Below are 113,589 nucleotides of genomic sequence, written 5' to 3'. Positions count from 1 at the left end.
CGATGGCCGTGGCGGCATCCCGGTCATCCACGACGAAAAGCAGCCGAGCGCCATGCGCGCGCTGAATACGGTCGGCGCGGGCGAGCTTCGCGGGAACGATGGCGGTCGTGTAGAGGATATTGCGCCAGCCCGCCGCCGCGAAATATTCGGCTTCGGCCAGTGTCGAGACGGTGATCGGCCCCTGCCCGCCATCCGCGGCGATACGGGCGACGTCGATCGACTTGGCGGTCTTGAGATGCGGGCGCAGCGTGACACCCAATTCGGCACAGCGGTTGCGCATGTGGACGGCGTTACGTTCCAGCCGCTCCGCATCGAGTATCAGGCGCGGCGTCTCCAAGCCTTCGAACATGGCTGCCGGCTCCATCACACCAGTTCCCTCAGCGGGTGCAGCGTATCGGCGATGAGAAGGGGCCGCGCCGTATCGGCGACGAATGGCAGTCCCGCCCGGTTGTGCCAGAAAACAGGCATCCCGACCCCGGCCGCACCGGGAATGTCGGCGGGCGAACCCGCGACGAAAAGTGTTCGGGCGGGGTCCGTGCCGAGCTGATCGAGGGCCGCGCGGTACGACTGGGGTTGCGGCTTGTAGTAGCCCGTCTCTTCAGAGGTCACGACGGCGGAGAAGGGAACGCCGACACGTTCCGCGGCTTGCCGGCCGAGGATGATCGAGCAATTTGTGACGACTCCGAGCGGAATGCCGCGGGCGCTCAGGTCACCGAGCACAGCGGGCCCCTCGGGCCACGGGCGGAGCGTATTCCAATGCGCGGCAAGCGCCTCGGCAGCGGATACGGGTACGCCTGCCACCTCAGCCGCCTCACGAACGAGGTCTTCGTAGGGCCGGTAGGCACCGCATCCATATGTCAGCTCAAGATAGGCGCGGCGCCACCGCAGTCCATCGGCCTCGGACCCCGCGGCACGGTTCCATACCGACCATGAGTCAAGAAGTGCGGTGAGGAGGTCGAAGACAACCGCTTCGATGGTGAGCCGTTTCATTCCCTAAACTCCAAACTTCGTCGTACCGGCCGAATTCGGTGTTCCGATCCCGGCTTGCGGCGGCGCGCGCGAGGCAAGGGTCGCCGCTTCGTTGGTAGCGATTAACAAGGGCATGGTTGCATGGGCCAATGCCCGTTGCTGATGGTTATATGCCGTCCCGTAAGCGTCTCGCTTACGCCGAGGCCAGTTTCCAGAACGCTTCGGCCGATGGGGATTGCCGGCCGCGCGGGCGATACAGGCGGACGTCGACGGGAATGTCCCAAAAAGCATCGCCCGCCCGGACGAGCGCTCCCTTCGCCAGGTCGTCCGCAACGATACTGAGCGGAAGCCAGGCCAAACCCTTTCCATCCTTCGCCATGCGCGCGAGGACGAGCGTGTGTGATGTGAACACCGGCGTCAGGCTGACCGGCGTCGCATTCGCCGTGAGCGTGGCCGAAACGATGCGGCCCATGCCCGACTCCGATCCATAAGCGAGCAGATTGACCGCATCCCCCGCGCCCTCCGAAAGGGCGTGCAGCGGGGTCTGATCAACGCCGCTCGGCGCGCTGACGGGTATGAGTGTATCACCACCAAGGGATATCGAATGAAAACCCGCGTCATCAAGAACGGATGCGGCACCGGGATGGAAATAGCACAGGCAGAAATGCGCCTTTCCGTTGAGCATGATCTTTTCAGACGCGCCCATGTTGTCGGCGGTCAGCTGGATCAGGATCTCCGAATCCGACATCGCCTGCAGCGCGGCGAGCCACTGCGGGAAGAAGTTGAGCGCCAGAGCGTGCGTGACGAGAATCTTGATCGTTGACGCGGAGGTGCCGGCAATCTCCTGAACCTCTCGCCGCCCGTGTTCGATATCGCGCAGAACCGTCTCGGCGATCACGGCGAAGCGTTTGCCGGCGGGGGTCAACGCCATTTGGTGGGTGCTGCGATCGACGAGTTCGACGCCCAGCCACTCTTCAAGCGCGCGAATGCGGCGGCTGAAGGCGGGCTGCGTGACATGGCGCACCGATGCAGCGCGAGAAAAGTTTCCTGCGCGGATGAGGGCGCCGAAATCTTCCAGCCACGCCATTTCCATCGTTATCTGCCCGTCATCGCGCCCGTTGCAGCCATTTTCGGACTCCTCTTCTATACGATCGCGCGCCGCAGCGATGCTTCCTGGTACGCATAGATTGATCCATAATCTGTATTGGCCCCGGAAGGGTCCGGTTGGCAATCTGTGCCGATTGGGGGCCATCCCGCTTTTTCCGGCGCTTACCTGTCGGGATCGGGGTTGATTCAGGGAGCTTCGGGTATGGGTTTCGAGGTTTTGCGGCGACTACGCCTTCGCCGCACTGCATTGGCTGCCACGCTCATCTGCGCCGGCGTTGTTCCCGGCGCTTTGCCGGAAGCCAGGGCACGCGCCGAGGCTGTCCAGCAGACGACTCTGGTTCCGCGCGATGAGCTTTTCGCATCGCCGACCTATTCCGAACTGCAGATCAGCCCTGATGGAAAGGCGCTCGCGTTTCTCCACCCGCTGAACGGCGTGCTCAATATCTGGGTCGCGCCGATCGACGATCTGGCATCGGCTGTCCCCGTTACCCGCTTCGATAACCGCCCCCCGGACGGCTTCCAGTGGAGCGCGGACGGGCGTTTCCTCCTCATCCTGAAGGATATCGGCGGCGAGGAGCATAGCCAGCTCTGGATCGCGAACCTCGAGAAACGAACGGTCATCAACGCGACCATCGACCCCGCGGTGCAGACGAAGATCGTCAAGGTCTCGGCACGACGCCCCGGCGAAATCCTCGTAGGCATGAACATCCGCGATCCGCGGTATCGCGACATCTATCGTATCGATCTTGCGACCGGCCAACGCACCGAAGTGTTCCGCAATGAGACGAATTACATCGATGTCATTGCCGATCCCGATTTCAACATCCGTATGGGCGTTCGCGGGAATGCCGACGGTTCGTGGACCTATTTCCGTCTCGATCCCGGGCCGAGCGAGTTCATGTCCATCCCGCTCGTTTCGCTGCGCAATTCCAAGGTCTTCGGACTGGATGCGGCGGGCCGGCTCACGATGCTCGACAGCCGCGACGGCGACAAAGCGAATCTTGTTTCCGTCGACCTCGCGAGCGGCAAGAAGGCGCTGCTGGCCGAGGCCCGTCGCGCCGATATCATGGAGCCACTCTTTGACGAGGAAAGCGGCGCGCTGCTGGCAACACGCGAAGATCCGCTCGTGAACGAATGGACCGTGCGGTCGGACGATGTGCGTGCCGAGTTCGCGGCGCTCGAGGCGGCGGTCGCGGGGCCGTTCAGGATCGCGGGGCAAACCCCCGACAATGCGCGCTGGCTACTCCTTGAAACGGTGCCGAACCGCGCCGACCGCTATAGCTGGTGGGACAGGAAGGGCCGGACGCTGACGCCGCTCGTGTCGATGCGTCCGACGCTTGATCAGCGGGCGCTCGCGCGCCGCACGCCTGTGACCATCACGTCGCGCGACGGGCTCAGTCTGCCGAGCTATCTGACGCTTCCCACGGGTGCGAAGCTTGGTGCGAACGGTATGCCCGTAAAGCCCGCGCCGCTCGTTCTCCTCGTCCACGGCGGGCCTTGGCTGCGCGACGATCTGGCGTTCGATCCGCAGCACGCCTGGCTCGCGGACAGGGGCTATGCGGTTCTATCGGTGAATTTTCGTGGATCGAGCGGCTTCGGAAGCGCCTTCATGGCGAAGGCCGACAGGAAATGGTCCGAAACGATGCATGACGACCTGCTCGATGCCGTCCAGTGGGCTATCGGCAAAGGCGTGACGGCCAAGGATCGCGTTGCGGTGATGGGGCTGTCCTATGGCGGCTATTCGACGCTCGTGTCGCTGAGCTTCACGCCCGATACGTTCCAGTGCGGCGTGGACCTGGCCGGGCCCAGCAATCTCGTGCGGCTGGCCTCCGCGATGCCCGAATGGTGGACGTGGCAGAAGCCGCAATTCCTCAATCGGATGGGCGATCCGTCGACCCCCGAAGGTGCGGCGGACTTGTTGCGGCGGTCTCCGATCTCCCGCGTCGATGCGATCTCGAAGCCGCTGCTCGTCACAAACGGCGCCAACGATCCGCGCATCTTTCCCGATCAGTCGCAGGAAATCGTCGATGCGCTGAAGGCGCGCGGGAAGCCGGTGACCTATGCCTTTTACCCCGACGAGGGCCACGTCTATGCGAAGGATGAAAGCAACATTTCCTTCGCTGCGATCGCCGAACATTTCCTCTCGAAGTGTCTCGGAGGGAAAGCGGAGCCCTATGGCGACGACCTTGTCGGATCGCAGGTCGAGTTGAAGACCGGTGCGGGTTTTGTTCCGGGGCTTGAAAAGGTGCTGCAGGCAGGGACGAAATAAGGCGGCTGCCGTTTACGGCTCGCCCAGATATTTCGCGAGACCAGAATCCAGCGGAGGCTGCTGCCCGGCGGCCTCCGCAAGATCCATCCGCAGGAAGGCGTTCTGCACATAGCGGATGCCCGCCCATCGCAGCGGTTCGACCTCCCAGTTCGGCGCTTGCTGGCGGAGATAGGGGGCGTGCGCGCCTGGAGCATGACCGGCAACGAGCCCGGCAAGCGCCCGCGCACAAATCGCGCTCGTGATGACGCCGTGGCCCGTGTAACCGTAGCTGTGCCCAACGCGGCGCTCGGGATCGAAATGAACGGTCGGCAGCCAGTCGCGCGGAATACCGAGATAACCGGCCCATCGATGCGTGAAGGGGACGTTTTCGAGCGATGGCCACCATTCGAGCAGCCGATCACGAATCCAGCCGAAATTGGCATTCTCCCTGAGAGCTGTCTCGCACATGTCCGAACCATAGCGATAGGGTGCGCCGCGGCTGCCGAACAGGATACGCCCGTCAGCGGTGCGCGAGAGATAATTGGTCGTGTGAACATAGGAGCTGAGGCATTCGCCGCCGCTCCATCCGACCTGCTTCCACTGTTCCGCAGTGAGCGGCGCCGTCAGCATGATCGTCGAGGCCATGGGGATCAGTCGGCGGCGATATTCGGCTTGGCTGGTCATGAAGGCCTCACCCGCGAGCAGGACGGCGCGCCGTGCGCGGATCGTCCCCCCGGAAGTGACAAGCGCGGGCTCGGCACCATCGATGGCGCGCAGCACTTCGGTTCCCTCGTAGATGCGGATGCCGCGCCGCTCGAGCGCACGCGCCAGTCCGCGCACGAGGCGGCCGGGGTGGATGGTGGCACCCGCGCGCAGACGGAACGCGCCGTGCACCTCGGTCGCGTTCACGGCCTCCTGCGCTTGGCTGGCATCCAGAAGTTCGCAGCCATCTGTCATGCCGAGCTTGGCATAAGCATCGAACGAATTTCGCAGCGACGGCAATTGATCGGTGCTGCGGGCAAGCGTCAACACACCCGCCGGATTGAAATGCGCGTCGATGCCTTCTTCCGTGCAGATTTGGCCGACCTCATCGACCATCGCCTGTTGGGCGAGCAGCATCGATCGGGCCGTCTCGATCCCGAAGCGGCGTGTGAGCGCGGAGGGATTGATCGGAAAGCGCGGCGAGCACCAGCCGCCGTTGCGGCCCGATGCACCGAAGCCGCAATATTGCCGCTCGACGATCGCGATGGAGAGGTCCGGGTTGTGTCGCTGCAGGAAATAGGCGGTCCAGAGCCCCGAGAAGCCGCCGCCCATGATCGCGACATCGACGATCTCATCTCCGGCAAGCGCGGGACGCGGGGTCAGATCATCGTCACAGCTCGCGAGCCAGTAGCTGCCGATCGTCTCCGGTGAAACCGTGGGTGTCTGACGCATGGGCTAACGCGCCCGGGGCCGATATTCGAGCGTGAAGCTCGATGCCGCGGTCCTGCGTATCTCATCTGGCGCGAGCGAAATCTTCTTCAGCTCGTTGGTCTCATGCATCATCGTTTGGTCGGTAAGATGGGGATTGCCTTTGCCGTCGGGATCGATGAACAGGTTCTGGCCGCCCGCGTCGACGACCGAATAAAGCGCGCGTCGATCGCGCCCAATCTCCATCAGGCCGACCCAGCTCTCGCCGCCGTTGTGCGGCGCCATCGTCGGCCCGAGCCGCAGGACGGCGGAGAGGCGGCGTTCGGGTGCATCTTCCGCCATTTGCGGACGGTCGGGCGTTTCGAGCGATGCATCGAAATATTTCCAGAAGATCGGCTGCTTCCACTCGGCCATGTCCTTGCCCGGAAAGCGCCCTTTGATCTCCGCGATCGTCGTCTTGATCGTATCGATCATCACGGCGGTGCGGTCGCGGCCGTTGAAGTAATCGACGGCCAGCGGGGCTCCGGCAGTATCGCCCTGAAACGCGCGCAGGAGTAGGCTCGATTGATAGGTTAGGTAGCGATCGGCATCGATCTTCTTCCACCAATCGCCCATATCCTCGCCGAACAGCGCCCGCGGTGCGATCTCCAGCCACGCGCGGTACAGCGTCAGGCCCGGATTGTCGTATCTGTGGTCGCCGTCGCGATCCTGATACAGCCCGTTGAAACTCAGCATATATTCGCCGGCGCGCTTCACCTCTGGATCGTCGCTCGCTGCTATCGCTGCCCGGAAATAGGGTGCGAAAAAGTCGGGCGCGGCCTGATTGCGGTCGACCGCGCCGAGTGCGTTGAAAATCTGGCCGTTGAATTCGCGCATGTCGAGCAGTGTCAGCGACTGGCCCGCCTTGGCGAGCCGGTCGCCGAGCCAGGTGCGGAAGGTCGCGCCGATGCGGGCGTTGTCGCCCTCCTGCGACCAGCCCGTCGCCTTGCTGTTCCACGAAAAGAGATAGCCCTGACGCGGGTTGACCATGTGCGGCTTTTCGTCCGGTGTCAGGAAACCGGTCCATTCATATTCGCCCGTGCCGGGCGTCGGCAGGCGCGGGTCGACACCGGCGGCCTTTTTCGGGAGCGCGCCCGCTTCGAAATAGGCGATCGTGCCATCTTCGCCGCCGTAGCACGCGCCGAGATTCCAGCCGAGACGGTCGACACCCTTTTCCTTGAACTCGGCCAGACTCTTCGCGCGGCCCATTTCGGCGAAGGCGACCCATGTGTCGAGCTCCCTGCCGTGAACGCCCATCTGCTGCGAATAGGCAGTGTCACTTTCGGTATTCCAGGCGATCACGGGGCCATGGATCGTCCAGGCGACCTCATGGGTGACGGGCGCCGCGTCCTTGACCTTGAAGGTCTCGGTGCGGCGTTCCATTTTCCGCCATGCGCCTTTGTGCCAGTATTCGTAGCGGTTCCTGGGATTGAGCTTTTCGGCGAACACCGTGCCGGCTTCGCTACTACCCGATACGAGGAGCCAGCCGTGCTGGGCCCCGCGTCCCATCGTAGGGACACCCCAGCCGGTCGAGCCGAAACCCGCATTGTCGAAACCGCCGCCGTGCAGGTGGATTTCGGGGCCGTCGGCGGTGGCTTCAAGCATCAGGACTTTGCCGCTGGCCGATTTTTCCGGGCCGATGACCATGCAGCGGCTCGCGCCCTTCACAGGTTCGATCGGTGCCGTTTGCATCGCCGCCGACGTGACGCTGCTGGACGGGAGTTGAGCCGGGGCGAGGACCGGCACGGGCGTGGGCCGCGCGGGCGCGAGGTCGTCGCCCGCCGGAATGGTCGTTGGTGAATCCGGGTCGGAGATCGGCACGACATCGTTGAAGATCTGCCAGGCCTTTTCGCGGCCGTAGCGATCCGTCATCTCCTTCAGGAATTCGAGATTCCGGATTTCATAGGTGTCGCGGCCGAGCGGCGCCGCGGTGATCAGGGCGAGATATTCGACGAGGCTCCAGCGCGTTGGCTTGATGCCCCAGCGGAGGAATTCGAGCGGCGTCAGGCGCCCGGGATCGGCATTCACTTCGTCGACGCGTTTATTGATCCCATCGACCATGGCCTGGATCATCTTGCGGTGCTCGGGTGCGAGCGCGCGATAACGCTGCATCAGCACGGCATCGGAGAGCTTGCGGCCGCGCATGACTTTGTCCATTTCGATCGCCGACGCCCCCAGAAGCTCGGCGCGGCGACCCTGCGTGTTGTGCCGCGCCAGTTCCATCGTGGCGAGACGATCCTGCGCGATCGCGTAGCCGGCGCCGAACATCACGGCATCCGAGGTTTCGGCCTGCACGTGCGGCACGCCGAAGCCATCGCGATAGATGGTCACCGTCTCCGCCGCGTCGACCTGCGCATGGGCCGTGGATGCCGCGATGAAGGATACAAAAACGAGTGCAGTCGAACGGCGCATGAAAAACGTCTCCCTGAAGCCGTTATTTGGGCAGGAATGCCTCCGCCAAGGCGACCCATAGCGCGGCGCCCGTGGGCGAAATGCTGTCGTCATAGGCATAGTGAGAATTGTGCAGCATGACCGAGCCGGGGCCTTCGTCGCCATTGCCGAGCAAAAGGAAGCAGCCGGGAACGACATCGAGATAGCGGGCGAAATCCTCGCCCCCCATGCCCGGCACATCGAGATCGACGAAGCGGTCGGCTCCGACGACGCCGATCGCGATCTCGCGCACCTTTGCATAGAGATCGGCCGGATTGTGCAGGGCAGGGTAGCCGCGCTCGTAATGGAGTTCGGCGCTCGCGCCGAACGATGCCGCGACACCGGTCACGATATCGCGCAGCCGCTGCTCGACCGCGTCCTGGCTCTGGCGCGACAGCGTGCGTACCGTGCCGCCCATCCTGGCCTCATCGGCGATGATGTTGAAAGCCGTACCCGCCTCGACCTTGCAGATCGACACGACGACGGAATCCATCGGATCGGCATTGCGGGCGGCGATGCTCTGCACCGCGACGATGATCTGCGCCGCGACGAGTACGGGATCGACCGTCAGGTGCGGCCGCGCGGCATGTCCGCCTTTGCCGGACACGACAATCTCGAAGCGGTCGGCGGCGGCGTAAAGCGCGCCTGCGCGTCCGGCGAGCTTGCCGGCGGCGATACCGGGGCGATTGTGGATGCCGAAGATCGCTTCCATCGGGAAGCGTTCGAACAGCCCGTCGCGGATCATCGCACTAGCGCCGCCATCGGGGTCGCCGCCCGGGCCCTGATAGCCGAGCGATTCTTCGGCGGGTTGAAAGATCAGGTGAACCGCACCGTCGAAATTGCGAGTCGCCGCGAGATGTTTTGCTGCGCCGAGCAGCATCGTTGTGTGCCCGTCGTGCCCGCAGGCGTGCATCACGCCCGGCGTGCAGGATCGGTGATCCGACTGGGTGAGCTCGGTCATCGGCAGCGCGTCGATATCCGCCCGGATGCCGATTGCGCGGCGCGATTGCCCGGCGCGAACGGTCGCGACGATGCCGGTGCCACCGATCCCGGTGTGGACCTCGTCGATCCCGAATTCGGCGAGGAGGTCGAGGATGTAGCGCGCGGTTCCCTGCTCGTGAAATCCGAGTTCAGGATGCTGGTGGATATGCCGGCGCCAGACGGTCATATCCGCTTCGAGCGATGTCAGATCAACGGGCATACGGACGCTTCTCCTGGCGCGGCAACGGTGTGGGGACGATTTTCATCTTTGTCTCCGGTCAGGGCACGGCGTGCGCGGCGACTTGATAGAAGACCTGCGCGCCGGGTCCGAGCGGAAGATCGAACACCACCCAGCCGACGGTCATCGCGATCCCCGTCGCCATGAAGCAGAGCGCATAGGGCAACATCAGTGCAAGCAGTGAACCCACGCCCATCGACTTGTCCCACCGCTGGCAGAAGACGAGGACGAGCGGGAAATAGCTCATGAGCGGCGTCATGATGTTCGTGTAGCTGTCACCCATGCGGTAGGCGGCGGTCGTCATTTCCGGGCTGATGCCGAGCAGCATGAACATCGGCACGACGACCGAGGACAGGACGCTCCATTTCGCCGTCGCCGATCCGATGAACAGATCGAGCACCGAGGACAGCAGGAGCACGCAGACAAGCAGGAAAGGGGCGGGAAGGCCCATGCCCTGCAACTTCTCTGCCCCTGTGATCGCGATGATCGGCCCGATGCCCGACCAGTTGAACATCGCCACGAAATGCGCGGCGAAGAAAACGAAGACGAGATAGGGTGCGATCGTCTTCACGCCCTCGCGCATCATCTCGACGATGTCCGCGGAGCCTTTCACCGTTCCCACCGCACGCCCGAACACCGCGCCGGTCGCGAGGAACAGGATGAACAATGCCGCGATGATGGAGGCGTAGAGCGGCTGGAGGCGGATCGGGCCTTCGGCATCTTGATCGATGAAGGGCGTGTAGCCGGGCCACAAACACAAGGCCGTGAACGCAGCCACGACCAGCAGTGCAACGACACCGGCACGGCGGAGGCCACGGCGCTCATCATCACTGAGTTCGCCTTTTTCGAGATCCGCACGCAGCTGATCGTCGACCTCTTCATCCCATATGCCGAGGCGCGGTTCGACGACTTTGTCGGTGATGAACCAGATGATCGGTGTGAAGAAGATGACGATGCCAAGAATGAAGTACCAGTTGCCGAGCGGGTTCATTGTCCAGCCGGGCTCGACGATGCGGGCCGCTTCCTGCGTGAAGCTGAACAGCAGGACATCGAGCTGGCCGGGCATGATGTTCCCGGCATAGCCGCCCGATACGGCAGCGAGCGCCGCCGCGATCCCCGCAAGCGGATGCCGCCCGACCGATGCGAAGAGCACCGCCGCCATAGGGATCAGCACGACATAGGCGGCGTCTGCGGCATGATGCGAGACCATGCCCACGATCGCAATGATCGGCGTCATATACCGGCGGGGCGTATTGCGAAGCGAGCCGCGGATCAGCGCGAAGAACAGCCCCGATCGCTCTGCCACCGCCGCGCCCATCATGATGGTGAGGACGATGCCGAGCGGCGCGAAACTCGCATAGGTTCGCGGCATCTCGGTGAACAGGCGGGCGATGTTGTCCGCCGAGAAGAGGTTGGACGCCCGGTAGATGAGGACGCCGTTTGCGAGTTCCGCGTTGGCGGGGGCTTCCTTCCCAGCGAAGGGAAGCGAAGCGCTCCACCCCAAAGCGGCCCCGAGCGCGGAAAGCAGCATCAGCGCGGCGATCAGATAGATGAAGATGATCGTCGGGTCGGGCAGGTAGTTGCCGACGCGCTCGATGAAGCCCAGAATCCCTCTCTGACGGACAGGGCGAATGGTTTCGGCAGTCACGATTGCGCCTCCTGCCAGGATGGATTCGTGCCTTCGTGCACAGACACTATGAGGCTCACGCGCGCAGCGCGAGCCTCATAGTGCTGACCCGAGGTTAGAAGTTCACTTCAAGTCCCGCCCGGATCACCGGGCCGAACTGATCGAAGCCGCCACCCGACGGATCGATAACCTGGACCGATTCCATCTTAGGCAGCTTCTCGTTGAAGAGGTTCGAGACGCCGAAGGAGAATTTGGCCTCCTGCCGCCCGTTCATCGGCAGCACGTAGGATGCCGAGATGTCGTTGTAGAAGCGCGACCCCGTCTTGCGATCCGACACCAGCTCGCGGCTGATTCCCGGCGAGATGTCCGTCAGCGACTGGCTCGACTGGTAGCGCCCCTGCCAGCCGAGGGTGAGCGGGCCGTTGCTATATGTGAGGCCCATCACACCCTTGTACTTGGGATAGCCATAGAAGCCTTCGAGAACGGTGTAGAGGTCCGGCCGGGCCTGGAACGTATAGGTCCGCAACCGGTGCAGATAGGTGAAGGCGAGGTTGGCCGAGATGCGGCCGTTGCCGACCGGCTGAGCATAGAAAAGCTGGGCGTCGAGACCCGAGGTTTTCAGCTTCGACGTGTTCACATAGGTGCTGTTGCCCGTCGTGATGCCGAAGAAGTTCGGGCTGGCCGTATTCGACTCGCGGGTAATCAGCGCGCAGAGATCGGGATCCGGTCCGCCGGCGCGATCGACGCAGTTTTCGGCGATCTGCTGCGGACTGAGGAAGCTGATCGCATCATCGATCTGGATGTTGAACCAGTCGACCGAGAGCTGAAGGCCCGGCAGGAAGGTCGGCGTGAAGACGAACCCCGCCGTCCAGCTGTCCGAAACCTCCGGTTTCAGGTTTTCGTTGCCCGACACGATAAACGGCACGCCGATGCCGCCGTTCAGCGGAACGTAGCCATCAGGCCGCCCGAGCGCGGCGCAGTTGGCAGCGCGATTGGGATTTTCGCCGATGTTGGTTTCCGAGCAGGGATCGTCGACGTTGGTCGTCTGCCCTTCGCTCGGACGGAAGGCTTCGAAGATGTTCGGCGCGCGGATCGCGCGGCTGATCGTCGCGCGAAGACGCAGACCATCCGTCGGCTCCCAGATGCCGCCCGCTTTCCACGATGTCGCCTGCCCCGCATGGCTGTAGTCGGCATGGCGCACCGCGCCTTCGACTGACACCAGCTTCGCGAACGGCATGTCGGTGAGGATCGGGACGCTGAGTTCACCGAACAGCTCCGTGACATGGTAGCCGCCTTCGTAGTCCTGCGTCGCGGCCTGATTGGTGAAGCCGGCCTTGACCAGCGGATCCGTGGTGCGGCCGTTGCGTTCCTTGCGATATTCGGCGCCAAGCGCGAAGCCTATCGCACCGCCGCCGGGCATGGTCAGGAATTTTTCGCTGTCGCCGGCAAGCGAGAAGCCTGCGGTGGTCTGCCGGATGAAGGCGTTGGAGACGGTCGTCGTCGTCACGAAGTCGCGCGCGGCCTGCGAGCTGGCGACCGAGCCGAAGGGATTGAACGGGGCGCAGGGCGCACTGCCGACGATGTTCGGCGGCACGTAGCCGGGCGGCTGGAGCGCCGGAACGTTCATACGGCAGGCGGCCTCGCCAGTGGCGGGGTCGATGACGGAATCGAGCGCGGCGTTCAGGTTCTGAACGAGCAGGCGATTGTAGCCGATGAACTTCGCCTTGGTGCGGCCATACGTGCCGTAAACGTCGTAGCGCAGGTCGGAAAAGCCGGTCTCGACTTTGCCTTTGAAACCACCGACGAACGACAGGCTATTGCGGTCTACCTGGCTGTAGCGCAGGCCAAGGTCGGTGTAGAGCCGGTCCATGCGCACAGTGGTTGCGCCGGCCGCGAGCAGATCCGCACGGAAATCCTCGTTGAGGAAAGCATTCTGCGCAACGTTGATCGGCGTACCCGACCGGATCACGGCCTGGCCGCGTCCGAAACTGGACGTGTTGTTGTAATCGACCCCGAAATAGCCACGGACACTGTCGCTGAAATCGTAGTGCGTGCTGAGATTGAGATTGTAGCGCTCGATATCGGGCACGATCGAGATGGAATCGTCAAAGCGGAAGCACGCGGCGCCGCAATTTTCGAAGATACCGAACAGGCCGCCATCGGTCAGGCTCGGCGTTGGGAAGGGACGCACCGTCCCGTCGTCGTTGAAAGCGAAACGTCCAAGACCGCCGGTGTCATTGCTGAAGCCGACAACGCCGTAACCGGAGAAGCGAAGCGCTTCGGCGCCGGGGGCGAGGATCATGTCGGGGATGCCGTCGTCCGGCCCGGTGTCGGCAGGATTGATCATTGCGACATAGTTCTTCATGTCGGCCTGGCGCGGCGTGATTTCCTGCACTTTCGTGTAGTCGGCCGCGATCGTAATGTTGCCGCGACCTTCACCGAAATTCTTGCCGGCAACGAGGCTGCCGCCATAGGTGAAGCCTTCAGAGCCGCGCGCCGGCTGCGAACCGTTGAACGAGACACGAACGCCGTCGAAGTCTTCCTTGAGGATGATGTTGACGACGCCGGAGACGGCGTCCGAACCGTAGATCGCCGAAGCGCCGCCGGTTATCACCTCGATGCGTTCGATGAGATTGGGGTTGATCGAGTTGAGGTCGATGGCCGCGCTGTCGGTGGCTCCGGCGACGCGGCGCTTGCCGTTCACGAGCACCAGCGTGCGGTTCGCGCCGAGGCTGCGCAGGTCGACGACGGCAAGGCCGCCGCTGTTCTCACCGCGCGAACCCGATGCGCCGGTCTGTTGGCTCTGCTGCATACTGCCCGAAAAGCCGATCGACGGCTGCTGCGCGAGCGCGCGGCCGATATCGAACTGGGCGTTGTTGTTGGTAAGCGCGTCCGACGTGACGACGCCGACCGGCGTCGGTAAATCGAGAACGGGGCGACCGATGCGCGAGCCGGTGACGACGATAGTGCCGCCGTCATCCTCCATCGCCGGGGTGTCGTTTGCATCGGCGGCGTCCTGCGCGCTCGCGGTGCCCGCCAGTCCCGCGCAAAGCGAAATCGCGAGAAGGGATGTGGAAATCTTGAACTTGCGACTGTCCGCCTTTTTCGTTCCCTGAATCATTTTTTTCTCCACCCTGAACCCTGCCAGAGCCGCCCATCCGTCGGCTAGTGCAAGGGCCCAGCATGTCTATGGGGATGCGTGCAGCGATCCCAATGCCGGTTCGACATAGAATCATTCGTGCGGCGTGAAAGGCCCGCGCGCAGCATTATTACGCGGCCATCGGCCTAGGCGGTCTCGCTCTTCAGGCGCGTCTTTACCATACTCCAGAAGCCTTCGACACTGGGGCTTCGCCGTGCGATCGGCTTGTAAATGCGGATCTCGATGGGGACGTTCCAGCGCGCATCGCCTGCGGCGACAAGGCGGCCGCTTTCCAGATCGGCACTGGCAAGGCTGAGCGGCGCCCAGCAAAGTCCGCGCCCGTCGCGCGCCATCGAGAGAAGCGCGGTCGCCATGTGCGAACGGAACACGGTGCGAAGCGAGGCGGAGCCTGCGGATATCACCTGCGCCGCCTGAAGGATGCGGCCCATGCCCGATTTGTCCTCGAACTCCAGATAGGAAAGCGGGTGGTCGTCGGTGCCCGGCAGCAGGTAGGTGGGCGATCCGTCGCCGGAGGGGGCCGCGACCGGCAGCAGCACATCCTGCCCGAGAACGAGTGAGGTGAAACCGGCCGGATCGAGGCGGTGCGCGGCGGCGGTATGATGATGGCACAGAAGGAAGTCGGCCTTGCCTTCGAGCATGAACCGTTCGCAGGCGACCATATGATCGGCGATCAGCGTGATCGTCCCGGCTTCGTGCCCGTCGCTCACGCTGCGGAGCCAGGAGGGGAAGAAGGTTGTCGACAGCGCGTGGGTCGAGGCGAAGCGGATTTCGTTGCTGAGCGTGCCCCCGATCTCGCGGACATGGTCGCGGCCGAGCGTCAGCCGCCGCAATATCTCTTCGGCGAGAACACGAAAGGCCTGGCCCGCCTCGGTGAGGGCGATTCGATGCGTGTCGCGGTCGACGAGCGTCGCACCGACCCATTCCTCGAGCGCGCGAATACGGCGGCTGAACGCCGGCTGGGTGAGGTTGCGCGCTTCGGCGGCGCGGGAAAAATTGCCTTCATCCGCGAGTTTGATGAAGTCCTCGAGCCACATGATATCCATTTGAACCCACCCGTCGCATCAATTGATACTGTCCCGGCATTGGCTTCGCCCGAACCCTCCACGGTAAGCCCGGCCCTGCGAATCCGCAGGGAAAGGTCTATGGATGTCGGCGCCAAAAACGCTCTACGACAAGATCGTCGACGAACACCGCATATTATCTTTCGACGAAGCTGGCGGCGCTGGCGAACGATTGTTGCTCTATATCGATAGAACGGTGCTCAACGAATATACAAGCCCCCAGGCATTCAGCGGCCTTCGCGACGCGGGGCGGAAGCCGTGGCGGCCGGAGGCTTCGCTCGGGGTCGTCGATCATGTCAATTCGACCAATCCCGACCGGGAGGCGGGTCATCTCGACGACGGCGCGCGCCGGCAGATCGCATACCTCTCCGAAAACGGCCGCGATTTCGGTATCGAGATCTTCGACCTTTTCGATTCCCGGCAGGGCATCGAGCATGTCGTCATGCCCGAACTCGGCCTGGTGCTTCCGGGCATGGTGATTGCGGCGGGCGACAGCCATTCCACAACCTACGGCGCGTTCGGGGTGGTCGGCTTCGGTATCGGCACCTCTGATATCGAGCATCTGCTCGCGACCCAGACGCTCGTCTATCGCCGGCTGAAGACGATGCGGGTCACGGTCGATGGCCGGCTGGCGCCGGGCGTGACGGCCAAGGATCTGATCATGGAGGTGATCCGCCGGATCGGCGCCGACGGGGCGTCCGGTCATGCGGTCGAGTTCGCGGGCGAAGCGATCGACGCGCTCGGCGTGGAGGCGCGCATGACGATTTGCAACATGGCGGTCGAATGCGGTGCGCGCGTCGCGCTGATGGCGCCCGATGACAAGGTCGTCGACTATATCGACGGCTGCCCGCGCGCGCCGTCGGCCGATCTGCTCGAACGCGCACGGATCGAATGGCGGACGTTGCGCAGCGATCCGGACGCCCGGTTCGACAAGGAGGTGTCGCTGTACGCGGACGACATCCCGCCGATGGTGAGCTGGGGTACGAGCCCCGATCAGTCGCTCGCCATCACTGATCGCGTTCCTGACCCCGATACGCTTCCGCCCGCCCGCCGCGCCGATGCCGTGCGTGCACTGGCCTACATGGGGCTCGCACCGAACACGCCGCTTCAGGAGATCGCGATCGACCGCGCCTTCATCGGGTCGTGCACCAACGCGCGCCTGTCGGACATCCGCGACGCGGCGAGCATATTGAAAGGACGCAAGGTCGCGCCGGGCGTGCGCGCGATGATCTCGCCGGGCAGCAGCGGCGTGCGCAGCGCCGCCGAAGCTGAAGGGCTCGACCGCATCTTCATCGAAGCGGGTTTCGAATGGCGCCGGTCAGGCTGTTCGCTCTGTCTCGCGATGAACGACGACAGCCTCGCACCGGGCGAGCGATGCGCATCGAGCACCAACCGCAATTTCGAAGGCCGGCAGGGGGTCGGCGGCAGGACGCACCTGATGAGCCCCGCGATGGTCGCGGCGGCAGCCGTCAGCGGCCGATTGGCAGACGTGCGCACGCTCGCGGTCGCTTCCTGATGGAACATTTCGTTCGTCTCTCGGGCCCAGTCGCGGCCATGCCAGCCGCCAACATCGATACCGACGTCATCATGCCGAAGACGTTCCTGAAGGGCATCGACCGGTCGGGGCTTGCCGTGGGCCTGTTCCACGATCTGCGTTTCGACGAAAACGGCGCACTGCGGCCCGAGTTCATCCTGAACCGACCCGACATGGCTGAAACCCGCTTCCTGCTCGTCGGGCCCAATTTCGGTTGTGGGTCGTCGCGCGAACATGCTGTTTGGGGTATGCTCCAATATGGCATCCGGGGGATCATCGGTTCCTCCTTCGGCGCGATCTTCGCTGACAATGCGGCGAACAACGGCCTTCTGCTCCTGTCCCTGCCGCCTGCGCAGCTCGCCGAACTCGCAGCGTGTCTTGATGACGGAGCGGGGCAGATAACGGTCGATCTTGAAGCGCAGCGCATCGAGACGGGTGCCTACGCCGGAAGCTTCGATATCGATCAGGCGTTGCGGCGGGCGCTGATGCTCGGGCTCGATCGGATCGGCGAGACGCTGACCTATACCGATCGCATCCGGGCGTTCGAGAAGGCCTATCTCGCCGGCAAGCCGTGGCTTATGGGTGGGCACGGTGATGAGCGCGTATCCTGAATACAGCGAGTTGATGCCGGGGTTCCGCTGGCACGATATCGATGCGGGCGGCGTCCGCATCCGGGCGGCCGTCGGCGGCTCTGGACCTCCGTTGCTACTGCTTCACGGCCACCCGCAAACGCACCTCACATGGCACAAGGTCGCGCCCGCGCTGGCGAAGCGCTTCACCGTCGTCGCGACCGATCTGCGGGGATACGGCGACAGCGAGAAGCTGCCCGGTGACCCGGAACATCGGAACTATTCCAAGCGCGCGATGGCGGCGGATCAGGTGGCGGCGATGGCTGCGCTTGGCTTCGATCGGTTCGATGTCGTCGCGCATGATCGGGGTGCCCGCGTCGCGCACCGAATGGCGCTCGACCATCCGGCGCGCATTGGCCGGATGGTGCTGCTCGACATCGCGCCCACCGCCACGATGTACGCGCAGACGAACCGCGAATTCGCGACGCGCTATTTCTGGTGGTTCTTCCTCATCCAGCCGTTCGACCTGCCCGAGCGGATGATCGCGGCCGATCCCGACTATTTCCTCGATCGCCATCTCGCCGGACAGATCAAGATCGAAGGCTCGCTCGATCCGCGCGTGGTGGCCGAATATCGCCGCTGCTACCGCGACCCGGCAACGCGCCATGCGATCTGCGAGGACTATCGCGCGGCGGCGAGCATCGATCTCGATCATGATGCGGCGGACGAAGGACGCCTGATCGAAGCGCCCCTGCTTCTGCTCTGGGGGGCTTACGGCACGGTGGGGACGCTGTTCGACGTCATGGAAAGCTGGCGTTCGAAAGCCCGGGATGCGAGCGGCCGAGCGCTGCCGTGCGGCCACAGCCCGCAGGAAGAAATCCCCAACGTGCTGCTGGCGGAGCTGGACGCCTTTTTCGCGAAGGCGTGAGGCCAGCCCTCTTTACCGCGCGGTCCGCGTCAAGCGTTCGAACTCGCCTTCGTCCGTCACGCCTTCCGTGATGATGAAAAGCAGGGTGGAAGTGCTGTTCATGCCGATGGCTTCGCGCCATCCGAGGGTGCTGGCGGCCAGCGCACCCGCGAGGCCGGCGGCGCCGGATGCGCCTGCGCGGATCGCGGTGTCTGTTTCGGCAGGAGTGGCGAGGCTGCGGACAGCTTCGGCGGCGTAGGTGTCGGCCACCGATATGAAGGCGTCTACACGGTCCTTCAGAATTGCGAATGCCGGCAGCGAAGGGCGCAGGCAATCGAGCATCGCGAAGATCGTCTCCGCGCTGTGCGCTATCTCGGTCGCGCCGCCGGCGCGCGCGCTTTCCAGCAGACAGTCGGCGCTGTCCGGCTCAACGACGATGATGCGCGGTGCGTCGGGGCTGCCGCTGAAACGGCTCGCCAACGCAGCGGCAAGCCCGCCGACGCCGGCCTGCACGAACAGGTGCGTCGGCTGCTCGTCGGGCGAGAGCTGCGCGCGGATTTCCTCGGCGATCACCGTATACCCCTGCATGACGCGAACGGGCAGCGGATCGTCCGCGCATTCCGGTGCGTCCGCGGTGTCGGAAACGAGGATGGCGCCTGTGCGTGCCGCATCGCGCCGCGCCTGCTCGACCGAATCGTCATAGGTGCCGTCGACGCGCACGATCGCCGCGCCCTGCCTGCGGATATGATCGGCGCGTTCCTCGGTCACGCCCGCGTGCAGATAGACCGAGCAGCGCGCACCGACGAGCCGCGCACCCGCCGCCACGGCGCGGCCGTGGTTGCCGTCGCTGGCGCAAACGAAATGCATGTCCGAAGCGATGGTGCGAACCTCTTCGCCGACGAGTTCGGCGGGATCGAGCGTGCGCTCCAGCGCGGCTTCGGCCTGCGCACGCACGACGCTGAACACCGCATAGACACCGCCCAGCGCCTTGAAGCTGCCGAGCCCCATGCGCTTGCTCTCATCCTTCACAAGCACCTGCCGCACACCGAGCCGCCGCGCGACCCCCGGCAGCCGCACCAGCGGTGTCGGCGCATAGGCGGGGCAGGCGGCGAGCATCGCCATCGGTTCGAGATGCGCGTCGGCGGGCAGGCCGCCCTGCGGATCAGCGGTTTTGAGCGGGTTCAGAAGCAACTCGGTCATGCGGAAACTCCGGTTCGTGCGGCGGAGACCGGCGGCCGCGTGTCCCGCCACGGCCGTGCGCTTTCAAGCGCGGCGGCAAGCGAAAGCAGGCTCTCCTCACCACCCGGTCGACCGGCGATCTGCGTGCCAATCGGCAATCCGTCAAGCACATGCAGCGGCACGCTCATCGCGGGCTGCCCGGTGAGGTTGTATTGCACCGTGAACGGCGCGCGGCGGAACACGTCGGCGAAGAATTCGGCCAGCGCTTCGACGCCGGGGTCCACGCGGCGATCATGAGACAGCACGCCGTGCGGCAGGGCGGGCGAGGCGAAGACCGGGGAGATGACCGCGTCAAATGTGTCGGCAGCGATAGCCATGCGTCGGCAGAACAGGTTCATTTGATCGAGCGCGGCAAGATACGCCTCGGCGCTGATCGTCTCGCCGTGGCGGATCATCGTCAGCGTTGCTCCCTCGACCGTATCGGCGTCCGCGCGTCGTCCGGTCGCGGCCTCGATGCGGCGGACGGCGCGCAGGATGTTCGCCGACCAGATCGTCACGAGCATGTCGATCGCCGCGTCGGCGTCGAAGGCGATGGCGATCGGCTCGATCGAATGCCCCAGCGCTTCGCAAAGCCGTGCAGTGTCCTCGGCTGCCGCGATCACGCCGGCATCGACGGTATCGGCGAAGGGGCTCGCTGTCAGCAGTGCAAGGCGCAGCGGTGCGGGCGGGCGCTCGGTCGCTGCAAGGAAGCTGCCGCCCGGCGATGGCGCCGTGTAGCGGTAGCCGGTATCGGGCCCGGCGAGCAGATCGAGCGCGGCGGCGGAATCGCGGACGCTGCGGGTAATCACATGCGCGGCGGTCAGCCCGCTGTTGACTTCGCCCGCCTGCGGGCCCGTCGGAAGGCGGCCGCGCGAGGGTTTCAGACCGAACACCCCGCAGCAGTGCGCGGGAATGCGGATCGAGCCGGCGCTGTCTCCAGCGAGGGCCAGTGGAACGATCCCCGCGGCAACCGCCGCCGCCGCGCCGCCGCTCGATCCGCCGGTGGACCGCGACACGTCCCACGGATTGCGTGTTATGCCGATCCCGCGCGATTCCGTCGTGAAGGCGCTGCCGAGTTCGGGCGTCGTCGAGCGCCCGATGATGGAGAAGCCGCCTGCACGGATACGCCTGATGACTTCGCTGTCTTCGGCGGGCCGCAGCCCTTCTGCAAGCAGGCAGCCCATTTCCTGCGGCACGCCGGCCATCGCCCAGCCGATGTCCTTTGCCAGCGTCGGTACGCCCGCAAAGGTGCCGTGCGTGGCGGGGGGGGGAGAAGGCACCGGGCCAGCCAGCACGTTGAGCGCCGGGTTCAGCGCCGCGAGAGCGTCGCGTGCCGCATTCTCCACCTCGGCCACGGTTACGCCGCCGTCGCGAATCAGGGCGGCGAGGTCCAGCGCATTGCAACGTGCATACTCATCGGTTCGCAAAGGTGTGTCTCCGTAAACGACTGATGATCAGTCATGAAAATGCAAAAAATGCTCATCTACGGCAAGGCTGGTCTATTCAGCTTCCGCTCTTGAAACCCCGCAGAGCTGCGAGCAGCCAGTCACCGACGCGGTCCTGATAGTCCGCGGACATGCGGTTGCGTGAATGGCCGAAAAGGCGGGGCAGGGCACCGTTGATCGTGTCGATTAACAGCCACGAGAGGAGATCGGGATCACCCGGCCCGATCTCGCCTTTTGCCTGCCATGTCGCCACCGCGCGCAGAGCAAAGACGTTGAGCGGCGCAAAGGCATCGTTCCAACGGTCGCGGTCGATGCCGGTCGAAGTGCCGCTGTCGATGTTGTCGAGCACGTCGCGATAGGCGAAGCAGGTGCGATAATAGCCCTCCAGCACCTTCCGAATGCCGGTTTCCATATCCGTGGCCTCCACCGGGATCGCACCGAGCATCGCCACCGCTTCCGCCACCATCGCGCGGATCAGTTCGATGACGATGTCGTCCTTGCTGGAAAAGTGCAGGTAAAAGGCGCCCTGGCTAAGCCCGGCGGCGGCCACCACGTCCGACACGCGCATCCGCGAAAAGCCGGTGGAGGCGAGTACGGCGCGCGCGGCGGCGAGCAGTTGCGCCTTGCGGACTTCGGGCGGCAGCGTCCGCTTGGTCGCAGCGCCTTTCACGGCAAGGTCCGGCTTTTTCCGTGCGCTCGTGCCAGCCATCCGAACCTGTCTCTCCTGATCCCGAAACCTTCGTGATGGCAACGGTCTTGACACGGCATATCGCGAGTGTCAACTCTAGTGACTGACAGTCAGTCGATGAGTCGGGAGGGATATGAGCGCGGGAAAGATCTTCGTTGGGGCGCTGTCGGCGGAAACGAACATGTTCTCGCCGGTGCCGACCGACATTGGCAGCTTCCGCGATCATCTATGGGTCGAAGCCGGGGCGCTCGGCGATGCAGCAATCTGGCCTGCGCCGCTCGAAGGCTTCCGGCTCGCCGCGCAGGCGCATGGGTGGCACGTCGCGCAGGGCCTGTGCGTTGCCGCCGAACCCGCCGCGCCGATGTCCGCCGCGGATTATGCAGAGGTTCGCGACCGGCTGCTGGACGATCTGCGCGCTGCGTTGCCCGTCGACGCGGTCGCGCTCAGCCTGCATGGCGGCATGATCGCGGCCGGCGTTCCGGACTGCGAGGGCGACATCCTGCAGCGCGTGCGCGCCATCGTCGGGCCTGATGTTCCCGTGGGCGCCGTGCTCGATCCGCACGCTCATCTCACCGATGCGATGGTGAAGAGCGCCGATCTCCTGATCTTCTTCAGGGAGTATCCGCACACCGATATCGAGGATCGCGCGCAGCGGCTCGTCGAAAGGCTCATCGAATGCCGGGTGGGCGCGATCCGGCCCGTGGCGTCGGTGTTCGATTGCCGGATGATCGATTTCTATTTCACCGACCGCGAGCCGATGCGCGCGTTCGTGGACGACATGTCGGCGGCGGAGGAGGGGCTGATCCTGTCCGTGTCGCTCGTTCACGGCTTTCCGTGGGGCGACGTGCCCGAGATGGGCACGAAGATGCTCGTCTATACGGACGGCAACGCCCCGCTGGGGCAAGAGGTTGCCGAGCGCTTCGGGCATCGCCTGTTCGCGCTGCGCGGCACGACCCTGCCGCCGCTGCTTTCGGTCCCCGAAGCTGCCGCGTTGGCGGAAGGCTGGCAAGGCGCACCGCTCGTGCTCGCCGACGCTGCCGACAATCCCGGCGGCGGCGCGCCCGGCGATGCGACATGGCTGATCGGGGCCGTGATCGACGCGGGCATCGAAGGTGTGCTCGCAGGGCTCGTCTGGGATCCGATGCTGGTGCGTCAGGCAGCGGCTCTCGGGCCGGGCGGCGAGGCGCGCTTTCGCATCGGCGGCAAGGCATCGCCGTGGTCCGGCCCGCCGCTCGATGTCGATGCGCGCGTCCTTTCGGTGGTGCGCGACGCCGTGCAGCACGCCGACGGATGGGATTGGCCGATGGGCGACGCGGTGCTGCTGGAGATCGGCGGCGTCCGTCTCGCCGTGTGCGACCGGCGTGTGCAATGCGTCGATCCTGCGGTCTTCCGTATGCTGGGCGCAATGCCGGAGGCGGCGCGCGTCATCGTCGTCAAGTCGGCACAGCATTTCGTCGCCGGTTTCGAATCGATCGCGGGGCGTATCGCCTACGTCGAATCGCCCGGCGTTCTCAGTCTTACCGGCGATGCCGCACGCTACCGGCATCTCAGCCGTCCGAAATGGCCGTTCGATCCCGATCCCTTCGCGGACGGGGCGGGCGTCATCACCACGTCCCCGGGGAGGGACGATCACCAGCAAAGGGGGAAAGTCGATGTTCAGCAGGGATAAGGCTATTATGCGGTCTTCGATGATGGTTTCGGGCCGCTCACTCGCAGGCGTCGCACTCGCCGCGCTCGCCGCACCGCTGGCAATGCCGGCGCTTGCGGCGGAAACCGCCGTCGCACCAGAGGAAATCCTGGTGACCGCGCGCAAGCGTGAAGAGCGCGTTCAGGACGTGCCGATCGCCATGACCGTGTTCGACGCGGAAGATATCGCCGCGCGTGGCGTGAATGCACTGCGCGATCTGGAACATTCGGTGCCGAACCTCATGTTCACGAGCGTCGACAACGTCGTCAGCCCGCAGATCTCGCTGCGCGGCATTTCGAGCGATGCGCGCAACATCGGTTTCGAAAGCGGCCTCAGCCTCTATGTCGACGGCGTCTACACGGGCCGCCCGAGTTCGTTCAGCGTCGACATGCTCGATGTCGCGCAGGTCGAGGTGCTGCGCGGTCCGCAGGGCACGCTCTTCGGCAAGAACACCACCGCGGGCGCCATCAACATCATCACGCGCGCGCCCTCGCAGGAATTCGAAGGCAATCTCGAACTCCAGTACGGAAACTACGACGCGCTCCGCGTCCGCGCATCGGCGAGCGGCCCGATCGTGAAGGACAAGCTCGCGATCCGCGTCGGCGGCTACATGCGCAAGCGCGACGGCTACCAGCACAATCTCCACACGGGCGGCGATCTCTACACCGAAGATTCGAAAGGCGCGCAGGCGAAGCTGCTGCTGACGCCCACGGACGGCTTCGATCTCCAGATCGCCGTCGACGGCCTGCACGATCGCTACCGCCCGAACGTCAACGAGATGGCGACCGGCCTCGGCGCCACCGGCACGCCTCGCGACGTGGACATCGACACGCCCGTCTACCAGGAGCGCGACGTCTTCGGCACCAGCGCCACCGCCAACCTCGATTTCGGCCCCGCGACGCTCACCTCGATCAGCGCCTACCGCACGACCGACATCGAATTCCTCACCGACGACGACGGCTCTTCAAACCCGTTCCTCACTGGCCTTTTCAAGGAGGATCAGGAGCAGGTCTCGCAGGAACTCCGCCTCGCTTCCAACGGGAGCACGCGCCTCTCGTGGGTCGCGGGCCTCTACTATTTCCACCAGCGCGTCACCACCTCGCGCCTGTCGCGCCTCACGAACCTGCTGCCGTTCCAGATCGACGTGACGCTGGACGCAAAGGTGCTCACCGACAGCTATGCCGCCTTCGGCCAGTTCGACTACAAGATCACCGACGCGCTGACGCTCACCGGCGGCCTGCGCTACACGTCGGAGAAGAAGACGCTCGACATGGATCTCGTCGGCTCGCCGCTGTTCGGTATCGCGACCGTCTCGCTTTCGGGCCATCGTTACAAGGAGGACGACCTGTCGCCGACGCTGGGTCTCGCATGGCGCCCGAACGACACACTGAATCTTTATGCAAAGGTTGCGAAAGGTTTCAAATCCGGCGGCTTCAACGCGGATTACGTGCCGAGCGCGCTCGTCGACTTCGATTCCGAAAGCGCGACGAATTACGAGGCCGGCGCGAAATACGTCTCGCCCGATCGTGCGGTGCGCGCGAACCTCGCCGTGTTCGTCACCGATTACCGCGACCTGCAGGTCATCCAGTTCCAGCAGTTCGCAGGCTTCAACATCTCGAACGCCGCCGAGGCGACGATCAAGGGTGTCGAACTCGATTTCGAAGCGTCGCCGATCGCGGGCCTGCGTTTCGACGGCAGCGTCGGCTATCTTGACGCGACATTCGACAGCTTCAAGAACGCGGGCGGCGCGGGCGTCGACTACGACGGCAATCGCCTCCCCGAAGCGCCGCGCTGGACGGCGAGTTTCGGCGCGCAGTACACGCACGATGCCGGCGTCGGCAGCGTCACGCTGCGCGGCGACATGACCTACCGCGCACACTATTTCGTCGATCCGGAAAACGCCCCGGCGGACCGCATCTCCGGCTACACGCTTTACAGTGCGCGGCTCGGTTTCACCACCGCCGATGGCGGTTGGACGGTCGAGCTGTGGGGCAAGAACCTCGCCAACAAGCGCTATATGAATGCGCGCGGCACGCCTGTGCTCGGCGGTCTCCTCGGTCAGGAATATGTGAACTACGGCGCGCCGCGTACCTACGGCGTCCGCCTGGCCGCGGCCTTCTGATGCGGCTTCCCGGTCTTCTCTCCGTCCTGCTTCTCGCCCTGTCGCCGGTTCCGGCGGCAGCGGCGAGCGGCGACCTCGCGGCATGGTCCGACGCGGTCGTGGGCCGCGCTGTGGCGGAGGGGCGTGCCTCCGGCGCGGCGGTCGCGATTGTCGAGCACGGCGAAACCGTGTTCCTCAAGGCGTACGGCGAAGACCGGGGCCACCCGGTCACGCCGGACGGCACGCCGTTCTCGATCGGCTCCGTCTCGAAATCGTTCACCGCGACTGCGATCGCGCAGCTTCTGGAAAGCGGCCGCATCGCATCGCTTGACGATCCCGCGAACCGCTATCTGAAGCGCGTCCATCTGCCCGCGCGCGGCGGCCGCGAGATCACGGTGCGCAATCTCCTCACCCACCGCGCGGGTTTCGACGACAGCACCTACGGCCTCGCGACACCCGTCCCGGTGAAGGTTCCGCTGCCGCCGGAGGCGATCGAAAAACGCCTGCCGCCGCAGGTACGCCGCGCCGGCGACGTGTCGGTCTATTCGAACAACGGCTACGCGATCCTCGGCCTGCTGATCGAGGATGTCACCGGCGAACTTTATCCGGATTACGTCGCGCGTCATGTCTTCGGTCCGCTCGGCATGGCGAAATCGTTTGTGCGTACGCGGCCGGACCAGCCGATCGCGCTGCCTACGACGCTGCACACGAACGGCACGCGCACGCCCGTACCGCAGACGTGGGCCTATCACCCCTACATTGCGCCCTCCGCGGCGATCGTCTCGACAGTGGAAGACATGGCGCGCTTCGCCGCGGCACAGATCGCCGCCGAGCAGAAGGGTGCGCCCGGCATCGCGAATGCCGAGACCACGAAGCTCATGCACAGCCGCATGGTCGCCAATGCGCCCGACGTGTCGGGGTTCGGCATGAGCTTCGTTGTCAGCGACTGGAACGGCGCGCGCATCGTCGAGAATGCCGGTTCCGGTCCCGGTTTTCAGGCCAATTTCATCCTGCTCCCCGGTCGCGACCGCGCGCTCGTCGTGCTGGTGATGGGCGATTATGCTGGGCCATCGGCGTGGGAGAAATTTGCCGCGAAGCTTTCCGGCAAGACGCTGGATACCAAAACCAGCCTCAACATGTTCGCAATCCGCCGCAGCTATCTCGAACGCGAACTCGGCGTCTACGCACCGCCCATCGTTGCAGGCCCGCTGCCGCCGACGGCGCAATTCGCCGGGCTCTACCGCGCCGCGCGCCGCCCCGCGACAACGCCCGAAGCGCTCACAAATCCCGGTGCGGTAATCGATGCACGCGCGGGCGCCGGGGGCACGCTCACGATCAACGGCATATCCGGCTATCGGCAATATGCGCCGGGGCGCTTTTTCCGCGCCGACGTGACGCAATATGTGCCGGATGCCGGGGCCTCCGATCTCTATGCCTTCGCGACCGACCGCGACGGCAAGGTCCGCTACGCCGCGACACACGTCGCGATCGAAATGTTCGCCCCGGCGCGGTTCAGTCCCGCGCAGGCGCGGCTGGCGGGCGGCGTGGGTCTCGTCCTTTCGCTTTCGGGTCTCGCCGCGCTCTTCTGGCGCTCCCGGCGCGGTCTCCACAAGGTCGCGCGATGGGCGGCGTTCATGCTTGGGCTTGGCGCGCTTGGCGCCATGCTCATCCCGGTTGCGGGAACGGCGTGGCTCGGCAATCCGGTGTTCGCGTGGGCCTTCGCCGATACGCGCCTGTTCGCCGCGCTTACGGTTGCAGGCAACCTCATTGCGGCATCCACACTGGTTCTCGCGCTCGCCACGTTAGCCGGGCTCGGGGGAGAGGGGCCGGGCAGGGGCCGGTGTCTGTGGCTCGTAGCGCTCGCCATCGGCGGCGCGCTGCTCACTGCCGCGCTCTTCTATTTCAATCTCGTCGGCTGGCATCTGCCATGACACCGCGCATCCCCTCTTCGCGCATCGCTTTGTTCGCCCTTCCGGCGCTGCCGGTGATGATGGCGCACATCCCTGTGGGTGCGATCATCCCGTCTTTCTATGCGAAGCACACGGCGGCCTCGATGGCGGCGATCGGTTCGGTATTCCTCGTCTCACGCATCTTCGATGCGATGATCGATCCCGTCATCGGCCATATGAGCGATCGCACGCGCGGGCCGTTCGGGCGCCGCAAGCCCTGGGTGGTGGCCGGTGCGGTCGTGATGGTCCTTGCTGTCTGGGCACTGTTCACGCCCGCGCCGGATGCGGGGGCCGGGTGGCTGATGGCGGCGTCGATGGCGCTGTTCCTCGGCTGGGGGATGCTCGAAATCCCCTATCGCGCGTGGAGCGTCGAACTCTCGCGCGATTATGCGGAGCGCACGAAGATCTCTACGGCGATCGCGGTGATGGGCGCACTCGGCACATTGCTGTTCATGGCGATCCCGATGCTGCCGATCTTCGCCTCCTCGGAAATCGGCCCGCAGACGATGATGTTCATGGCGGTGGTCATCGCCGTGCTGCTTCCCGCCTGCGTTGCGCTCGCCGTCTGGCGCGTTCCCGAAGGCGATGCGCTGCCCGAAGAACGCAGCACGGGGCTGGAGGCGATCCGCTCGCTTGCCAAAAACCGCCCGCTCTTCATCTTCGTCGTCACCTTCATCTTCGGCGGCCTCGGCACCGGTGCGTTCACGGCAGTGTTCTATCTCTTCGTCGATAATCACCTCGGCATCGGCGATCGCTTCGCCATGCTCTACGTCGCGTCCGCTGCGGCGAACCTTGCCGGTATGCCGCTCTGGCACCGCGTGATGCAGCGCATCGGGCGCCATCGCGCGCTCGCGCTCAGCTGGGGCAGCCTCGTGTTCGTCCAGCTCGCCATGCTGGCGGTGCCGAAAGGGGAGGCGGCGTTTGTCCCGATGATCGGTCTCGCGCTCGCCTTTGGGTTTGCCGAGGCGGCGACGAAGGTCGCGCCTTATGCGATGGTCGGCGATATCGTCGATTATGAAACCTGGCGCAGCGGTATCGATCGCTCCGGCAGCTATTTCTCGTTCATGATCCTGATCGCCAAGCTCAACTTCGCGATCGGCGGCGGTGCGGCTTTCCTGCTGCTCGGGCTGATCGGCTACAGTGCGACGGGCGTTAACACCGGTTTTGCGGCAAGCGGGCTCATTGCGGTCTTCGTCGGCCTCCCGGTTCTCCTCTGGGCCGCCGCCGCCGTCATGGCGACGCGCTTCCCGATCACCCGCAAGCGGCAGGACATCATCCGTCGCCGCATCGAATCCCGCACCCGGGCAATCTGAAAGAGCTGTCATGGATACCGCGAACCTTCCGGTCCTCGATCTCGAGGGCACGCCGCGCGAACGCGGCCGCGCGCATGGCGAAACGCTGCGTGCGAACATCCTCGAGCTGCGCGCGAAATATCGCGATTATGTGCGCGCCTACTATGATCTCGATCCCGCCGAATTCTACGCGGGCTTCCGGCGCTATGCGGATTTCCTCCCCACGGTTCGCGCACACGCGCCGCACCTTCTCGAAGAGGCGATCGGTATCGCGGAAGGCGCCGGGCTAGATCCCGATGATGTCGTCTACACGCAGTTCGGCGACGAAGAGTGGCAGTACGGCTTCTTCCATCACGAACCGGCACATCCCCGGCAGAAATGCTCCAGCTTCGGCATCGTGGGGGAGGGCATCACCTTCGGCGGGCAGAACATGGATATCCCGCCGATGTTCGATGGGCACCAGATTTTGATGCGCATTCGGGAACCGGACGGGCATGTCGCGCTCGTCTTCAGCTTCGCGGGTATGATCGGTCTCAATGGTGTCAACAGTTCGCGCCTCGGCCTCTGCTGCAATTCGCTCAATCAGCTTCAGCCTTCGCGTACGGGACTGCCCGTGGCCTTCATCGTCCGCCGTCTGCTCGAAGCGCGCAGCTTCGCGGAGGCCGAGGCGTTCCTGCGCGCCGTGCCTCATGCTTCGGGGCAGAATTATCTGCTCTCAGCGCCCGGCCGCGTCGGCAGCTTCGAATGTTCGGCGCTCAGCGTCACCGAATGTCCCGGCGGCGCGGAGACTGGCCGCATCTGCCACACCAACCATGTGCTCGCGAGTTCGGATCTCGGCGCCTTTCAGGTGCGTATCGCCGGGCTTCCCGAAACCGAACGGCCTACGTTCAACAACAGCCGCCAGCGGCTGCTTTCCATCGCTGGACGTGTCGAGCAGGACGGCGCCTCCACGCTCGAAACCCTGTGCGCCGCGCTTTCCGCGCACGATGATCCGGCGAATCCCGTTTCGCGCACACATCGCGATGTGCTCGGCAGCCCGATCGGGTTCACGGCGGGGTCGATGATCTACGAACTCGGCAGCCCGCCGCGCCTGCATGTCGCCGCAGGGCCGCCCTGCGAAACGCCGTGGCGCACGTTCGATGTCGAATAGGGAGGTCCGCATGTTGAAGCCCGTCATTGCCGCCTCGTTTCTGTTTGCCGCTGCGTCCCCGGCGGCCGCCGGGGGATGCCGTCTGCTTATCGTCAACGACGATGGCGTCGGCGCCCCCGGCATCGCCGCGCTCGCCGATGCGCTGCGAGCGGATTGCGAGGTCGTCGTCTCCGCGCCCGCCGGCGAACAATCGGGCGCGAGCCATGCGATTCCGAACGTGCGCGATGGGCTCAGGGTGCGCAGCGTCGCGGTGGGCAGCGGCACGGGTTATGCCGTCGAAGGCTCCCCCGCGGAGGCTGCCGGGCTCGGGCTCACTGCGCTGTCGGATGGCAGGCGGTTCGATCTCGTCGTCTCGGGCATCAACCGCGGCGAGAACACGGGCCTTGCAAACCTCTATTCGGGCACGGTCAACGCAGCGGTCGAGGCGTTGGTGCGCGGCGTTCCCGCCATCGCCATTTCGCAGGACATGGGATACGGACGCGACTACGCTGCTTCCGCCGAAATTGCCCGCAAGCTGGTGCGAAAGACGCTTGCGAAGAGGCTTCCGGAAGGGGTCATGTTGAACGTCAACATTCCGATGAACCCCAAGGGTGTCACGATCGCGCCCGCACGCGGCATGACCGTGCGTATCGCCGGGTTCGATGCGGCGGACGCGGGCGAGGGCGTGACGCTCTACCGGGCACGTATTGCAGAAGAAACCGCGCCGCCTGCGGCCGGCGACGTTGCCGCCTATCGCGCCGGGCACATCACGATCACGCCGCTCGCGCTCGACCGAACGGATAGGGCCGCGCTCCGCGCCGTCCGCTGGGCCGCCCATGCCGGTTTCTGATATCTGGGATCTGATCGGCAAGCCGGGAAGCCGCTGGCAGATCCCGACCCCCGCGCTCGTGCTCGATCTCGATGCCTTCGAGGCGAACATCGCGGCGGTTGCCGAATTCTGCCGCGCGAACGGGCGTACCTTCCGCCCGCACGCCAAGAGCCATCGCTCGGTCAGCGTCGCGCGGCGGCAGATCGCTTCGGGCGCTGTCGGGCAGGGCTGCGCTAAGCTCGGTGAGGCGGAGGCGCTTGCGGAGGGCGGTATCGACGGCCTGCTCGTCACCTCGCCGGTCGTCACCGATGATGGCATTGCGCGCCTGATGGCGCTGAATGCCCGGCTCGACGATCTCAGCGCGGTCGTCGATCATCCTGTCGTGCTCGCGCGCATCGGCGATACCGCCGCCGCGTCGGGCAGGCGCCTGAAGCTCGTCGTCGATCTCGATGTCGGTCTCCATCGCACCGGGGCCGCGACGCCCGAAGCCGCAGAAGCACTCATCCACGCGATCCTCGCGCATCCCGCGCTCGAATTCGCGGGCGTGCAGGCCTATGCCGGGCATCTGATGCACGTCGCCGGCACACCCGCCCGCCGCGCTGCGCTCGAAGCCGCGATGGCGCCGCTCGCCGCACTGCGCGGGCGCGGAATCCCGCAACCGCTCACCACAGGCGGCGGAACCGGCAGCCTCGTCATCGATACCGAAATGGGCCTCCTCACCGAACTCCAGCCCGGCTCCTATCCGTTCATGGACAGCCAGTACGCAGACGTATGGGTCACCGCCGGCGAACCCGCACCGTATCGCTCGTCGCTCTTCGTCCAGACCACCGTCATCAGCGCCAACCACCCCGGCCTCGCCACCGTGGACGCCGGCTACAAAGCCTTCGCCACCGATGCCGAGGTTCCCCGGATTCTGGCTGGAGCCCCACCCGGCACCACCTACTTCTTCTACGGTGACGAACAGGGCGGCCTGACCCTCTCAGCGGACACCGCGCTCGCGATCGGCGCCGTGATCACCTGCTCGGTTCCCCACTGCGACCCGACCGTAAATCTCTACGATACCTACCACGTGGTCCAGGGCGACCGCCTGGTGGATATATGGCCGATCGAGGCGCGGGGCCGCTCTCAATAGAAACCTCGGCAAGCGGCAATGCCGCCTGCCGAGGGGGGAGGGCATGATCAGAATGCGACGCGAGTGCCCATGGTGAAATAAGTTCCGATCACGTCGTAAAACGCCGGACCCGTCGGGCTGATCGGCGGCGCGCGATCGAACACGTTGTTGACATTGGCGGACAGTGTGAGCCTGTCGCCTGCCTTGAACTGGGCGCGGGCAGCGCGCATGGCCTTTACTGCCAGACCCAAAGCAGAGCCGAGCGTCCGTTCATCGCACGGGGCATTGCGTTATGGTGATTTGTACGCGAACTTTGCGCCGTACCCGCGCACGCTGTGAAGGTTGGACCGGTACTCGACTAGAAGGCTGTGATGCAGGACACGTCCAAGGTAAAATCGCGGCTGATTGACAAAGTGCGACCTTGGCTTCCTCCGCCCGCGAGCCCCAAAGCCTATCTATGCGCGGTAATATTGATCGGGCTTGCAGTGCTGGCCCGCATTCCGATGGATGCCGTCGCGCGGCAACCGCTTCCACCGTATATCACGCTTTATCCAGCGATCGTCCTTGGCGCATTCTTAGGCGGTGTGCGGGTTGGCCTGTTCGCGGTTGTGCTCAGCGCCGTGGTGGCGTGGACCTTGTGGATGTCGCCGCCGACGCCCGAGGCGCTCGACCCGCTCAGGATCATGACCGCTCTCGTGTACCTCTGCACAGCCAGTGTGACGATTCTTACGAGCGGCATGGCGCGGCTTTTGCTCGACGAACTCGCCAGTACGGAAGACCTGCGCCAACGGGCGGCGCAAGAGTCGGTGCACCGGATCAAAAATCTACTGGCGGTGGTACAGTCGATCTCACGAAAGATCAGCGCGAACGCCGGCGATGTGAAGAGCTATCGGGACCGGCTCGACGAAAGACTGAATGCGCTCGCGGTTGCACAGGACATGCTGCTGAAAAGCGAATGGCAGGATCTTCCCGTCGAAGACCTGGTCCATGCGGCGCTTGGTCCGTTTCTGCCCAATCCGCGCCTTCATGTGCAGATCGAGTGCGGTGCAAACGTGCCAGCACGTGCGGTCACACAGTTCAGCATGGCGCTTTACGAACTTGCGACCAATGCCATGAAATATGGTGCGCTCGCCGACCCGCAGGGCTCGGTTGAACTCAGAGTCCGGCGGCTCGATGACCATTTCCATATCGAATGGCAAGAGAGAGGGCTGGCGATCTCTCCGAGTGGAGACCGTGTCGGACTTGGCACGAAAGTCATTCGGTCGGCGCTCTCTGCCGTTCCTGCGGGAGAGGTGCACTATGAGGTCGGCGCGACAGCCGTCGGATGTCGGTTCATCTGGCCCGCTGGAGACGGGAATGAGTCCTCCCAGACGACGGAAAGTATCTGCGCCACAGATTTGACCGGACAATAGTGGTACGGGCGCACGCATCGTGCGTGCATCCATTCGCCATGGTCCCGCGTTGGAGTCGGATGCTGTTCAGGATTGGAACTGCGGGGTGGAGCATCGCCTCGCACTATGCGAACCAGTTTCCGTGCGAAGGCTCCGTGCTCGAACGCTACGCCGCACGTTTCTCGTGCGTCGAGGTCAATTCCTCCTTCTATCGATCGCACCATCCGACGACCTGGACACGCTGGGGCGCGATCGTGCCGGACGGTTTCCGCTTTGCGGTTAAGGTGCCTCGCGCGATCACCCACGAGCGCAGGCTCGTCGGTTGCAGTGACCTATTCGCGCGTCTGCTCGACGAGACGTCCGGGCTCGGCCGGAAGCTTGCGGTGCTGCTCGTCCAGCTGCCGCCGAGCTTTGACTACCAATCGCACGTGGCCGAAGACTTCTTCCTCGAACTCACGGCCGCGACCCCGGCGCGCGTCGTTTGCGAACCTCGGCACCCGAGTTGGTTCGAAACGGCACCCGACCGGCTGCTCGCGCGCCTCGGCATCGCGCGCGTCGCCGCTGATCCCGCCAGGAGCCCTGCAGCCGCCATACCGGGCGGCTGGGCCGGCCTGTCCTATCGGCGCCTGCACGGATCGCCGGTCATCTATCGCTCGCCCTATGGCGCGGAACGGCTGGCAGCTACGCGGCGCTGCTCGCGCGTGAGCAGCGGGGAGCTGAGCCGCCGTGGCGTATCTTCGATAATACTGCGTCGTTCGCGGCCGTTGGCGACGCACTCGCGCTCTGCGAGCGACTGTTTCCGTTTAATGGGCCGGCACGCTAACCATAAGATTGCGCGTGTTCGACGATTAGGGCCGAACACGCGTTTATCCTGTCATTCCGCGAGGCACCTCACGACAGAGCGGCCGTCACAATGATCTCGACCTTGTAATCAGGGGTCGCGAGGCGAACCTCGCCCGTGGCGCGTGCCGGGGCATTGGCGCCGCCGATCCATTCCTCCCACACCACGTTCATAGCCCCGAAGTCGGCCATGTCCGCAAGCCAGATCGTCGCCTGAAGAATCCGGGACCGGTCGGTGCCCGCTTCGGCGAGAAGGCTGTCAATCTGTGCGAGAACGGCGCGCGTCTGCGCCGGTACGTCGGGTCCGAGTGCGACCTGGCCTGCCAGATAGGCGATGCCGCCATGGATCACGGCCTGGCTCATGCGGGACCCGGAATGCAAACGCTGGATGCTCATTGAAATTCTCCTTCTCGCTGTGTTCGTCACGATGAATAGCGTTTGATGTCAAGCCCTTCCGGATCAATCGGAGGAGCGGTGCCGCTGATCAGGCTGGCGATAAGGCGACCGGAGCCGCAGGCCATCGTCCAGCCGAGCGTGCCGTGACCGGTGTTGAGGAAGAGGCCCGGCACCCGCGTCGCGCCGATGATCGGCGGACCGTCGGGCGTCATTGGGCGCAGACCACTCCAGTATCCCGTCTCCTGCAGGTCGGCGGCGCCGGGGAAGAGATCGTTCACGCAGTGCAGGAGTGTTTCCTGACGGCGATCCGGGAGGCTGTTGTCGTAGCCGGAGATTTCGGCCATCCCGCCCACGCGGATGCGGTCGCCAAGCCGCGTTAGGGCAACCTTGTAGCTTTCATCGAGCAGGGTCGAAACGGGCGCCTGTTCCGGCTTGGCGATCCGCAGCGTCACGGAATAGCCTTTCACGGGATAGACCGGCAGGCGAATGCCGAGCGATTGTACCAGCCGCGGCGAGTGACTGCCGAGTGCCACGAGCACGGCATCAGCCGCGATCGTCCCTTTTGTCGTTCGCACGGCGTTGACCCGGCCGGACACCGTTTCCAGCGCTTCGATGCCCGTACCGTACCGGAAGCCCACGCCTCGTGCCGCCAGCCATTCCGCGAGCGCAGCCGTGAACTTGTAACAATCGCCGGTTTCGTCGCCGGGCAAACGGAGCCCGCCCACGAAACGGTCGCGCGATGCCGCAAGGCCGGGCTCCGCGCGCACGCAACCATCGCGGTCCAGAACTTCGTAGGGTACGCCGTAGGATTGGAGCACGGCGATGTCGTCCGCGCTCGCATCGAGCTGCTTCTGTGTCCGGAACAGCTGCAGCGTGCCGAGCGTCCGTTGGTCGTACTCGATCGGCAAGCGCTCGCGCAGTGCGGCAAGCTCGTCTCGGCTGAATTCGGCAAGGCGCACCATCCGGCTCTTGTTCAGCGCGTAGCGCGTCGCAGTGCAGTTGCGCAGCATCGCGGCGATCCAACGCACCATCGCAAGGTCGAGCTTGGGGCGCAGGATGAGCGGTGCATGGTGCATGAAAAGCCAACGCAGCGCCTTCACGGGAATCCCGGGGGCGGCCCATGGCGACGCGTATCCCGGCGAAACCTCGCCCGCGTTGGCGAAGCTCGTTTCGAGAGCGGGTCCCGGCTGCCGATCGATCACCGTCACCTCGTGGCCCGCTTCTGCAAGATAATAAGCGGACGTGATACCGACAACGCCAGCACCCAGGACTGCAACCTTCATTGCACTGTCTCCAAAGCCGCCGCTGCGGCAGTTTGATACCCTGTAAAGATACGTTCCGAGCGCGTGCCGAGCCGTGTGAGGATTTCGTAAGCGATGGTTCCGGCATCGCTCGCGACGTCGGCGAGCGATTGGGAAGGGCCGAGCAGTTCGACGAAATCGCCTTCTGCAAGCGTATCGGGCGCAAGCGCGGTCAGATCGACCGTCATGCTATCCATCGATACGCGGCCGACGATCGGCAGCCGCTGTCCCGTATGCCACGCCGATCCTGTTCCCCCGAGGCTGCGCGGCCAGCCGTCGGCATAGCCGATGCCCAGCGTCGCAAGACGCCGCCGCGACGGCGCGGCACCGTCGAGTCCGTAGCCGACGCCGGTACCGGCCTCGACATCCCGGATCTGAAGGATGCGTGCGTCGAGCCGGACTACCGGGGCCATCGGCGGGCCGCTTGAATGGGGATGCACGCCGTAGAGCGCGATGCCGGGTCGAACGAGATCGCAGTGGAAAGCGGAAGACAGAAAAGCCCCGCCGCTATTGGCGATTGAAGCCGGTGCTGCAGGAAACAGCGAACGTATTTCCTGAAAGCACGCGAGTTGCTCGGCATTCGCCGCGCGGCCCGGTTCGTCCGCGCAAGCGAGATGCGTCATGATCAGGCGAAGCGAGACCTCCTGTATGAATGCCGGGTCAGCCGCCAAAGCTTGGGCTGCGACAGCGTCGAGCCCGAGACGCGCCATTCCGCTGTCCACCTGAAGCACGGCCGGAAGCGGTTTGCCCAGCGCGCGCGCAAGGCCGCGCCAGCGCCCGACCTGACTGTCAGCATTGAGGACGGGCAGAAACCCATGCGCCGCGCAGACGGCTTCGGCGCCCGGGTCGAGGCCGTTGAGGATGACGATCTCGGCATCCCCGCCAAGCGTATCGGCGACGCCGAGCGCCTCGCGAAGCTGCGCCACGAAGAAGGTGCGGCAACCCTCTTCGTAAAGTGCGGGCGCGACGTCTCGCGCGCCGAGGCCGTAGGCATCTGCCTTGATCGTAGCACCGCACGCGGCTGGCGCGACATGGCTGGCGATCGTGCGATAATTGGCGCGTAATACGCCGAGATCGACCGTCAGCCGACTTGAAAACATCGCATTGATGGGTCTCGACATGCTCGCCTCCGAGAAAGAGCATATCCGCACCAGGTTCGAATTTTCCGCTTCTTTGATGTTTGAAGTGTCAATGAAATCAAACTAATCAAATAATATTCGATGTTTTGGAATGATATGCATGATCTCGCTCGATGATATCGACCGCAGGATTCTCAATGAGCTTCGCCTCAACGCGCGCATCCCGAACAATGCGCTCGCGCAGAAGGTTGGGCTTTCCCCATCGGCGTGTCTTCGCCGTGTCGGCCTTCTCGAAAAGTCCGGCGTCATCCGTGGCTATACGGCGATCGTCGCTGGTGCTCTGCCCGAGGAAGGAACGGTCGCGATCGTGCAGGTCGAACTTGAGCGGCAGACTGAAGAGTATCTGTCGCGCTTCGAGACGGCGCTGCGGAAGCATCCCGAGATTGAGGAATGGCATCTTATGACCGGCGCTGGCGATTATATCCTGCGCATCCAGATCGCCGGCATTGACGATTACGGACAGTTCCACAGGGATGTGTTGTCGCGTCTGCCGGGTGTGTCGCGCATCACATCGAGCTTTGCCATGCGAAGCCACCGGCGCGCATAGTCAGTGCTTTTCGTCGGCGCGGTCAGGACCGCGATCGATTGAGGCTGAAGCGAGTCCTAGTTGAGGAGCATGTGGTGCAAGCCGTTTGGAACGCACTGCGCGGGCGTATCCGCGGCAACCACCCGTAGGCCAGTGGCATTTTCGATCATGGACCGGATAAGAGGAACCACGGCGCTGCCCCCGGTAAGCACGATGCCATTGTCGTGGATGTCTTGGCTCAGTTCGGGGGGTGTTCCGTTGAGAACGTCGAGGACGACCTCCACGATCTCGGTCACATGCCTTTCGACGACCGTATCGAGTTCCTTCAGGGTCACATCGATCGTGGTCGGCATTCCCGAGGTCAGGCTGCGCCCCTTCACGGCGATTGTGGCTGCCGCTTTAGTCGCGGCCTCGCGCAGCCGGACATACTCCTGTTTGACTCGTTCCGCCGTCGTGTCTCCGATCAGGAACTTGTGGCGGAAGTGCAGGGCGTCGGCGATCGCCTGGTCGAGCGATGCGCCCCCGATACGCACCGAGCGTGTGAGGCAGATGCCGCCGAGCGAGAGAACCGCGACCTCGGTGGTTCCGGCACCGCATTCAACCAGCATCGTTCCGGTTGCTGCCGAGACCGGAAGACCCGCGCCGATCGCCGCCGCAAACGGCTCTGCAATGAGACGGGCGGAACCGATACCTGCGTCGCGCGCGGCTGTCAGCAACGCGCTGCGTTCGGCCATTGTCGCATCGGCGGGAACGCCGATCACGGCGCGAACCGGGCCCGTCCGTCTGCGCCCAAGCGCTTTGGGAACCGCATAGCGCAGCAGTTCGCGCGCTGAATCGATATCCTGAAGCACACCGCGGCGGAGCGGCCGTTTGACCTCCAGGTTTCCCGTCGTGCGGTCTACCATTGCCTGCGCACCCATACCCGCGGCAATAAGGCCCGGCGCATTCCCATCCTTGCTGAAGCAGCATAGCGAGGGCTCGTCGAAGACGACGCCTTCGTCGCGCCGTATCACCCGCAGGTTGGCAGTCCCGAAATCGATCGCGAGATCGGGCCTCCGTGAGAAAAGTGAAGCCATGGACGACGCTTATCAGGGGGGCTCGCCCTTGTCTCTCCATATTCCGGCGTCGAACCCCGCCACCCGCTTTCCTGCGAACGAACCGTTAAGGGCCCCGCCCGAAATCCTACCCAACGAACCCGACCAAGACAGGCCACACGAAACTCCTTAAGACTTGCCGCTTCAGTGCGCCGGTGACAGCAGGGGTCAGGGAAACAACCAGCAATCTCAGCGTTATGCGCAGATGAAAAGCGGTCTTCGCTATGTTGACGATACCGAGCCAGGCTACACACGGCGGCGTTCCGGGAGAGGCTGGGTCTATCTTAAAGACGATGGCGCACGCGTGACGGATCGCCAAGAGATCGACCGTCTGAATCGCCTTGCCGTGCCACCCGCTTACACGAAAACATGGTTCTGCAGGGATTCGAACGGGCACTTGCAGGCTACTGGCTATGACGCGCGCGGCCGCAAACAGTACCGCTATCACGCCGATTATCGGGCCCACCGCGATGCGGAGAAGTTCGCCGGTCTTGCAGATTTCGGGCGAGCCTTGCCCAAGTTGCGCGCGTGCGTGGAGCGGGATCTCGCCAAGCGCAGGCTGGATAAGAACAAGGCCGTTGCGGCCGTAATCCGACTGCTTGATGGCGGGCAGGTCAGGGTGGGCAATGACTGTTACGCGCAGGAAAACGACAGCTATGGCGCTACGACGCTGCGCAGCCGGCACGTTCGGCTGAACGGACAGACCATTGCGCTGCGCTTTCGCGGCAAGTCCGGCAAGGTCCATAGCCTGAAAGTGACAGACCGGCTGCTGGCGAACGCCGTGAGACGCTGCCAGGATTTGCCGGGGCAGCGCTTGTTCGCCTACATCGGCGGGGACGGCGAGATCCATCCCGTAACGTCCGGCGATGTGAACGCGTATATCCATGAGGTTATGGACACGGATTACAGCGCCAAACATTTCCGTACATGGGGTGCCAGCGCGATAGCGCTGGAAGTGGTCCTGGCGAACGACGGTCCGATTCCGGTGAAAGCGGTGCTAGAGCCCGTGAGCATTGCTCTCGGCAATACGGTCGCAGTGGCCAGAAGCGCCTATGTGCACCCCCGGCTCCTTGACCTCGCAAGCGATGCCAGGCTTCGAAAACACATCAAACTTTCAAAGCCACGTGCCGGGAAATATCTGACGTCTACAGAACGCGCGCTGATTTCCGTGTTGGACAAATTGAAGAATCATCAAGGCGTATAAAGAGCGTCGGCAAGGACCTGCGCGTCCGTATCTTCACGCGGGGCGTATTTTCGAAGCCGCCCAAAAATTCGACTGAACAACGCTTGCCGACAGCCAACAAAAACCCAAAGCACGAATCAGTGCGTGCCAAGCAGTTCTCAAAAGGCCATGCCAACCTATCGCGAGAGTGGCCCCCAAGTTGGGGTCATAACTTCGCAATTCAGAAATTTCTTTATAAAAGCAATTTCTTACAAGCTTCTCTGGCGGAGACGGAGGGATTCGAACCCTCGGTACGGGTTAACCCCGTACGGCGGTTTAGCAAACCGCTGGTTTCAGCCACTCACCCACGTCTCCAGCCGAAGGCGCGGCTATAGCGAAGCCGTTCGCCACGTTCAACTCATGTTGTGACGGCCATTCGCCTTTAGCGTGTCGATGATGCGTTTCACGTCCTGTGCGCGCTCGTTCGCGACGACGAGGACGGCGTCACCGGTGGCGATGATGGTGATGTTCGAGACGCCGATGGCGGCCACGAGAGGGCCTTCGCTGCGGATGAGGCAATCCGCAGTGTCGAGCGCAATGACGTCGCCGCCCACCGCGTTGCCGCCCTCGTCGCGTGGAAGCTGTTCGAGGAGGGCGTTGAAGGCACCGATGTCCGACCAGCCCATTTCAACGGGAACGACTGCGACGCGCTCGGTCTTCTCCATCACGGCATAGTCGATGCTGTCCGATGGGGAGGCGAGGAAGCTTTCGCGGCCGGGGCGAAGGATCGCGCCTTCATCAGCGGCACCCGCCACCGACCGGCGCACGGCGGCTTCTATGTCCGGGGCATGGCGGCGCAGCTCGGCAAGGAAGTTGCCGGCGCGAAGCAGGAAGATGCCGGCGTTCCAGCAGAAACGACCGGTTTCGAGATAGGCTTTCGCCGTCTCCAGCGGCGGCTTTTCGACGAACCGTGCAACGCGGTGGACGCCGTCAGCAATGGATTCGGCGGTTTCGATATAGCCGTAGCCGGTTTCCGGGCGGTCGGGCGTGATGCCGAAGGTAACGAGCCAGCCGTCGTTCGCCAGGGGCTCGGCGCGTGCGATCGCGGCGCGGAAGGCCTCAACATCGTTGATGATGTGGTCGGACGGCATGACAAGCATCAGCTCGTCGTCGGGCAGCATGAGCGCGGCAAGTGCCACAGCGGGCGCGGTGTTCCGGCCCGCGGGTTCAAGAACGATCGCGCGCGGCGCAACGCCGATCTCGGCGAGCTGCGCTTCGATCTCTGCGAGATGCGCTTCTCCGGCGACGATAAGTGGCGCTCTGAAGCCATTTTCAGCAGGCGCACGCCGTGCGGCCGACTGGATCAGCGTTTCGGAGCCCAGGAGGCGAAGCAACTGCTTGGGGGTCGCGTTGCGCGACAGCGGCCACAGGCGGGTTCCGGCGCCTCCGGAAAGGATAACGGGCGTGGTTTGCACTTTGTTCACCGCCTTGCTCTACCTGCACAGCCATTAGGTCCGGGTTAAGGCACCCACAAGCGGTGCCGAACTCGGACTGGCGCATCCACGCTATAAATCCGTCGCTGGCGTGTTCCTAGCAAGCTATTGTAAACTGTCGGCAAAGCAGGGGGATAGTCGAAGCCTATGAGCAGGGGTGGCCGCGTTTGATCCGACTTTTCAACCATTATCTCCCACGTCCGTTGCTCATCCTCGGCCTCATCGAGATCGTGCTGATCTATCTTTCGGCACAGGCCGCGTGGCTTTTCCGTACGCAGCAGATCGACATGGACCCGGGCAGCATCGCGGAGCGCGCGCCGCAGTTCGCGCTCTATGCGTTGACCGTGTACCTCGTGATGCTCGGCATCGGGGCCTACCAGATGGACTGTTTCCGGTCGCTGCGCATGGCGATGAGCCGGCTTGCCGTGGCCATGCTGGTCAGCATCACGGCCATTTCGGTGATCCTGTTCTTCTTCCCGGACGTCGATCTTTGGCGGTCTGTCGTTCTTTATGCGATCGCGCTCACGTTCGTCGTGATCTTCGCGTGGCGGGTCCTCATGTCGCGGATCGTGAAGTGGAAGAGCTTCCGTTTCCGTGTGCTCATCATCGGCGCGGGGCAGCGGGGTGCGCGGCTGGCACGCGCGGCGGAGGCGTCCGATTCGAACTTCACCGCCGCCGCCGTGGTGCGGCTCACGAACACGGGCAATGCGATCGACAATGCGATTCCCATCGATTCGGTGCCGTCGCTTGTCGATCTGTGCGAGCAGCTGCGGATCGACGAGGTCGTGCTGGCGCTCGATGAGCGCCGCGGCGCGGCGCCGAGCGAAAAGCTCCTTGAGGTGAAGCTGGCGGGCTTTCCGGTCTCGGAAATCAGCAGCTTCCTCGAACGGCAGACTGGGCGCGTTGACCTGCGTTCGATCTCGCCCTCGTGGCTGATCTATTCGGACGGTTTTCTGGGCGCTGAGCCGGTTTCGATCATGCTGAAGCGGCTGTTCGACGTCACGGCCAGCCTCATCCTGCTCGTGCTCGCCTCGCCGATCCTCATCTTAGCGGCGCTTGCGGTGAAGCTGACCAGTCGGGGCGATACCTTCTACCGGCAGGAGCGGGTGGGGCAGTTCGGCAAGACCTTCAATGTCGTGAAGTTCCGCTCGATGGTGGCGGACGCGGAGAAGGACGGGAAAGCGCAGTGGGCAAAGTCGGGGGATCCGCGTGTAACGCCGGTTGGCCGTATCCTGCGAGCGAGCCGAATCGACGAGATTCCACAGATTTACAACGTGCTCACCGGCGATATGAGCTTCGTGGGGCCGCGCCCGGAACGGCCGGTGTTCGTGGAGGAACTGGCCGCGGAAATCCCGTACTATCGGGAACGGCATATCGTGAAGCCGGGCATCACGGGGTGGGCGCAGCTGAACTATCCCTATGGCGCGAGCGTGATGGATGCGCGCCACAAGCTCGAATACGACCTTTACTACATCAAGAACTACAGCCTGTTTCTCGACCTTCTCATCCTGATCCAGACCGTTCGCGTCGTCGTCTGGCAGGACGGGGTGCGCTAGCGCCGTGCCCGCCTACAGCGATGTCAGCACCTTCAGCCACAGTGTGGCGGCGATCGGCTATCTGCTGCTCGCGGGACTGCTGATCTATCGCCGGCTGGAATCGCGCGCGGACATGTGGCTGGTTGGCGCATCGCTGGCGATGGCGGTGTGGGCAGTGCTTGTCGTCCTCATTCCCGTCGTCGACCCAGCCTATTCTGTACTTGTCTCGATCGCGGAAACACTGCGTTCGGCGGCGTGGGCCGTTTTCGCAGCGGTTCTCGTCATCAGCAACTGGCAGGATACCGCGCACAACCCCTCGCGCAGCGTGCTCATCGCGCTTGCCGCCGTCGTTGCGCTGCAACTGGCGGGGGACGTCTGGAGTCTCGTGCGGGGTGCCGCCGTTCCGGGGTGGCTGCAGTATTTCTATACGATGGGGCGGCTCGCGGTCGCCATCGGCGGGTTGGTGCTGACGCACAACGTCTACGTGAACTCCGCGCCTGCAAACCGCTGGAGCATCCGCCTGCTCTGCATCGCGCTTGCCGGCATCTTCGCCTACGACCTCAATCTCTACACGCTGTTCCTGCTCGACCCGGCGATGGGGCCAGACCTCGTCGAGGTGCGTGGGCTCGTGAATGCGTTCGTCGTGCCGCTCATCTATCTGTCCGCCGCGCGCAACCGCGGGCTGAAACTGCAGGTTTCGCGGCAGGCGGCGTTCCATACGCTGTCGCTCGGCGCGATCGGCTTCTATCTCGTGCTGATGTCGCTCGCGGGTTACGGCCTGCGGCTGGTGGGGGGAGACTGGGGGCGGCTGCTTCAGATCAGCTTCATCTTCGCGGCGGCTGTGCTCGCGGCCGTCATTCTGTTCTCGGGCCGTGCGCGGGCGTGGCTGCGCGTCCAGATCAACAAGCATTTCTTCGCCTACAAGTATGACTACCGGCAGGAATGGCTTCGTTTCGTGAACACGGTCTCGAGCTCGGGGCCGGGACTCGGCGAGCTGCACATGCGCGTCGTTCAGGCCGCTTGCGAGCCGGTGGATTCGCCCGGCGGTGCGCTGTTCATCGGGGCGGAGGACGACAGCTTCGTGCACCTTGCCCGCTGGAACTACCGGACGCTGAGGCCAGGGCGGATCGAAGGCGCGGCCCGCCTCAAGGCACATTTTGAGGCGAGTGGCCGTGTCCTCGATATCGAGGAGCATCGGGGCGGACGCGAGAGTGCAGCGCTCAGCCTTCCGCAATGGCTTGTCGAAGACCCCCAGGCATGGCTGCTCGTGCCGCTCATTCACATCGACGAGGCGATCGGCTTCATCCTCATTGAGAGGCCGCTCACCCAGCGCGAGCTCAACTGGGAGGATTTCGACATCCTCCGTACCGTGGGACGGCAGGCGGCAAGCTATGTCGCCGAGGCCGCGGCGCTTGCGAAGATCGCGGAATCGCGCAAGTTCGACGAGTTCAACCGCCGCTTCGCCTTCATCATGCACGATCTCAAGAACCTCGTGAGCCAGCTCAGCCTCGTTGCGCGGAACGCCGAGCGCCATGCCGAGAATCCCGAGTTCCGGGCGGACATGATCGCGACGTTGCAGAGCTCGGTCGCCAAGATGAACGACCTGCTGGCGCGGCTTTCCCAGCAAAGCGTGCAGGCGGGCCCTACGGGGGACACGTTCGATGTCTGCTGTGCGGTGGAGGCTGTCGCGAATACGGCGCGGCGCTCGTGGCCCGGCGTGACCGTCGATCGCTGCGGGCAGGATGTCATGGTGAACGGCACCGCGGAGCGTTTCGAGCAGGTGCTGATTCATCTCGTCCAGAACGCTGTCGATGCAAGCGAACCGGGAAGTGCGGTGACGATTGCGGTGGAGCCGGGCGACACCGTGCGCGTACGCGTGCGCGACCGTGGTCGCGGCATGAACGCCGACTTCATTCGCGACGAACTCTTCGCGCCCTTCAAGTCGACCAAATCCGGGGGCTTTGGTATAGGCGCGTTCGAGGCGCGGGAAATGACACGGGACATGGGCGGCAAACTCCTGGTTGAAAGCGAGCCGGGTGTGGGGAGCTGCTTTACGATCGAGCTGCCGGCGGCTGCGGCGCCGCTGGCGAACAGACGAGAAGGCTGAATGGCGAACAAAACGGCACCGAAACTGCTGGTCGTTGAAGACGACGAAGGGCTGCAGCGGCAGCTCAAGTGGTCTTACGAGGACTATGAAGTGATCTGTGCGGGTGATCGCCGCACCGCCATCGAGCTGCTGCGCGCCCACGAACCTGTGGTGGTAACGCTCGACCTTGGCCTCCCGCCCGATCCGGACGGGACCAGCGAGGGCTTCGCGACGCTCGTGGAAATCCTGGCCCTGAAACCCGATACCAAGGTGATTGTCGCCTCCGGCCACGGTGCGCGTGAAAGCGCGCTACGGGCGATCGCACTCGGCGCATACGATTTTTACCAGAAGCCCGTGGATATCGATCAGCTCGGCCTTATCGTGCAGCGGGCGTTCCACCTCCACGAGATCGAGACGGAAAACCGGCAGCTCGCCGAACGCGACGGTCACGAGGCGCTCGGCGGCCTCATCACCAGTTCGGACAGTATGCTCCGCGTCTGCCGGATGATCGAGCGCGTCGCCAACACCGACGTCTCCGTCATGCTGCTCGGCGCGAGCGGCACGGGCAAGGAAGTGCTGGCGCGGGGGCTGCATGAGAGCTCCGGACGCAAAGGCACACCGTTCGTTGCGATCAACTGCGCGGCGATTCCCGAAAACCTCCTTGAGGCCGAACTGTTCGGTTACGAGAAGGGCGCGTTCACGGGCGCGGTGAAAACCACCGAGGGCAAAATCGAACTCGCCGAGGGCGGTACGCTGTTTCTCGACGAGGTAGGCGACATTCCCCTGCCGCTGCAGGTGAAGCTGCTCCGCTTCCTGCAGGAGCGCGTGATCGAGCGCATCGGCGGCCGCAAGACGATCCCGGTTGATGTCCGCATCGTCTGCGCGACGCACCAGAACCTCGAAGCGATGATCGCCGACGGCGCCTTCCGCGAAGACCTCTGGTACCGACTTGCCGAGGTCGTCATCAAGATTCCGCCGCTTGCCGAGCGGCAGGGCGATGCGGTGCTGCTTTCCCACCATTTCCTGCGCAAGTATGCCCGCGACATGAAGCGCCCGGTGAAGGGCTTCAATGCGGATGCGCTGGCCGCGATCGAAGCGTGGAAGTGGCCCGGGAACGTGCGCGAGCTTGAAAACCGCATGAAGCGGGCCGTCATCATGGCGGATGGAAGCCGGCTTTCGGCGGCCGACCTCGACCTTGCCGAAGTCGAGGACGATGATTTTCTGAACCTTCGGTCCGCACGCGAGCGGGCGGACCGAAACGCCATTCGCATGGCGCTGGCGCGTACCGAGTCCAATGTGTCGAACGCAGCCAAGCTGCTCGGTGTGAGCCGGCCGACGCTGTATGATCTTCTAAAGCAATATAATATTGAGACCTGACGGTCATAATGTCGTGGTTATCAAAAAAGGGTCGCACGCGGCCACGGCAAGTCGAACCGTCCTACTGAGGATAAAAAGATGTTGAACAAGACCTTCTTCAAGCTTGCAGCGGCGACCCTTGCCCTTGCGGCTCCCGTCGGCATTGCGGCCTTTCCCGCGCACGCCGACGCGCGCAGCGAATCGAATGATGCCTATGTCCAGGGCTTCCGTCTCTTTCAGGCCGGCGACTACCGCAGTGCACGCATTCAGTTGATGAAGGCGCTAAAGGCGAACCCCAACAACGGGCTCGCACGGCTGCTTCAAGCGCGCGTCGCGCTGGAGTTCGGCTCCGGCATTCAGGCGCAGACGGAGCTGGAGCGCGCCATGCAGGCGGGCATCCCTTCGGCGAAGGTACGCCACCTGCGCGCGCACGCGCTGATGATGCAGCGCAAGTACGGCGAGGCGATGGACCTGCTCGACGCACGGACGATCGAGCCGCAGTTCGCCGCCTATGCGGCGCGGCTGCGCGGACAGATTCTGACGCAGCAGCGCAATCTTCCAGAAGCGCGCGCCGAGTTCGAACGCGCCCTCCGGATCGCGCCGAAAGATCCGGAAACGCTGGTCGATGTCGCGCGCTTCTATGCGTCTGACGGTAAGCTGAAGGAAGCTTCAGCGCTTGCCGATCAGGTGCTTGCCGCGAAGCCCACGAACGTGAAGGGCCTGATGCTGAAGGGCGACCTCGTGCGCCGTTCGCAGGGCCTCGAACCGTCGCTCACCTATTTCAACCGTGCGCTCGAGGTCGATCCCAACAACATCGAGGCGCTGCTGGAGCGCGCCGCCACGCTTGGCGACCTCAAGCGCGAGGATCAGGCACGCGCTGATCTCAAGCGCATCAACGGGCTGGTGCCGGATCACCCGCTCGCGCTCTATCTGGAGGCCGTCCTCGAAACCCGCGCCGGCCAGTATGAGAAGGCGCGCCAGTTGATGACGCGCACGAAGGGCCTGCTTTCGAATTATGTGCCTGCGCTGATGCTGCAGGGTATGCTCGCCTATCAGGCGAACGATGTGGCGCAGGCCACCGATTTCTTCGGCAAGGTCGTTGGCGCCTCGCCGCAGAGCGTGCTCGCCCGCAAGCTCTATGCAGCCTCGCAGCTCAAGGGCAACGATACACGCGGCGCCATTGAGACGTTGAAGCCGATCATCGATTCCGGGAGCGCCGATGGCCGTACCTACGCGCTCTATGGCGCGGCCTTCGCGCGCGAGGGCAACATGGCTGAAGCGCAGCAGTACCTGCAAAAGGCTGTCACAGAGGCGCCGAAGGCGGGCGAGCTGAAAACCCAGCTGGCGATGACGCAGCTCCTGCAGGGCAACGCCGAGTCCGCCGAAGAGGGGCTGATGGACGTCCTGAAGGACGACAGCAAGTCGCTGCAGGCGCTGATGGTGCTGACGCTGATCCAGATTCGCGACCGTGAGTTCGACAAGGCGCTCGTCACCAGCAACCGGATCATCACGCTCTATCCGAACCTGCCCGTGGGCTACAACATCCGCGGCGGCGCGGAGCTTGGCCTTGGGCAGACGAAGAAGGCAGAAGCGAGCTTCCGCACTGCGCTCGAAAAGAAGTCCGACTACACCGAAGCGCGGCGCAATCTTGCGCAGGTGCTGATCGCGACGAACCGCATTCCCGAGGGTGAGCGCGAACTGAAGCAGCTGCTCGAATACAACAAGCGCGATGGCCGTGCGCTGACGTTGCTCGCCGTAACGGCGGCGCGGCGCGGCGATGCGACCGCACGTGTAGAGTGGCTGCGTCAGGCCGCCGCGGTCGATGCCAAGCAGCTCGGCCCGCGTGTGCAGCTTGCCGATGCCTACCTCGACACCAATCAGAACAAGCGCGCGCTTGACGAGGTCGCCTCGATCCTGCGCGACTTCCCCGAGCAGCCGCAGGCCCTGCTGGCGGCGGCCCGCGTCTATGAAGCGGCGGGTCAGAAGAGCCAGGTCGAATCGGTTCTGAACCGGCTCGTGAATGCGCAGCCGGACAGCCCGCAGCCGCGCGTGATGCTGGCCCGTGCGCAGGAGGCCAACAAGAAGGTCGCAGCGGCGCGCGCGACCTACCAGCGCATCCTGACGATGCCGCGTGTCGACCCGACTCCGGTCTATTCCGAGCTCGTGTTCTTCGAAGCACGGCAGGGTGACTGGAACGCGGCGAAGCAGTGGGCGGAGCGTCTTCGCAAGCAGGCGCCCAAGGAGAATTTCGCCGATCTCGCGCTCGGCCGCGCCTACCTCGGGCGGAACCAGGCCGCGGCGGCGCTCCCGTATCTGGAGGCGGCGCGCAAGACGAAGTTCAACCTCGCAGCCGCGCGCGCGCTGTCTCAGGCCTATGTGCAGACCGGCAAGCCCGCGCAGGCTGTGACCATGATGCAGGCCTATCAGAAGGCGAACCCGCGCGATCCGATCGCGCTCGCCGCGATCGCCGAGCTGCAGATGCAGCAGCGGCAATACAAGGCGGCCATCGCCAACTACGAGGCGCTGCGCAAGCTGCCCAACGCCGAGCAGAGCGTGACCGTGCTCAACAACCTCGCCTGGGCCTATTCACTGGTGGGCGACAAGCGCGCGCTCGCGACGGCGAAGCAGGCTTACGCGGTGGGCCCGAATGTGCCGGCGGTGCAGGACACGTATGGCTGGCTGCTCCTCCGCAACAAGGGGGACAGGAAGCTGGCGCTGAGCCTGCTGCAGAAGGCGGCGGCGGGAACGCCGAACGACCCGGACGTGCGCTTCCACCTTGCCGTCGGCTACGCGATGAATGGGCAGCGCGGCAAGGCGACGGAGGCGCTGGAAACGGCGCTGAAGGCGCCGAAGTTCGACAGCCGCCCGGCGGCGCAGAAGCTGCTGACGAGCCTGCAGGGCAGCTAGGCAGAAACCGGCGGGCAAGGCTTGCCTTTGCCCGCCAAGGCCCTTAAGTGCGGGCCACGGTCGGAGCGTAGCGCAGCCTGGTAGCGCATCACACTGGGGGTGTGGGGGTCGCAGGTTCGAATCCTGTCGCTCCGACCAGCTTTCCCTTGAACGAAACAACCGAGACGGTGCGTAGTGCCGGTTTCGCGATAGGATTTGACAAATAGGAACCAGATGGGTTCGTTCTGCTCCCCAAGAGCAGGAGACCCATCATGGCGTCCATCGACGATCTCATCGAAATGCTGCTGCGCCGCGAAGGCGGCTTTGTCGACCACCCGGACGACCGCGGCGGCGCCACGAACTTCGGCATCACGGAAGCCACGGCGCGGGCGGCGGGCTATGCGGGTGCCATGCGCGATCTGCCGCGCAGCATGGCGGCGGACATCTACCGGAAACGCTATTGGCACGAAACCGGCTTCGACCGCGTGAACGCGCTCGCCCCACGCATCGCCGCCGAGCTTTTCGATACGGGCGTCAACATGGGCCCCGCCGTCGCCGCGGGCTTCCTCCAGCGCGCGCTGAACGCGCTCAACCGCCGCGAACGCGACTGGCCGGACATCCCGCAAAGCCGCACGATCGACACCGCGACGCTCGCCGCGCTGAAAGCGATCATCCAAACGCGCGGAAAGGCCGGGGAAACCGTGCTGCTTCGCGCGCTCGAAGCGCTGCAGGGCACCCGCTACATCGAACTCGCCGAGGCGCGGCCCGCGAACGAGAACTTCGTCTACGGCTGGCTCGCCGGCCGCATCGGCGATTTCCACGCCTGAACCTCCCTCGCAAGAAAGGAAAGGACCATCATGTCACTCGTGGACGGCATCATCGCGCCGGTCGCCAAGCTGCTCGACCGCATCATCCCCGACAAGGAGGCGCGCGAACGCGCCAAGCTGGAACTGATCCAACTCGAAGACAGTCACGAACTGAAACTGATCGAAGCGCGCATGTCCGCGATCATTGCGGAGGCGAACGCTGCGGACCCGTGGACGAGCCGCGCCCGCCCGAGCTTCCTCTACGTGATGTACGTGCTGCTGCTCTGGTCCATCCCCATGGGCCTCATCGCCGCCGCCGACCCCGCGACGGCCAAGGCGATCGGGGAGGGGATGGGCGCCTACCTCGAAGCGATCCCCGAACCGCTCTACATGCTCTTCGGGACGGGCTACCTCGGCTACACGGCGGCGCGGAGCTGGGGGAAGGCGAAGGGGGCGGATCGGTAGTTTTTCTCGGAGGACCTAGACACGTGCCCTCCTAAGGGGCTGACTATGAAAGCTGATCCTTTGTCGGTGATGTGGCGCTTCAATTGGTTAGGTGTACCAAGATGGTCGGAGCTGTCGATTGGCTTTTCGGGCTATCCTCTTGTAGATTTTCATCTCCGCATCGTTGACAGGGGCGAGTTCAGTTATATGTTAATACATGAGGCTGTAAAGGCTGCAGTGGCAAGCGGATGCTTGGTACCGGCTAAGCCGATTGCTGACTGGGCTGGGCAGCCGAGAGTCGTGTTGCTTTGCAAGCAAATTAGGGATGCAATCGATGCGGGCAGGAACGACGAAAATGAAAAAGAGCGCCAGTGTTGGGCCAAGGTCGAAGCTGTATTCTCCCATTTCATTGAAGGCGGACGTATAACAGAAGACCTTGTGAAGCAGCTGCGCCCTGAAAAATTCGAACATTGGGAATTCCGGTGTCGAAAACCAAAGCCATCGATTCGCGTTTTTGGGCGATTCGCGATGCCAGACGTGTTTGTAGCAACCCACGCACAACCTCGCGCCTTACTGGGTGGTATGTGGTCTCCGGAGTTCGAGCACCAAAAGCTTGTTTGCGAAGATCACTGGAATGCATGCTCTTTACACGCGCCGTTTAGTGATGCGCCTGACTTTCGTTACGAAGCCTACATAACCGAAAATGCACGGCGGAAACTGAAGATATGACATACAATTATGATGCTGCATTGTTCGCGGAGCGAAATCGAAATCGGGTTTATGACGTTGTCATTCAGGCCTTGGAAAAAGCTGCGCTCGAAAAGGGGCTGACCCGTGCGCAGATTGCTGTGAAGATTGGACGGAAACCGTCTCAGATCACCACATGGCTCTCTGGCCCGTCTAATTGGACGCTGGATACGCTTAGCGATCTCCTTTTCGCAACTGAAGCCGAAATGGATTACACCGTGGTGCCGTTCGCCGCGCGGCCTAAGTCTAATCGCTTCCACCCAGCAGGTGAAACACATCGTCCAGAGGCGGAATTTTACTTACTTTCGGAGTCCTCCCCGACTGTGGGCGGGTCAGCTGAAGCAAAGGTGCTCGAATGGGAGCGCGCGCCGTGAAGAAGCTTAAGATCGTGAATTCTCTCGCATGCGAGTATGTGGCCCGTGGATCATACGGCAAACATACTCTCGTGAATGCGTATGCGGGTGATATCAGGGTCAGGTCATTCCCTGCCACCTTTCCCGTCGCATTCTACGCAGAGGTGATACCGCCAAAATCAATCCGACAGGATATCAAATTCACTGTCTTCCAGGGGCGAAAAAAGCGCGCGGAAGCAATGGCCAGCTTCGAATTTGAGGAAGGGAAGGTGGCTGTACTATCGCTGCCGCCGTTTAAGTTCACGTTCGCCGAGTCGTCAAAAATTCGGGTCATTGCATCTGGTGAGCATTTCGCTCAGACGGTCTTACTCGAAAAGATGGTGCAGGCCGGTGAGTTTCCCGAGACCTAACATTTCCCCGAAACATCGGGAGACATCCATGCGTACCATCCTCACCGCTGCGCTGCTGATCGCGGCGCTTCCGGCTGCTGCCGAGACGCTCATTGTGGGGAACAAGGGCGAGGATACGGTGAGTTTCATCGACCTGGCGAGCGGGAAGGAATTGGCGCGCTCGGCGAGCGGGGCCAATCCGCATGAGGTGGCGCTTTCGCCGGACGGGGCGCGGGCGGCGGTGGTGAATTATGGTGCCGCTGCGATCGATGTTTATGCGGTGCCGGGTGGTGAGCGGCTTGCGACGTGGGATATCGGGCCGAATTCGCGGCCGCATGGGCTGCTTTGGCTTGCCGATGGGCGGCTGGTGGCGACGGCCGAGGCTTCGAAGACGCTGGTGGTGATCGACGGCAAGGACGGCCGGGTGCTGCAATCGATTCCGACGGAGGCGGAGGGGTCGCACATGGTGGCGGTGCATCCTTCGCGGCCGCGTGCCTATACGGCGAACCTGAAAAGCGGCAGCGCGAGCGTGATCGATCTGGAGAGTGGGCGCACGGTCGCCCATCTGCCCGCCGGGCGCGAGGCGGAGGGGATCGCGATCACGCCGGACGGCAAAGAGGTGTGGATCTCCAGCCGCGCGTCGAACGAGGTGCATGTTTACGACACGGCGACGGACACGCTCGTCCGGCGCATCGAGACGGGGCCGTTTCCGCTGCGCATCGCGATCAGCCCGGACGGGAAACATGCCGTGACCTCTGAACTGCAGGCGGGTGCGCTCGGCGTTTACAGCGTGGCGACGGGCAAGCGCGAACGCACGATCCCGGTGAGCGGCAAGGGCGAGGCGATGCAGGTGACGATCCTGTTCCGGCCGGACGGCAAGCGGCTGTTCGTGGCGGAGACGGGGACGAACACGGTGGCGGAACTCGAATGGCCGAGCGGCAAGGTGCTGCGGCGCTTTCCCGTGGGCGTGAACGGGGACGGGCTCGGGTGGTCTCCGGTGGGGGCGAAGTAACTTTCCCTCACCAACTTCGCCTACGCCTTTGGCGAGGGCTTCGTATCCTCTCTTGCGGGCGGGAGAGGAAGTAGGCTAACGGTGTTTGATTTTTGTGTGGCGGCGTGCGAGGCCTTGGCGGCAATGCCGAGGAGGAGCCGCACATGTCTGCACAATCACCGATCGATTCTGGATTTGGCGCTGCCTCCACCGCCGATGATGTGATCGCGGGGATCGACCTTTCGGGGAAGACCGCGATCGTGACGGGCGGCTATTCGGGGCTGGGGCGGGAGACGGTGCGCGTGCTTGCGGCGGCGGGTGCGCGGGTGATCGTGCCTGCGCGCGATGTGGAGCGGGCGCAGGCGGCGCTTGCCGATATTGATGCGGGTATCAATGCCGGGATCGCGGTGGAGGTCTGGCCGATGGACCTGCTGGACCCGGCCTCGATCGATGCGTTCGCGGCGCGCTTTCTGGCGGATGGGGCGCCGCTGCATATCCTGATCAACAGTGCCGGTATCATGGCGCTGCCCGAACTGACACGCGACGCGCGCGGGCACGAGATGCAATTCGCGACCAATCACCTCGGGCATTTCCAGCTGACGACGCGGCTGTGGCCGGCGCTGGTTGCCGCCAAGGGGGCGCGGGTGGTTTCCGTCTCCTCGATGGGGCACCGGCTGTCGCCGATCGTGTTCGACGACATCGATTTCGAGCGGCGGCCCTATAGCCCGTGGACGTCCTATGGCCAATCGAAGACGGCGAACGTGCTGTTCGCGGTCGCGCTTGATGCGCGCGGGCAGGCGGAGGGCGTGCGGGCGTTCGCCGTGCATCCGGGCACGATCATGGACACGGGGCTCGCCAAGCACATGCCCGCCGAGATGCCGAAGCGGCTGGGCGTGGTGAACGCGGATGGCAGCCCGGTGATCGATCCGGCGCGCGGGCTGAAAACCGCAGTGCAGGGTGCGGCGACGCAGGTGTGGTGTGCGACAAGCCCCGCGCTGGACGGCATGGGCGGGGTTTACTGCGAGAACGCGGACATCTCGCCTGTGATGGCGGAGAGCGACGCGGCGCCCGCGGCGGGCGACGGGCTCGGCAAGGTGGGGGTGTGGCCGCACGCGATCGACCGCGATGCGGCGGAGCGGCTTTGGGCGGTCAGCGAGGCGATGCTTTAGGGCGGATCGACATTCAGCCCTGACGGCCTGCAAATGGCGGCTTCCCGCGCTTCCGGTGCTCACGTACTTTTAGTACGCTCCGCTCCGGGTCACGGATATCCACCATTTTCGGCTCGTCATCTTCTGAATGTCGATCCGCCCTAGGGTTTTACGACGGGGAGATCCCGGTGGGCCTTCGAAAGCCGCGCGTAGTGCTTCGGCCCCTCGCGGTTTCCGGCGATTTCTTCCGGGGAAAGATCGCGCACGTACTTGGCGGGGCGGCCCGCCCACATCTGGCCCGAAGGGATGCGCTTGCCGGGGGTGAGCATGGCGCCCGCCGCGAGCATCGCGTCGCTTTCGATGACGCAGCCGTCCATGACGATGGCGCCGAGGCCGACGAAGGCGTGGTCGTGGAGCGTGCAGCCGTGGACGATCGCTGTGTGGCCGATCAGGCAGTGGTTGCCGATCGTGGTATCGAATGCGCCGCCGGAGATGTGGACGATCGTGCCGTCCTGAATGTTGGTGCCTTCGCCCACCGTGATCGAGCCGACGTCGCCGCGCAGGACGCAGTTGTACCAGACGCTGGAGCCCGCACCGATCTTCACATTGCCGATCACGTGTGCGCCGGGGGCGATGAAGACGTCATCGGCGATCTCGGGCACGGAGCCCTCGAAGCTGTAAACCGGCATTCCTGTCCTTCCTTGGGGGATCAATCCCAGGCGCGCGAGCGGGAGTAGGTGATGATGCGCGTTTCCTGGCCGCCTGTGGTGGCGGAGGTTTCGTAGAAATCGAGCTCGGGCCTGCGGCGCATCCGCAGACGGTCCATCAGACCCCAGCTGCGCGTGTTTTCGGACATGGTGATCGCGATGATGCGCTCGACATCGAGATTGTTGAAGCCCCAGTCGAAGCTCGCATAGGCGGCCTCCTTGGCAAAGCCCTGGCCCCAGCAATCGTGCCGGAAACGCCAGCCGATTTCGATCTCGCCGTCAACTGGCGTGCCGGGCTTTTCGCACAGGAGAAGCCCGCAGAAGCCGATGAACGAGAAATCCGCCTTGCGCTCGACCGCCCAGAAGCAGTGGCCGCGATCACGCTCGCTGGCGATCATGCGCTCCATGGCGGCGTCGGCGTCCGCCGCGCTGCGGGGGCCGCCGAGATGCTCCATCACGCGCTTGTCGGCGCACAGCATCCGGAAGGGCAGGCGATCGGATTCGCGCCAGGGGCGGAGTTTCAGGCGGTCGGTGACGATCATGGGAAGAGCGGCGCCTGCAGGAGCCCGGTGGTTTCGGGAAGGCCGAACATCAGGTTCATGTTCTGGATCGCCTGACCCGACGAGCCCTTCACGAGATTGTCGATGGCGACGATGACGATGGCGCGGCCGGGGATGCGATCCTCGAACACGTTCATCACGCAGTGGTTGGAGCCGCGCACCATGCGCGTCGCCGGGGCCTTGCCTTCGGGCAGCAGGTGGACGAACGGCGCGGCGGCATAGCGGTGGCCGAGCGCGGCGCGCAGATCGACGACGCTCTTGCCGGGCATCAGCTCGACCGTGATGGTTTCAAGCTCGCCGCGGTTCATCGGCACGAGATGCGGCGTGAAGCTGATGGTGACGGCGCCGTTCGCGCGCTTCGAAAGCTCCTGCTCGATCTCCGGCATGTGGCGGTGGCGGCCGATGCCGTAGGGGTGCACGGCCTCCGCGACCTCGGTGAAGAGGTTCGCTTCCTTGAGGCTGCGGCCCGCGCCGGAAACGCCGGAGAGGGCGTTGATCGTGATCCGCTCGTGGCCGACGAGGCCGGATTCGAGGAGCGGGAGCAGCGCGAGGAGCGCGGCAGTCGGGTAGCAGCCGGGGCAGGCGACGATGCGCGCGGCGGGGAGAAGCTCGGCGGCGTATTCGGTGAGGCCGTAGATCGCATCGGGCAGCAGTTCGGGCGCGGGGTGTTCGTTGCCGTACCACTCGGCGTAGGTCTTCGCGTCGTTCAGCCGGAAATCCGCCGACAGGTCGATGATGCGGACGCCCGCCAGTGTCGAAAGCAGCGCGGCAGAGGCTGCGTGCGGCAGGCAGCCGAACACGGCGTCGATGCCCGACCAGTCGATCTCCTCGGCGCGGACGAGGCCGGGGAGCGGCACGTGGGCGAAATGCGGCCACACGTCCGCCATCGCCTGACCCGCTTTCGCATTGGCGCTGAGCGCGGCGATTTCGATGTTGGGATGCGTGAGCGCGAGGCGAACGAGATCGGCGCCGGTGTACCCCGACGCTCCCAGCACGGCGATGCGGACTTTCTGCGACATGGAGGGCGCTTAGCGGATATGCGAAGGCGTTTCCAGACGGCGTGCGATGGACGGCGAAAGACGGTACGACAATCATGCGCTATGGCGTGCCGTTCGGTTTGCGGGAGGGATGAGGCGATGGCGTTCAGCGCATTCGGCAGCAGGCCTCGGAACTTGGAGAAGAGCGCCTTCTTCAAATGGTTCGGCATGACGCCGGCAGGAGATTCGCTCTGGCGGCCGAAGGGCGAGGCATTTCGGGATCAGGTGGTACTGGCGGCGGAAACGGACGCGGACGGGCGGCTTTCCGTGCTGACACTCTCGCTGGCGCGCGCAATGCTGGACGAACCCCGGCAGGCCATGTTCGGGCGCGACATCGTGAAGAGTTTTCTTGAAGGCATTGCGGGCCGCGACAGGCACATTCGCCAGCTCGCGGCGGAAATCTTCAACCGTGCGCCGCCCGTGCCGGTGCTGAGGGGCCAGGCGCCGCAGGGTGTGCCGCAGACGCCTTCGGCTGGGTTTCTGACGGTGATGGGCGAACTGCAGGCGTGGTCGGCTGAACTGTCGCGGGTGAGGATCGGCATGACCAACGACGGCGGCCGTCTTGTGGTGCGGGCCGAGCGGAAGCCGTTACGCGGCTTTCTCGCGAGGCTGTTCGGCTAGACGAGATCGCGCGGAAGGGCGTCGAGCGCGGCTTCCATTTCGGCGAAAGTGGGGGCGTGGTTCGAGGGGGTGGTGCGGCGGCCGAGTTCGACGGCGACCTGCGGGGCCTGGCCCTGCAGGTGGGCGACGATGACGGTTTTCACGAGCGTGAGGTACTTCGCCTCCGCATCGATCACCTGCGCGAGGCGGGAGGCGATGGGGCCGACGACGGTGTAGCTGAGCAGCACGCCGAGGAAGGTGCCGACGAGCGCGCCGCCGATCATGGCGCCGAGGACTTCGGTCGGCTGGTCGACCGAGCCCATGGTCTTGATGACGCCGAGCACGGCGGCGACGATGCCGAGCGCGGGGAGGCTGTCGGCGAGTGTCTGGAGCGCGCCCTGCGCCTGGTATTCCTCGGCGACGTGGCGGTCGAGATCGGCTTCCATCGCGTCCGCCATCTGGTTCGGATCCTCGAAGTTCATCGCCATCATGCGCACGTAGTCGCAGATGAAGGACACGAGCGCGGGGTCTGCCGCGATGCGCGGGAAGGCTGCGAACAGGCGCGATTCCTCAGGGTATTCGATGTGGCTTTCGATCGCGACGACACCCCGCGTGCGCAGCGTCTTGATGAGGAGGAAGAGGAGGCAGAGGAGATCGCGGTAGTCGGCCTTTCCCCAGCGCTCGCCTTCGAACGCGCGGCGCACGCCTTCGGCGGCGCGGCGCAGAGTCGTGCTGCTGTTGGCGATGATGAAGGCGCCCGCCGCCGCGCCCGCGATGATGAGCAGCTCCTGCGGCAGCGCCCCGGCAATGATGCCGAGTTCGCCGCCCGCAATGAGGAAGCTGCCGAACACGCAGACAAGCACGATGGCCAGCCCGAAAAAGATAATCACGACCCACGACCCCGCGAGACAGGTACACGTTCTCAGGGGCTATGGTGCGGGCGGGCTGGTTAAGGGCGCTTTAAGCGTCCGGGTATTTCACCGAGCAGCCGTAGGCGCGCGTGACGGGGCTGGCGACGGCGCGGCCAGCGGCGACGTCGCCGAGCGCCGCGGTCACGTAGTTTTTCGCGGCCTTGATGTCGGCGGGGTTCGCGGTCGGCTTGTCGTCGATGGCGCCCGCGTAACGGAGCACACCCTTGCCATCGATCACGTACATGTGCGGCGTCGCGCGCGCGTCGTAAGCCTTGCCGATCTTGCCTGCCGGGTCGAGCAGATAGGCCGTGGGCTGGAACTTCCAGTCCTTCATTTCCTTCGCGGCGAGCGCGGAATCGACGTGGCCCTGCTTGCCGGGCGCGCTGCTGTTGACGGTGAGCCAGACGACACCACCTGCCTTCGCGTCGGCCTGCAGCTTCTGCATGTTGCCTGAATCGTAGTGCTTCTTCACGAACGGACAGCCGCTGTTCGTCCATTCGAGAACGACGGTTTTCCCGGCGAAATCCTTGAGGCTGACGGTCTTGCCCGCTGCCGTCTGCGCAGTGAAGGCGGGGGCGGGCTTGCCGACTTCGGGTGCGGCGGTTGCGGTGCCTGCGAAAGCGATGGCTGCGAAGGCGGCGATGGCTGTTCTCATGTCTCGTCTCCTTTTCGTGAAGGACGAGAATGCCACAATCAGGCGCGGCGGGCGAGTTCCAGCATCAGGGTTTCGCTGAGAAGCTGCGGCAGCACCTCCGCCTCCTTGCCGCGCGGGTAGAAGAGATAGAGCGGAACGCCCGCGCGGCCCTGGCTTTCGAGGAAGCGCGTGATCGCGGGATCGGCGTTGGTCCAGTCCCCCACGAGCGTCGGGATTCCGGCCTCCGCGAAGGCGGCGGTGACGGCAGGGGCCGAGAGCGCACCGTTTTCGTTCACCTTGCAGGTGATGCACCAATCGGCGGTGAAATAGACGAACACCGGGCCTTCGGCGCGAAGCGCGGCGAGGCGGGCCTCCGTGAACGGTTCGAGGTTGGGGAGCGCGGCATTGGCGACGGGCGCCTCGGCGCGGGGCGTGATCAGCAGGACGGTGGCAACGGAGAGCGCGGCAACGACGAGCGGCACGGCGGCGGGGCGCCCGCCGTGCTGACGGATGCCGACCCACCAGAGCCCGGCGGCGAGGAACACGGCGGCGGCAAGGCCGAAGCTCATGCCTGAAACGCCCGCCTGTCGCCCGAGCACCCACGCGAGCGCGACGGCGGTGGCGAACATCGGCAGCGCCATGATGCGGCGGAACGTGACCATCCACGGCCCCGGCCTCGGCAGGCGATTGCGGAGCGCGGGGATGAAGCCGATCAGGATGAAGGGCAGCGCAAGGCCAAGCCCCAGCCCGGCGAAGACGAGCAGACCGAGCGCGGTGGGCAGCAGAATGGCCGCACCGAGCGCGAGGCCCATGAACGGGCCGGTGCATGGGGTGGCGACGATGGCGGCGAGTGCGCCGGTCCAGAACGCGCCCTGCGTGCCGCCGCGCGACGCGAGCGCATCGCCGCCCATGCGCGGCGCGCTGATCTCGAACAGCCCGGCGAGGTTGAGCGCGATGGCCGTGACGAGCAGCAGCAGCAGGAAGATGACGCGCGGATCCTGGAGCTGGAAGGCCCAGCCGACCTGCGCACCCGCCGCGCGAAGTGCGAGGATGACCGCGCCGAGTGCGACGCAGGTGCCGACCACGCCCGCCGTGTAGGCAAGCGCCTCGCGCCTGGCTGCGGCTTCAGAATGGCCGCCGTTTGCAAGGCTCAGTGCCTTGAGGCCGAGGATCGGGAACACGCACGGCATCACATTGAGGATGAAGCCGCCGAGCACGGCGAGCGCGAAGGCGGTGAGCGCCGAAGGCAGGCCCGGCTGATGCTGTTCGTGTCCGGCGGAGGCGAGCGGGGCGCCCGCTGCCGCGACCTCGCCCGCGCTTGCGGTGAGGCTGGCGCCGAAATGGCTGCCGTCGGCACGGTCCAGCCGCAGCACGCCCGTCACCGCGCCGGGATCGGCATTGGCGCCCGCCGTGGTTTCGATGATGAGCGTGTCGCCGCTGCGGCTTACCGCCTGCGGGGCGTCGTAATCGAGAACGCCATCGGCTTCCGGGAAGAAGTAGGCGCCGCTGATGTCGCCCGCGCCGGTTGTGTCGACCGAGAGACGGAACGTGCCGTCTGCACGGGCGTAGCGCGCGGGCCAATCGACCGGACGGGGCAGAGCGGCGCGCGCCTTTTCGAAGCGGGGGGTAGCCGCAGTGTCTGCAACACCGTCACCGACCTTGAGGTCGAGCGCGAGGTCGGCGCTTTCGGGGACGCAGAGTTCATCGTCGCAGACGAGATAGTCGACGCGCACCTTCACCGGGAGCGGCGTGCCGGGGGCAAGCTGCGGCACCGAAAGGTCGACGAGCAGCGCCGCTTCGCCTTCGAACACGTAGTTCATGATGCCCGAGACGGTGAACGTCGACGGCACGGGATAGCGGATGGCGGAGGCGGTGGCGCCCTTCGGCAGTGTCCACGCGGCCTGTGTTTCCATGCCCGCGCTGCCGGGGTTCTTCCAATAGGTGTGCCAGCCCTTGCGGGGGGTCGTGACGATGGCGAGCGCAGCGGTCTTGCCCGGCGCGGGCGCCGCGCTTTCCGCGATCAGCTCGACGCGTGTGTTGGGGTTCTGGACGGCGCTTGCCGCAAGGGCGGGCGACGCGAGGGCGGCAAGCAGCAGGAGAACGGCGCGAAACATGGCGCCAAGGCTTAATGGCAGTGGCGCGAAACGCAAAGTCCCGGCGTTATCGAAGGGCTTCAAGGCGCGGGAGGCGACTTGGGCTTGTCGGGATTGTCTTCGTCTTCATCGTCATCCGCCTGTGCATTTTCCGGCTCTTCATCAGGTGTCGGGTCCGGCAGCGGCGCTTCGATCGCGGTGGGCGTGGCCAGCATGTCGAAATCGTCATCCATCGTCTGGTCGCCGACAAGCAGCAGGCCGAGCACGCTTGCGGCCACGAGTTCCGCGGGGAAGGCCCTTCGCCGCTTGATTCCGGTGCGGACCGGCACGGGCGCGGGCGTTGCCACATCGTTGGCCAGCGGCGGCTGGGCGCTCTCTTCGATACGGCGGGCGATCGTATCGCCGGTGCGCATGGCGAGCGCGATGATGGTGAGGGTCGGGTTCGCCCAGCCGGAGGTGGGGAACAGCGAACTGCCGGCGACATAGAGGTTCGCGAGGCCATACACGCGACCTTCGGCATCGCACACGCCTTCGGCCGGGCTGTCCGCCATCCGCGTGGTGCCGATGTGGTGATAGCCGCCGATGGGGTGCGAACTGATGAGCGGGTCGGTCGTCCAGCGGCGGCGGCTGCCGAGCAGCCACTCCGCCATCTCGACGCGGCCCATGTCGAGGCGTTCGAGTTCATGCCCGAAATCCTGCGCGAGCACGGAAACGCTTTCGATATCGAGTTCGGTCAGGCGCCAATCGAGCGTGATGCGCGGAACGCCGAGCGCGTCGGTTTCGGTATCGAGCTGCACGCGGCTATCGGGGTTCGGCGCCTGCTCGGCACGCACGAGGAGCGCGAGATCGAGGCTGCCCATCTTGTGAAGCAGCCACGGACGCAGCGGGTCCGCGCGCTCCTGCACGAACGAGGCCGCGCGCTTGGTGAGCATCCAGAGCCCGCGCCCGGCGCGTGTGGGCGCCGTCTTGTGCTTGAGGCCCGAATAGGCGCGCATCCCGATGAACTGTTGCGCGTCCGCAGGTTGGCGGCCCGCGACGATCATCGAGCTGTTGAGGATGCGACGCTCTGCCTGCCGCGCGGCGCTTGGCGTGATGAGCGCGGCGACCTTGCGGCCGTCAATGCGGTGCGGCCGCGCGAAGGCCTTCAGCAGTGCCCACGCGTCGCCGTCCACCACGCGTCCGCCGCGCGCGTGCGGATGCTCCATGAAGAAGCGGCCCACGAGATCGCGATCGTTGCCGAGGCGGTTCGCGAGCAGCAGGCGCGGATTTTCAAAGCCGCCCGCCGCGAGCACGAAGTAGCGGGCGTGGACGCGGAGCGTACGCCCGGAGAGGCTTTTCGCCTCGACATGCGTGATGGCGCCCGCGCCGCTGGTGGCGATGCGGGTGACGGTGGCATGGGTGACGATGGTGCAGCGCGGGTGCGCGCGGAGGTCTGCGCAGGCATCGAAGGTGAAGCGGTTGAAGCGTTCGTCGAACTGCCATGTGCCGAGCGAAAGCCGGGCGGAGTCGATATCCGGGAGCGGTACGCCCGCGGCCTTCATCGCCCGGGCGGTATCCTGGCCCTGCGGGAAGCCGAGCTCGGCCCACGCCTCGCGATAATAAGGCGCCAGCGTTTCGCGGGAGATCGGCCAGCCCGAATGCGGCACCCAGTCGCGGCGTTCGAAATCGATGGGATCGAACTCGGCGCAGCGGCCGCCCCAGATCGCGGTGGTGCCCCCGAAGAAGCGCAGGCGCGTGTCTTCGAGGTCGTAATAGGGTTCGCCGACATTGCGGCCCGCGCCGAGAGCGGCGGTTTTCGCCTCGTAGTCGAGGCCGCCGCTTTCAAGGAGCGTGACGCTGTGCCCGCGCGCAAGCAGGCGGCGCGCAATGCTGATGCCGGCCGCACCAGCGCCGACCACGCAGATTTCCGTGAGCTGGATCGCAGGAATGTCGTCAGTTTGAAGGTCGAGATGCATGGCGGCTACGCTGTGACAGGCGATACATCAACCTGCGATGAATTGGGAGACAATAAGGATTTCGAATCCATAACAAAAAAAAGGGCGCCCGAAGGCGCCCTTTTCCACGAAAGCGTGAAAACGCCGATCAGCGCTTCGAGAACTGGAAGCTGCGGCGTGCCTTGGCGCGGCCGTACTTCTTGCGCTCGACGGTGCGGCTGTCGCGGGTGAGGAAACCCGCCTGCTTCACGACCGTGCGGAGACCCGGCTCGTACTTGGTGAGCGCCTGGCTGATGCCATGCTTCACCGCACCGGCCTGACCCGAAAGGCCGCCGCCCGAAACGGTCGCGACGACATCGAACTGATCGTTGCGGCCCGAAATCTCGAACGGCTGGTTGATGACGAGGCGCAGCGTCGGACGCGCGAAATACACGGTCTGATCGCGGCCGTTCACCGTGATCTTGCCCGTGCCCGGCTTCAGCCACACGCGGGCGACGGCATCCTTGCGGCGGCCGGTCGCATAGGCGCGGCCCTGCGCGTCGATTTCCTGTTCGCGCAGCGGCGCGGAGGAGACGGCCACAGGCGTGCCCGCGACGGTTTCGACGGCGAGATCCTTCAGATCCTCAAGACCCATCTTCTCTTCAGACATGATCAGGCACCCACCTTGTTCTTGCGGTTCATCGCTGCGACGTCGACGACCTGCGGATTCTGTGCGACATGCGGATGCTCTGCGCCCGCATAGATGCGAAGGTTGCGCATCTGCGCGCGGCCGAGCGGCCCGCGCGGAACCATGCGCTCGATCGCCTTCTCGAGCACGCGCTCCGGGAAGCGGCCTTCGAGAACCTTGCCGGCGGTTACGCCCTTGATGCCGCCCGGATAGCCGGTGTGGCGGTAGTAGGTCTTGTCCTTGAGCTTGTTGCCCGTGAAGCGGACCTTGTCGGCGTTGATGACGATGACGTTGTCGCCGCAATCGACGTGCGGCGTGAAGATCGCCTTGTGCTTGCCGCGCAGGCGATTGGCGATGATCGAGGCGAGACGGCCTACGACGAGACCGTCGGCATCGATCAGCAGCCACTTCTTTTCGACTTCGGCGGGCTTCGCCGAGACCGTGGACTTGGTGTGCATGGTTCGATCCCAAAACAAAGGCGGGCCGCATGAAGCCGCCCGCGTGAACGGCGCGGCATATGATGGAGCGCCCGGAAAGCGTCAAGCGAAATAGGTGTTTAGGCGTGGGGTATTATGGTGTTCAGGCAAATTTGCGTGCGGAATCAGGGGCTTTCAGCGCATCCGGTATCCCGGCCGGCCGAGGCCGTGCGCGCAAGCCGTTGCCGCCCACACCAGCAGCGCGGCGACGGCCTGATGCGCGACCGCGACGTGGAGCGCGACGCCGGTGAGCAGCGTGGCGATGCCGAGGATGATCTGCGCGGTGAGCAGCAGCAGGACGAGACGCGGCGCGCTGCCGCCGCTTTCGCGCGATGTGCGGACGGAAAGCAGGACGAGCAGCGCGGCGGCGATCCACGCCCACCAGCGGTGCACCCACTGTACGACGACGGGGTTGTCGACGACGTTGCGCCAGAGCGGCTCCAGCCATTCGACGCCTTCGGGGAAGAAGCGCCCGCCCATGAGCGGCCATTCGGCGAAGGCGTGTCCCGCGTTGAGGCCCGCGACGAAGGCGCCGAGGATGATCTGGACGGCGAGCACGAGAAGCGTGAGTATGGCGAAGCCGGTGAGGTGCGAACGGCGCTCGCCGTGCGCGTGTGCCGTCAGGTCGCGCGCGGTCCAGACGAGGCCGCCGAGGATGAAGAGCGCGGCACCGAGGTGGACGGCGAGGCGGTCATGCGCCACGTCGGGGCGGTCAACGAGGCCGGAGGCGACCATCCACCAGCCGATCGCGCCTTGCAGGCCGCCGAGTGCGAGAAGGGCGAGGAGGCGCGGCTTGTAGCCTTCGGGGATGGCGCGGCGGACCCAGAACCACGCGAGCGGCAGCGCGAAGGCGAGGCCGATGAAGCGTCCGAGAACGCGGTGCAGATATTCCCAGAAGAAGATCGCCTTGAATTCGGAAAGCGACATGCCCCGGTTGACCTTCTGGTATTCGGGGTAGGCCTTGTAGGCTTCGAATTCGGCGTGCCACTCGGCGTCGTTCAAGGGCGGGACGACGCCCGAGATCGGCTCCCAGCGCACCATCGACAGGCCGGATTCAGTGAGCCGTGTGATGCCGCCGACGACGACCATCGCGAAGACAAGCGCAGCGACGACATAGAGCCAGAGCGCGATCGCGCGGGGGCGGGCAGTGGAGGTCATACGCTGCGGATTAGGCGAAGGCGGGGGCGGCGCCAAGCGCTACGATGACGCGGCCTCGCGCACCACCCAGTCGCGGAAGCGGGCGAGGGCTTCGCTGCCGCCGGTTTCGGGCGAGACGAGATAATAAGCATCGTCGGTGGAGAGCGGCAGATCGAACGGCGAGACGAGCGTTCCGGCGGCGAGTTCGGGTTCGATGAGGAAGCTCGGGATCAGCGCGGCGCCCGCGCCAGCGGCCGCGGCCTGCGCGAGCATCAGGAAATGTTCGAACGTGGGGCCGGGTACGGTGGGCGCTGCCACTCCGGCGAGGCGGAACCAGCGTGTCCATGCGTCCTTGCGCGAGGTCTGGAAGAGCAGCGGCTTGCCGATGAGGTCGGCGGGCGCGGCGAGCGGGTTCGCGGCGAGCCATGCGGGCGCGCAGACGGGAATCGAGGTTTCGCGGAACAGGAAGTCGTGCGCGGCGCCGGGCCAATCAGGGAGGCCGAAGTGGATCGCAGCGTCGAAATCCTCGTCGGCGAAATCGAACGTGTCCGACCGCGCGGCGAAATTGACGACGAGGTCGGGGTGCTCGGCGGTGAAGCGGGGAAGGCGCGGGGCGAGCCATCGCATCCCGAAGCTCGGCAGTGTGGCGATGCTGAGCGCGTTTTCCGGGCCTTTGGTTGCGAGGCGGGCCGTGGCGCGGCGGATGCGATCGAGCGCGGGGGTGATCTCGTCGGCATAAGCGCGGCCATCGGCATTCAACGCGACGCGGCGGCCCGTGCGATCGAACAGCAGCGTTTGCAGCCAGTCCTCGAGCAGCGCGATCTGGCGGCTGACGGCGCTTTGTGTAAGGCCGATCTCCTCGCCTGCGCGCGAGAAACTGCCGTGCCGGGCGGCGGCGGCAAAGCTGGCAAGGGCCCCGATCGGCGGCAGGTGGCGGCGTTCACTCATTCCAAACTCGCATGAACAGATGAAGGCTCCTTGTTTGCCATCTTTGTGTTTTCCTGACAATTGGCGCCGGAACGCAGGGAGTCTTGTCATGTCGAATGCGAATGTAGCCACGATCGAACGGCTGGTGATGGATACGCTGGGGCCGCAGGCGGGTGTGAAAGCGCTCGGCGCGCTTGCCATCGACGCCGCGTTGCTTGCTGAAACCGGCGAGACGGTTTCGCGCGCGGGCTTCGCCATGGCGCTGAATGTGCTGCTGTTCGACGACCTTTTGAAGCGCGTGCCGAGCGGTGCCGCCTACGTGGCGGACACGGTGGCGCGGGGTGAGCGCATCACCTTCGATCACGGCGCGCTGCGCACCATCCGCTTCCGTGAAGGCCCGACCGGCGCGCTCCCCGCCGGGCAAGACGCGTTCCAGCGCATCCTGGAGCCGCTCGGCTATCACGTGGCGGACACGTATCCGTTGCCCGCGCTGCGCATGACTGGGCGTGCCTATTGTCATCGCGATGCGGTGGAAGCGATCCCGCAGTTCTTCGTGAGCGAGCTTCATGTGGAGCGTTTCGACGAGGGCTTCGTGCGCGTCGCCGAGCGCGTGTTCGGCACGACGCGCGATCCGCTGAGCGCCGATGCGCAGGATGTGCTCGCGGCGTTCGCGGCGGACGGCAGCGTGCCTTACCCGGATGCGCTGCACGCGCTGCCTGCGATCCTCGCCTGTTTCGATTGCCACCACGACGCCGTGTCGCTCGGCGACTATGAGGCGCTGCTCGCCCGCTCGGGCGAGGCGGCGTGGATCGCGACCGAGGGTAATGCCTTCAACCACGCGACCGACCGCGTGGCCGATGTCGATGCGCACGCCGCGCGGCTGAAGGCGGAAGGCCGGCCGATGAAGGACAAGGTGGAGGTGTCGAGCACCGGCCGCGTGCGCCAGACGGCATTCCGCGCCGACACCTTCGAGCGCAAGTTCGCGGGCGGCGTGCGCCGCACCGTGCCGGGCTCGTTCTACGAGTTCATCACGCGCGACGTGGACCCCGCCACCGATGGCCTCGACCTGCGCTTCGATAGCGGCAATGCCACCGGTATCTTCGCGATGACGCGCGCCGCGTAACGCGGTAAGCAGCGCCGAACAGTTTTGATGGAGAAGATCATGTCCGATAATTTGCTTGGGGTTTACAGCCGGGCGCCGCTCGCCGTCGATCGCGGCGAGGGGACGTGGCTCTATGATGTCGACGGCAACCGTTGGCTCGACTGCGTGATGGGCATCGCGACCGACGGGCTCGGCCACGCGCACCCGAAGCTGGTCGCCGCGCTGGAAGCGCAGGCGAAGAAGCTGTGGCACGTTTCCAATATCTTCCGCATTCCGGGGCAGGAGGCGCTGGCGCAGCGCCTGATCACATCGACGTTCGCGGACGTCGTGTTCTTCGGCAACTCGGGCTCTGAGGCGATCGAAGGCGCGCTGAAGACGGCGCGGCGCTATCATTTCGTGAACGGCGCGCCGGAGCGGATCGATGTGATCGGCTTTGCGGGCTCCTTCCACGGCCGCACCTATGCGGCGGTGAACGCATCGGGCAACGCCTCTTACCTCGAAGGTTTCGGGCCGCGGCTTCCGGGCTATGTGCAGCTGACGCTCGACGATGAAGCCGGCATTGCCGAGGCGATCGCGCGCCCGACGACGGCGGCGGTGATCGTGGAGCCGGTACAGGGCGAAGGCGGTGCACGGGCGCTGACCGGCGAATGGCTGAAGCGCGTGCGCGACCTCTGCACGCAGCACGGCGTGCTCCTGATCTATGATGAGGTGCAGAGCGGCATGGGCCGGACCGGCAAGCTCTTCGCGCACCAGTGGTTCGAAGGCGTCGAGCCGGACATCATGGCAGTCGCCAAGGCGCTCGGCGGCGGTTTCCCGGTCGGCGCGTTCCTTGCGACCAAGGAAGCGGCGAAGGGCATGGTCGTCGGCACGCATGGATCGACGTTCGGCGGCAATCCGCTGGCGATGGCCGTGGGCATCGCGGCGTTCGACGAGATCGCCAAGGAAGAGACGCTGGCGCACGCCCGCGCGATCTCGGCCGAACTCGTCCAGCAACTGAATGCACTGAAGGACAAGCACAGCGACCTCATCCTCGAGGTGCGCGGCAAGGGGATGCTGATCGGCCTCAAGCTCGTGCCCAACAACCGCGAGTTCATGGCGCTGGCGCGCGATCACGGCATCCTCGTCGCGGGCGGCGGCGAGAACTGCGTGCGCCTGCTGCCGTCGCTGCTCCTCAGCAGCGAAGAAGCGGCGGAAGCCGTGAAGCGGCTCGACGCGGCGTTCGCCGACGCGCGGACGCGCCTCGCCAAGGCGGCCTGATGCTGGTGATCCGGCCGGCGCGGTCGGCCGATCTTGATGTGATGATGGAACTCGCGGTGCTTTCGGGCCGCGGGTTCACCAGCCTGCCCGAGGACGAGGCGACGCTTTCCGCGCGCCTCGCACTCGCCGAGGCGAGCTTCACGGGCGCCATCGCACCGGCCGAGGCATGGTACACGATCATGCTGGAGGACACCGAGACCGGCCGTGTCGAGGGGCTGGCCGGGGTGCGCGCGGCCGTAGGGCTGAAACGCCCGCATTTCTCGTTCCGCGTGATGACGCTCGCGCAATATTCGTCGGCCATCGGCACGCGCTTCGATCACCAGGCGCTGGTGCTGGTGAACGAGTGCGGCGGCTGGACCGAGGTCGGCTCGCTGTTCCTGCGCCCCGAGCGGCGGAGCGGCGGCGCGGGCAGTCTGCTCGCGCGCTCACGCTACATGCTGATTGGTGCCGAGCCGACGCGCTTTTCGCACACGATCATGGCGGAGCTGCGCGGGTGGTTCGACGAGACCGGCCATTCGCCGTTCTGGGAGGGCGTCGCCTCCAAGTTCTTCCGTCTGCCGTTCGAGGAGGCGGACCGCATGGTGATGTCCACCGACGGCCAGTTCATCCTCGACCTTGCGCCGCGCCACCCGATCTACGTCGACCTGATCGACAAGGATGCGCGCGAGGCGATCGGCCGCGTGCACCGCGACGGCGAACCCGCGCTGACGCTGCTTGAAAAGGAAGGCTTCGAACGCTCGGGGCTCATCGACATCTTCGACGGCGGGCCGACGATGACCTGTTCGGCGGACGAAGTGGCGACGATCCGCGCGACGCGGACGCTTCGGCTCGAAATTGGCGATTCGGGCGAGGTACAGGCGCTGCTCTCGACGACGCAGATCGACGGGTTCCGATCGGTGCGCGCGGCGGCGGGTATCGGCGAGACCGCCGTGACGATCAGCAAGGAGGCCGCCGACGCGTTGAAGCTGAGCAGCGGCGATCCGGTGAGGGTGTCGGCATGACGATTTTTCGTTCGATCGATCCGGCCACGGGCGAAACCGTTTGGGAAGGCCCGGCCGCGAGCGCGGACGACTGCAATGCCGCGATTCGACGTGCGCGCGCCGCGCTCGGCGCGTGGCGGGCGAGCCCGGTGGATGAGCGGATCGCGCTTGCGCGGCGCTATGCCGAGGTGCTGGCCGCCCGCAAGGCGGAGCTTTCGCGGCTGATTTCGCGCGAGACGGGCAAGCTCCTGTGGGAAACCGAGGCCGAGATCGCCTCGATGATCGGCAAGGTCGAGGTGTCGATCCGCGCGTTCGGCGAGCGCACAGGCGAGCGGACGGCGGACATGCCGTTCGGCCGCGCCGTGCTGCGCCACCGGGGCCATGGCGTAATGGCGGTGCTTGGGCCGTACAATTTCCCCGGCCACTTGCCGAACGGACACATCATTCCGGCGCTGCTCGCGGGCAATACGGCGGTGTTCAAGCCATCCGAGATCACGCCCGCCATCGGCGCGGCGATGGTGGCGGCTTGGGCGGAAGCGGGGCTGCCGGACGGCGTGCTCAATCTCGTGCAGGGCGCGCGGGCGACCGGCGAGGCGCTGGTCGCGGGTGATATCGACGGACTGTTGTTCACGGGATCGGCGGGCGCGGGCGCGGCGCTGCGGCGCGCGTTGATCGACCGGCCGCACGTGAGCCTCGCGCTCGAACTCGGCGGCAACAATCCGCTGGTTGCGTGGGATTCACCCGAAGCGGCGGCGTCGATCATCGTGCAGTCGAGCTTCGTCACCACCGGCCAGCGCTGCTCGTGTGCGCGGCGGTTGATCGTGCCCGAGGGCAAGGTCGGTGACGCGATCGTCGATGCGGTCGATGCGATGGCCGGGCGGCTGCGCATCGCGGCGTGGGACGAAGCGGGTGCCGCGTTCATGGGGCCGCTCGTTTCCGATGCGGCCGCGCTTGGTGCGCGTACGGCGGCGGACGGCATCGTCTCGCGCGGGGCGAAGGTGATTCGGCCGTTCGAAGGTATCGATGGGCGTTCGGCTGCGTTCGTGACGCCCGCGATTTTCGACGTGACCGGCATCGAGGTGCCGGACGCCGAGATCTTCGCGCCCGTCGTGCAGGTGATCCGCGTGCCGGACTTCGACGCGGCGATGCGCGCGGCGAACAACACCGTGTTTGGACTCTCCGCCGGGCTCATCAGCCAAGACCCCGCGCTGTGGGCACGTTTCGTTGAGGAAAGCCGCGCGGGCGTGGTCAATCGCAACCGCCCGACGACAGGCGCTGCCGCCAATATGCCCTTCGGCGGACTCGGAGCCTCTGGAAATCATCGCCCAAGTGCGTATTACGCAGCGGACTATTGCGCGTACCCGATCGCCAGTTTCGAGGCGGAAGGGGTTGGCGCAGTGGAGGTTCCCGGCTTAGACGGGTGACCAATACGCTGACGGAGGGGTGATATATGAAGACGCGCGCGGCTGTGGCTTTCGAGGCGAAGAAGCCTCTTGAGATTGTGGAACTCGACCTTGAAGGCCCGAAGGCGGGCGAGGTTCTGGTCGAGATCATGGCGACGGGCATCTGCCATACGGACGCATACACGCTCGACGGCTTCGACAGCGAGGGCATTTTCCCGAGCGTGCTTGGCCATGAGGGCGCGGGCATCGTGCGCGAGGTGGGGCAGGGCGTCACCAGCGTGAAGCCGGGCGACCATGTGATCCCGCTCTACACGCCGGAATGCCGCCAGTGCAAAAGCTGCCTTTCGGGCAAGACCAACCTCTGCACCGCGATCCGCGCCACGCAGGGCAAGGGTCTGATGCCTGACGGCACGACGCGCTTCTCCTACAAGGGCCAGCCGATCTTCCACTACATGGGTTGCTCGACCTTCTCGAACTTCACGGTTCTGCCCGAGATCGCGCTCGCCAAAATCCGCGAGGACGCGCCGTTCCAGTCGAGCTGCTACATCGGCTGCGGCGTGACGACCGGCGTCGGCGCGGTCATTAATACGGCCAAGGTGCAGGTCGGCGACAATGTCGTCGTGTTCGGTCTGGGCGGCATCGGCCTCAACGTGCTGCAGGGCGCGCGGCTGGCGGGCGCCAACAAGATCATCGGCGTGGACATCAATCCCGATCGCGAGGAATGGGGCCGCCGCTTCGGCATGACGGACTTTCTCAATTCCAAGGGGATGAGCCGAGAGGATGTCGTCGCAAAGATCGTCGCGATGACCGATGGCGGCGCGGATTATACCTTCGACGCAACCGGCAATACCGAAGTGATGCGCACCGCGCTCGAAGCCTGCCATCGCGGCTGGGGCACGAGCATCATCATCGGCGTGGCCGAAGCGGGCAAGGAGATCGCGACGCGGCCCTTCCAGCTCGTCACCGGGCGCAACTGGCGCGGCACTGCGTTCGGCGGCGCCAAGGGCCGCACGGATGTTCCCAAGATTGTCGATATGTACATGGCCGGCAAGATCGAGATCGATCCGATGATCACGCATGTCATGGGCCTTGAAGAGATCAACAAGGGCTTCGACCTGATGCACGCGGGCAAGTCGATCCGCAGCGTGGTGGTCTACTAAAGCAGCCACTCGATCGGGAGGCGCGAGAGGACCCGGATGGCGAGGCGTTGCAGCCGCGTCGTGCCGGGTTCGAGATCGTGGATTTCGATTTCGTCCCCCTCGTCCTCGCGTTCGATCCAGCGCAGGCGGCCCTTGTCGCTGAGCGTCACTTCGTACGCGGTCATCGGGATCGGGTTTTCGAAGGCGTCCTGCACGTCTGCGGCAAGTTCGGGGCATTCGATGACGAAGCCGAGTTCGGTGTTGAGATGCAGTGAGCGCGGATCGAAGTTGAACGAGCCAACGAAGAGCCGCGCGCGGTCCACCGTGAAGGTCTTGGCGTGCAGCATCGAGCCGCTCGAACGCAGGATCGAGCCGGTGACGGACTTCGCGCCTGAGCCGCCGACGCCGAGCGGCAGGCGGCGCTTCCGGCGCGTGCCAACGCGTGGCCGCCGCATCTCGTAAAGCCGAACCCCGGCACGGATCAGCGCCTCCCTGCGCTTCGCGTAACCCGCGTGGACGATGGCGACATCGGTGGATTCGAGCGCGTTCGTCAGCACGGAAACCTTGATGCTTTCCCGCGAGAGCGCGGCGAACGCTTCGACACCGGCGGCGGTCGGCACGAAATAGGCGGAAACCAGACCCATTTCGCGTGACGGTCGCCCGATCGCTTCCTGCAACTGATCGCTGAGCGACGTGCCGGGCTTCGCCTTGTCGAGCACCTTCGCAGGATCGTCGCTGACCATGCGCACGGGCGCCCAGATGAAGGGCAGCGAGCCGCTCAGCATATCGGTGATGAAGGGCAGGGAGCGGACGGTTTCCACGTAGCTGTGCGCCCTCGGGTCGGCGTGGACGGCGGCCGATCGCTGCGCCAGTTCCTCGAGCTGCTCGATGCCGACCACGGGGAGCACGCGCGTCGCGGGCCATGCCGAGGCGCAGTTCCAGTAGCGGTCGAAGTCGCTGGAGACGTCGTTCACCACCGCGCCGATCGCGAGCACGTCGAGATCGGCGAAGAGGTCTCCGTCGCGCGCGGCGAAATACTCGTCGCCGACGTTGCGGCCGCCGATGATCGTCGCCTGGCTGTCGGCGGTGAAGCTCTTGTTGTGCATCCGCCGGTTGAGGCGCTTGAAATCGGTGAGGTAGCCGAGCGCTTTCGGGCGACGGACGAAGAACGGATTGAACAGCCGCACCTCGATCATCGGGTGGACGTCGAGCGCGGCGAGCAGGTTGTCGAGACCAGCGATGCCGTTGTCGTCGAGCAGCAGCCGCACGCGCACGCCGCGGTCCGCCGCCTCGCGCAGCGCCTCCAGCATCAGCATCCCGGAGAGGTCGCCGCGCCAGATATAGTATTGCACGTCGAGGCTGCGCTCCGCGGCGCGCGCGAGAAGGATGCGCGCGGCGAAGGCCTGATGCGCGTCGGCGAGCAGGTGGATGCCGGAAAGGCCGGGCCTTGCCGCGGCCTCCTGCTCGATACTGCGCCCGAGCCGCGTATCTTCGGTGTCGAACAGCGCCTCGCTCTGGAGGCGCGGTTCAAGGGGCGGCAGGCGTCTGAACCGGCGCACGATCTCTCCCAGCGTTTTCAAGGGCGAGCGTGGCCCAAAGCGGCAGGCGATGCAAACAGGCTGTGAGTTTGAAGCGGTATCCGGGCGCCCGCGCTTTCCTCTAGAGCGGCGCGGAAAGACGAAAACAGGAGACGCATATGCCCGAAGCACTGATCATCGACGCCGTGAGGACGCCGCGCGGCATCGGCAAGGTCGGGAAGGGGGCGCTTGCCGATATCCACCCGCAGCAGGTGGGGGCGACCGTGCTGAGGGCGCTCGCCGAGCGGAACGATCTCAACACCGCTGAGGTGGACGACATCATCTGGGGCACCAGCTCGCAGACCGGCCCGGCGGCGGGCGATCTCGGCCGCATGTCGGCGCTCGATGCCGGGTACGACATCCGCTCCTCGGCGGTGACGCTGGACCGCTTCTGCGGATCGGGCATCACGACGGTGAACATGGCGGCGGCCTCGATCATGTCGGGCATGGAGGACTGCGTGATCGCGGGCGGCACCGAGATGATGTCGCAGACGGGGCAGGGCGTCTCGGCCGATGCCTCCCGTACGATGGACCGCGGCAACCGGCGCCTGCGCGACCGGCATCCGCAGCCGCACCAGGGCGTCTGCGCCGACGTGATCGCGACGCTGGAAGGTATCAGCCGCCGCGATCTCGATACGCTCGCCGTCGTCAGCCAGCAGCGCGCCGCGGCGGCCATCGCGGGCGGGCATTTCGACAGAAGTCTCGTCCCCGTCTACCGCGAGGATGGCAGCCTTGCGCTCGATCGGGAGGAGTTTCCGCGCGCCGGCACGACGCTCGAAAGCCTGTCGCAGCTCCAGCCCGCGTTCACGCGGCTGATCGACATGCCGCTCGATAAGGAGGGGCTGACGTATCGCAGCCTTGTCCGCCAAGCCTACCCTGACCTTGAGATCGAGCACGTGCACCACGCGGGCAACTCGTCGGGCGTCGTCGACGGCTCGGCGGCGCTGCTGCTCGCCTCGCCGGCCTACGCGGCGAAACGGGGCCTGAAGCCGCGCGCCAAGGTGGTGGCGATGGCGAACATGGGCGATTCCCCGACGCTGATGCTGAACGCGCCGGTTCCGGCGGCGAAGAAGGTACTGGCGAAGGCCGGGCTCACCGTGGACGATATCGACCTTTTCGAGATCAACGAGGCATTCGCGGTCGTTGCCGAGAAGTTCATCCGCGACCTGAAGCTCGACCGCGATCGGGTGAACGTCAATGGCGGCGCGATGGCGCTCGGCCACCCGATCGGCGCGACGGGATCGATCCTGATCGGTACGATCCTTGACGAGCTGGAGCGGCGCGACCTGAAACGCGGTCTCGTCACCATGTGCGCAGCGGGGGGCATGGCGCCCGCGATCATCATCGAACGCGTCTGATAGGGAGAGACATCATGGGTATACCCGCACTTTTCGATCTGACCGGCAAGGTCGCCGTCATCACCGGTTCCTCGCGCGGCATCGGCAAGGCGATCGCGCACCGCATGGCGGAACACGGCGCGAGCGTCGTCGTCTCCAGCCGCAAGCAGGAGGCGTGCGACGAGGCCGTTGCCGAGATCAACGCCGCCGTCGGTCGCGACGCGGCGATCGCCATCCCCGCCAATATTTCCGTGAAGGAAGAGCTTCAGGCGCTGATCAGCGCCGCCACGGCGAAGCTCGGCAAGATCGACATCCTCGTTTGCAACGCCGCCTCGAACCCGTATTTCGGCCCGATGGCGGGGATCGCCGACGACCAGTTCACCAAGATCCTGCACAACAACATCGTTTCGAACCACTGGCTGATCCAGATGGCCGCGCCGCAGATGGTCGAGCGGAAGGACGGGGCGATCATCGTCATTTCGTCGATCGGCGGCCTCAAGGCCTCGACGATGATCGGCGCCTACAACATCTCGAAGGCGGCGGACCTGCAGCTCGTGCGCAACTACGCCGCCGAATATGGCCCCGCCAACGTGCGCGTGAATGCGATCTGCCCCGGCCTCATCAAGACCGATTTCGCGAAGGCGCTGTGGGATGATCCCGAAATCCTGAAGCAATCCACTGCGCACTCGACGCTACAGCGCATCGGCGAGCCCGACGAGATCGCGGGCATGGCGGTGCTTCTCGCGTCGAAGGCGGGCGGCTTTGCAAGCGGGCAGGGCTTCGTGATCGACGGCGGTGCGACCGTCGTCTGAAGCCCTGCCCGGCGCGTTCTACTGAAGCTCGAACACCACCGTGACGGTGACGTTGGTGCCGACCTCGCCCGCCTCGACCGGCGGTGCGGCGGCCGCATCAGCGGCTTCGGCGCGGACCATCATCTTGGGCATCGGATAGGGCGGCTGGTAACCACCGCCTTCGCTGATCGAGACGATGCGCTTCACGCGGAGGCCTGCTGCGCCCGCATAGAGATCGGCGCGCGAACGGGCCTTCTTGATGGCATCGAGCCGGGCTTCGTTCGTGGCGTCCTCGGGCTTGTCGAGGCCGAACGTCGGCCCGTTCACCTGGTTTGCGCCTTCGGTTACGAGCGCGTCGATCACATCGCCCGCGCTCGCGAGCTTGCGCAGCTTCACGGTGACGGTGTTGGCCGCCTGATAGCCGATGAGCTGCGGGGGCTTGCGCTCCTCGTAGCTGTATTGCGGATTGAGGTTGATGTTCGATGTCTGGATGTCGCGCTCGGCGATACCGGCCTTCTTGAGCGCGGCGACGACGCGGGTCATCTGGCTATTGTTGGCAGTGAGCGCGGCGCGCGCTTCGGCCGCTTGCGTGACGACGCCCGCCGAAATGATGGCGATATCGGGGACGCGGGTGCTCTCGCCGGTCGCTGTCAACGACAGCAGGGTTTCGGCGGGGACGCTCGGCGCCGTCTGCGCCGAGACCGGAGTCGCGGCGGTGGCGGCGAGTGCGCCGAGGGCGAGAAGCGTTGCAGTACGCATGTGTTTCATTCCTTTCGTTTTCCGCCCCAACGGATCGGCGGCGGACAGGTCGCCCTATCCGCCGCCTGACATGAACCGAAGTTGAAAAGCTTAGACAGCGATTCACGTTTCAGGCTGATCCAGCCTGAAACGATCGCGGTCTAGGCCTGCCGGGACTTGACCAGGCGGTAGATCCACAGAAGCAGAACCGCGCCTGCCGTGGCGATCAGGATGTTGATGAGATTGCTGTTCGCACCGCCAACACCCAGCAGACTGCCGATATAGCCGCCGAGAAGGCCGCCGGCGATGCCGATGAGGATGGTGACGATGATGCCGCCGGGGTCCTTGCCCGGCATGATCCACTTCGCAAGCGCGCCGGCGATGAGGCCGACGACGATCCAACCGAGAAAACCGTAGTCCATCTGCTCACTCCTCCTGTTTTCGGAAAAAACCGTAGATGTCCCTCACGTTTCCTGCGGGCGGCCCCGGTGGTTGATACTGACCGGGCGATCCGCGAACGCACTCTCGTCGTGCGTTCGTCGATGATAAAATCCGTTTATCGAATAGCTGTCGAGCGCAAACTTGGTGTGGAGTCTACGCAACTTAGGCTGAAATATTCGGTTCTTGGCTCGTTTGACTGCCGAAAACGTGCTAATTGCCGCCAACTTTTCATCTTTTCGAGCGATCTCGAACTTCCCGTGTCGTCATGCGGACCTTGCGCTAACTGACTTATTCGGGTAATACACCCTTCGATACAAAACAGGCTCAGTCACTGGCGATGAACATGCACCAACCTGTCGATAGCTCCTTCAAGAGCAGCGTTTCCCGGTCGTGGGCGTCGGCCGGTGATGGTCGTCGTCGCCGTCTGCTGATCCTTGCGGCGATCCTTGTCGCGGCGGCCGGCGCAGCGTGGCTGATCTTCGGCGGCGGCGCAGAGGCGCCCGCCGAGAACCCGGATGCCGGACGCCCCTCCATCACGGTGATCGTGCCGGGCACGACGCAGATCGCGGACAGCGTGACGGCGGTGGGCAGCATTGCCGCGCGCCGCGACATGCCGGTCGGCGTGCAGGGCGAGGGCGGGGCGGTTGTCGCGGTTCTCGTCGATGCCGGCGACTATGTGCGGAAGGGTCAGGTGCTGGCGCGCATCGACCGCTCGGTGCTTGAGCAGGAAGTGAGCCAGTTGCAGGCTTCCGTTACGCGGGCCCGCGCCGATGCGGCGCTTGCGCAGTCCGAACTCGATCGAGCGCAGTCGCTGGTGGCGCGCGGGTTCATCTCGAAGGCAGACATTGAACGGCGCACGGCCACGCGTGACGGCGCCAACGCTGCCGTGGGCGTCGCCGCCGCGCAGCTTCGGGAATCGCAGGCGCGGCTCGGGCGGCTCGATATCCGGGCGCCGGAAGCCGGTCTCGTCCTCGAGCGCAACGTCGAGCCGGGGCAGGTGGTGAGCTCCGGCAGCCCCGCTGTGTTCCGCATGGCGCAGGACGGCGCGATGGAAATGCGCGCGCTTGTCGCCGAACAGGATCTCGCCGGCATCACGACCGGGCAGTCGGCGACGGTGCAGATGGTCGGTTCGCAGACCGCCTACGCAGGCCGTGTCTGGATGGTGGAGCCGGTGATCAACCCGCAGACCCGCCAGGGCCTCGTTCGCATCGCACTTTCGGGTGATCGCGCTCTGCGCCCCGGCGGCTTCGCCTCGGGCAAGATCGAGGTGGGCAAGGCCGACCGGCCGCTGCTGCCCGAATCCGCCGTGATGGGCGATGCCGAGAGCAGCTACGTCTTTGTCGTGGCGAAGGACGGCACGGTCGAGCGCCGCGACGTCAAGGTCGGCGCGGTCTCTTCGGCCGGTGTCGCGATTTCGAGCGGCCTTTCCGGCAAGGAGCAGGTCGTGCAGTCGGCCGGCGCCTTCCTCAATCCGGGCGAGAAAGTCAGCCCGGTTCTGCACAAGCCGCAATAAGCGGCCGACAGGAAGCGAAACGATGCGGAATATCTCGTCCTGGTCGATCCGGAACCCGGTTCCGCCGATCGTGCTGTTCGTGGCGCTGACGCTGGCGGGTATCGTCAGCTTCATCCGCATGGACATCAACAACAACCCGGACGTCAGCTTTCCGATGGCGCAGGTGATCATCACCCAGCCGGGCGCTGCGCCTTCGGAAATGAAGACGCAGATCACCCAGATCGTCGAAGCCTCGGTGCGGAACGTGAGCGGTGTCGACGAGATCACCTCGTGGGTGACCGAAGGCACATCGACGACGATGGTGCAGTTCGACATCGGCACGCCGATCGACCGCGCCGTGAACGACGTGCGCGACGCGGTGCAGAAGGTTCGCGGCGACCTGCCGCAGGGCATTCTCGAACCGCAGGTGGTGCGCGAGGATATCGACGGCGTGCTCGCCTACTGGACCGTGCAGTCGGTGGACATGACGCTCGAGCAGCTGTCGTGGTTCGTCGACAACGTCGCTTCGAAGCGGCTGCTTTCCGTGCCCGGCATGGCGGTGGCGAGCCGGGGCGGCGGCGTATCGCGCGAAATCCGCGTCGAGCTCGATCCGATGAAGCTGCAGGCGCAGGGTATCACCGCCGCGCAGGTGAACCAGCAGCTCCGCCAGCTCAACCTCAACGCCACCGGCGGGCGCGCCGAGATCGCGGGCGCGGAACAGTCCGTGCGCGTGCTCGGCAACGCGGCCGACGCTGCGGCGCTCGGCGCGACGCAGCTCAGCGTCGGCGGGCGCACGCTCAGGCTTTCCGACGTCGCGAACGTGCGCGATTCCTACGGCGAGCAGCGCGGCCTCGGTCTGATCGACGGGCGGCAGGTGGTGAGCATCCGCCTTGCGAAGGCCAAGGGCTCGTCCGACGTCACGGTCTACAAGGACGCGCTCGAGGTTCGCGACCAGCTCGCCAAAGAGTATCCCAAGGTGAAGATCACGCCGATGTTCACCACGGTGAAGTATACCGAGCAGCAGTATGAAGCCTCGATGGCGGCGCTGCTGGAAGGTGCCGTGCTGGCCGTGATCGTGGTGTTCCTGTTCCTGCGTGACTGGCGCGCCATGCTGATCTCGGCGACCGCCATTCCGCTTTCGGCGATCCCGGCGTTCTGGTTCATGGACCTGATGGGCTTCACGCTGAACGGCCTGTCGCTGCTCGCGCTCAGCCTTGTCGCCGGTGTGCTCGTCGACGACGCGATCGTGGAGATCGAGAACATCGTGCGTCACATGCGCATGGGCAAGACCGCCTATCAGGCCTCCATGGATGCGGCCGACGAGATCGGGCTCGCGGTCGTGGCGACAACCTCCGCGATCGCCGCGGTGTTCCTGCCGGTCGGCCTGATGGGCGGCGTTACGGGTCAGTTCTTCAAGCAGTTCGGGCTGACGGTCGTCGTCGCCGTGCTGATGAGCCTTGCCGTCGCGCGCATGATCACGCCGCTCATCGCCGCCTATTTCCTGAAGGCACAGGGCGAGCAGAACCACGGCGACGGCCCGATGATGGACCGTTACCTCGCGCTTCTGCACTGGTCGCTCGATACACGGAAGGCCGAGAAGGCGCGGACACGGCAGGATTGGAAGCGCCACTTCTGGCGCTTTGCCGATCACCGCGTCTGGGTGATGGGGATCGGCGTGGTGGCGCTGCTGCTCACGGTCGTGTCGTTCGCGACGCTGCCGTTCACCTTCCAGCCCGAATCCGACCAGGATTCGACCCAGCTCAAGATCGAGATGGTGCCGGGCACCACGCTCGAACAGACCCGCGCCGTTGCCGAGCGCGCGAATGCCGTACTTCTGAAGGAGCCGGAAACGCAGCTCAGCTACATCGATATCGAGCAGCCGGGCTCGGCGATGATCTACACGCAGCTTAGCGATAAGCGGAAGCGTTCGAGCATCGAATATCAGAAGCAGCTGACGCCCGAACTGCAGAAGATTCCCGACGCACGCATCACCTTCCAATCGATGGACGGCTGGAGCGGCGGACGCGACGTGACGGTGATGATCGCCGGCGACGACAGCGAGCTGCTGCACGATACCGCGCTGAAGATCGTGGGCGAGATGCACGCGCAGAAGATGTTCGTCGCGCCGCGTGTGGAGGGCGATCTGCAGCGCCCCGAGATCGTCATCTCGCCGCATTTCGATCTTGCGGCGGAGCTTGGCATCACCACGGCGGACCTCAGCGAGACGATCCGCATCGCCACCATCGGCGACATCGACCAGAACGTCGCCAAGTTCTCGCTCTCCGACCGGCAGATTCCGATCCGCGTCGTGCTGCCGGCGGATTCACGCAAGAACATCGCCACGATCGAGAACCTGCCGGTGCCGACATCGAGCGGCGGATCGGTGCCGCTGAAGGTCGTCGCCGATATCGGCTTCGGGGCGGGTCCGTCGATCCTTCGGCGCTACAACCAGCGCGACCGTATCGTCGTCGGCGCTGATCTTGCCGAGGGCTATGTGAAGGGCGAAGGCTTGAAGGTGGCGTTTGCGCTGCCCACCCTGCGTAACCTTCCGGCAGGTGTGGAGCGCGTCGAGTTCGGCGAATCGAAGATGCAGGCCGAGCTGGTCACGCAGTTCACCGTCGCCGTCGTTTCGGGCATCCTGCTCGTGTTCGCGGTGCTCGTGCTGCTCTACAAGCGCATCATGCCGCCCTTCGTGAACATGGGGTCGCTGCTGCTCGCGCCGCTCGGCGGCGCGGTCGCGCTTCACCTCACGGGGCAGGTGATCTCGATGCCCGTGCTGATCGGCCTCTTGATGTTGCTCGGCATTGTTGCGAAAAACTCCATCCTGCTCGTCGATTTCGCGATCGAGGAGATGAACAAGGGTGTGGACAAGGTGACGGCGATCATCGACGCAGGTCACAAGCGCGCGCAGCCCATCGTGATGACCACGGTGGCCATGGCCGCGGGCATGTTGCCGACGGCGCTTTCGCTTACGGGCGACGGCGCATGGCGCTCCCCGATGGGTATCACCGTGATCGGCGGGCTTATCCTGTCGACGCTTCTGACGCTGGTTATCGTTCCCGCGGGCTTCAGCCTTGCCGATGACTTCGAGCGCTGGCTTGGCGCGAAGTTCGGCAAGCTCCTGACGCACGACCATCCGGGCAAGCCGGCAACGGCGCCCGCTGCCCCCGCCGAGTAGGACGGGACGATCGGTCCAGCGCGCACCTGGGTGACCGCCGACCCGGCACGGCACATGAAGATCGTGGCGACGGGAATGCTGCTGCTGATGGCGGCGGTGTTCGTTGCGGCGCGTCTGCTCGGCGAGACATATGTCTGGGCGCCCTACGTCGAATCCTTCGCCGAGGCGGCAATGGTGGGCGGACTTGCCGATTGGTTCGCGGTGACGGCGCTGTTCCGCCATCCGCTTGGCCTGCCGATCCCGCACACCGCGATCATCCCGAAGAACAAGGATCGGCTCGGCGACAACCTCGCCACGTTCCTGAAGACGAACTTCCTGAAACCCGCGATCGTCGCGCGCCGGATGCGGGGTGTGGACATGGCGGGCGCCGTCGGGCGCTGGCTCTCCGCGCCGCCCGCCGAAACGCGCCTGAGCGGCAGCATCGGCAAGCTCGGCATCCAACTCCTCGACGCACTCGACAACGAGGCGGTCTCGGGCTGGATACGCGGCGCGATCGGCGGCAACCTGCGGCGTTTCGAACTCGCGCCGCTGATGGGCCGCGTGCTCGACCGCTCGATCGACGAGGGACGGCTGCAGCCGCTCGTCGATTCGGGGATCACGTGGCTCGCGCGCGTGCTCGATCAGAACGAGGGGCTGATCCGCGATCTCGTGGAGGCGCGGACAATGTGGCTGCTGCGCCTTGCCTCGCTCGACGAGCGGCTGGCGAACTCGATCATCGAGGCCTTGCGGCGGCTGCTGAACGAGATGTCGGCCGATCCCGAGCACCCGCTGCGCCTGAAAGTGATGGTGGCGCTGAAGGACCTCGCGTTCGACATGCAGTTCGAATCGGAAACACAGGCGCGCATCGAGACGCTGAAGCTCGAAGTGATCGACAATCCCGAACTCGGCGGTTTCCTCGACGGCATCTGGACGAACGCCAAGGTATCGCTCCGCGCGTCGCTCGCCGATCCCGAGCAGGCGCTTGCCGGGCGCGTCGGGGAGGCCGCGCGGCACATCGGCAAGACCATCGAGAGCGATCCGGCGCTACGCGGCGCGCTCAACAAATATGCGCGGCGCGCGATCGTGGGCGTCGTCGCGGACTACGGCGACGAGCTTGTGCGCATCGTATCGGACACCGTGCGGAGTTGGGACGCGGACACCGTCACCGACCGCGTCGAGGCTGCGGTAGGCCGCGACCTGCAGTTCATCCGCATCAACGGCACGCTGGTGGGCGGCCTTGTCGGCCTCACCATCCATGCCGTCACCGAGCTTCTGTAGGGCTTACGCTGCCTTGAGGGCCCCGCAGGCACGCTGGATGCGCGTGCAGGCATCTTCCAGAAGCTCGGTCGAGGTCGCATAGGAGATGCGGAACGCGGGCGAAACGCCGAAGGCGCCGCCGTGCACCACCGCCACGCCCTCTGCCTCCAGCAGATAGCCCGCAACGTCTTCGTCGGTCGCCAGAGTCGCGCCCGAGGGCGTCTTGCGGCCGATGAGACCCGTGCAGTCCGGATAGACGTAGAAGGCGCCGTCGGGCGTCGCGCACTTGAGGCCGTCCGTCTGGTTCAGCATCGAGACGACGAGATCGCGGCGGCCGCGGAAGGTTTCGACGCGTGCCTTCAGGAAATCCTGCGGGCCGTTCAGCGCCGCTGTAGCCGCCGCCTGCGCGATGGCGCACGGGTTGGTCGTCGACTGCGACTGGATTTTGGCGATCGCCTTGATGAGTTGCGCGGGGCCGCCCGCGAAGCCGATGCGCCAGCCGGTCATCGAATAGGCCTTCGAGGCGCCGTTCACGGTGAGTGTGCGGTCGTAGAGGTCCGGGCAAACGTCGGCGATGGTCGCGAACGCGATGTCGTAGATGATGTGCTCGTACATGTCGTCCGACAGGATCCACACGTGCGGATTGCGGCGCAGCACCTCGCCGAGCGCGGCGATTTCATCGCGCGTGTAGACGGCGCCGGTGGGGTTCGACGGCGAATTGAGGATCAGCCAACGCGTTTTGGGCGTGATTGCGGCTTCGAGCTGCGCGGGCGTGATCTTGAAGCCCGCTTCGATCCCGGCCGAAATGAACACCGGCTTCGCGCCGCAGAACTGCACGATATCAGGGTAAGAGACCCAGTAGGGCGCGGGAACGATCACTTCGTCGCCGGGATTGAGCGTGACGAGCAGCGCGTTGAAGATCGTGTGTTTGCCGCCGACGTTCACGGTGACCTGATCGAGGCCATAGTCGAGGTTGTTGTCGCGCTTGAACTTGCCGCGTACGGCTTCCTTGAGCGCGTTGGTGCCGTCGACGTTGGTATACTTGTTCTGCCCGCCGCGAATGGCGGCAATGGCGGCTTCGGCGACGAAATCCGGCACCGGCATATCAGGCTCGCCCGCGCCGAGACCAATGACGTTCCGCCCTGCCTCTTTAAGCGCTGCGGCCTTCTGCGTGACGACGAGCGTGGGGGAAGGCTGGATGCGCTGGATGGCGTCGGAGAGGAAGGTCATGAAAAGGCTCCGCTTGAGAGGTCGCGGGCCTCTTAGAGTCACTCGCCTGCGGGGGCAACCAGCGCAGCGCGAAAAAGTCCGCGCAAGGCATTTCCGAGCAGGAATCCGCCTTCGAGATCAGCGCGGGAGATGGACGCCTCGCGGGCGCGGCCGGTTTCGAGGAGGTGGCGACGGAGCACGCCCGGAAGGAGGCCGTCCGCCGCCGGGGGCGTGAGGAGCACACCATCCCGCTCGACGAAGAGGTTGGTGAAGCTGCCTTCGGTGAGGCGGCCGTCGCTGCGTTCGAAGATCACCTCGTCCATGCCGGAGGCGCGGCGGGCGGCGTCGTAGAAGGTGCGGTCGCTCGTCTTGTGCGCGAGGCGGGGATCGCCGGGTGTTACCGGCAGCGGCACGATGGCGGCGCGCGCCGAGGCAGGCGGAGAGGGCGGTGGCGTGCAGCTCACCGCAGCCGCGCCACCCGCCGCCAGCACGAGCTTGATGCGTGCGGGCGCTCGGAGCGCGCCGACGGCGGCCTGCAGCAGGTTGCGGACCTCGTGCCGATCGAAGCGGAAAGCGTGCCAAGCGGCGGACTGCTCCAGCCGTTCGAGATGCAGCGGCAGATGGGCAATACCCTCGTCGGGCGTGAAGCCCATCGTTTCGATGAGGTGGAACGGCCGTCCCGACGCGCTGACGAACGCCATCTTCTCTCCGCACTCGCGCCACTCGGACGCAGCATCGCTATCCGCGACAATGCCCGATCCAATGCCCATTGTCGCGGTTTGGTTCCGAATTTCAATCGTGCGGATCGCGACGTTGAAATGCGCGCCGTCGGGGCCGATGGCGCCGATCGAGCCGGTGTAGACCCCGCGCGGTCGCGCCTCGACCGCCTCGATCACCTCCATCGCGCGGATCTTGGGGGCGCCGGTGACAGAGCCGCAGGGGAAGAGCGCGGTGAGAACGTCGAAGGCGTCAAGGCCTTTGCGGAGCTGGGCCTCGACCGTCGTCGTCATCTGGTGGACCGTGGGATAGCGCTCGACCGCGAACGCATTCTTCACCGTTACCGATCCGGCTTCGGCAACGCGCGCGAGGTCGTTGCGGATGAGATCGGTGATCATCAGGTTTTCGGCACGGTTCTTCGGGTCGGCGGCGAGTGCTGCGGCCATGGCGGCATCGTCTGCGGCAAGCGGACGGCGCGGGGCGGTGCCCTTCATCGGGCGCGTTTGCAGCACGCCGCCGGAGAGCGTGAAGAACAGCTCCGGCGAAAAGGACAATATCCATTCGTACCCCGTGAACACGACTGCACCGTGGCCCATGCGCTGCGCGCGGCGCAGCCGGGCGTAGAGCGCAAGCGGATGGCCTTCGATGGCGAGGCGCGTGGGGAAGGTGAGGTTGGCCTGATAGATGTCTCCCGCCTCGATCAGCGCCTTCACCTCGCCGAGGGCGGCGGCGTAGCGCGCCGAGTCCAGACCGGGTTCCGGCGTCGACACGTGTGCCGAGCGCCCGAGCACGCTGCCCAGCAGCGTTTCCGGCGGCATCATCTGCGGCGCATCGAAGACGCCGAACCAGACGAGCGGGGTTTCGGTGCGTCGCTCAGGAATGACGGAAAGGCGCGACTCCAGCGCGTGCCCGGCCTCGTAGGCAAGGAAACCCGCGACGTGGCGACCGGCATCGACGTGATGCCGCAGCGCTGCAAGCGCCGAGCGGACGTCATCCCTGTGTGTCGCCGTGATGATCTCATGTGCGCCGCTGTAGAGCGTGAGCGGCTGCGTTCCGTCGCCGCGCGCGTCGTCGAGCGCCACGAAGGGCGCGCTCGGCATCACGACACCCGTTGCCGGGAACCCGGCGGAATCGGTAGAGTGGGGAAAGTGAAAAAACGAAGCGTCATGGTCCGGGGGTGGTTCTTAGCAGGTCTTGCCGCGCTTGCCGCAAGCCTTCTCCCGCATGATGCCGCCTCAGCTGCCGGGGCGGCCGCTGTCGAGGCGCCCGCGGCGCTCACGGTGAGCGGCGTTCCCGCCGTGCCCGTGACGCTGATGGAGCAGGCGAAGCCCTATCTCGAATACCGCTCGGCGCGGCTGCTCGGCTGGCATCCGCTGCGGCGATCAGTGCTGATCGGCGCGCGTCTCGACGACAATCGCCAGCTTTACGAGGTTGCCGTGCCCGGCGCCGCGCCGCGCCAGCTCACGTTCGGAGAAGAGTCGGTGATCGCCGGGGAGTTCGCGCCGATTTCGGGCGACGTGACGCTGGCGCTCGCGGACCGGCAGGGCGACGAGCAGTACCAGATCTTCCGCGTCGACGCGGGTCGGATGGTGAGCCTGACGGGCGATGACGGACGCAACCTCGGCGTCCGCTGGACGGCGGACGGGAAGCGCATCGGCTATTCGACGACCCGGCGCACCGGGCTCGATACCGATCTCCACATCATGGACCCGCGCGATCCCGCGACCGACCGGCTGGTGATGGAAGGGCGGGGCGGGGGCTGGAGCTTCGCCGACTTCTCGGACGACGGGAAACGCGCGCTCCTCTACAACTACATCTCGGTGGCGATCAGCCGTCTGTTCGAAATCGACCTCGAAACGCGCGTATTGCGTGCGCTGGTGCCGCCGACCGCCGAGCCGTTTGCTTTCGGGTCGGCGCGCTATGCGCCCGGCGGTCGCATTTTCGCCGTCACCGATTTCGGCGCCGAGCACCGCTATCTGGCCGAGATCGACCGCGTGACGGGCCTGCCGCGCAGGCTCAATCCCGAAACCGGCTGGTCCGTCGAGGACTTCCGCGTCGACCCGGAGGGGCGCTTCCTCGCCTACGTGGTGAACGAGAACGGGTTGTCGCGGCTTCGTCTTCTCGATCTCGCGACCGGGCGCCCGCGTGCGGCGCCGCAGCTTCCCGGCGGCATTCTCACCGGGCTGTCGATCGCGCCGTGGGGCGAGGTCGGCTTTTCGCTGACGACCGCGTCCTCGCCGGGCGATGTGTGGTCGTTCGATCCCGACCGGCTCGAACTCACGCGCTGGACGGAGAGCGGCGCGGACCTGCCGCCGGGCGTCGAGCCCGAAATCGTCACCGTGAAGAGCTTCGATGGGCTTCCCGTCTCCGGGCTGCTCTACCGGCCCGATGCGGCCCGCTTTCCGGGGCCGCGCCCGCTGGTGATGGTCTTCCACGGCGGGCCGGAGGGGCAGTCTCGCCCCGGTTTCCTCGGGCGCAGCAACCACATGGTGAACGAACTCGGCGTCGCGCTGTTCTTCCCGAACGTGCGCGGCTCCACCGGCTACGGCAAGCGCTTCGTCGCGCTCGACGACGGGCCGTTTCTCCGTGAGGACGCGGTGCGCGACGTGGGCGCATTCCTGAAACGTCTGCGCCATGATCCGGGCATCGACCGGACACGCATGGCGGTGAGCGGTGCATCCTACGGCGGCTACATGACGCTCGCCGCGCTGATCCGCTACCCGAAGGACTTCCGCGCGGGCGTCAGCATCGTCGGCATTTCCGATTTCGTGACCTTCCTCGAAGGCACCGGCGAATATCGCCGCGACCTCCGCCGTCTCGAATACGGTGACGAGCGCGATCCCGCCGAGCGGCGCAAGCTGAAGGCGATCTCGCCGCTGACACGGGTGGACCGTATCCGCGCGCCGCTGCTGGTCGTGACCGGCGCGAACGATCCGCGCGTGCCGCCCTCCGAAGCCGACCAGATCGTTACGGCGCTGCGCGCGAGGGGCGGGACGGCGTGGCATGTCGTCGCGGCGGACGAGGGGCATGGCTTCGAGAAGAAGCCGAACGCCGACTACCAGTTCCTCGCGACTGTGCTGTTCTGGCAACGCTACCTGCTGGGGACGGTGCCCGATGCCCTCGCAAGCCGTTGACATTCCGCCCTTGCGGGCCTCAATGCTGCCGACATGACCTCTGACACCCGCCCGCTGGCCGCCGCGATCGTTCCGGTCACGCCGCTGGAGCAGAACTGCACATTGCTCTGGTGCACGCGCACCATGCGCGGCGCGTTCGTCGACCCCGGCGGCGACCTCGACAAGCTGAAGGCGGCGGCGGCGCAGTATGGCGTCACCATCGAAAAGCTGCTCGTCACGCACGGCCATATCGACCACTGCGGGCTCACCGGCGTCCTTGCCGCCGAGCTCGGCGTGCCGATCGAGGGGCCGCATCCCGAAGACAAGTTCTGGATCGATATGGCGAGCAGCGTCGGCCACCAGTACGGCATCACCGGCGCCGCGCCGTTCACGCCCGACCGCTGGCTGAAGGGCGGCGACACGGTAACGGTGGGCGAGCTGACGCTCGACGTCTATCACTGCCCCGGCCACACGCCCGGCCACGTGATCTTCCATCACCCCGAAAGTCGCCTCGCCATCGTCGGCGACGTGCTGTTTCAGGGGTCTATCGGCCGTACGGACTTTCCGAAGGGCAACCACCAGGCGCTCATCGATTCCATCCGCACGCAGCTCTGGCCGCTCGGCGACGACACTGCGTTCGTTCCGGGGCACGGTCCGATGTCCACGTTCGGGCAGGAACGGCGATCGAATCCGTTCGTGGCGGATGCGGTTTTGGCGCGCGCCTGATATAGACGAACCGTGCAACAGAAAGCCCACTTGCATCGCGGCGATGAATCGCTATGTTCGCGCGCTCAACCGAATCCGGCGGGTTTCCGGGGCAATTTGCATTGTCCTGAAAGGTCGGCCGGTTCACGAAAATTCACGTTGAAGGTAACAGGTGCCGCATGGCTGTCCCTAAGAGAAAAACCTCGCCGTCGCGGCGGAATATGCGTCGTAGCCATCATGCGCTCAGCGCCACGACGTTCCAGGAATGCTCCAACTGCGGCGAGCTCAAGCTTCCGCACAACGTGTGTGGAGCCTGCGGCTTCTACAACGGCCGAGAGGTTGTCGAAGCCGGCGCCTAAACCGGTGGACAACGCTTTGGGGGGTGTCCGATGACGGCCGCGCCTGTCATCGCGCTTGACGTCATGGGTGGCGACGGCGGTCCGGCAGTGACCATCGCCGCCGCCGAAATCGCACGCACGCGCCACCCCGATATCCGTTTCCGGCTCTATGGCCGCGAGGATGCGATCCGCGCCGAACTGGCGAAAGCGCCGCTCGTCGCCAGGGACGCGGTCGTCATCCATACTGATGGCGAAATCCTCGGCACTGACAAGCCGAGCCAGGTGCTCCGCCGCGCGCGCCACTCATCGATGGGTCTTGCCGTCGATGCCGTGAAGGCCGGAGAGGCGCAGGCCGCCGTTTCGGCGGGCAACACCGGCGCACTGATGGCCATCGCCAAGCTTGGCCTTCGCACCATGCCCGGTATCGACCGGCCCGCGCTCGCCGCGCTGCTGCCGACCGCGAAGACCGATTCCGTGATGCTCGACCTCGGTGCCAATGCCGAGTGTGACGCCGAGAACCTCGTCCAGTTCGCCGTGATGGGCGCCGCCTTCGCGCGCACCGTGCTCGGCCTCGCAACACCGCGCGTCGCGCTGCTCAACATCGGCGAGGAAGACCTGAAGGGCACCGACGAGTTGAAGCACGCCGCCGCGCTGCTCCGCGCCGCCGACCTTCCCATGCAGTTCGCCGGCTTCGTCGAGGGCGACAAGATCGGCAAGGGCGATGTCGACGTCATCGTCAGCGACGGCTTTTCCGGCAACATCGCGCTCAAGACGGCCGAAGGCACCGCGCGCCTCGTCGTCGAGCTTCTCACCCGCGCGTTCAAGAGCAGCATTTTCTCGATGGCAGGGTTCTTCATGTCGCGCGGCGCGCTTCGTTCGCTGCGCAGTCACCTCGATCCCAATGCGCACAACGGTGCGGTTTTCCTCGGGCTCAACGGCCTCGTCGTGAAGAGCCACGGCGGCGCCACTGCACAGGGTTTCGCGAACGCCATCCGCGTCGCGCACGATCTCGTGGTGGATGACATCGCGCACCGCATCCGCGAGGATCTCGACAATTTCCAGGCGCATCGCGGCGCGCAGAGTGGCGGCGCCCAAAGCGCGATACAGGCCGCGCAATGACGGGCGCTGTTGCACGCACCATCGTCACCGGCACGGGCAGCTACCTGCCGGCGCGGGTGGTTTCCAACGCGGAACTCGCCGAAACCGTCGACACCAGCGACGAGTGGATCGTCGAGCGCTCGGGTATCCGCCAGCGCCACATCGCCGCGGACGATGAGTTCACTTCCGACCTTGCCGTCGCGGCTGCGCGTGCGGCGCTGAAGGCGGCATGGCGCGAGCCTTCGGAAATCGACCTCATCATCGTCGCCACCGCGACGCCCGACCAGACCTTCCCGGCGACGGCCACCACGGTTCAGGAAAAGCTCGGCATCGTCGACTGCGTGGCGTTCGACGTTGCCGCCGTCTGCTCCGGCTTCCTTTACGCGGTCACCGTGGCAGACGCGATGCTGCGCGCCGGGCCGATGCGCCATGCGCTCGTCATCGGCGCGGAGACGTTCAGCCGGCTCCTTGACTGGGAAGACCGCACGACTTGCGTGCTCTTCGGCGATGGTGCGGGCGCGGTGGTGCTCGAACGCTCGGAGGGTAATGGCGACGCTGACGATCGCGGCATCCTTGCGGCGCGGCTCCATGCCGACGGGCGGCACAACAGCCTCCTCTACGTGGACGGCGGCCCGTCCTCGACCGGCACGGTCGGCAAGGTCCGCATGAAGGGCAAGGAAGTGTTCCGCCACGCCGTCACCAACCTCGCCTCGGTGATGACCGAGACGCTGGAGGCGGCGGGCTGCAAGACGGAGGACGTGGCGTGGGTGATCCCGCACCAGGCGAACCTCCGCATCCTTGAAGGCACGGCGAAGAAGCTGGGGCTCGATATCGATCAGGTGGTGATCACGGTCGATCGCCATGCGAACACGTCGGCCGCCTCGGTTCCGCTCGCGCTCGATACCGCGGTGCGCGACGGGCGCATCAAATCCGGCGACCTGCTGGTGCTCGAAGCGATGGGCGGTGGCTTCACGTGGGGCGCCGCCGCGCTGCGCTGGTAGACTCTTCAACAGACTGCGCTATTATACGGGCGTCATTGAAGTTTTCTGCGTTGGAGCGGATCATGGACAAGTCTTCTACGTTGACACGCGCCGAACTCGGTGAGGCGGTCCACAGTGCCATCGGTTTGTCGCGTGCCGAGTCCTCGCAGCTCGTCGAAACCGTGCTCGATAAGGTGTCGGACGCGCTGATCGCGGGCGAGAACGTGAAGATCTCCTCGTTCGGCAGCTTCATCCTGCGCGACAAGAACCGCCGCATCGGCCGCAACCCCAAGACGGGCGAGGAAGTGCCGATCGAGCCGCGCCGCGTGCTCACCTTCCGCCCGAGCCAGATTCTCCGCGAACGCATCAACGAAGGCGCGTGATGGCGGACAAGAGCGCCGACGCTTTCCGCACCATCAGCGAGGTTGCCGAGACGATCGGTGTGCCGCAGCACGTGCTCCGCTTCTGGGAGACGCGCTTTCCGGCGGTGAAACCGTTGAAGCGCGGTGGCAACCGTCGCTATTATCGCCCTGAAGACGTTGAGCTTCTGCGTGCGATCAACCGCCTGCTCTATACGGACGGTTATACGATCAAGGGCGTACAGAAGCTCTTGAAGGACAAGGGGCCGAAAGGCCTGCTTGCCGAGCCGACACCGGTGATCCCCGTGTCTGCGGCAGTGACGACACTTCCCGAAGCCGCGCCGCCCGGAGAGCTTTTCGCACGGCCCGTGCAGCCGACTGCGGTGGATGCAGCGTTCGTCACTTCGCTCCGCGCGATCCGCGACCGGCTGGCTGGCGCGCTGGCGCAGGCCTGAGCCGCTTCAAGCTGTCGCTTCAGGCCGTCGCTGCTACCCATGTTTCCAGCAGCGTCCGTGCGATCGCTAGCGGCGGCGGCACGGTGAAGCTGCCGTTTCCGGCGAGCGCGGCGATGCATTCGTCCCGCGTCAGCCAGCGCACCTCCTCCATTTCCACCTCGTCGATGCTGATCTCGGTGGAGAGCGCTTCAGCGAAGCAGCCGATCATCAGGCTGGACGGGAAGGGCCACGGCTGGCTGGCCACGTAGGCAACGCGCCCGGTGAGAATACCCGCTTCCTCGCGGATTTCACGGCGCACGGCATCCTCGAAACACTCGCCCGCCTCGACGAAGCCGGCGAGCGCGGACAGCGAACCTTTCGGAAAGCGCGACTGGCGGCCGAGAAGCACGCGGTCGCCGTCGATCGCGAGCATGATGACGACGGGGTCGGTGCGCGGAAAATGCTCGGCCCCGCAGCCGCCGCAGTTGCGGCCGTAACCGGCTTTCACCATCTCCGTCGGCGCGCCACAATTGGCGCAGAAGCTGTGGCGCTGGTGCCAGTCTATGAGCGAGCGCGCCTGCGCGATGATCGCCGCGCGTCCGTCGTCCATCAGCATCGCGGCGCGGCGCGCATCGACCGGCGTCCCCGGCAGCCCCGCCGCACTGGCGGCCACCGCGAAACGCGGGCTGCCGTCCTCAAGGCCGAGATACACCTCGACCGCAGCCTCCGGCACTTCGGAACGGCGCAGCCACGCAATATCCGTCCCATCTTCCGCGAGCAGCGGATTGAGCCCATCCAGCACCATCCACCGCGCGCCAGGATGCATCCGCGCCGCCCAAAGCGTCTCCGGGCTGCGCTGGATACGGTCGTCCCGCTCGATGGGAGAGCCGATGAGGCCGGTATGGGCGAGGGGGAAGCGGGGATCGAAGAGGCTGGTCATCGGGGGAGGACAAAGCATGGCGCGCGGCAGCGTGCAACCGGGGAGTGTGTGACGCTATTCATCCGACGGAGCTGGATAGCGGACATTCGGTTTCCAACCGCGCGATAAGCCAATTAGTGTGCGGGAATGGACGGGGCAGCAGATGAAGTGGTGGGGATGCTAGTGGAAGAGCGCGGCCTCTCTCCAACCAAGATCAAACCATCCTCACGTCTCGTGCAAGACCTCGGAATGGACGGCGATGATGCCGTAGACTTCTTCGTATCATTGCAGGAGCGGTTTGGGACCGACCTTTCAGCGTTGTATGAGCGATGGAGCGACCACTTCGGCCCGGAGGGATTTTCCGGCTGGAATGGTGTAGTTATTATCCCTGCTGCTGTGGCCGGCGGCGTGGCTGCCTCTCTTCTCGACTTGGGAGAGTTAACCGGGATTGCGATTACGGTTGGACTGCTCGCGCTTTGGGTATGGGCAATGAAGACTTGGGGACACCCCAACAAAATGCAGCCGATTACGGTCGCAGAGGTGATTGCTGCGGTGGAAGCGGGTGTTTGGCCGTCCCGGTACTAGGGCTAATGTCCGCAAATGGGTCGCATCCAAACGTTATGCGTCATACCGGCGAAGGCCGGTATCCATGCAAACCGCGGTCATGGATACCGGCCTTCGCCGGTATGACGGTTAGGGATCAGCCGCCACCCACCCTTGCTTTCCGCATCCCCCCGCGCCATATGCGCGCCGGGAGTCGGGCGGACGGACGCGTCGCCAACCCGGTCAGGTCCGGAAGGAAGCAGCCGTAACGATTTTCGTTCGGGTCGTTCCGGCTCCCACCCTCAATCGACATCAGCAGCCCTAAGCGGCCTTGCGCCCCTGCCGCCCAGCGGCCACTTTGCGCGCGATGTCTGAACTGATTCCCGAACCCTACCGCGTCCTTGCGCGCAAATACCGTCCGCAGGGCTTCGATACGCTCATCGGGCAGGATGCGATGGTGAAGACGCTGGCGAACGCGATTGCCAGCGACCGGCTTGCCCACGCCTTCCTGCTGACCGGCGTGCGCGGGGTCGGCAAGACCTCGACCGCGCGGCTGCTTGCGAAGTCGCTGAACTGCATCGGCCCGGACGGGCAGGGCGGGGCGACGATCAGCCCGTGCGGCGTCTGCGAGCCGTGCGTCGCGATCTCCGAATCCCGCCACATCGACGTGATCGAGATGGATGCCGCCTCGCGGACGGGCGTGGACGACGTGCGCGAGATCATCGAAGCGGCGCGCTACGCGGCGGTCTCGGCGCGCTACAAGATCTACATCATCGACGAAGTCCACATGCTGTCGCGGAACGCCTTCAACGCGCTGCTGAAGACGCTCGAAGAACCGCCCAGCCACGTGAAGTTCATCTTCGCGACCACCGAAATCCAGAAGGTGCCGGTGACGGTGCTGTCGCGCTGCCAGCGCTTCGATCTGAAACGTATCCCGACCGAGCTGCTCGCGTCGCATTTCGGCGGCATCGCCGCCAAGGAAGGCGCGGAGATCGAGGATGAGGCCGTGCAATTGATCGCGCGCGCTGCCGAAGGCTCGGTGCGCGACGGGCTTTCGATCCTCGATCAGGCGCTCGCGCATGGCCACGGCAAGGTGGTGGCCGCGGACGTGCGCGACATGCTCGGCCTTTCCGATCGCGGCCGCACGCGCGAGTTGCTGGCGGCGCTGATCGGCGGGGACGGCAAGGGTGCGCTCGACAACCTCGCCGCGCAATATGCGCTCGGCACGAGCCCCGATGCGCTGTTCGAGGCGCTGCTGGAACTCGTTCACGGCATCACGCGCACGCAGGTGACGGGCGCGCCCGACGCGGCGATGTCCGAGGAGGAACGCGCCGCCGTTTCGGATTGGGCAGGCAGCCTTGGCGCGCCGGTGCTGCACCGGCTGTGGCAGCTTCTCTTGAAGGGCCTTGCCGAAATCCGCAGCGCGCCGATGCCGATGCAGGCGGCGGAGATGGCGCTGCTGCGCATCATCCATGCCTCGACGCTGCCCGATCCGGGCGACCTCGTGCGCCGTCTGCTCGCCGAACCGCGCGGGGAGGGGAGTGCGCCATCCGCGCCGACCGAACTGCGTCCGCCGCCGCCGTCCGCGCCCTCGGCCTTCAAGGCGCCGCCGCGCGACTTCAAGGCGTTCGTGAAGATGTTCGAGGACGGGCACGAGTCGGTGCTCGAAACGATCCTCCACGATCGCTGCCAGCTGCTGCGCTATGCGCCGCCGACGATCGAACTCAATGCTGGGGATGCGCCCGCCGACTTCGCGTCGCGTCTCGGTGCGTGCCTGAAGGAATGGACAGGCGAGCGATGGACGGTGACGCTCACAACCTCGCCCGGTATGCCAAGCCTCAAGGCGCAGGCCGAGGCCGAGGCGGCGGCAAAGCGTGCGCGCGTGATGGCCGATCCGGCTGTGCGCGCGGTGTTCGAGGTCTTCCCCGACGCTGAACTCGTCGACTATGAGATCGGCGACACAACCGAAACCGAATCATCAAGGAGCGCGCAGTGAAGAACCTTCAGGACATCATGAAGGCCGCGCAGAACGTGCAGGAAGAGCTGCAGAAGGCGCAGGCCAAGCTCGACACCATCGAGGTGCTGGGCGTCGCGGGCGGCGGCCTGGTGAAGGTGCGCGCCAGCGCCAAGGGCCGCATCATCAAGATCGACATCGACCCGTCGCTGCTCGTGCCGGACGACAAGGAAGTGCTGGAAGACCTGCTCGCCGCTGCGTTCAACGATGCGCGCGGGAAGGCGGACGCGGCCTCCAACGAGGAAATGCAGAAAATGCAGTCGGCACTGCCGCTGCCGCCGGGCTTCAAGCTTCCGTTCTAGTTTCCCGCTTCGCTGCGATTGATGCGCGGAGTTGGTTTGCCGCGATCTCCCGTGCCTTTTCGCGGGGGAGACCGAGCGCGGCCGCCATCGGCCCGCCGAGGAGCGCGTTGCCGAGCGCGGTGAGCACCAGCGACAGCGTCTGCTCCTCGATCGGGGCGTCGGCCGTGTCGTGGCCTTCGCCGAGCTTGTCGACGAGGCGGTGGATCGCCTCCAGGATCGGGTTCAGCGCGTCTTCGTTCCCGGAAAGCACCATCCAGCTCGCAAGCGCGCCGCCGCCACGATCGAACGCATCGAAGGTGAGATCGACGACCTCGCGCGGGTCGCTGCCCTCCGCGCGGGCGCGCAGCACGGCCTCGCCGATCTGTGCCGTCACAGACTCTGCGAGCGATTCGATGAGCGCCTTCTGCAGCCCCGCCGCCGATCCGAAGTGGTGCAGCAGGTTCGCGTGCGTGCGCCCGATGCGTCCAGCCACGGCCTTCAGCGTCACCGCTTGCGGACCCGCCTCGATCAGCAGCTCCCGCGCGGCCCGCACCGCGGCGGCGCGGCTGTCTTCAGGGCTCAGTCTTTTCCGTTGTATTGACATTTGTGTAAGTAAAGCCCATCCTGTGCATTGAGGAGCACAGTCATGACCCGTGAAAAGACGCCTGCGGACCTGACCATCACCCCGCGCGACCGACGCTTTGGGCGAGGGATGACGCAATCACGCTGGTGGATGCGCGGCGATCCGATTGCAACGGCTTTCTACAATGCGCTGTCGGTCACGTTTCCGCGTGGTGAGGCGTTCTTCGTGGAAAGCGTTCGCGCGTTCCGTGATGGCGTGCCGCCCAAGCTGGAGCGCGAGATCAACGCCTTCATCAAGCAGGAGGTGATGCACAGCCGCGAGCACGTGTCGTTCAACAAGCGCGTTGCGGAAGCCGGCTACGAGATCGGGCACCTTGAGGACGTGGTCATCGAATCGCTGGAGCTGACGAAGGGGCGCCCGCAGATTCTGAACCTCGCCGTCACCATGGCGCTCGAACACTACACGGCGATCATGGCGCAGCGGATGCTCGGCGATATCGATTACTGGAAGGATGCCGACCCCGAGCTCGTCGCCATGTGGAAGTGGCACGCCATCGAGGAGATCGAGCACAAGGGCGTCGCCTACGATACCTGGCTCCACGCCACGCGCGATTGGTCGCGCTGGCAGCGCTGGCGCGTGAAGACGATCATGATGCTGCTGGTCAGCAAGGAATTCTGGAAGAAGCGCTTCCAGGGGATGCTCTACCTCCTGAAGCAGGACGGCATCGAAGGGCCGGGCGCCTGGGCGCGCATCCTGTGGTTCTGGTTCGGCCGGCCCGGCGTGGTGCGAAAGCTGATCCCGGCGTGGAGCGCGTTCTTCCTGCCCGGCTTCCACCCGTGGAACCACGACGACCGCAAGCTCATCGCGCTCGCCGACAGCGATTACACGGATGCAGTGATGCCGGGAGCGGTTGCCGCCTAACGTACCTGCGCGCGTACCCACTGCACATAAGGTGCGGGGGCGTGCTCGATCGGCCAGACGGTGACGGCCGGGTTCTCGTATCCGTGCACTTCTGTGAGCCGTTTCGCGAGGATCTCGGCGCAGCCCGCCGTGGTCTTGAAGAGAACGGCGACCTCGTTCGCTTCCTCCACCTTGCCCTGCCAGCGATAGATGGAAAGCGCGGGGCCGAGCACGTTGACGCACGCGGCGAGGCGCTCCTCCACCATCTGGCGGCCGAGACGCGTCGCGTTTTCGGCGGTGGCGAAGGTAACGTAAACGCTGACGATGCCGCTGCTCATGCCGGTTACCACCCGAATCCTGAATGATGTTGTTGTGCTGGCCCAAACGGGCCAATAGCGCCGCGCTGGTTGACGTTCGGTTGCGGGGAATGGTCAACGTTTTAAGTGCTTGCGCATGTGATAATGTTACATTATATCCTCGCGCCATGCAGGACCGCTTCAACCTCTGGATCGACAAGTCGGCGATCGGCCTTTCGGGGCTGTGCCTGCTGCATTGCCTTGCAACGACGCTGGTGATCGCGCTGCTTTCGGTCGGCACGACCGGCTTCTTTCAGCACGACATCCACAAGATCGGCCTCGCGCTTGCGATTCCGCTTGCCGTCGTCGGGCTGGGGCGCGGGGTTTTCCGGCACCGGCGCTGGGTGGTGATCGCGCTTGGCCTCGTCGGCATCGGCTTCATGGCGTTCGCGCTGACGATGCAGCACGGCCATGGCGAACTCGGTTTTACTGTGCTTGGCGCAGCGTTTGTGGCGTGGGCGCACTGGCTCAACATCCGCTGTCTGCATGGCGGAACTTGCCGCGAAGGCTGCGGATGCCCATAATCGGGGCATGGCGACGAAGCACAAGCATCATGAACCGCATGGCGAGAGCCTGACGTCCGCCGCTGCCGGTGCGCTTACGGCGGCAGGTGAGCAGTGGACGGATATGCGCGCCAGCGTTTATGAGGCGCTCGCGGGCTTCGACCGCCCGGTTTCCGCCTATGACGTCGCGGAAGCGGTTTCGAAGGCGCGCGACAAGCGCGTCGCGGCGAACAGCGTTTACCGCATCCTCGACCTGTTCGTGACGACCAACCTCGCCAAGCGGGTCGAGTCGAAGAATGCCTATATCGTGAACGCGCACCCGGAATGCGTTCACGATTGCATCTTCCTCGTTTGCGACAGCTGCGGGGGCACGACGCACCTCGACGATGATTCGCTGAGCGAGAGCGTTCGCGAACGTGCGCGTCAGGCCGGTTTCAGGCCGGTGCAGCCCGTGCTGGAAGTCCGCGGAACCTGCGCAAGCTGCGCCTGAGCGCCGCACCGCAATCGACAAGACGACCCCGCAGCGTTAAGAAACAAAGACATTCCACTTGGGGGATTCCTTGACCAACCCGCCGAACACGCCGCTGCTCGACACGGTCAAAGACCCGGCAGACTTACGGAAACTGGCGCCTTCGCAGCTCCGGCAGCTGGCGGGTGAGGTGCGCGCGGAGATGATCGACGCCGTGAGCCAGACGGGCGGGCACCTCGGCGCCGGGCTCGGCGTTGTCGAGCTGAGCGTCGCGCTCCACTACGTCTTCGATACGCCGCGCGACCGGCTGATCTGGGATGTTGGGCACCAGGCCTATCCGCACAAGATCCTCACTGGCCGTCGCGACCGGATGCGCACGATCCGGCAGGGCGGCGGGCTTTCGGGCTTCACCAAGCGCGGCGAGAGCGAATACGATCCGTTCGGCGCGGCGCACAGCTCCACCTCGATCTCGGCTGCGCTCGGCTTCGCGGTCGCGAACAAGCTTTCGGGCGCGCCCGGCAAGGCGATCGCAGTGATCGGCGATGGCGCCATGTCCGCGGGCATGGCCTATGAGGCGATGAACAACGCCGAGGCAGCGGGCAACCGGCTCATCGTCATCCTCAACGACAACGACATGTCGATCGCGCCGCCGGTGGGCGGGCTTTCCGCCTACCTCGCGCGCCTCATTTCCAGCCGCGAGTTCCTCGGTCTGCGCGACCTCGCGAAGCGGCTTGCGCGGAAGATGCCGCGCCCGCTGCACTCCGGCCTTCGCAAGGCGGACGAGTTCGCACGCGGCATGGCGACGGGCGGTACGCTCTTCGAGGAACTGGGCTTCTACTATGTGGGGCCGGTCGACGGGCACAATCTCGATCACCTGCTGCCGGTGCTCGAAAATGTGCGCGATGCCGCCGAAGGCCCGTGCCTGATCCACGTCGTGACGAAGAAGGGCAAGGGCTACGCGCCTGCCGAAGCCTCGGCGGACAAGTACCACGGCGTCACCAAGTTCGACGTGATCACGGGCGCGATGGCGCCCGCGAAGGCGGGGCCGCCGAGCTACACGGGCGTGTTCGCCAAGGCGCTGATTGCTGAGGCCGATCGGGACGACAAGATCGTCGCGATTACGGCGGCGATGCCGTCGGGCACCGGACTCGACAAGTTTGAGCAGAAATTCCCGGACCGCAGCTTCGATGTCGGCATCGCGGAGCAGCACGCCGTCACCTTCGCGGCGGGCCTCGCCGCGCAGGGCTACCGGCCGTTCTGCGCGATCTACTCGACCTTCCTGCAGCGCGCTTACGATCAGGTGGTGCACGACGTCGCGATCCAGAACCTGCCAGTACGCTTCGCGATCGATCGCGCGGGTCTCGTCGGCGCGGACGGCAGCACGCACGCTGGCTCGTTCGACGTCACCTATCTCGCCACGCTGCCCAACATGGTGGTCATGGCGGCGGCGGACGAGGTCGAACTCGTCCACATGGTGCACACGGCGGCGCTTCACGACGTTGGCCCGATCGCGTTCCGCTATCCGCGCGGAAGCGGCGTCGGCCTTGCGCTTCCCGAAACGCCCGAGCGGCTGGAGATCGGCAAGGGGCGCGTGGTTCGCGAAGGCCGCAAGGTCGCCATCCTCTCGCTCGGCACGCGGCTCGGCGAGGCGCTGAAAGCGGCCGACGAGCTGGACGCCAAGGGGCTGTCGACGACGGTCGCCGACCTCCGCTTCGCAAAGCCGCTCGACGACGCGCTGATCCGCAAGCTCGCCGCCACGCACGAGGTTGTCGTGACGGTGGAGGAGGGTGCCATCGGCGGCCTCGGCGCGCATGTCCTTACGATGGCATCGGACACAGGTCTCCTCGACGCCGGCCTCAAGATCCGCACCATGCGCCTGCCGGATGTGTTTCAGGAGCAGGACAGTCCCGAGAAGCAATACGCCGAGGCGGGCCTCGACGCGGTGGGTATCGTGAAGACCGTGCTCGGGGCGCTTCGCCACAACAGCGCGAATGTGACCGAGGGCGCGCGGGCCTGACAGTGACGTCGGAGCCTGTTCCGTTCGTCAAGCACCACAAGGATGACAGCCTCTGGGCGCGCGGGCAGATGCTTGATGGCCGGATGATCGGCTATTGGGAATGGTTCCGCAAGAACGGCACGAAGCTGCGCTCGGGCTGGTTTGAGAACGGCGAGCAGTGCGGTGAGTGGACGACTTATGACAAGGCAGGAATGCCGTACAAGACGACGCTGATCCGGCCCAAGGCGCGTTGAGATCGTATGCCCAAAACCCGCATTGACCAGCTTCTCGTTTCGCGCGGGCTCGTCGAGAGCCGTGCGAAGGCGCAGGCGCTCATCATGGCCGGGCTGGTGTTTGCGGGGGAGCGCAAGGTCGCCAAGGCGGGGGAGATGGTGGCCGAGGACGCGGCGCTCGACGTACGTGGCAAGGATCATCCGTGGGTGTCGCGTGGCGGGCTCAAGCTGGAAAAGGGCCTCGACCATTTCGGGATCGATCCTTCCGGGCTCGTTGCGATGGACGTGGGCTCCTCAACCGGGGGCTTTACCGATGTGCTGCTCACGCGCGGAGTCGCGCGTGTTTACGCGGTCGATGTGGGCACGAACCAACTGGCGTGGAAGCTGCGGCAGGATCCGCGCGTCGTCGTGCTCGAAAAGACCAACGCGCGGCATCTGACGGCTGAGCAGATCCCCGAGAACATCGACATCATCGTTTGCGATGCGAGTTTCATCGGTCTTGCCAAGGTGCTGGACACACCGCTGAAATTCGCCGCGCCGGGCGCGCGGCTCGTGGCGCTCATCAAGCCGCAGTTCGAAGCGGGGCCGGCGGAGGTGGGGAAGGGCGGTGTCGTACGCGATCCCGCCATCCATGCCCGTGTCTGCGCCGAGGTGGAGGCATGGCTCGCGGCGCTGCCCGGCTGGCGTGTGCTCGGGATCACCGAAAGCCCGATCAAGGGGCCCGAAGGCAACATCGAGTTCCTGATCGGCGCAGTGCGGGAAGCGCCCGCCTCCTAAGCCTTGCCACCTTACGCGGGCGTGCGTATAGACCGCCGCCAAAGCCGCCGGGGTCTCCCCTTGGTGGACCTGCGGGCGTGGCGAAACTGGTAGACGCGCCAGATTTAGGTTCTGGTGTCGAAAGACGTGGGGGTTCGAGTCCCTTCGCCCGCACCAGACTTTGGTCAAATACTTGGGTTCTTGAACGAAAGCCGACGGACGAAATGCAGATTGCCGAGAAGACGAACGAAGGCCTGAAGCGCCAGTACGAAGTGACGATCCCCGCCAAGGATCTCGAATCGCGCATCGACGCCCAGATCACGCAGGTCTCCGGCCAGATCCGTATGCCCGGCTTCCGCCCCGGCAAGGTTCCGAAGAACCTCGTGAAGAAGATGCACGGCGAGGCGATGCACGGCGATGCGCTGAACAGCGCGGTGCAGGAAGGCGTGCAGAAACTCGTTGCCGACAAGAAGCTGCGCCCGGCGATGCAGCCGTCCGTCGCGCTTGCGGACGACTATGCGCAGGGCAAGGACGTCGTGTTCACGGTTGAGCTCGAAGTGCTCCCGGAAATCACGTCGGTGAACATCGAGGGCATCGCGCTCGAAAAGCTCGTGGTCGAGCCGAGCGATGCCGAGATCGAGGATGCGCTGAAGCGCTTCGCCGACCAGCAGAAGCGTTTCGAAGCCGCGCCGAAGACCTACAAGGCGGCGCAGGGCGACGTCGTCGTCATGGACTTCGTCGGTTCGGTCGAAGGCGAGGAGTTCGAAGGCGGCAAAGGCGAGGGGATGCAGATCGAGATCGGCTCCGGCCGCCTCATCCCCGGCTTCGAGGATCAGCTCGTCGGCGTCAAGGCGAACGACAAGGTGAAGGTCGAAGTGAGCTTCCCGGAAGATTACAACGTCGCCTACCTCAAGGGTAAGCCCGCGGTGTTCGACGTGCTCGTCACCGAAGTGCGCCAGCCGCAGGACGCCGCGATCGACGATACGCTCGCGACCAACCTCGGCCTCGAGAGCCTCGACAAGCTGAAGGAAATCCTGAAGGACCAGATTTCCGGCGAACTGCAGGGCATGACCCGCACGCACCTGAAGCGCAAACTGCTCGATCACCTCGCCGCGAACCACGATTTCGAAGTGCCCCCGACGATGGTCGAGGCCGAGTTCGGCCAGATCTGGGCGCAGCTGGAGCACGAGGCGAGCCACGAGGCGGACCCCGCCGCCGCGGTCGCCGAGCTTGAGAAAGACAAGGACGAGTATCGCCGCATCGCCGAGCGCCGCGTGCGTCTTGGCCTGCTCCTCTCCGAAATCGGTCAGAAGGAAGGCGTGAACGTCACGCAGGCCGAGATGAATCGCCTGATCGGTCAGGAAGCTGCGCGCTATCCGGGCCAGCAGCAGCAGGTCGTCAAGTATTTCCAGGAAAACGCCATGGCCGCCGCGCAGCTCCGCGCGCCGCTCTATGAGGACAAGGTCGTCGACGTGCTTCTCGACAAGGCCGAGCTGACCGAGCGCAGCGTCAGTCGCGAGGATCTGCAGCAGGCGATCGAGGACGACGACGAGACGCCGACCGGCCACGTCCATGGCCCAGGCTGCGGCCACGACCATCATGACCATGACCACGATCATGGTCACGCGCATGGGGAGGGCAAGCCTAAAAAGGCTGCCAAGAAGACGGCGAAGGCGGATGACGCCGAGCCGAAAGAAGACGCGGTGAAGGCCGAAAAGAAGCCCGCCGCCAAGAAAACGGCTGCAAAGGCGGAAGCCGATGCGGAACCGGAAAAAAAGCCAGCGAAAAAGGCCCCGGCCAAGAAAGCCGCGAAGGCCTGAACCGAGCGAACTGATGCCGGGGGGCGGCCATGCCGGCCCCCGGGCTTCCTTCGCCTCCACTTCGCCCACTTGACAGCGGGCGCACCTGTGCCGACCTATCCCGTTATCGGAACAGACAAACGCCCGCGAAGGACTCCCATGATCGATCCCGTCAGCAGCCTCACGAACGCTCTCGTCCCCATCGTCATCGAGCAGTCGAACCGGGGCGAGCGCAGCTTCGACATCTATTCGCGGCTGCTTCGGGAGCGCATCATCTTCGTGACCGGCGGGGTCGAGGATCACATGGCGTCGCTGATCACGGCGCAGCTCCTCTTCCTCGAATCGGAAAACCCGAAGAAGGACATCTTCATGTACATCAACTCGCCGGGCGGGGTCGTCACGGCGGGCATGGCGATCCACGACACGATGAAATACATCCGTCCGCGCGTCGGCACGGTGTGCATCGGTCAGGCCGCCTCGATGGGCGCCTTCCTGCTCGCCGCAGGCGAGCCGGGGATGCGTATCGCGCTCACGAACGCGCGCATCATGGTCCACCAGCCTTCGGGCGGCGCGCAGGGCCAGGCAACCGATATCGAGATCCAGGCACGCGAAATCCTGCGTATCCGCTCGCGCATGAACGAGCTGATGGCCAAATACACCAAGCAGCCGGTCGAGACGATCGAGTCCGCCGTGGAGCGCGACAAGTTCATGTCGGCGGACGAAGCCAAGGCTTTCGGCCTTATCGACGAGGTGTTCGAAACACGCCCGTCGCCCGCCGACGAGGAAGCCAAGGCGGCGTGAACAGGCTGCCCGCCCGTTCACGTTCCGTTGAGCAAGGCGGCGCTATATATTTCGGGAATGTGACCGCATTGACCATTGAAGCGGCGTGTGTGCGCGCTAGGATGGCAGGCGGACTAGGAACCGGCGCGGAGGCCGGAAGAGGCGTTTTATGACCAAGCTCAGCGGCGGCGGCGATTCCAAGAACACGCTCTACTGCTCTTTCTGCGGGAAGAGTCAGCACGAGGTCAGGAAGCTGATCGCCGGACCGACGGTGTTCATCTGCGATGAATGCGTCGAACTCTGCAACGACATCATCCGCGAGGAAACCAAGGGTGCGCTCGCCAAGAAAAGCGACGGCAGCGTGCCGACGCCGCGCGAGATCTGCGATGTCCTCGATGACTACGTGATCGGACAGGCGCAGGCGAAGCGCGTGCTCTCGGTCGCGGTGCACAACCACTACAAGCGGCTCAACAATGGCGCCAAGGGCTCCGAGATCGAGCTGGCGAAGTCGAACATCCTGCTCGTCGGCCCCACCGGCTGCGGCAAGACGCTGCTCGCGCAGACGCTCGCCAAGACCTTCGATGTGCCGTTCACGATGGCCGACGCGACGACGCTCACCGAGGCGGGCTACGTCGGCGAGGACGTCGAGAACATCATCCTGAAGCTTTTGCAGGCGAGCGACTACAACGTCGAGCGCGCGCAGCGCGGCATCGTCTACATCGACGAGATCGACAAGATCAGCCGCAAGGCCGACAATCCCTCGATCACGCGCGATGTTTCGGGCGAGGGCGTGCAGCAGGCGCTCCTGAAGATCATGGAAGGCACGACCGCGAGTGTTCCGCCGCAGGGCGGCCGCAAGCACCCGCAGCAGGAGTTCCTGCAGGTCGACACGACGAACATCCTGTTCATCTGCGGCGGCGCTTTCGCTGGTCTCGAACGGATCATCGCGGACCGCCTGCAGGGCAAGTCGATCGGCTTCGGCGCTTATGTCGCTGCGCCGGACGAACGCCGCACGGGCGAGGTTCTGAAGAACTGCGAGCCGGAAGACCTGCTGAAATTCGGCTTGATTCCGGAGTTCGTCGGTCGTCTGCCGGTGATCGCGACGCTGGAAGATCTCGACGAGAAGGCGCTGATCCAGATCCTCACCGAGCCGAAGAACGCGCTCGTGAAGCAGTATCAGAAGCTGTTCGAGATGGAGAACGTGAAGCTCGCGTTCACCGACGACGCGCTGCTGGCGATCGCCAAGCGGGCCATCGAGCGCAAGACCGGCGCACGCGGCCTCCGCTCGATCATGGAAGGTATTCTGCTCGATACCATGTTCGACCTGCCGAGCTTCGACGATGTCGACGAGGTCCGCATCGACAAGGATGTGGTTGGGGGCAGCAAGGAGCCGGTCAAGGTCTTCGCCAAGAAGTCCAAGGAGAAGGTCTCGGGCGACGCCGCCTGATTCCTGCAGACGGGCATTATTGTTTCAAACGGCGGCCTTGTGCCGCCGTTTTTTTTACGTACCCACGTGGTTGATATGTGCTGAAAAAGCCACACGCTGCGATGCAGCAATTGAATCGCAATCTTGCCTTGCTCCCGCAGAAATTCTGTAACAAAGCACACCTAAGCGGCCCGAAGAAGGGGTGTGCGAGGTGTGGTCCTCCCCGCACAACCGATCATTCAACGACCGTCGAAAGTGGGGAAATCTGGAAATGCGTGCGATCAAGATCTTGCTGGCAGCGAGTGTTGCATCGGTGCCGTTGGTGGTTTCTCTCTCCACACCCGCGTCTGCCCAGGAAACGACATCGTCCGTCCGCGGCACCGTGGAAGCCGCCGGTGCACCCGTTGCCGGTGCCGATGTCCTGATCACGCACACGCCCTCCGGCACCGTCGCCCGCGCGACGACCAGTGCGGACGGCAGCTTCTCCGCATCGGGCCTGCGCATCGGCGGCCCGTTCACGGTTGAGGTAACGGCACCCGGCTTCGAAACCGCGCAGGTCACCGACGTCTTCCTCACGGCCGGTCAGCCCTTCCGCCTTCCTGTCGAACTCAACGCCACAGAGATCATCACCGTCACCGCCTCTTCGGTTTCGGGTGCCGGTTCGAAGAGCCAGGGTCCGATCACGACGCTTGGCCGCAACGAGATCGAGGGCGTCGCTTCGGTGAACCGCGATATCCGCGACATGGCGCGGCGCGATCCGTTCGTCAGCATCGACGCATCCAACGCGCGCACGATCGAGATCGCTGGCCAGAACGGCCGTCTCAACCGCTTCTCGGTGGATGGCATCCAGTTCTCAGACGACTTCGGCATCAACAACGGCGGCCTGCCGACTTCGCGCGGCCCCGTCCCGTTCGACGCGATCGAGCAGATGTCCGTGAAGATCGCGCCCTATGACGTCAGCGAGGGCGATTTCCAGGGTGGCGCGGTAAACGTCGTGCTGCGCTCGGGCACCAACCGGTTCACCGGTTCGGCCTTCTACACCTATTCGAACGACAGCCTGACGGGCGACCGCATCCGCGGCAATCCGGTGAACCTCGACTTCACGTCCAAGCAGTACGGCGGCTTCCTTTCGGGACCGATCGTGAAGGACAAGCTGTTCTTCGCCATCGCCTATGAAAAGCTGAAGGAAAGCGATCCGGTCGACGAAGGCCCCGCCGGCATGGGCTTCGCGACCGAGATTCCGCGTCTGTCGCAGACGGCGGTTGATCGCGTCTCGGCGATCGCGCAATCGGTTTACGGCTACGACACGCTCGGCGTGTTTCAGGGCGCCAGCGAAACCGACGAGAAGATGACGGCGAAGCTGGACTGGAACGTCACCGACGACCACCGCGTCTCGCTCACCTACATCCGCAACGAGGGTAACCAGCAGTTCAGTCAGAACATGAACACGTCGAACACGGGGCCGACCTTCGGCTATCGTTCGAATGGCTATGAGCTGACCGAAGAGGTGAACTCGGGTACGTTCCAGCTCAACTCGCAGTGGTCCGATGCCTTTTCGACCGAATTCCGGGCTGCCTACCGCGATTACAACCGCGGACAGACGCCGTTCGGCGACACGAGCTTCGGTCAGATCGGCGTCTGCCTTGATGAAACGTCCATCACAGCGGGGACGGGCAATGATCGCACGTCTTGCGGCAACACGTCGACGTCCCAGCCGATCGTGTATTTTGGCCCGGACGTGAGCCGCCATGCGAACCAGCTCAACACCGAGAACCTCTCCATCGACCTGACGGCGCGGCTGGAGGCCGGGGCGCACAGCTTCAAGTTCCTTGTCGGCTACACCGATGTCGATGTCTTCAACCTGTTCCTGCAGCGCGCGAACGGCGAATATTACTTCGACTCGATCACCGACTTCGAAGCTGGAATCGCGAATCGCGTCCGCCTTGCGGGTGCCGTGCCGAGCGGCGACGTGGCCGATGCAGCGGCCCGGTTCAGCACGCAGACCTATACGTTCGGTCTGCAGGACGACTGGCACGCGACCGACACGCTGCAGCTTTCGATCGGAGCGCGCTACGACCTGCAGGGCAGCAACAGCAGGGTGCCGTTCAACGAAAACTTCCTTGCCCGCACCGGCTTTTCGAACACGAAGACCTTCAAGGGCATGGGCGTGTTCCAGCCGCGGGTCGGCTTCGACTGGCAGCCGACGAACCGCTTCGTGCTGCGCGGCGGTGTCGGCAAGTTCGCGGGCGGTGCGCCGGACGTGTTCCTGTCGAACAGCTTTTCCAATACGGGCCAGCTGACGAACGCCATCGATATCCGTCGCAATACGTCCACGGACGGTTGTGACGTTCCGGCGGGGCCGACTGCAGCGGCGCTTTGCGCGGCGGCACTGAACGGGGTGGACCCGTCTGCCTTCGATCCGCTGGTGCTCGACTATCTCCAAACCAATACCGCATCGCTCGCAGCGGCGCCGGTCAACGCCATCCACCCGGACTACGAGCTTCCGGCGCAATGGCGCGCGACGCTTTCGGCGAACTATGATGCCGATTTCGGGGCGCTCGGCGACGGCTGGCTTCTGGGCGCCGACCTCGTTTACGGCAAGACGGCCCACGCCAATACATATTACGATGCGCGCTCGGTCGTGATCGGCACGCTGCCGGACGGGCGCCCGCGCTATGGCCGCACGTCGGTCGGCATCCTGCCCGGCGATACCAACCAGACCAACCAGGATCTGGTGCTCGCCTCGACGAGCAAGGGCCGCTCGATCATCGCGGTGGGCCGCGTCGAAAAGGCATGGGACTTCGGCCTGACGACCAGCCTGAGCTACACGTTCCAGGATATCAAGGACGTGAACCCGATCACGTCTGCGACTGCGGGCTCGCTTTACGGCAACGCCACGATGGCGGACCCGAACGTCGCGGACTACGGCACTTCGATTTACGAAGTGAAGCATTCGCTGAAGTTCTCGGTGGACTACGAACACGCGTTCTTCGGGGACTACAAAACCCGCTTCGCGCTGTTCGGCGAGTATCGCACCGGCCGTCCCTACAGCCTGACGATGCGCGACACCTCGACCGGCCGTTCGCCCGTGTTTGGCACCAACGGCACCAACACGCGGTACCTGCTCTATGTGCCGACGGCGAGCGATCCGCTCGTCAGCTTCGACAGCGCGGCGACCGAAGCAGCGTTCAACACCTTCATCGACGAGAACGGCCTCTCGAAGTATCGTGGCAGCATCATCTCGAAGAACACACAGCGTTCGCCCAGCTTCTGGAAGGTCGACCTGCATCTCGAACAGGAAGTGCCGACCTTCGTGGGATCGAGCCGCGTGAAGCTGTTCGCGGACATCGAGAACGTGCTGAACATGATCAACAACGACTGGGGCGTGCAGCGCCAGGTGGCGTTTGCCTACCAGTCGGCCACGGTCAACGTGCAGTGCCTGGCGGTTGCGACGCCGACGGGAACGGCAGGCGTTGCGAATACGGCCTCGAGCCAGACCTGCGCACAGTATCGCTACTCGGGCTTCTCCGAGCCGAACATCACTGTGCAGAATCAGGCGAAGCAGTCGCTCTACCAGATCCGGGTGGGCGTGAAGTTCGAGTTCTGATCGCTTCACAAGAGACGAGCGGAAAGAGCGGGCCTGGCGGGTCCGCTCTTTTCGTTTGCGAAACGAGGAATTCACTCCCTCTTCAGTGAAAGCATGTAGGGTCGCCATTGTGCAGCGCCGCGACCGTGCCCATATTGGCACACAAGGAGGCGCGCGCTGCCCTTGGTGACGCGCCTGGCTGTGGAGTTGTTGAGAGAATGACCGAGACCTATCCCGTCCTCCCGCTGCGCGACATCGTGGTTTTCCCGCAGATGATCGTGCCGCTGTTCGTCGGGCGCGAAAAGTCCGTTGCGGCGCTCGAAGCGGTGATGACGGCGAACAAGAACGTCCTGCTGCTCTCGCAGCGCGACCCTGCCGAGGAAGACCCCGAAGGCAAGGATCTCTATGATGTCGGCACTGTCGCCACGGTGCTCCAGCTGCTGAAGCTGCCGGACGGCACCGTGAAGGTGCTCGTGGAAGGTCAGCACCGCGCTGAAGTGAAGACCGTGCGCGTGGAAGACTCCTATCTGGAAGCGGACGTTGCGCCGATCGAGGAAGAGGGCGCCGACGAGGCCGACCTCGAAGCCCTCGTGCGCTCGGCCGTGAAGCATTTCGAGCAGTACGTGCGCCTCAACAAGAAAGTGGCGCCGGAAGTCGTCGTGCAGGTCGGCCAGATCGAGGAACCCTCGCGGCTCGCCGATACGATCGCGTCCAACCTCAGCCTCAAGATCGCGGACAAGCAGGCGCTGCTCTCCGAGCGCTCGCCATCGAAGCGGCTGGAGATGGTCTTCGGCTTCATGGAAGGCGAGATGGGCGTGCTGCAGGTCGAGAAGAAGATCCGCAACCGCGTCAAACGCCAGATGGAGAAGACGCAGCGCGAATACTACCTCAACGAGCAGCTCAAGGCGATCCAGCGCGAGCTGGGGGACGGCGACGACGAGGGCCGCAGCGAGGTCGATGAGCTTGCCGACAAGGTCAAGAAGGCCAAGCTTTCCAAGGAAGCACGCGACAAGGCGGAAGGCGAGCTGAAGAAGCTGAAGGCGATGTCGCCGATGTCTGCCGAAGCGACGGTGGTGCGCAACTACCTCGACACGCTGCTGGCGCTGCCCTGGGGCAAGAAGACCAAGGTTCGCAAGGATATCCGCGCGGCGGAGAAGATTCTGGATGAGGATCACTACGGCCTCGACAAGGTCAAAGAGCGCATCCTCGAGTATCTCGCGGTGCAGAGCCGCGCAAACAAGCTGAAGGGGCCGATCCTGTGCCTCGTCGGCCCGCCCGGTGTCGGCAAGACCTCGCTCGGCCGCTCGATCGCGAAGGCGACGGGCCGCGAGTTCATCCGCCAGTCGCTCGGCGGCGTGCGCGACGAGGCCGAGATTCGTGGCCACCGGCGCACGTACATCGGCTCGATGCCCGGCAAGATCATCCAGAACCTGAAGAAGGCCGGCACTTCGAACCCGCTGTTCCTGCTCGACGAGATCGACAAGCTCGGTCAGGACTTCCGGGGCGATCCGTCGTCGGCGCTGCTCGAGGTGCTCGATCCGGAACAGAACGCCAAGTTCAACGACCACTATCTGGAAGTCGACTACGACCTTTCGGACGTGATGTTCGTGACGACGGCGAACAGCCTCAACATGCCGCAGCCGCTGCTCGACCGCATGGAGATCATCCGTCTCTCGGGCTACACCGAGGACGAGAAGCTCGAGATCGCCACGGCACACCTGCTGCCGAAGCAGATCGAATCGCACGGGCTGAAGGACGGCGAGTTCGCGATCGAAGACGCGGGCCTGCGCGACCTCATCCGCTACTACACGCGCGAGGCGGGCGTCCGCACGCTGGAGCGCGAGCTCGCCAGACTGGCACGCAAGGCGCTGCGCCAGATTCTGGAGGGTAAAGCCGAGAAGATCACGATCACCCCGGAAAACCTTGGCGAGTACGCCGGCGTGCAGAAGTTCCGCTTCGGCATCGGCGAGGAAGAGGATCAGGTCGGCGCGACCACCGGCCTCGCCTGGACGGAAGTGGGCGGCGAGCTTCTGACGATCGAGGCGGTGACGGTGCCCGGCAAGGGCGCGATCCGCACGACCGGCAAGCTCGGCGACGTGATGAAGGAATCGATTGAGGCCGCGAACTCGTTCATCAAGTCGCGCGCGCCGCAGTACGGCATCAAGCCGACCGTGTTCCAGGTGAAGGACATCCACGTGCACGTGCCGGAAGGCGCGACGCCAAAGGACGGTCCCTCGGCGGGCGTCGGCATGGTGACCTCGATCGTTTCGACGCTGACCGGCATTCCCGTCCGCAAGGATGTGGCGATGACGGGCGAGGTGACGTTGCGCGGCCGCGTGCTGCCGATCGGTGGTCTAAAGGAGAAGCTGCTCGCGGCGCTGCGCGGGGGAATCACCACGGTGCTGATCCCGGCAGAAAACGAGAAGGACCTCGCCGATATTCCGGCGAACGTGAAGGAGGGGCTAACGATTCGTCCCGTGAGTCACGTCGATCAGGTGCTTGCCGCGGCGCTCGTGCGTCCCATCGAGCCGATCGAGTGGGTCGAACCGGTGCTTCCGGCGCCTGCCGTGGCTCCGGCTTCGGAGGCTGGAGACCTTTCCGTCCGCCATTGAGACGAAAAAGCGATAAAAAGTTCGGGAAAGCCCCAAATTCTGCGGTTTTCCCTTTGACTCTCATAAAGCCGGGCACTTACATGGCGCCCGGCTTTTATTCGCCGATCCAACCACTCTTCCGTCTTGGGGGTACAGGGAATGAACAAGCAGGAACTTATCGGCTCGGTTGCGGACGCAGCAGGTCTTTCGCGCGTTGACGCGGGCAAGGCCGTTGAGGCCGTGTTCGAGAGCATCACGAAGGCCCTGAAGAAGGGTGACGAAGTTCGTCTCGTCGGCTTCGGCACCTTCGCGACGGCGAAGCGCAAGGCTTCGACGGGCCGTAACCCGCGCACGGGCGAAACGATGAAGATCGCCGCCAGCGTGCAGCCCAAGTTCAAGGCCGGCAAGGGCCTGAAGGACGCGGTCAACTAAAACCGCGCCCGCAAGGGTTTAGTCGAAGGGCGTCGCATCCGCGGCGCCCTTCGCATTTTGGGGCATGTTTCGTCAGAAACGGGCTGGACAGGGGGAGGGCAGGACCGTATCTGCTCCGCCGGTCCGGTACATCCGGCGGGCGCGTAGCTCAGCGGTAGAGCACTCCCTTCACACGGGAGGGGTCACAGGTTCAATCCCTGTCGCGCCCACCATTTCGCAGCACTTTCCATAAAAAAGATGCGGCAGCTTGCGCCGCCACACCCGGTTTTCGTCTTGTGGCGATCAGATCAGTCGAGCAGGTCGGCCGGTACCTTGCCGCCGTTTTTCGCGAGCTCGCGCAACACCGCCTTGTGCAGCCAGATATTCATTTCAGCGCTGCCGTTGAGCTCGCCCGTGTAGCCCAGTTCCTGCGCCAGCTCCTTGCGCTCGGTGAGGCTTGATTCGAGACCGAGAAGCTTCATCAGGTCCACGATGGACGTGCGCCAGTTGAGCTTTTGCGGCGACTTGTCGGCAAGGTTCGTGAGAATCGCTTCGACGTCCACCTCGCTGATCTCGACGGGCGGCGGAGGCGCGGCGGGTGCCGTGGGTGTCGCCGGCGCAGCGGGCGCTGCCACCTTGGGCGCAGGCGCGGCCTCGGCCTTTTTCCCGAAAATAGCGTCCTTGATCCGACCGAAAATGCTCATGGCCTTCCTCCTGTTCGCGCCGGGGCCGGCGGATTACGGTTTCCGTCGATGATGCGCTGCGATCATGACAGATGCATATCAACGGCCCGGCACCTTGCCGGTTCCTGAATGGTGCATTGAGGAAGAATGATGGTGGGCGGTGACGGGCTCGAACCGCCGACCCTCTCGGTGTAAACGAGATGCTCTACCAACTGAGCTAACCGCCCTTATTCACTTGCGCGTGCTTTTGCCCAACGGCTAGGGACGCGGCAAGCCCTATATCAGCAAAAGGACAGGCCGTGACCGCAGATACACTCGTGATGACGCTCGCAACGGGCGACGTGAAAATCCGCCTTCGCCCGGACGTGGCGCCGGGCCATGTCGAACGCATCCAGACGCTTGCCGACGAAGGCTTTTATGACGGCGTCGTGTTCCACCGCGTGATCCCCGGCTTCATGGCGCAGGGCGGCGATCCCACCGGCACGGGCATGGGCGGCTCCGACAAGCCCGATCTCAAGGCTGAATTCAACGACGTGCCGCACGTGCGCGGCGTTTGCTCGATGGCGCGCAGTGCCAACCCCAACTCGGGCAACAGCCAGTTCTTCATCTGCTTCGACGATGCGCGCTTCCTCGACCGTCAGTACACGGTGTGGGGCGAGGTGATCGAGGGCATGGAGCACATCGACGCCCTGCCGAAGGGCGAGCCGCCGCGCGAGCCCGGCAAGATCCTGAAGTTCCGTTCTGAAGCGTGAAGTTAAAAAAAAGGGCGTCCCCAAAGGACGCCCTTTTCATTTATCGCGACCCGGAACTAGCGGACGGCGCCGCGGCGGATCAGGTTCACGATCGCCAGCAGCACGACCGCACCCAGCAGCGACCATAGGATGGTCATAAGGTTGAGCGGTGCGTTCAGGATCGAGGCACCGCCGCCGAGCAGGAAGCCGGCGATCAGTGCGCCGACGACACCCACGACAATGTTCAGGAAAAGGCCCTGCTGGGCATCGGTACGCATGATCATGCTGGCGACCCAGCCGATCAGACCGCCGACGATAAGCACGAGAATGAGATTCATGGCGAACTCCCTCCATTGGCTCAGGCGAGAGCCTGAGCCAATAAAGCGAAGTAATCGCCGGATTGTTCCGTAGCCGCTCTCAGTTGAGGTCGCGGAAAGACTTCCCTTCGGCCGCCAGCTTCGTGAGAAGTGCGGCAGGCTTGAACGCCGCGCCGTGTATCTTCTCGTACTTTTCGAGGCCTTCGAGCACGGCCTTGAGGCCGACAGTATCACCGTAGAACATCGGGCCGCCGCGGTAGACCGGGAAGCCGTAGCCGTAGATCCACGCGACATCGATGTCGGACGGGCGCTGCGCGATGCCTTCTTCCAGGATCTTCGCCCCCTCGTTGATCATCGGATAGATGCAGCGTTCAAGGATTTCCGCGTCAGAAACCTGCCGACGCGCGATGCCGAGTTCGGCGGACTTCGCGAGGATGATCTCCTCGGCGACCTTCGAGGGCGTGCGATTGCGCTTCTCGTCGTAGTCGTAGAAGCCGCTGCCGGTCTTCTGCCCGCGCTTGCCGGCTTCGCAGAGCCGGTCGCGCACGGTTTCGCCCTTCGAAGTCGCAGCGGACCAGCCGATATCGAGCCCG

100 protein-coding genes, 5 tRNA genes and 1 other RNA gene (2 of these 106 running past the window's edge) are annotated in these 113,589 nt (G+C 65.1%); 64 read left to right on the top strand and 42 right to left on the bottom strand.

The genetic code is table 11. The annotated features are described in order from the left end of the window. The 3 genes from ACFQ00_RS19415 to ACFQ00_RS19405 form a co-directional block, all read right to left on the bottom strand. Positions 1-349, bottom strand: partial view of an alanine racemase gene (locus ACFQ00_RS19415; protein ID WP_381494913.1) — the 5' end (the start) only. It extends 782 nt beyond the left edge of the window; 349 of the gene's 1,131 nt are visible here — the first part of the coding sequence; it begins with the start codon at positions 347-349; its stop codon lies off the left edge, out of view. Between the two features lie 14 nt (positions 350-363). After that, the gene (locus tag ACFQ00_RS19410) at positions 364-990 is read right to left on the bottom strand and encodes an HAD family hydrolase (protein ID WP_381494910.1); all 627 of its coding nucleotides are present in this window, start codon (positions 988-990) and stop codon (positions 364-366) included. 172 nt (positions 991-1,162) lie between these two features. After that, on the bottom strand, positions 1,163-2,062 hold the full coding sequence (locus ACFQ00_RS19405) for a LysR family transcriptional regulator (protein ID WP_381494907.1): 900 nt from the start codon (positions 2,060-2,062) through the stop codon (positions 1,163-1,165). Between the two features lie 216 nt (positions 2,063-2,278). Here ACFQ00_RS19405 and ACFQ00_RS19400 point away from each other — a divergent pair, with 216 nt between their 5' ends. Next, positions 2,279-4,345 (top strand): S9 family peptidase, encoded by a 2,067-nt coding sequence (locus ACFQ00_RS19400; RefSeq protein ID WP_381494903.1) that lies wholly within the window; start codon positions 2,279-2,281, stop codon positions 4,343-4,345. A gap of 12 nt (positions 4,346-4,357) precedes the next feature. On the opposite strand, the gene ACFQ00_RS19395 is transcribed toward ACFQ00_RS19400, so the two are convergent. The 6 genes from ACFQ00_RS19395 to ACFQ00_RS19370 form a co-directional block, all read right to left on the bottom strand. Continuing rightward, a complete protein-coding gene (locus ACFQ00_RS19395) occupies positions 4,358-5,758 on the bottom strand; it encodes an NAD(P)/FAD-dependent oxidoreductase (RefSeq protein ID WP_381494900.1) in 1,401 nt (466 codons plus the stop codon). Between the two features lie 3 nt (positions 5,759-5,761). Beyond that, a complete protein-coding gene (locus ACFQ00_RS19390; RefSeq protein WP_381494897.1) occupies positions 5,762-8,185 on the bottom strand; it encodes a penicillin acylase family protein in 2,424 nt (807 codons plus the stop codon). 22 nt (positions 8,186-8,207) lie between these two features. Further along, positions 8,208-9,404: a M20 aminoacylase family protein gene (locus ACFQ00_RS19385; protein WP_381494893.1), complete on the bottom strand. Its 1,197-nt coding sequence runs from the start codon at positions 9,402-9,404 to the stop codon at positions 8,208-8,210. A gap of 58 nt (positions 9,405-9,462) precedes the next feature. Beyond that, positions 9,463-11,070, bottom strand: a complete 1,608-nt coding sequence (locus ACFQ00_RS19380) for an AbgT family transporter (protein ID WP_381494890.1) — start codon at positions 11,068-11,070, stop codon at positions 9,463-9,465. Positions 11,071-11,164: 94 nt separating this feature from the next. Beyond that, positions 11,165-14,170: a TonB-dependent receptor domain-containing protein gene (locus ACFQ00_RS19375; protein ID WP_381494887.1), complete on the bottom strand. Its 3,006-nt coding sequence runs from the start codon at positions 14,168-14,170 to the stop codon at positions 11,165-11,167. Between the two features lie 164 nt (positions 14,171-14,334). Beyond that, on the bottom strand, positions 14,335-15,252 hold the full coding sequence (locus ACFQ00_RS19370) for a LysR family transcriptional regulator (protein ID WP_381494884.1): 918 nt from the start codon (positions 15,250-15,252) through the stop codon (positions 14,335-14,337). Between the two features lie 103 nt (positions 15,253-15,355). Between ACFQ00_RS19370 and leuC the strand changes: the two genes are divergently transcribed. The 3 genes from leuC to ACFQ00_RS19355 are packed head-to-tail and all read left to right on the top strand — an operon-like array spanning position 15,356 to position 18,301. Next, positions 15,356-16,786 (top strand): 3-isopropylmalate dehydratase large subunit, encoded by a 1,431-nt coding sequence (leuC, locus tag ACFQ00_RS19365; protein WP_381494881.1) that lies wholly within the window; start codon positions 15,356-15,358, stop codon positions 16,784-16,786. Further along, positions 16,786-17,415, top strand: coding sequence for a 3-isopropylmalate dehydratase small subunit (leuD, locus tag ACFQ00_RS19360; RefSeq protein ID WP_381494878.1), 630 nt, complete (start codon positions 16,786-16,788; stop codon positions 17,413-17,415). Before leuC ends, leuD begins: the two co-directional genes overlap by 1 nt. Next, the gene (locus tag ACFQ00_RS19355) at positions 17,399-18,301 is read left to right on the top strand and encodes an alpha/beta fold hydrolase (protein WP_381494875.1); all 903 of its coding nucleotides are present in this window, start codon (positions 17,399-17,401) and stop codon (positions 18,299-18,301) included. Before leuD ends, ACFQ00_RS19355 begins: the two co-directional genes overlap by 17 nt. Positions 18,302-18,313: 12 nt before the next feature. Here ACFQ00_RS19355 and ACFQ00_RS19350 read toward each other — a convergent pair whose 3' ends face one another. From ACFQ00_RS19350 to ACFQ00_RS19340, 3 genes are all read right to left on the bottom strand, one after another. Beyond that, on the bottom strand, positions 18,314-19,480 hold the full coding sequence (locus ACFQ00_RS19350; RefSeq protein WP_381494872.1) for a diaminopropionate ammonia-lyase: 1,167 nt from the start codon (positions 19,478-19,480) through the stop codon (positions 18,314-18,316). After that, the gene (locus ACFQ00_RS19345; protein ID WP_381494869.1) at positions 19,477-20,925 is read right to left on the bottom strand and encodes an amidase; all 1,449 of its coding nucleotides are present in this window, start codon (positions 20,923-20,925) and stop codon (positions 19,477-19,479) included. The genes ACFQ00_RS19350 and ACFQ00_RS19345 overlap by 4 nt, the downstream gene beginning before the upstream one ends. Positions 20,926-21,001: 76 nt before the next feature. Then, positions 21,002-21,652, bottom strand: a complete 651-nt coding sequence (locus ACFQ00_RS19340; RefSeq protein ID WP_381494866.1) for a TetR/AcrR family transcriptional regulator — start codon at positions 21,650-21,652, stop codon at positions 21,002-21,004. 112 nt (positions 21,653-21,764) lie between these two features. Between ACFQ00_RS19340 and ACFQ00_RS19335 the strand changes: the two genes are divergently transcribed. The 7 genes from ACFQ00_RS19335 to ACFQ00_RS19305 are packed head-to-tail and all read left to right on the top strand — an operon-like array spanning position 21,765 to position 31,750. Next, positions 21,765-23,300 (top strand): M81 family metallopeptidase, encoded by a 1,536-nt coding sequence (locus ACFQ00_RS19335; RefSeq protein WP_381494862.1) that lies wholly within the window; start codon positions 21,765-21,767, stop codon positions 23,298-23,300. A gap of 7 nt (positions 23,301-23,307) precedes the next feature. Then, on the top strand, positions 23,308-25,440 hold the full coding sequence (locus tag ACFQ00_RS19330) for a TonB-dependent receptor (RefSeq protein ID WP_381494858.1): 2,133 nt from the start codon (positions 23,308-23,310) through the stop codon (positions 25,438-25,440). Then, on the top strand, positions 25,440-27,350 hold the full coding sequence (locus tag ACFQ00_RS19325) for a serine hydrolase domain-containing protein (protein WP_381494855.1): 1,911 nt from the start codon (positions 25,440-25,442) through the stop codon (positions 27,348-27,350). Before ACFQ00_RS19330 ends, ACFQ00_RS19325 begins: the two co-directional genes overlap by 1 nt. Further along, positions 27,347-28,681: an MFS transporter gene (locus tag ACFQ00_RS19320; RefSeq protein ID WP_381494851.1), complete on the top strand. Its 1,335-nt coding sequence runs from the start codon at positions 27,347-27,349 to the stop codon at positions 28,679-28,681. The genes ACFQ00_RS19325 and ACFQ00_RS19320 overlap by 4 nt, the downstream gene beginning before the upstream one ends. A gap of 10 nt (positions 28,682-28,691) precedes the next feature. Continuing rightward, a complete protein-coding gene (locus ACFQ00_RS19315) occupies positions 28,692-29,810 on the top strand; it encodes a C45 family autoproteolytic acyltransferase/hydolase (protein ID WP_381494847.1) in 1,119 nt (372 codons plus the stop codon). 10 nt (positions 29,811-29,820) lie between these two features. Further along, on the top strand, positions 29,821-30,639 hold the full coding sequence (gene surE, locus ACFQ00_RS19310; RefSeq protein WP_381494844.1) for a 5'/3'-nucleotidase SurE: 819 nt from the start codon (positions 29,821-29,823) through the stop codon (positions 30,637-30,639). Continuing rightward, the gene (locus ACFQ00_RS19305; RefSeq protein ID WP_381494841.1) at positions 30,626-31,750 is read left to right on the top strand and encodes a DSD1 family PLP-dependent enzyme; all 1,125 of its coding nucleotides are present in this window, start codon (positions 30,626-30,628) and stop codon (positions 31,748-31,750) included. Before surE ends, ACFQ00_RS19305 begins: the two co-directional genes overlap by 14 nt. A gap of 47 nt (positions 31,751-31,797) precedes the next feature. Here the strand turns inward: ACFQ00_RS19305 and ACFQ00_RS19300 are convergent, their stop codons facing one another. Beyond that, complete coding sequence (locus tag ACFQ00_RS19300; RefSeq protein WP_381494838.1) at positions 31,798-31,959, bottom strand: hypothetical protein; 162 nt, start codon at positions 31,957-31,959, stop codon at positions 31,798-31,800. A 141-nt stretch (positions 31,960-32,100) separates the two neighbouring features. Between ACFQ00_RS19300 and ACFQ00_RS19295 the strand changes: the two genes are divergently transcribed. After that, positions 32,101-33,141, top strand: coding sequence for a sensor histidine kinase (locus tag ACFQ00_RS19295; RefSeq protein WP_381494835.1), 1,041 nt, complete (start codon positions 32,101-32,103; stop codon positions 33,139-33,141). Positions 33,142-33,275: 134 nt separating this feature from the next. Then, positions 33,276-34,037, top strand: coding sequence for a DUF72 domain-containing protein (locus ACFQ00_RS19290; protein ID WP_381494832.1), 762 nt, complete (start codon positions 33,276-33,278; stop codon positions 34,035-34,037). On the opposite strand, the gene ACFQ00_RS19285 is transcribed toward ACFQ00_RS19290, so the two are convergent. The 3 genes from ACFQ00_RS19285 to alr are packed head-to-tail and all read right to left on the bottom strand — an operon-like array spanning position 34,012 to position 36,778. Beyond that, on the bottom strand, positions 34,012-34,356 hold the full coding sequence (locus ACFQ00_RS19285) for a RidA family protein (protein ID WP_381494829.1): 345 nt from the start codon (positions 34,354-34,356) through the stop codon (positions 34,012-34,014). The genes ACFQ00_RS19290 and ACFQ00_RS19285 overlap by 26 nt on opposite strands. A gap of 26 nt (positions 34,357-34,382) precedes the next feature. After that, positions 34,383-35,639, bottom strand: a complete 1,257-nt coding sequence (locus ACFQ00_RS19280) for a D-amino acid dehydrogenase (protein WP_381494826.1) — start codon at positions 35,637-35,639, stop codon at positions 34,383-34,385. After that, the gene (gene alr, locus ACFQ00_RS19275) at positions 35,636-36,778 is read right to left on the bottom strand and encodes an alanine racemase (RefSeq protein ID WP_381494823.1); all 1,143 of its coding nucleotides are present in this window, start codon (positions 36,776-36,778) and stop codon (positions 35,636-35,638) included. The genes ACFQ00_RS19280 and alr overlap by 4 nt, the downstream gene beginning before the upstream one ends. A gap of 118 nt (positions 36,779-36,896) precedes the next feature. On the opposite strand from alr, the gene ACFQ00_RS19270 reads away from it, so the two are divergent. After that, positions 36,897-37,343, top strand: coding sequence for an Lrp/AsnC family transcriptional regulator (locus tag ACFQ00_RS19270; protein WP_381494820.1), 447 nt, complete (start codon positions 36,897-36,899; stop codon positions 37,341-37,343). 56 nt (positions 37,344-37,399) lie between these two features. Here the strand turns inward: ACFQ00_RS19270 and mreB are convergent, their stop codons facing one another. Beyond that, on the bottom strand, positions 37,400-38,398 hold the full coding sequence (gene mreB, locus ACFQ00_RS19265; protein WP_381494816.1) for a rod shape-determining protein: 999 nt from the start codon (positions 38,396-38,398) through the stop codon (positions 37,400-37,402). Positions 38,399-38,621: 223 nt separating this feature from the next. Here mreB and ACFQ00_RS19260 point away from each other — a divergent pair, with 223 nt between their 5' ends. Further along, entirely contained in the window at positions 38,622-39,620 is a 999-nt protein-coding gene (locus ACFQ00_RS19260) for a DNA topoisomerase IB (RefSeq protein ID WP_381494812.1), read from the top strand. Between the two features lie 240 nt (positions 39,621-39,860). On the opposite strand, the gene ACFQ00_RS19255 is transcribed toward ACFQ00_RS19260, so the two are convergent. Further along, a tRNA-Ser gene (locus tag ACFQ00_RS19255) sits at positions 39,861-39,953 on the bottom strand. A 38-nt stretch (positions 39,954-39,991) separates the two neighbouring features. Then, positions 39,992-41,062, bottom strand: a complete 1,071-nt coding sequence (locus ACFQ00_RS19250) for a mannose-1-phosphate guanylyltransferase/mannose-6-phosphate isomerase (RefSeq protein ID WP_381494809.1) — start codon at positions 41,060-41,062, stop codon at positions 39,992-39,994. A gap of 176 nt (positions 41,063-41,238) precedes the next feature. Here ACFQ00_RS19250 and ACFQ00_RS19245 point away from each other — a divergent pair, with 176 nt between their 5' ends. The 12 genes from ACFQ00_RS19245 to ACFQ00_RS19190 all read left to right on the top strand — a co-directional run bounded on the left by ACFQ00_RS19245 (position 41,239) and on the right by ACFQ00_RS19190 (position 53,833). After that, positions 41,239-42,627 carry a TIGR03013 family XrtA/PEP-CTERM system glycosyltransferase gene (locus ACFQ00_RS19245; RefSeq protein WP_381494806.1) on the top strand — a complete coding sequence of 463 codons (1,389 nt, stop codon included), beginning with the start codon at positions 41,239-41,241 and terminating at the stop codon, positions 42,625-42,627. A gap of 4 nt (positions 42,628-42,631) precedes the next feature. Next, positions 42,632-44,713: an XrtA/PEP-CTERM system histidine kinase PrsK gene (gene prsK / locus ACFQ00_RS19240; RefSeq protein WP_381494803.1), complete on the top strand. Its 2,082-nt coding sequence runs from the start codon at positions 42,632-42,634 to the stop codon at positions 44,711-44,713. Then, complete coding sequence (gene prsR, locus ACFQ00_RS19235) at positions 44,714-46,069, top strand: PEP-CTERM-box response regulator transcription factor (RefSeq protein WP_374593487.1); 1,356 nt, start codon at positions 44,714-44,716, stop codon at positions 46,067-46,069. 78 nt (positions 46,070-46,147) lie between these two features. Beyond that, entirely contained in the window at positions 46,148-48,955 is a 2,808-nt protein-coding gene (prsT, locus tag ACFQ00_RS19230) for an XrtA/PEP-CTERM system TPR-repeat protein PrsT (protein WP_381494799.1), read from the top strand. 61 nt (positions 48,956-49,016) lie between these two features. Further along, positions 49,017-49,093, top strand: a tRNA-Pro gene (locus tag ACFQ00_RS19225). A 113-nt stretch (positions 49,094-49,206) separates the two neighbouring features. After that, on the top strand, positions 49,207-49,761 hold the full coding sequence (locus ACFQ00_RS19220) for a glycoside hydrolase family 108 protein (RefSeq protein ID WP_381494796.1): 555 nt from the start codon (positions 49,207-49,209) through the stop codon (positions 49,759-49,761). 30 nt (positions 49,762-49,791) lie between these two features. Further along, the gene (locus ACFQ00_RS19215; protein WP_381494793.1) at positions 49,792-50,205 is read left to right on the top strand and encodes a holin family protein; all 414 of its coding nucleotides are present in this window, start codon (positions 49,792-49,794) and stop codon (positions 50,203-50,205) included. A gap of 45 nt (positions 50,206-50,250) precedes the next feature. Then, entirely contained in the window at positions 50,251-50,913 is a 663-nt protein-coding gene (locus ACFQ00_RS19210) for a hypothetical protein (RefSeq protein WP_381494790.1), read from the top strand. Continuing rightward, entirely contained in the window at positions 50,910-51,305 is a 396-nt protein-coding gene (locus ACFQ00_RS19205) for a helix-turn-helix domain-containing protein (protein WP_381494787.1), read from the top strand. Before ACFQ00_RS19210 ends, ACFQ00_RS19205 begins: the two co-directional genes overlap by 4 nt. Beyond that, positions 51,302-51,694 carry a hypothetical protein gene (locus ACFQ00_RS19200; protein ID WP_381494784.1) on the top strand — a complete coding sequence of 131 codons (393 nt, stop codon included), beginning with the start codon at positions 51,302-51,304 and terminating at the stop codon, positions 51,692-51,694. Before ACFQ00_RS19205 ends, ACFQ00_RS19200 begins: the two co-directional genes overlap by 4 nt. A gap of 28 nt (positions 51,695-51,722) precedes the next feature. Then, a complete protein-coding gene (locus ACFQ00_RS19195; RefSeq protein WP_381494781.1) occupies positions 51,723-52,685 on the top strand; it encodes a YVTN family beta-propeller repeat protein in 963 nt (320 codons plus the stop codon). Between the two features lie 143 nt (positions 52,686-52,828). Further along, positions 52,829-53,833 carry an oxidoreductase gene (locus ACFQ00_RS19190; RefSeq protein WP_381494778.1) on the top strand — a complete coding sequence of 335 codons (1,005 nt, stop codon included), beginning with the start codon at positions 52,829-52,831 and terminating at the stop codon, positions 53,831-53,833. Positions 53,834-53,973: 140 nt separating this feature from the next. Here the strand turns inward: ACFQ00_RS19190 and ACFQ00_RS19185 are convergent, their stop codons facing one another. From ACFQ00_RS19185 to argC, 3 genes are read right to left on the bottom strand one after another with little or no spacing between them, the layout of a single operon-like run. Continuing rightward, complete coding sequence (locus ACFQ00_RS19185) at positions 53,974-54,501, bottom strand: gamma carbonic anhydrase family protein (RefSeq protein WP_381494773.1); 528 nt, start codon at positions 54,499-54,501, stop codon at positions 53,974-53,976. A 20-nt stretch (positions 54,502-54,521) separates the two neighbouring features. Next, entirely contained in the window at positions 54,522-55,061 is a 540-nt protein-coding gene (locus tag ACFQ00_RS19180) for a GNAT family N-acetyltransferase (RefSeq protein WP_381494769.1), read from the bottom strand. Continuing rightward, positions 55,058-56,098, bottom strand: a complete 1,041-nt coding sequence (gene argC / locus ACFQ00_RS19175) for an N-acetyl-gamma-glutamyl-phosphate reductase (RefSeq protein WP_381494766.1) — start codon at positions 56,096-56,098, stop codon at positions 55,058-55,060. The genes ACFQ00_RS19180 and argC overlap by 4 nt, the downstream gene beginning before the upstream one ends. Positions 56,099-56,251: 153 nt before the next feature. Here argC and ACFQ00_RS19170 point away from each other — a divergent pair, with 153 nt between their 5' ends. After that, positions 56,252-56,737: a hypothetical protein gene (locus ACFQ00_RS19170; protein ID WP_381494763.1), complete on the top strand. Its 486-nt coding sequence runs from the start codon at positions 56,252-56,254 to the stop codon at positions 56,735-56,737. On the opposite strand, the gene motA is transcribed toward ACFQ00_RS19170, so the two are convergent. The 8 genes from motA to gcvA form a co-directional block, all read right to left on the bottom strand. Next, positions 56,734-57,606, bottom strand: a complete 873-nt coding sequence (motA, locus tag ACFQ00_RS19165; RefSeq protein ID WP_374593461.1) for a flagellar motor stator protein MotA — start codon at positions 57,604-57,606, stop codon at positions 56,734-56,736. The two genes, ACFQ00_RS19170 and motA, sit on opposite strands and share 4 nt — an antisense overlap. A gap of 70 nt (positions 57,607-57,676) precedes the next feature. After that, complete coding sequence (locus tag ACFQ00_RS19160) at positions 57,677-58,282, bottom strand: thioredoxin family protein (protein WP_381494759.1); 606 nt, start codon at positions 58,280-58,282, stop codon at positions 57,677-57,679. A gap of 38 nt (positions 58,283-58,320) precedes the next feature. Beyond that, positions 58,321-60,375 (bottom strand): protein-disulfide reductase DsbD family protein, encoded by a 2,055-nt coding sequence (locus ACFQ00_RS19155; RefSeq protein ID WP_381494756.1) that lies wholly within the window; start codon positions 60,373-60,375, stop codon positions 58,321-58,323. A 59-nt stretch (positions 60,376-60,434) separates the two neighbouring features. Continuing rightward, positions 60,435-62,309, bottom strand: coding sequence for an FAD-dependent oxidoreductase (locus ACFQ00_RS19150; RefSeq protein ID WP_381494753.1), 1,875 nt, complete (start codon positions 62,307-62,309; stop codon positions 60,435-60,437). A 127-nt stretch (positions 62,310-62,436) separates the two neighbouring features. Further along, on the bottom strand, positions 62,437-62,937 hold the full coding sequence (gene rpsI, locus ACFQ00_RS19145) for a 30S ribosomal protein S9 (protein WP_374593455.1): 501 nt from the start codon (positions 62,935-62,937) through the stop codon (positions 62,437-62,439). Positions 62,938-62,939: 2 nt separating this feature from the next. Next, entirely contained in the window at positions 62,940-63,413 is a 474-nt protein-coding gene (gene rplM, locus ACFQ00_RS19140) for a 50S ribosomal protein L13 (protein WP_374593453.1), read from the bottom strand. A gap of 153 nt (positions 63,414-63,566) precedes the next feature. Then, on the bottom strand, positions 63,567-64,589 hold the full coding sequence (locus ACFQ00_RS19135; protein WP_381494747.1) for a COX15/CtaA family protein: 1,023 nt from the start codon (positions 64,587-64,589) through the stop codon (positions 63,567-63,569). Between the two features lie 39 nt (positions 64,590-64,628). Continuing rightward, positions 64,629-65,516: a transcriptional regulator GcvA gene (gene gcvA / locus ACFQ00_RS19130; RefSeq protein ID WP_381494744.1), complete on the bottom strand. Its 888-nt coding sequence runs from the start codon at positions 65,514-65,516 to the stop codon at positions 64,629-64,631. Between the two features lie 88 nt (positions 65,517-65,604). On the opposite strand from gcvA, the gene ACFQ00_RS19125 reads away from it, so the two are divergent. From ACFQ00_RS19125 to ACFQ00_RS19105, 5 genes are read left to right on the top strand one after another with little or no spacing between them, the layout of a single operon-like run. Beyond that, positions 65,605-66,618, top strand: coding sequence for a 2-oxoadipate dioxygenase/decarboxylase family protein (locus tag ACFQ00_RS19125; protein WP_381494740.1), 1,014 nt, complete (start codon positions 65,605-65,607; stop codon positions 66,616-66,618). Between the two features lie 39 nt (positions 66,619-66,657). Then, a complete protein-coding gene (locus ACFQ00_RS19120; RefSeq protein WP_381494737.1) occupies positions 66,658-67,854 on the top strand; it encodes an aspartate aminotransferase family protein in 1,197 nt (398 codons plus the stop codon). Further along, positions 67,854-68,855 (top strand): arginine N-succinyltransferase, encoded by a 1,002-nt coding sequence (locus ACFQ00_RS19115; RefSeq protein WP_381494734.1) that lies wholly within the window; start codon positions 67,854-67,856, stop codon positions 68,853-68,855. The genes ACFQ00_RS19120 and ACFQ00_RS19115 overlap by 1 nt, the downstream gene beginning before the upstream one ends. After that, positions 68,852-70,258 carry a succinylglutamate-semialdehyde dehydrogenase gene (gene astD / locus ACFQ00_RS19110; protein ID WP_381494731.1) on the top strand — a complete coding sequence of 469 codons (1,407 nt, stop codon included), beginning with the start codon at positions 68,852-68,854 and terminating at the stop codon, positions 70,256-70,258. The genes ACFQ00_RS19115 and astD overlap by 4 nt, the downstream gene beginning before the upstream one ends. Positions 70,259-70,284: 26 nt before the next feature. Beyond that, positions 70,285-71,397 carry an S-(hydroxymethyl)glutathione dehydrogenase/class III alcohol dehydrogenase gene (locus ACFQ00_RS19105; RefSeq protein WP_381494728.1) on the top strand — a complete coding sequence of 371 codons (1,113 nt, stop codon included), beginning with the start codon at positions 70,285-70,287 and terminating at the stop codon, positions 71,395-71,397. Here the strand turns inward: ACFQ00_RS19105 and ACFQ00_RS19100 are convergent. Beyond that, entirely contained in the window at positions 71,394-72,935 is a 1,542-nt protein-coding gene (locus ACFQ00_RS19100; RefSeq protein WP_381494725.1) for a phospholipase D family protein, read from the bottom strand. The genes ACFQ00_RS19105 and ACFQ00_RS19100 overlap by 4 nt on opposite strands. 137 nt (positions 72,936-73,072) lie before the next feature. On the opposite strand from ACFQ00_RS19100, the gene ACFQ00_RS19095 reads away from it, so the two are divergent. Together ACFQ00_RS19095 and ACFQ00_RS19090 are read left to right on the top strand one after the other, a co-directional pair. Further along, the gene (locus ACFQ00_RS19095; protein WP_381494721.1) at positions 73,073-74,311 is read left to right on the top strand and encodes an acetyl-CoA C-acetyltransferase; all 1,239 of its coding nucleotides are present in this window, start codon (positions 73,073-73,075) and stop codon (positions 74,309-74,311) included. A gap of 14 nt (positions 74,312-74,325) precedes the next feature. Next, complete coding sequence (locus ACFQ00_RS19090; RefSeq protein WP_381494718.1) at positions 74,326-75,102, top strand: SDR family NAD(P)-dependent oxidoreductase; 777 nt, start codon at positions 74,326-74,328, stop codon at positions 75,100-75,102. Between the two features lie 18 nt (positions 75,103-75,120). On the opposite strand, the gene ACFQ00_RS19085 is transcribed toward ACFQ00_RS19090, so the two are convergent. Continuing rightward, positions 75,121-75,840, bottom strand: coding sequence for an SIMPL domain-containing protein (locus ACFQ00_RS19085; RefSeq protein WP_381494715.1), 720 nt, complete (start codon positions 75,838-75,840; stop codon positions 75,121-75,123). A 140-nt stretch (positions 75,841-75,980) separates the two neighbouring features. Next, positions 75,981-76,241, bottom strand: a complete 261-nt coding sequence (locus ACFQ00_RS19080) for a GlsB/YeaQ/YmgE family stress response membrane protein (RefSeq protein WP_374593429.1) — start codon at positions 76,239-76,241, stop codon at positions 75,981-75,983. A 362-nt stretch (positions 76,242-76,603) separates the two neighbouring features. On the opposite strand from ACFQ00_RS19080, the gene ACFQ00_RS19075 reads away from it, so the two are divergent. From ACFQ00_RS19075 to ACFQ00_RS19065, 3 genes are read left to right on the top strand one after another with little or no spacing between them, the layout of a single operon-like run. Then, the gene (locus tag ACFQ00_RS19075) at positions 76,604-77,773 is read left to right on the top strand and encodes an efflux RND transporter periplasmic adaptor subunit (RefSeq protein WP_381494711.1); all 1,170 of its coding nucleotides are present in this window, start codon (positions 76,604-76,606) and stop codon (positions 77,771-77,773) included. Between the two features lie 22 nt (positions 77,774-77,795). Beyond that, positions 77,796-80,930, top strand: a complete 3,135-nt coding sequence (locus ACFQ00_RS19070; RefSeq protein ID WP_381494708.1) for an efflux RND transporter permease subunit — start codon at positions 77,796-77,798, stop codon at positions 80,928-80,930. A 54-nt stretch (positions 80,931-80,984) separates the two neighbouring features. Beyond that, on the top strand, positions 80,985-82,187 hold the full coding sequence (locus tag ACFQ00_RS19065; protein ID WP_381495301.1) for a DUF445 domain-containing protein: 1,203 nt from the start codon (positions 80,985-80,987) through the stop codon (positions 82,185-82,187). Between the two features lie 3 nt (positions 82,188-82,190). Here ACFQ00_RS19065 and ACFQ00_RS19060 read toward each other — a convergent pair whose 3' ends face one another. Beyond that, positions 82,191-83,396, bottom strand: a complete 1,206-nt coding sequence (locus ACFQ00_RS19060) for a pyridoxal phosphate-dependent aminotransferase (RefSeq protein ID WP_381494704.1) — start codon at positions 83,394-83,396, stop codon at positions 82,191-82,193. Between the two features lie 38 nt (positions 83,397-83,434). Then, positions 83,435-85,192 carry an aminodeoxychorismate synthase component I gene (gene pabB, locus ACFQ00_RS19055; protein WP_381494701.1) on the bottom strand — a complete coding sequence of 586 codons (1,758 nt, stop codon included), beginning with the start codon at positions 85,190-85,192 and terminating at the stop codon, positions 83,435-83,437. 48 nt (positions 85,193-85,240) lie between these two features. Here pabB and ACFQ00_RS19050 point away from each other — a divergent pair, with 48 nt between their 5' ends. From ACFQ00_RS19050 to ACFQ00_RS19020, 7 genes are all read left to right on the top strand, one after another. After that, positions 85,241-87,226 carry a S9 family peptidase gene (locus tag ACFQ00_RS19050; RefSeq protein WP_381494699.1) on the top strand — a complete coding sequence of 662 codons (1,986 nt, stop codon included), beginning with the start codon at positions 85,241-85,243 and terminating at the stop codon, positions 87,224-87,226. A 33-nt stretch (positions 87,227-87,259) separates the two neighbouring features. Beyond that, entirely contained in the window at positions 87,260-87,931 is a 672-nt protein-coding gene (locus tag ACFQ00_RS19045) for an MBL fold metallo-hydrolase (RefSeq protein ID WP_374593415.1), read from the top strand. Positions 87,932-88,089: 158 nt separating this feature from the next. Continuing rightward, positions 88,090-88,269: a 50S ribosomal protein L32 gene (rpmF, locus tag ACFQ00_RS19040; RefSeq protein WP_184068517.1), complete on the top strand. Its 180-nt coding sequence runs from the start codon at positions 88,090-88,092 to the stop codon at positions 88,267-88,269. A gap of 30 nt (positions 88,270-88,299) precedes the next feature. Then, a complete protein-coding gene (plsX, locus tag ACFQ00_RS19035) occupies positions 88,300-89,367 on the top strand; it encodes a phosphate acyltransferase PlsX (RefSeq protein WP_381494694.1) in 1,068 nt (355 codons plus the stop codon). Beyond that, positions 89,364-90,347, top strand: a complete 984-nt coding sequence (locus tag ACFQ00_RS19030) for a beta-ketoacyl-ACP synthase III (protein ID WP_381494691.1) — start codon at positions 89,364-89,366, stop codon at positions 90,345-90,347. Before plsX ends, ACFQ00_RS19030 begins: the two co-directional genes overlap by 4 nt. 62 nt (positions 90,348-90,409) lie before the next feature. Beyond that, positions 90,410-90,709, top strand: a complete 300-nt coding sequence (locus ACFQ00_RS19025) for an integration host factor subunit alpha (protein WP_293781480.1) — start codon at positions 90,410-90,412, stop codon at positions 90,707-90,709. Continuing rightward, positions 90,709-91,140 (top strand): MerR family transcriptional regulator, encoded by a 432-nt coding sequence (locus ACFQ00_RS19020; RefSeq protein WP_381494687.1) that lies wholly within the window; start codon positions 90,709-90,711, stop codon positions 91,138-91,140. Before ACFQ00_RS19025 ends, ACFQ00_RS19020 begins: the two co-directional genes overlap by 1 nt. 19 nt (positions 91,141-91,159) lie before the next feature. On the opposite strand, the gene nudC is transcribed toward ACFQ00_RS19020, so the two are convergent. Then, entirely contained in the window at positions 91,160-92,059 is a 900-nt protein-coding gene (gene nudC / locus ACFQ00_RS19015) for an NAD(+) diphosphatase (protein ID WP_381494684.1), read from the bottom strand. 126 nt (positions 92,060-92,185) lie between these two features. Here nudC and ACFQ00_RS19010 point away from each other — a divergent pair, with 126 nt between their 5' ends. The 4 genes from ACFQ00_RS19010 (at position 92,186) to ACFQ00_RS18995 (ending at position 94,897) form a co-directional block, all read left to right on the top strand. Further along, the gene (locus ACFQ00_RS19010; protein WP_381494681.1) at positions 92,186-92,623 is read left to right on the top strand and encodes a hypothetical protein; all 438 of its coding nucleotides are present in this window, start codon (positions 92,186-92,188) and stop codon (positions 92,621-92,623) included. A gap of 164 nt (positions 92,624-92,787) precedes the next feature. After that, positions 92,788-92,885, top strand: an RNA gene (gene ffs / locus ACFQ00_RS19005) — signal recognition particle sRNA small type. A gap of 63 nt (positions 92,886-92,948) precedes the next feature. Further along, on the top strand, positions 92,949-94,577 hold the full coding sequence (locus tag ACFQ00_RS19000; protein ID WP_381494678.1) for a DNA polymerase III subunit gamma/tau: 1,629 nt from the start codon (positions 92,949-92,951) through the stop codon (positions 94,575-94,577). Then, on the top strand, positions 94,574-94,897 hold the full coding sequence (locus ACFQ00_RS18995) for a YbaB/EbfC family nucleoid-associated protein (protein ID WP_381494675.1): 324 nt from the start codon (positions 94,574-94,576) through the stop codon (positions 94,895-94,897). The genes ACFQ00_RS19000 and ACFQ00_RS18995 overlap by 4 nt, the downstream gene beginning before the upstream one ends. Here the strand turns inward: ACFQ00_RS18995 and ACFQ00_RS18990 are convergent. Next, positions 94,881-95,480 (bottom strand): TetR/AcrR family transcriptional regulator, encoded by a 600-nt coding sequence (locus ACFQ00_RS18990; RefSeq protein WP_381494671.1) that lies wholly within the window; start codon positions 95,478-95,480, stop codon positions 94,881-94,883. The two genes, ACFQ00_RS18995 and ACFQ00_RS18990, sit on opposite strands and share 17 nt — an antisense overlap. A 42-nt stretch (positions 95,481-95,522) precedes the next feature. Here ACFQ00_RS18990 and ACFQ00_RS18985 point away from each other — a divergent pair, with 42 nt between their 5' ends. Beyond that, positions 95,523-96,380, top strand: coding sequence for a metal-dependent hydrolase (locus tag ACFQ00_RS18985; protein ID WP_381494668.1), 858 nt, complete (start codon positions 95,523-95,525; stop codon positions 96,378-96,380). Here the strand turns inward: ACFQ00_RS18985 and cutA are convergent. After that, entirely contained in the window at positions 96,377-96,697 is a 321-nt protein-coding gene (gene cutA / locus ACFQ00_RS18980) for a divalent-cation tolerance protein CutA (RefSeq protein ID WP_374593394.1), read from the bottom strand. The two genes, ACFQ00_RS18985 and cutA, sit on opposite strands and share 4 nt — an antisense overlap. 146 nt (positions 96,698-96,843) lie before the next feature. Here cutA and ACFQ00_RS18975 point away from each other — a divergent pair, with 146 nt between their 5' ends. From ACFQ00_RS18975 to ACFQ00_RS18915, 13 genes are all read left to right on the top strand, one after another. Continuing rightward, on the top strand, positions 96,844-97,239 hold the full coding sequence (locus ACFQ00_RS18975; protein ID WP_381494664.1) for a MerC domain-containing protein: 396 nt from the start codon (positions 96,844-96,846) through the stop codon (positions 97,237-97,239). 7 nt (positions 97,240-97,246) lie between these two features. Further along, entirely contained in the window at positions 97,247-97,708 is a 462-nt protein-coding gene (locus tag ACFQ00_RS18970) for a Fur family transcriptional regulator (protein WP_381494662.1), read from the top strand. Between the two features lie 70 nt (positions 97,709-97,778). Next, on the top strand, positions 97,779-99,704 hold the full coding sequence (gene dxs, locus ACFQ00_RS18965; RefSeq protein WP_381494659.1) for a 1-deoxy-D-xylulose-5-phosphate synthase: 1,926 nt from the start codon (positions 97,779-97,781) through the stop codon (positions 99,702-99,704). A gap of 2 nt (positions 99,705-99,706) precedes the next feature. Further along, positions 99,707-99,937, top strand: coding sequence for a hypothetical protein (locus ACFQ00_RS18960; RefSeq protein ID WP_381494656.1), 231 nt, complete (start codon positions 99,707-99,709; stop codon positions 99,935-99,937). Between the two features lie 6 nt (positions 99,938-99,943). After that, positions 99,944-100,693: a TlyA family RNA methyltransferase gene (locus ACFQ00_RS18955; RefSeq protein WP_381494653.1), complete on the top strand. Its 750-nt coding sequence runs from the start codon at positions 99,944-99,946 to the stop codon at positions 100,691-100,693. A 71-nt stretch (positions 100,694-100,764) separates the two neighbouring features. Further along, positions 100,765-100,849 (top strand) — tRNA-Leu (locus tag ACFQ00_RS18950). Between the two features lie 47 nt (positions 100,850-100,896). Then, positions 100,897-102,492, top strand: a complete 1,596-nt coding sequence (gene tig, locus ACFQ00_RS18945; RefSeq protein WP_381494650.1) for a trigger factor — start codon at positions 100,897-100,899, stop codon at positions 102,490-102,492. Positions 102,493-102,630: 138 nt separating this feature from the next. After that, positions 102,631-103,272 (top strand): ATP-dependent Clp endopeptidase proteolytic subunit ClpP, encoded by a 642-nt coding sequence (gene clpP / locus ACFQ00_RS18940; protein ID WP_381494647.1) that lies wholly within the window; start codon positions 102,631-102,633, stop codon positions 103,270-103,272. Positions 103,273-103,420: 148 nt separating this feature from the next. After that, positions 103,421-104,698 carry an ATP-dependent Clp protease ATP-binding subunit ClpX gene (clpX, locus tag ACFQ00_RS18935; RefSeq protein WP_374593379.1) on the top strand — a complete coding sequence of 426 codons (1,278 nt, stop codon included), beginning with the start codon at positions 103,421-103,423 and terminating at the stop codon, positions 104,696-104,698. A gap of 250 nt (positions 104,699-104,948) precedes the next feature. Further along, complete coding sequence (locus tag ACFQ00_RS18930) at positions 104,949-108,284, top strand: TonB-dependent receptor (RefSeq protein WP_381494642.1); 3,336 nt, start codon at positions 104,949-104,951, stop codon at positions 108,282-108,284. A gap of 197 nt (positions 108,285-108,481) precedes the next feature. Beyond that, a complete protein-coding gene (lon, locus tag ACFQ00_RS18925; protein WP_381494638.1) occupies positions 108,482-110,875 on the top strand; it encodes an endopeptidase La in 2,394 nt (797 codons plus the stop codon). 138 nt (positions 110,876-111,013) lie between these two features. Next, positions 111,014-111,286: an HU family DNA-binding protein gene (locus ACFQ00_RS18920; RefSeq protein ID WP_121049309.1), complete on the top strand. Its 273-nt coding sequence runs from the start codon at positions 111,014-111,016 to the stop codon at positions 111,284-111,286. Positions 111,287-111,423: 137 nt separating this feature from the next. After that, positions 111,424-111,498 (top strand) — tRNA-Val (locus ACFQ00_RS18915). 75 nt (positions 111,499-111,573) lie between these two features. Here the strand turns inward: ACFQ00_RS18915 and ACFQ00_RS18910 are convergent. Then, a complete protein-coding gene (locus ACFQ00_RS18910) occupies positions 111,574-111,969 on the bottom strand; it encodes a DUF3597 domain-containing protein (protein ID WP_381494633.1) in 396 nt (131 codons plus the stop codon). 130 nt (positions 111,970-112,099) lie between these two features. Next, positions 112,100-112,175 (bottom strand) — tRNA-Val (locus ACFQ00_RS18905). Between the two features lie 93 nt (positions 112,176-112,268). Between ACFQ00_RS18905 and ACFQ00_RS18900 the strand changes: the two genes are divergently transcribed. Then, entirely contained in the window at positions 112,269-112,700 is a 432-nt protein-coding gene (locus ACFQ00_RS18900) for a peptidylprolyl isomerase (RefSeq protein ID WP_374599275.1), read from the top strand. A 56-nt stretch (positions 112,701-112,756) separates the two neighbouring features. Here ACFQ00_RS18900 and ACFQ00_RS18895 read toward each other — a convergent pair whose 3' ends face one another. Both ACFQ00_RS18895 and ACFQ00_RS18890 read right to left on the bottom strand, forming a co-directional pair. Further along, positions 112,757-113,017 carry a GlsB/YeaQ/YmgE family stress response membrane protein gene (locus ACFQ00_RS18895; protein ID WP_271256087.1) on the bottom strand — a complete coding sequence of 87 codons (261 nt, stop codon included), beginning with the start codon at positions 113,015-113,017 and terminating at the stop codon, positions 112,757-112,759. A gap of 79 nt (positions 113,018-113,096) precedes the next feature. Then, a protein-coding gene (locus ACFQ00_RS18890) for a 3-hydroxyacyl-CoA dehydrogenase NAD-binding domain-containing protein (RefSeq protein WP_381494628.1) crosses the window boundary here: on the bottom strand, positions 113,097-113,589 show its final stretch. The gene runs 1,574 nt beyond the window's last position; only the last 493 of its 2,067 coding nucleotides appear in the window; the start codon falls outside the window, past its right edge; it ends in the stop codon at positions 113,097-113,099.

Origin of the sequence: Sphingosinicella xenopeptidilytica (assembly GCF_042676985.1) — a bacterium.
Classification (GTDB): domain Bacteria; phylum Pseudomonadota; class Alphaproteobacteria; order Sphingomonadales; family Sphingomonadaceae; genus Sphingosinicella; species Sphingosinicella xenopeptidilytica.
This window is presented reverse-complemented; position numbering and strand designations above follow the sequence as displayed.

What these genes read in the sequence shown, in the direction of transcription:
- ACFQ00_RS19295 (WP_381494835.1), top strand. Translation starts at nt 32,101, where the DNA reads ATGCAGGACACGTCCAAGGTAAAATCGCGGCTGATTGACAAAGTGCGA.
- ACFQ00_RS19305 (WP_381494841.1), top strand. Translation starts at nt 30,626, where the DNA reads ATGCCGGTTTCTGATATCTGGGATCTGATCGGCAAGCCGGGAAGCCGC.
- ACFQ00_RS19215 (WP_381494793.1), top strand. Translation starts at nt 49,792, where the DNA reads ATGTCACTCGTGGACGGCATCATCGCGCCGGTCGCCAAGCTGCTCGAC.
- prsT (WP_381494799.1), top strand. Translation starts at nt 46,148, where the DNA reads ATGTTGAACAAGACCTTCTTCAAGCTTGCAGCGGCGACCCTTGCCCTT.
- ACFQ00_RS18900 (WP_374599275.1), top strand. Translation starts at nt 112,269, where the DNA reads ATGACGCTCGCAACGGGCGACGTGAAAATCCGCCTTCGCCCGGACGTG.
- ACFQ00_RS19190 (WP_381494778.1), top strand. Translation starts at nt 52,829, where the DNA reads ATGTCTGCACAATCACCGATCGATTCTGGATTTGGCGCTGCCTCCACC.
- ACFQ00_RS19025 (WP_293781480.1), top strand. Translation starts at nt 90,410, where the DNA reads ATGGACAAGTCTTCTACGTTGACACGCGCCGAACTCGGTGAGGCGGTC.
- ACFQ00_RS18990 (WP_381494671.1), bottom strand. Translation starts at nt 95,480, where the DNA reads ATGTCAATACAACGGAAAAGACTGAGCCCTGAAGACAGCCGCGCCGCC.
- ACFQ00_RS19210 (WP_381494790.1), top strand. Translation starts at nt 50,251, where the DNA reads ATGAAAGCTGATCCTTTGTCGGTGATGTGGCGCTTCAATTGGTTAGGT.
- ACFQ00_RS19340 (WP_381494866.1), bottom strand. Translation starts at nt 21,652, where the DNA reads ATGGCTGGCACGAGCGCACGGAAAAAGCCGGACCTTGCCGTGAAAGGC.
- tig (WP_381494650.1), top strand. Translation starts at nt 100,897, where the DNA reads ATGCAGATTGCCGAGAAGACGAACGAAGGCCTGAAGCGCCAGTACGAA.
- cutA (WP_374593394.1), bottom strand. Translation starts at nt 96,697, where the DNA reads ATGAGCAGCGGCATCGTCAGCGTTTACGTTACCTTCGCCACCGCCGAA.
- leuC (WP_381494881.1), top strand. Translation starts at nt 15,356, where the DNA reads ATGTCGGCGCCAAAAACGCTCTACGACAAGATCGTCGACGAACACCGC.
- ACFQ00_RS19195 (WP_381494781.1), top strand. Translation starts at nt 51,723, where the DNA reads ATGCGTACCATCCTCACCGCTGCGCTGCTGATCGCGGCGCTTCCGGCT.
- ACFQ00_RS19400 (WP_381494903.1), top strand. Translation starts at nt 2,279, where the DNA reads ATGGGTTTCGAGGTTTTGCGGCGACTACGCCTTCGCCGCACTGCATTG.
- ACFQ00_RS19180 (WP_381494769.1), bottom strand. Translation starts at nt 55,061, where the DNA reads ATGATCGTCACCGACCGCCTGAAACTCCGCCCCTGGCGCGAATCCGAT.
- ACFQ00_RS19020 (WP_381494687.1), top strand. Translation starts at nt 90,709, where the DNA reads ATGGCGGACAAGAGCGCCGACGCTTTCCGCACCATCAGCGAGGTTGCC.
- ACFQ00_RS19410 (WP_381494910.1), bottom strand. Translation starts at nt 990, where the DNA reads ATGAAACGGCTCACCATCGAAGCGGTTGTCTTCGACCTCCTCACCGCA.
- ACFQ00_RS19325 (WP_381494855.1), top strand. Translation starts at nt 25,440, where the DNA reads ATGCGGCTTCCCGGTCTTCTCTCCGTCCTGCTTCTCGCCCTGTCGCCG.
- ACFQ00_RS19350 (WP_381494872.1), bottom strand. Translation starts at nt 19,480, where the DNA reads ATGACCGAGTTGCTTCTGAACCCGCTCAAAACCGCTGATCCGCAGGGC.
- ACFQ00_RS19355 (WP_381494875.1), top strand. Translation starts at nt 17,399, where the DNA reads ATGAGCGCGTATCCTGAATACAGCGAGTTGATGCCGGGGTTCCGCTGG.
- ACFQ00_RS19320 (WP_381494851.1), top strand. Translation starts at nt 27,347, where the DNA reads ATGACACCGCGCATCCCCTCTTCGCGCATCGCTTTGTTCGCCCTTCCG.
- ACFQ00_RS19115 (WP_381494734.1), top strand. Translation starts at nt 67,854, where the DNA reads ATGCTGGTGATCCGGCCGGCGCGGTCGGCCGATCTTGATGTGATGATG.
- plsX (WP_381494694.1), top strand. Translation starts at nt 88,300, where the DNA reads ATGACGGCCGCGCCTGTCATCGCGCTTGACGTCATGGGTGGCGACGGC.
- rpsI (WP_374593455.1), bottom strand. Translation starts at nt 62,937, where the DNA reads ATGTCTGAAGAGAAGATGGGTCTTGAGGATCTGAAGGATCTCGCCGTC.
- ACFQ00_RS19075 (WP_381494711.1), top strand. Translation starts at nt 76,604, where the DNA reads ATGCACCAACCTGTCGATAGCTCCTTCAAGAGCAGCGTTTCCCGGTCG.
- ACFQ00_RS18975 (WP_381494664.1), top strand. Translation starts at nt 96,844, where the DNA reads ATGCAGGACCGCTTCAACCTCTGGATCGACAAGTCGGCGATCGGCCTT.
- alr (WP_381494823.1), bottom strand. Translation starts at nt 36,778, where the DNA reads ATGTCGAGACCCATCAATGCGATGTTTTCAAGTCGGCTGACGGTCGAT.
- ACFQ00_RS19030 (WP_381494691.1), top strand. Translation starts at nt 89,364, where the DNA reads ATGACGGGCGCTGTTGCACGCACCATCGTCACCGGCACGGGCAGCTAC.
- ACFQ00_RS18920 (WP_121049309.1), top strand. Translation starts at nt 111,014, where the DNA reads ATGAACAAGCAGGAACTTATCGGCTCGGTTGCGGACGCAGCAGGTCTT.
- ACFQ00_RS19000 (WP_381494678.1), top strand. Translation starts at nt 92,949, where the DNA reads ATGTCTGAACTGATTCCCGAACCCTACCGCGTCCTTGCGCGCAAATAC.
- ACFQ00_RS19185 (WP_381494773.1), bottom strand. Translation starts at nt 54,501, where the DNA reads ATGCCGGTTTACAGCTTCGAGGGCTCCGTGCCCGAGATCGCCGATGAC.
- ACFQ00_RS19070 (WP_381494708.1), top strand. Translation starts at nt 77,796, where the DNA reads ATGCGGAATATCTCGTCCTGGTCGATCCGGAACCCGGTTCCGCCGATC.
- ACFQ00_RS19060 (WP_381494704.1), bottom strand. Translation starts at nt 83,396, where the DNA reads ATGACCTTCCTCTCCGACGCCATCCAGCGCATCCAGCCTTCCCCCACG.
- ACFQ00_RS19120 (WP_381494737.1), top strand. Translation starts at nt 66,658, where the DNA reads ATGTCCGATAATTTGCTTGGGGTTTACAGCCGGGCGCCGCTCGCCGTC.
- ACFQ00_RS19385 (WP_381494893.1), bottom strand. Translation starts at nt 9,404, where the DNA reads ATGCCCGTTGATCTGACATCGCTCGAAGCGGATATGACCGTCTGGCGC.
- leuD (WP_381494878.1), top strand. Translation starts at nt 16,786, where the DNA reads ATGGAACATTTCGTTCGTCTCTCGGGCCCAGTCGCGGCCATGCCAGCC.
- ACFQ00_RS19370 (WP_381494884.1), bottom strand. Translation starts at nt 15,252, where the DNA reads ATGGATATCATGTGGCTCGAGGACTTCATCAAACTCGCGGATGAAGGC.
- surE (WP_381494844.1), top strand. Translation starts at nt 29,821, where the DNA reads ATGTTGAAGCCCGTCATTGCCGCCTCGTTTCTGTTTGCCGCTGCGTCC.
- ACFQ00_RS19010 (WP_381494681.1), top strand. Translation starts at nt 92,186, where the DNA reads ATGGACGGGGCAGCAGATGAAGTGGTGGGGATGCTAGTGGAAGAGCGC.
- ACFQ00_RS19390 (WP_381494897.1), bottom strand. Translation starts at nt 8,185, where the DNA reads ATGCGCCGTTCGACTGCACTCGTTTTTGTATCCTTCATCGCGGCATCC.
- ACFQ00_RS19155 (WP_381494756.1), bottom strand. Translation starts at nt 60,375, where the DNA reads ATGTTTCGCGCCGTTCTCCTGCTGCTTGCCGCCCTCGCGTCGCCCGCC.
- pabB (WP_381494701.1), bottom strand. Translation starts at nt 85,192, where the DNA reads ATGCCGAGCGCGCCCTTCGTGGCGCTCGACGACGCGCGCGGCGACGGA.
- ACFQ00_RS18895 (WP_271256087.1), bottom strand. Translation starts at nt 113,017, where the DNA reads ATGAATCTCATTCTCGTGCTTATCGTCGGCGGTCTGATCGGCTGGGTC.
- mreB (WP_381494816.1), bottom strand. Translation starts at nt 38,398, where the DNA reads ATGGCTTCACTTTTCTCACGGAGGCCCGATCTCGCGATCGATTTCGGG.
- rplM (WP_374593453.1), bottom strand. Translation starts at nt 63,413, where the DNA reads ATGCACACCAAGTCCACGGTCTCGGCGAAGCCCGCCGAAGTCGAAAAG.
- clpX (WP_374593379.1), top strand. Translation starts at nt 103,421, where the DNA reads ATGACCAAGCTCAGCGGCGGCGGCGATTCCAAGAACACGCTCTACTGC.
- ACFQ00_RS19280 (WP_381494826.1), bottom strand. Translation starts at nt 35,639, where the DNA reads ATGAAGGTTGCAGTCCTGGGTGCTGGCGTTGTCGGTATCACGTCCGCT.
- ACFQ00_RS19080 (WP_374593429.1), bottom strand. Translation starts at nt 76,241, where the DNA reads ATGGACTACGGTTTTCTCGGTTGGATCGTCGTCGGCCTCATCGCCGGC.
- astD (WP_381494731.1), top strand. Translation starts at nt 68,852, where the DNA reads ATGACGATTTTTCGTTCGATCGATCCGGCCACGGGCGAAACCGTTTGG.
- prsR (WP_374593487.1), top strand. Translation starts at nt 44,714, where the DNA reads ATGGCGAACAAAACGGCACCGAAACTGCTGGTCGTTGAAGACGACGAA.
- ACFQ00_RS19150 (WP_381494753.1), bottom strand. Translation starts at nt 62,309, where the DNA reads ATGCATCTCGACCTTCAAACTGACGACATTCCTGCGATCCAGCTCACG.
- ACFQ00_RS19395 (WP_381494900.1), bottom strand. Translation starts at nt 5,758, where the DNA reads ATGCGTCAGACACCCACGGTTTCACCGGAGACGATCGGCAGCTACTGG.
- ACFQ00_RS19220 (WP_381494796.1), top strand. Translation starts at nt 49,207, where the DNA reads ATGGCGTCCATCGACGATCTCATCGAAATGCTGCTGCGCCGCGAAGGC.
- clpP (WP_381494647.1), top strand. Translation starts at nt 102,631, where the DNA reads ATGATCGATCCCGTCAGCAGCCTCACGAACGCTCTCGTCCCCATCGTC.
- ACFQ00_RS19095 (WP_381494721.1), top strand. Translation starts at nt 73,073, where the DNA reads ATGCCCGAAGCACTGATCATCGACGCCGTGAGGACGCCGCGCGGCATC.
- nudC (WP_381494684.1), bottom strand. Translation starts at nt 92,059, where the DNA reads ATGACCAGCCTCTTCGATCCCCGCTTCCCCCTCGCCCATACCGGCCTC.
- ACFQ00_RS19330 (WP_381494858.1), top strand. Translation starts at nt 23,308, where the DNA reads ATGCGGTCTTCGATGATGGTTTCGGGCCGCTCACTCGCAGGCGTCGCA.
- gcvA (WP_381494744.1), bottom strand. Translation starts at nt 65,516, where the DNA reads ATGAGTGAACGCCGCCACCTGCCGCCGATCGGGGCCCTTGCCAGCTTT.
- ACFQ00_RS19375 (WP_381494887.1), bottom strand. Translation starts at nt 14,170, where the DNA reads ATGATTCAGGGAACGAAAAAGGCGGACAGTCGCAAGTTCAAGATTTCC.
- ACFQ00_RS19065 (WP_381495301.1), top strand. Translation starts at nt 80,985, where the DNA reads ATGAAGATCGTGGCGACGGGAATGCTGCTGCTGATGGCGGCGGTGTTC.
- ACFQ00_RS18970 (WP_381494662.1), top strand. Translation starts at nt 97,247, where the DNA reads ATGGCGACGAAGCACAAGCATCATGAACCGCATGGCGAGAGCCTGACG.
- ACFQ00_RS19105 (WP_381494728.1), top strand. Translation starts at nt 70,285, where the DNA reads ATGAAGACGCGCGCGGCTGTGGCTTTCGAGGCGAAGAAGCCTCTTGAG.
- ACFQ00_RS18955 (WP_381494653.1), top strand. Translation starts at nt 99,944, where the DNA reads ATGCCCAAAACCCGCATTGACCAGCTTCTCGTTTCGCGCGGGCTCGTC.
- ACFQ00_RS19205 (WP_381494787.1), top strand. Translation starts at nt 50,910, where the DNA reads ATGACATACAATTATGATGCTGCATTGTTCGCGGAGCGAAATCGAAAT.
- argC (WP_381494766.1), bottom strand. Translation starts at nt 56,098, where the DNA reads ATGTCGCAGAAAGTCCGCATCGCCGTGCTGGGAGCGTCGGGGTACACC.
- ACFQ00_RS19090 (WP_381494718.1), top strand. Translation starts at nt 74,326, where the DNA reads ATGGGTATACCCGCACTTTTCGATCTGACCGGCAAGGTCGCCGTCATC.
- lon (WP_381494638.1), top strand. Translation starts at nt 108,482, where the DNA reads ATGACCGAGACCTATCCCGTCCTCCCGCTGCGCGACATCGTGGTTTTC.
- ACFQ00_RS18985 (WP_381494668.1), top strand. Translation starts at nt 95,523, where the DNA reads ATGACCCGTGAAAAGACGCCTGCGGACCTGACCATCACCCCGCGCGAC.
- ACFQ00_RS19160 (WP_381494759.1), bottom strand. Translation starts at nt 58,282, where the DNA reads ATGAGAACAGCCATCGCCGCCTTCGCAGCCATCGCTTTCGCAGGCACC.
- ACFQ00_RS18930 (WP_381494642.1), top strand. Translation starts at nt 104,949, where the DNA reads ATGCGTGCGATCAAGATCTTGCTGGCAGCGAGTGTTGCATCGGTGCCG.
- ACFQ00_RS19335 (WP_381494862.1), top strand. Translation starts at nt 21,765, where the DNA reads ATGAGCGCGGGAAAGATCTTCGTTGGGGCGCTGTCGGCGGAAACGAAC.
- ACFQ00_RS19085 (WP_381494715.1), bottom strand. Translation starts at nt 75,840, where the DNA reads ATGCGTACTGCAACGCTTCTCGCCCTCGGCGCACTCGCCGCCACCGCC.
- ACFQ00_RS19300 (WP_381494838.1), bottom strand. Translation starts at nt 31,959, where the DNA reads ATGCGCGCTGCCCGCGCCCAGTTCAAGGCAGGCGACAGGCTCACACTG.
- ACFQ00_RS19405 (WP_381494907.1), bottom strand. Translation starts at nt 2,062, where the DNA reads ATGGAAATGGCGTGGCTGGAAGATTTCGGCGCCCTCATCCGCGCAGGA.
- ACFQ00_RS19270 (WP_381494820.1), top strand. Translation starts at nt 36,897, where the DNA reads ATGATCTCGCTCGATGATATCGACCGCAGGATTCTCAATGAGCTTCGC.
- ACFQ00_RS19285 (WP_381494829.1), bottom strand. Translation starts at nt 34,356, where the DNA reads ATGAGCATCCAGCGTTTGCATTCCGGGTCCCGCATGAGCCAGGCCGTG.
- ACFQ00_RS19125 (WP_381494740.1), top strand. Translation starts at nt 65,605, where the DNA reads ATGTCGAATGCGAATGTAGCCACGATCGAACGGCTGGTGATGGATACG.
- rpmF (WP_184068517.1), top strand. Translation starts at nt 88,090, where the DNA reads ATGGCTGTCCCTAAGAGAAAAACCTCGCCGTCGCGGCGGAATATGCGT.
- ACFQ00_RS18910 (WP_381494633.1), bottom strand. Translation starts at nt 111,969, where the DNA reads ATGAGCATTTTCGGTCGGATCAAGGACGCTATTTTCGGGAAAAAGGCC.
- ACFQ00_RS19045 (WP_374593415.1), top strand. Translation starts at nt 87,260, where the DNA reads ATGACCTCTGACACCCGCCCGCTGGCCGCCGCGATCGTTCCGGTCACG.
- ACFQ00_RS19135 (WP_381494747.1), bottom strand. Translation starts at nt 64,589, where the DNA reads ATGACCTCCACTGCCCGCCCCCGCGCGATCGCGCTCTGGCTCTATGTC.
- ACFQ00_RS19315 (WP_381494847.1), top strand. Translation starts at nt 28,692, where the DNA reads ATGGATACCGCGAACCTTCCGGTCCTCGATCTCGAGGGCACGCCGCGC.
- ACFQ00_RS19260 (WP_381494812.1), top strand. Translation starts at nt 38,622, where the DNA reads ATGAAAAGCGGTCTTCGCTATGTTGACGATACCGAGCCAGGCTACACA.